General features: G+C 33.2%; 105 protein-coding genes (1 of these 105 running past the window's edge). 49 read left to right on the top strand and 56 right to left on the bottom strand.

Annotated features, from left to right (window positions below):
• Both ABI657_RS02125 and ABI657_RS02120 read left to right on the top strand, forming a co-directional pair.
• A protein-coding gene (locus tag ABI657_RS02125) for a superoxide dismutase family protein (protein WP_348095587.1) crosses the window boundary here: on the top strand, nucleotides 1-49 show its 3' end. It extends 479 nt beyond the left edge of the window; 49 of the gene's 528 nt are visible here — the last part of the coding sequence; the start codon falls outside the window, past its left edge; its stop codon occupies nucleotides 47-49.
• 100 nt (nucleotides 50-149) lie between these two features.
• Nucleotides 150-1,352, top strand: coding sequence for an LETM1-related biofilm-associated protein (locus ABI657_RS02120; RefSeq protein WP_348095586.1), 1,203 nt, complete (start codon nucleotides 150-152; stop codon nucleotides 1,350-1,352).
• A 27-nt stretch (nucleotides 1,353-1,379) separates the two neighbouring features.
• Here ABI657_RS02120 and can read toward each other — a convergent pair whose 3' ends face one another.
• Nucleotides 1,380-2,018, bottom strand: coding sequence for a carbonate dehydratase (can, locus tag ABI657_RS02115; protein WP_348095585.1), 639 nt, complete (start codon nucleotides 2,016-2,018; stop codon nucleotides 1,380-1,382).
• A 121-nt stretch (nucleotides 2,019-2,139) separates the two neighbouring features.
• Nucleotides 2,140-3,789 (bottom strand): SulP family inorganic anion transporter, encoded by a 1,650-nt coding sequence (locus tag ABI657_RS02110; protein WP_348095584.1) that lies wholly within the window; start codon nucleotides 3,787-3,789, stop codon nucleotides 2,140-2,142.
• A 617-nt stretch (nucleotides 3,790-4,406) separates the two neighbouring features.
• Between ABI657_RS02110 and ABI657_RS02105 the strand changes: the two genes are divergently transcribed.
• Nucleotides 4,407-5,348, top strand: coding sequence for a LysR substrate-binding domain-containing protein (locus ABI657_RS02105; RefSeq protein WP_348095583.1), 942 nt, complete (start codon nucleotides 4,407-4,409; stop codon nucleotides 5,346-5,348).
• 88 nt (nucleotides 5,349-5,436) lie between these two features.
• On the opposite strand, the gene ABI657_RS02100 is transcribed toward ABI657_RS02105, so the two are convergent.
• From ABI657_RS02100 to ABI657_RS02055, 10 genes are all read right to left on the bottom strand, one after another.
• On the bottom strand, nucleotides 5,437-6,180 hold the full coding sequence (locus ABI657_RS02100; RefSeq protein WP_348095582.1) for a rhamnogalacturonan acetylesterase: 744 nt from the start codon (nucleotides 6,178-6,180) through the stop codon (nucleotides 5,437-5,439).
• Between the two features lie 283 nt (nucleotides 6,181-6,463).
• Nucleotides 6,464-7,561 (bottom strand): pectate lyase, encoded by a 1,098-nt coding sequence (gene pelA / locus ABI657_RS02095; RefSeq protein WP_348095581.1) that lies wholly within the window; start codon nucleotides 7,559-7,561, stop codon nucleotides 6,464-6,466.
• Between the two features lie 56 nt (nucleotides 7,562-7,617).
• Nucleotides 7,618-9,246 (bottom strand): glycoside hydrolase 43 family protein, encoded by a 1,629-nt coding sequence (locus ABI657_RS02090; RefSeq protein ID WP_348095580.1) that lies wholly within the window; start codon nucleotides 9,244-9,246, stop codon nucleotides 7,618-7,620.
• A gap of 13 nt (nucleotides 9,247-9,259) precedes the next feature.
• Nucleotides 9,260-10,492 carry a glycoside hydrolase family 88 protein gene (locus tag ABI657_RS02085; RefSeq protein ID WP_348095579.1) on the bottom strand — a complete coding sequence of 411 codons (1,233 nt, stop codon included), beginning with the start codon at nucleotides 10,490-10,492 and terminating at the stop codon, nucleotides 9,260-9,262.
• Nucleotides 10,493-10,521: 29 nt separating this feature from the next.
• The gene (locus ABI657_RS02080; RefSeq protein WP_348095578.1) at nucleotides 10,522-11,736 is read right to left on the bottom strand and encodes a glycoside hydrolase family 88 protein; all 1,215 of its coding nucleotides are present in this window, start codon (nucleotides 11,734-11,736) and stop codon (nucleotides 10,522-10,524) included.
• 3 nt (nucleotides 11,737-11,739) lie between these two features.
• Nucleotides 11,740-12,705, bottom strand: coding sequence for a DUF4861 family protein (locus ABI657_RS02075; protein ID WP_348095577.1), 966 nt, complete (start codon nucleotides 12,703-12,705; stop codon nucleotides 11,740-11,742).
• Between the two features lie 6 nt (nucleotides 12,706-12,711).
• Nucleotides 12,712-13,650 carry an alpha/beta hydrolase gene (locus ABI657_RS02070; RefSeq protein WP_348095576.1) on the bottom strand — a complete coding sequence of 313 codons (939 nt, stop codon included), beginning with the start codon at nucleotides 13,648-13,650 and terminating at the stop codon, nucleotides 12,712-12,714.
• Between the two features lie 105 nt (nucleotides 13,651-13,755).
• Nucleotides 13,756-15,429 (bottom strand): RagB/SusD family nutrient uptake outer membrane protein, encoded by a 1,674-nt coding sequence (locus ABI657_RS02065; RefSeq protein ID WP_348095575.1) that lies wholly within the window; start codon nucleotides 15,427-15,429, stop codon nucleotides 13,756-13,758.
• Nucleotides 15,430-15,456: 27 nt separating this feature from the next.
• Nucleotides 15,457-18,630: a SusC/RagA family TonB-linked outer membrane protein gene (locus tag ABI657_RS02060; protein ID WP_348095574.1), complete on the bottom strand. Its 3,174-nt coding sequence runs from the start codon at nucleotides 18,628-18,630 to the stop codon at nucleotides 15,457-15,459.
• 30 nt (nucleotides 18,631-18,660) lie between these two features.
• Nucleotides 18,661-20,100, bottom strand: a complete 1,440-nt coding sequence (locus ABI657_RS02055) for a glycoside hydrolase family 28 protein (RefSeq protein ID WP_348095573.1) — start codon at nucleotides 20,098-20,100, stop codon at nucleotides 18,661-18,663.
• Nucleotides 20,101-20,384: 284 nt separating this feature from the next.
• Here ABI657_RS02055 and ABI657_RS02050 point away from each other — a divergent pair, with 284 nt between their 5' ends.
• Nucleotides 20,385-21,413: a LacI family DNA-binding transcriptional regulator gene (locus tag ABI657_RS02050; RefSeq protein ID WP_348095572.1), complete on the top strand. Its 1,029-nt coding sequence runs from the start codon at nucleotides 20,385-20,387 to the stop codon at nucleotides 21,411-21,413.
• Between the two features lie 19 nt (nucleotides 21,414-21,432).
• Here the strand turns inward: ABI657_RS02050 and ABI657_RS02045 are convergent, their stop codons facing one another.
• The 8 genes from ABI657_RS02045 to ABI657_RS02010 form a co-directional block, all read right to left on the bottom strand.
• Nucleotides 21,433-23,049, bottom strand: coding sequence for an altronate dehydratase family protein (locus ABI657_RS02045; protein WP_348095571.1), 1,617 nt, complete (start codon nucleotides 23,047-23,049; stop codon nucleotides 21,433-21,435).
• 30 nt (nucleotides 23,050-23,079) lie between these two features.
• Nucleotides 23,080-24,522 carry a tagaturonate reductase gene (locus ABI657_RS02040; protein ID WP_348095570.1) on the bottom strand — a complete coding sequence of 481 codons (1,443 nt, stop codon included), beginning with the start codon at nucleotides 24,520-24,522 and terminating at the stop codon, nucleotides 23,080-23,082.
• Between the two features lie 195 nt (nucleotides 24,523-24,717).
• Nucleotides 24,718-25,389: a bifunctional 4-hydroxy-2-oxoglutarate aldolase/2-dehydro-3-deoxy-phosphogluconate aldolase gene (locus ABI657_RS02035; protein WP_348095569.1), complete on the bottom strand. Its 672-nt coding sequence runs from the start codon at nucleotides 25,387-25,389 to the stop codon at nucleotides 24,718-24,720.
• Nucleotides 25,390-25,397: 8 nt separating this feature from the next.
• The gene (locus ABI657_RS02030) at nucleotides 25,398-26,417 is read right to left on the bottom strand and encodes a sugar kinase (RefSeq protein ID WP_348095568.1); all 1,020 of its coding nucleotides are present in this window, start codon (nucleotides 26,415-26,417) and stop codon (nucleotides 25,398-25,400) included.
• A 10-nt stretch (nucleotides 26,418-26,427) separates the two neighbouring features.
• A complete protein-coding gene (gene uxaC, locus ABI657_RS02025; protein ID WP_348095567.1) occupies nucleotides 26,428-27,834 on the bottom strand; it encodes a glucuronate isomerase in 1,407 nt (468 codons plus the stop codon).
• Nucleotides 27,835-27,854: 20 nt separating this feature from the next.
• Complete coding sequence (locus ABI657_RS02020; protein WP_348095566.1) at nucleotides 27,855-28,643, bottom strand: gluconate 5-dehydrogenase; 789 nt, start codon at nucleotides 28,641-28,643, stop codon at nucleotides 27,855-27,857.
• Nucleotides 28,644-28,648: 5 nt separating this feature from the next.
• Nucleotides 28,649-29,488, bottom strand: coding sequence for a 5-dehydro-4-deoxy-D-glucuronate isomerase (kduI, locus tag ABI657_RS02015; protein ID WP_348095565.1), 840 nt, complete (start codon nucleotides 29,486-29,488; stop codon nucleotides 28,649-28,651).
• 171 nt (nucleotides 29,489-29,659) lie between these two features.
• Nucleotides 29,660-31,105 (bottom strand): MFS transporter, encoded by a 1,446-nt coding sequence (locus tag ABI657_RS02010; RefSeq protein WP_348095564.1) that lies wholly within the window; start codon nucleotides 31,103-31,105, stop codon nucleotides 29,660-29,662.
• Between the two features lie 498 nt (nucleotides 31,106-31,603).
• Here ABI657_RS02010 and ABI657_RS02005 point away from each other — a divergent pair, with 498 nt between their 5' ends.
• Entirely contained in the window at nucleotides 31,604-31,906 is a 303-nt protein-coding gene (locus ABI657_RS02005) for a metalloregulator ArsR/SmtB family transcription factor (RefSeq protein ID WP_348095563.1), read from the top strand.
• Between the two features lie 5 nt (nucleotides 31,907-31,911).
• On the top strand, nucleotides 31,912-33,018 hold the full coding sequence (locus ABI657_RS02000; protein ID WP_348095562.1) for an NADH:flavin oxidoreductase: 1,107 nt from the start codon (nucleotides 31,912-31,914) through the stop codon (nucleotides 33,016-33,018).
• Between the two features lie 102 nt (nucleotides 33,019-33,120).
• Here the strand turns inward: ABI657_RS02000 and ABI657_RS01995 are convergent, their stop codons facing one another.
• The 10 genes from ABI657_RS01995 to ABI657_RS01950 form a co-directional block, all read right to left on the bottom strand.
• A complete protein-coding gene (locus tag ABI657_RS01995) occupies nucleotides 33,121-34,266 on the bottom strand; it encodes an acyltransferase (RefSeq protein WP_348095561.1) in 1,146 nt (381 codons plus the stop codon).
• A gap of 179 nt (nucleotides 34,267-34,445) precedes the next feature.
• Complete coding sequence (locus ABI657_RS01990) at nucleotides 34,446-35,096, bottom strand: DUF1349 domain-containing protein (RefSeq protein ID WP_348095560.1); 651 nt, start codon at nucleotides 35,094-35,096, stop codon at nucleotides 34,446-34,448.
• Between the two features lie 72 nt (nucleotides 35,097-35,168).
• On the bottom strand, nucleotides 35,169-37,385 hold the full coding sequence (locus ABI657_RS01985; protein WP_348095559.1) for a glycoside hydrolase family 3 C-terminal domain-containing protein: 2,217 nt from the start codon (nucleotides 37,383-37,385) through the stop codon (nucleotides 35,169-35,171).
• Nucleotides 37,386-37,588: 203 nt separating this feature from the next.
• On the bottom strand, nucleotides 37,589-39,217 hold the full coding sequence (locus tag ABI657_RS01980; protein WP_348095558.1) for a DUF6377 domain-containing protein: 1,629 nt from the start codon (nucleotides 39,215-39,217) through the stop codon (nucleotides 37,589-37,591).
• Between the two features lie 71 nt (nucleotides 39,218-39,288).
• Nucleotides 39,289-41,550, bottom strand: a complete 2,262-nt coding sequence (locus tag ABI657_RS01975) for an acyl-CoA dehydrogenase (RefSeq protein ID WP_348095557.1) — start codon at nucleotides 41,548-41,550, stop codon at nucleotides 39,289-39,291.
• 174 nt (nucleotides 41,551-41,724) lie between these two features.
• On the bottom strand, nucleotides 41,725-41,925 hold the full coding sequence (locus tag ABI657_RS01970; RefSeq protein WP_348095593.1) for a GNAT family N-acetyltransferase: 201 nt from the start codon (nucleotides 41,923-41,925) through the stop codon (nucleotides 41,725-41,727).
• Between the two features lie 209 nt (nucleotides 41,926-42,134).
• A complete protein-coding gene (locus ABI657_RS01965; protein ID WP_348095556.1) occupies nucleotides 42,135-44,006 on the bottom strand; it encodes a M1 family metallopeptidase in 1,872 nt (623 codons plus the stop codon).
• A gap of 238 nt (nucleotides 44,007-44,244) precedes the next feature.
• A complete protein-coding gene (locus ABI657_RS01960) occupies nucleotides 44,245-45,759 on the bottom strand; it encodes a glycosyltransferase family 2 protein (protein WP_348095555.1) in 1,515 nt (504 codons plus the stop codon).
• 309 nt (nucleotides 45,760-46,068) lie between these two features.
• Entirely contained in the window at nucleotides 46,069-47,649 is a 1,581-nt protein-coding gene (locus ABI657_RS01955; protein WP_348095554.1) for an NADP-dependent glyceraldehyde-3-phosphate dehydrogenase, read from the bottom strand.
• 74 nt (nucleotides 47,650-47,723) lie between these two features.
• Nucleotides 47,724-48,035 (bottom strand): rhodanese-like domain-containing protein, encoded by a 312-nt coding sequence (locus ABI657_RS01950; RefSeq protein WP_348095553.1) that lies wholly within the window; start codon nucleotides 48,033-48,035, stop codon nucleotides 47,724-47,726.
• A gap of 303 nt (nucleotides 48,036-48,338) precedes the next feature.
• On the opposite strand from ABI657_RS01950, the gene ABI657_RS01945 reads away from it, so the two are divergent.
• Nucleotides 48,339-48,971 (top strand): Crp/Fnr family transcriptional regulator, encoded by a 633-nt coding sequence (locus tag ABI657_RS01945; RefSeq protein WP_348095552.1) that lies wholly within the window; start codon nucleotides 48,339-48,341, stop codon nucleotides 48,969-48,971.
• Nucleotides 48,972-49,142: 171 nt separating this feature from the next.
• A complete protein-coding gene (locus tag ABI657_RS01940) occupies nucleotides 49,143-49,928 on the top strand; it encodes a sulfite exporter TauE/SafE family protein (RefSeq protein WP_348095551.1) in 786 nt (261 codons plus the stop codon).
• A 684-nt stretch (nucleotides 49,929-50,612) separates the two neighbouring features.
• Here the strand turns inward: ABI657_RS01940 and ABI657_RS01935 are convergent.
• The 4 genes from ABI657_RS01935 to ABI657_RS01920 form a co-directional block, all read right to left on the bottom strand.
• Nucleotides 50,613-51,782 (bottom strand): nucleotidyltransferase, encoded by a 1,170-nt coding sequence (locus tag ABI657_RS01935; RefSeq protein WP_348095550.1) that lies wholly within the window; start codon nucleotides 51,780-51,782, stop codon nucleotides 50,613-50,615.
• Nucleotide 51,783: 1 nt separating this feature from the next.
• The gene (locus tag ABI657_RS01930; protein ID WP_348095549.1) at nucleotides 51,784-52,551 is read right to left on the bottom strand and encodes a hypothetical protein; all 768 of its coding nucleotides are present in this window, start codon (nucleotides 52,549-52,551) and stop codon (nucleotides 51,784-51,786) included.
• A 63-nt stretch (nucleotides 52,552-52,614) separates the two neighbouring features.
• Nucleotides 52,615-52,788: a hypothetical protein gene (locus tag ABI657_RS01925; protein WP_348095548.1), complete on the bottom strand. Its 174-nt coding sequence runs from the start codon at nucleotides 52,786-52,788 to the stop codon at nucleotides 52,615-52,617.
• A 62-nt stretch (nucleotides 52,789-52,850) separates the two neighbouring features.
• Nucleotides 52,851-53,120 (bottom strand): hypothetical protein, encoded by a 270-nt coding sequence (locus ABI657_RS01920; protein ID WP_348095547.1) that lies wholly within the window; start codon nucleotides 53,118-53,120, stop codon nucleotides 52,851-52,853.
• Between the two features lie 209 nt (nucleotides 53,121-53,329).
• Between ABI657_RS01920 and ABI657_RS01915 the strand changes: the two genes are divergently transcribed.
• Nucleotides 53,330-54,613 (top strand): ATP-binding protein, encoded by a 1,284-nt coding sequence (locus tag ABI657_RS01915; protein WP_348095546.1) that lies wholly within the window; start codon nucleotides 53,330-53,332, stop codon nucleotides 54,611-54,613.
• Between the two features lie 12 nt (nucleotides 54,614-54,625).
• Here ABI657_RS01915 and ABI657_RS01910 read toward each other — a convergent pair whose 3' ends face one another.
• From ABI657_RS01910 to ABI657_RS01895, 4 genes are all read right to left on the bottom strand, one after another.
• A complete protein-coding gene (locus ABI657_RS01910; protein WP_348095545.1) occupies nucleotides 54,626-54,964 on the bottom strand; it encodes a hypothetical protein in 339 nt (112 codons plus the stop codon).
• Complete coding sequence (locus ABI657_RS01905; RefSeq protein ID WP_348095544.1) at nucleotides 54,965-55,084, bottom strand: recombinase family protein; 120 nt, start codon at nucleotides 55,082-55,084, stop codon at nucleotides 54,965-54,967.
• A gap of 273 nt (nucleotides 55,085-55,357) precedes the next feature.
• The gene (gene cydB, locus ABI657_RS01900) at nucleotides 55,358-56,434 is read right to left on the bottom strand and encodes a cytochrome d ubiquinol oxidase subunit II (protein WP_348095543.1); all 1,077 of its coding nucleotides are present in this window, start codon (nucleotides 56,432-56,434) and stop codon (nucleotides 55,358-55,360) included.
• Between the two features lie 2 nt (nucleotides 56,435-56,436).
• Nucleotides 56,437-57,783: a cytochrome ubiquinol oxidase subunit I gene (locus tag ABI657_RS01895; RefSeq protein ID WP_348095542.1), complete on the bottom strand. Its 1,347-nt coding sequence runs from the start codon at nucleotides 57,781-57,783 to the stop codon at nucleotides 56,437-56,439.
• A gap of 309 nt (nucleotides 57,784-58,092) precedes the next feature.
• Here ABI657_RS01895 and ABI657_RS01890 point away from each other — a divergent pair, with 309 nt between their 5' ends.
• The 25 genes from ABI657_RS01890 (at nucleotide 58,093) to ABI657_RS01770 (ending at nucleotide 81,127) form a co-directional block, all read left to right on the top strand.
• Nucleotides 58,093-59,508 (top strand): MBL fold metallo-hydrolase, encoded by a 1,416-nt coding sequence (locus tag ABI657_RS01890; protein WP_348095541.1) that lies wholly within the window; start codon nucleotides 58,093-58,095, stop codon nucleotides 59,506-59,508.
• A gap of 53 nt (nucleotides 59,509-59,561) precedes the next feature.
• The gene (locus ABI657_RS01885) at nucleotides 59,562-60,131 is read left to right on the top strand and encodes a YeeE/YedE thiosulfate transporter family protein (protein ID WP_348095540.1); all 570 of its coding nucleotides are present in this window, start codon (nucleotides 59,562-59,564) and stop codon (nucleotides 60,129-60,131) included.
• 10 nt (nucleotides 60,132-60,141) lie between these two features.
• Nucleotides 60,142-60,621: a DUF6691 family protein gene (locus ABI657_RS01880; RefSeq protein ID WP_348095539.1), complete on the top strand. Its 480-nt coding sequence runs from the start codon at nucleotides 60,142-60,144 to the stop codon at nucleotides 60,619-60,621.
• A 364-nt stretch (nucleotides 60,622-60,985) separates the two neighbouring features.
• On the top strand, nucleotides 60,986-61,453 hold the full coding sequence (locus tag ABI657_RS01875) for a MarR family transcriptional regulator (protein WP_348095538.1): 468 nt from the start codon (nucleotides 60,986-60,988) through the stop codon (nucleotides 61,451-61,453).
• Complete coding sequence (locus tag ABI657_RS01870) at nucleotides 61,450-62,082, top strand: NAD(P)H-dependent oxidoreductase (RefSeq protein ID WP_348095537.1); 633 nt, start codon at nucleotides 61,450-61,452, stop codon at nucleotides 62,080-62,082. The genes ABI657_RS01875 and ABI657_RS01870 overlap by 4 nt, the downstream gene beginning before the upstream one ends.
• Nucleotides 62,083-62,115: 33 nt before the next feature.
• Nucleotides 62,116-62,685, top strand: a complete 570-nt coding sequence (locus ABI657_RS01865) for a YceI family protein (protein WP_348095536.1) — start codon at nucleotides 62,116-62,118, stop codon at nucleotides 62,683-62,685.
• Nucleotides 62,686-62,883: 198 nt separating this feature from the next.
• Entirely contained in the window at nucleotides 62,884-64,164 is a 1,281-nt protein-coding gene (locus ABI657_RS01860) for a hypothetical protein (RefSeq protein ID WP_348095535.1), read from the top strand.
• Nucleotides 64,165-64,462: 298 nt separating this feature from the next.
• Nucleotides 64,463-65,863, top strand: a complete 1,401-nt coding sequence (locus ABI657_RS01855) for an anthranilate synthase component I family protein (RefSeq protein WP_348095534.1) — start codon at nucleotides 64,463-64,465, stop codon at nucleotides 65,861-65,863.
• A gap of 3 nt (nucleotides 65,864-65,866) precedes the next feature.
• Complete coding sequence (locus ABI657_RS01850; RefSeq protein WP_348095533.1) at nucleotides 65,867-66,256, top strand: tautomerase family protein; 390 nt, start codon at nucleotides 65,867-65,869, stop codon at nucleotides 66,254-66,256.
• A 94-nt stretch (nucleotides 66,257-66,350) separates the two neighbouring features.
• Nucleotides 66,351-66,917 (top strand): aminodeoxychorismate/anthranilate synthase component II, encoded by a 567-nt coding sequence (locus ABI657_RS01845; RefSeq protein WP_348095532.1) that lies wholly within the window; start codon nucleotides 66,351-66,353, stop codon nucleotides 66,915-66,917.
• A gap of 150 nt (nucleotides 66,918-67,067) precedes the next feature.
• A complete protein-coding gene (trpD, locus tag ABI657_RS01840) occupies nucleotides 67,068-68,063 on the top strand; it encodes an anthranilate phosphoribosyltransferase (protein WP_348095531.1) in 996 nt (331 codons plus the stop codon).
• Between the two features lie 38 nt (nucleotides 68,064-68,101).
• Entirely contained in the window at nucleotides 68,102-69,337 is a 1,236-nt protein-coding gene (locus ABI657_RS01835) for a sodium:proton antiporter (protein ID WP_348095530.1), read from the top strand.
• 79 nt (nucleotides 69,338-69,416) lie between these two features.
• Nucleotides 69,417-70,196: an indole-3-glycerol phosphate synthase TrpC gene (gene trpC, locus ABI657_RS01830; protein ID WP_348095529.1), complete on the top strand. Its 780-nt coding sequence runs from the start codon at nucleotides 69,417-69,419 to the stop codon at nucleotides 70,194-70,196.
• 31 nt (nucleotides 70,197-70,227) lie between these two features.
• Complete coding sequence (locus tag ABI657_RS01825) at nucleotides 70,228-70,839, top strand: phosphoribosylanthranilate isomerase (protein WP_348095528.1); 612 nt, start codon at nucleotides 70,228-70,230, stop codon at nucleotides 70,837-70,839.
• 11 nt (nucleotides 70,840-70,850) lie between these two features.
• Nucleotides 70,851-72,035 (top strand): tryptophan synthase subunit beta, encoded by a 1,185-nt coding sequence (trpB, locus tag ABI657_RS01820; RefSeq protein ID WP_348095527.1) that lies wholly within the window; start codon nucleotides 70,851-70,853, stop codon nucleotides 72,033-72,035.
• 124 nt (nucleotides 72,036-72,159) lie between these two features.
• Entirely contained in the window at nucleotides 72,160-72,477 is a 318-nt protein-coding gene (locus tag ABI657_RS01815) for a gamma-glutamylcyclotransferase family protein (protein WP_348095526.1), read from the top strand.
• A 68-nt stretch (nucleotides 72,478-72,545) separates the two neighbouring features.
• The gene (trpA, locus tag ABI657_RS01810; protein WP_348095525.1) at nucleotides 72,546-73,307 is read left to right on the top strand and encodes a tryptophan synthase subunit alpha; all 762 of its coding nucleotides are present in this window, start codon (nucleotides 72,546-72,548) and stop codon (nucleotides 73,305-73,307) included.
• Between the two features lie 540 nt (nucleotides 73,308-73,847).
• Nucleotides 73,848-74,417: a Crp/Fnr family transcriptional regulator gene (locus ABI657_RS01805; protein ID WP_348095524.1), complete on the top strand. Its 570-nt coding sequence runs from the start codon at nucleotides 73,848-73,850 to the stop codon at nucleotides 74,415-74,417.
• A gap of 63 nt (nucleotides 74,418-74,480) precedes the next feature.
• On the top strand, nucleotides 74,481-75,005 hold the full coding sequence (locus ABI657_RS01800; RefSeq protein WP_348095523.1) for a heme-binding protein: 525 nt from the start codon (nucleotides 74,481-74,483) through the stop codon (nucleotides 75,003-75,005).
• A gap of 22 nt (nucleotides 75,006-75,027) precedes the next feature.
• On the top strand, nucleotides 75,028-75,435 hold the full coding sequence (uraH, locus tag ABI657_RS01795) for a hydroxyisourate hydrolase (protein WP_348095522.1): 408 nt from the start codon (nucleotides 75,028-75,030) through the stop codon (nucleotides 75,433-75,435).
• Between the two features lie 163 nt (nucleotides 75,436-75,598).
• Nucleotides 75,599-76,207 carry an HPP family protein gene (locus ABI657_RS01790; RefSeq protein WP_348095521.1) on the top strand — a complete coding sequence of 203 codons (609 nt, stop codon included), beginning with the start codon at nucleotides 75,599-75,601 and terminating at the stop codon, nucleotides 76,205-76,207.
• Between the two features lie 292 nt (nucleotides 76,208-76,499).
• Nucleotides 76,500-77,129, top strand: a complete 630-nt coding sequence (locus ABI657_RS01785; RefSeq protein ID WP_348095520.1) for a TetR/AcrR family transcriptional regulator — start codon at nucleotides 76,500-76,502, stop codon at nucleotides 77,127-77,129.
• Entirely contained in the window at nucleotides 77,119-78,447 is a 1,329-nt protein-coding gene (locus ABI657_RS01780; protein WP_348095519.1) for a TolC family protein, read from the top strand. The genes ABI657_RS01785 and ABI657_RS01780 overlap by 11 nt, the downstream gene beginning before the upstream one ends.
• A gap of 12 nt (nucleotides 78,448-78,459) precedes the next feature.
• A complete protein-coding gene (locus ABI657_RS01775; RefSeq protein ID WP_348095518.1) occupies nucleotides 78,460-79,539 on the top strand; it encodes an HlyD family secretion protein in 1,080 nt (359 codons plus the stop codon).
• Between the two features lies 1 nt (nucleotide 79,540).
• Nucleotides 79,541-81,127, top strand: coding sequence for an MDR family MFS transporter (locus ABI657_RS01770; RefSeq protein ID WP_348095517.1), 1,587 nt, complete (start codon nucleotides 79,541-79,543; stop codon nucleotides 81,125-81,127).
• A gap of 71 nt (nucleotides 81,128-81,198) precedes the next feature.
• Here the strand turns inward: ABI657_RS01770 and ABI657_RS01765 are convergent, their stop codons facing one another.
• Nucleotides 81,199-81,576 (bottom strand): hypothetical protein, encoded by a 378-nt coding sequence (locus tag ABI657_RS01765; RefSeq protein ID WP_348095516.1) that lies wholly within the window; start codon nucleotides 81,574-81,576, stop codon nucleotides 81,199-81,201.
• Between the two features lie 77 nt (nucleotides 81,577-81,653).
• Nucleotides 81,654-82,412 (bottom strand): peroxide stress protein YaaA, encoded by a 759-nt coding sequence (gene yaaA / locus ABI657_RS01760; protein ID WP_348095515.1) that lies wholly within the window; start codon nucleotides 82,410-82,412, stop codon nucleotides 81,654-81,656.
• A gap of 330 nt (nucleotides 82,413-82,742) precedes the next feature.
• Between yaaA and ABI657_RS01755 the strand changes: the two genes are divergently transcribed.
• Together ABI657_RS01755 and ABI657_RS01750 are read left to right on the top strand one after the other, a co-directional pair.
• Entirely contained in the window at nucleotides 82,743-84,173 is a 1,431-nt protein-coding gene (locus ABI657_RS01755) for an HD domain-containing protein (protein ID WP_348095514.1), read from the top strand.
• 358 nt (nucleotides 84,174-84,531) lie between these two features.
• Entirely contained in the window at nucleotides 84,532-85,557 is a 1,026-nt protein-coding gene (locus ABI657_RS01750) for a COX15/CtaA family protein (RefSeq protein WP_348095513.1), read from the top strand.
• Here ABI657_RS01750 and ABI657_RS01745 read toward each other — a convergent pair.
• From ABI657_RS01745 to ABI657_RS01705, 9 genes are all read right to left on the bottom strand, one after another.
• The gene (locus tag ABI657_RS01745) at nucleotides 85,538-86,305 is read right to left on the bottom strand and encodes a LytTR family DNA-binding domain-containing protein (RefSeq protein ID WP_348095512.1); all 768 of its coding nucleotides are present in this window, start codon (nucleotides 86,303-86,305) and stop codon (nucleotides 85,538-85,540) included. The two genes, ABI657_RS01750 and ABI657_RS01745, sit on opposite strands and share 20 nt — an antisense overlap.
• 37 nt (nucleotides 86,306-86,342) lie before the next feature.
• Nucleotides 86,343-86,708: a 2TM domain-containing protein gene (locus tag ABI657_RS01740; RefSeq protein ID WP_348095511.1), complete on the bottom strand. Its 366-nt coding sequence runs from the start codon at nucleotides 86,706-86,708 to the stop codon at nucleotides 86,343-86,345.
• 16 nt (nucleotides 86,709-86,724) lie between these two features.
• The gene (locus tag ABI657_RS01735) at nucleotides 86,725-87,030 is read right to left on the bottom strand and encodes a 2TM domain-containing protein (protein WP_348095510.1); all 306 of its coding nucleotides are present in this window, start codon (nucleotides 87,028-87,030) and stop codon (nucleotides 86,725-86,727) included.
• Nucleotides 87,031-87,032: 2 nt separating this feature from the next.
• Nucleotides 87,033-87,365: a 2TM domain-containing protein gene (locus ABI657_RS01730; RefSeq protein WP_348095509.1), complete on the bottom strand. Its 333-nt coding sequence runs from the start codon at nucleotides 87,363-87,365 to the stop codon at nucleotides 87,033-87,035.
• Nucleotides 87,349-87,669: a 2TM domain-containing protein gene (locus ABI657_RS01725; RefSeq protein WP_348095508.1), complete on the bottom strand. Its 321-nt coding sequence runs from the start codon at nucleotides 87,667-87,669 to the stop codon at nucleotides 87,349-87,351. Before ABI657_RS01725 ends, ABI657_RS01730 begins: the two co-directional genes overlap by 17 nt.
• Nucleotides 87,669-87,971, bottom strand: coding sequence for a 2TM domain-containing protein (locus ABI657_RS01720; RefSeq protein ID WP_348095507.1), 303 nt, complete (start codon nucleotides 87,969-87,971; stop codon nucleotides 87,669-87,671). Before ABI657_RS01720 ends, ABI657_RS01725 begins: the two co-directional genes overlap by 1 nt.
• Before the next feature lies 1 nt (nucleotide 87,972).
• On the bottom strand, nucleotides 87,973-89,331 hold the full coding sequence (locus tag ABI657_RS01715; protein WP_348095506.1) for a 2TM domain-containing protein: 1,359 nt from the start codon (nucleotides 89,329-89,331) through the stop codon (nucleotides 87,973-87,975).
• A gap of 21 nt (nucleotides 89,332-89,352) precedes the next feature.
• Nucleotides 89,353-89,976 carry a hypothetical protein gene (locus ABI657_RS01710; protein ID WP_348095505.1) on the bottom strand — a complete coding sequence of 208 codons (624 nt, stop codon included), beginning with the start codon at nucleotides 89,974-89,976 and terminating at the stop codon, nucleotides 89,353-89,355.
• Between the two features lie 206 nt (nucleotides 89,977-90,182).
• A complete protein-coding gene (locus ABI657_RS01705; RefSeq protein WP_348095504.1) occupies nucleotides 90,183-92,342 on the bottom strand; it encodes a TonB-dependent receptor in 2,160 nt (719 codons plus the stop codon).
• A gap of 140 nt (nucleotides 92,343-92,482) precedes the next feature.
• Between ABI657_RS01705 and ABI657_RS01700 the strand changes: the two genes are divergently transcribed.
• The 8 genes from ABI657_RS01700 to ABI657_RS01665 all read left to right on the top strand — a co-directional run bounded on the left by ABI657_RS01700 (nucleotide 92,483) and on the right by ABI657_RS01665 (nucleotide 98,346).
• Entirely contained in the window at nucleotides 92,483-92,866 is a 384-nt protein-coding gene (locus ABI657_RS01700) for a DinB family protein (RefSeq protein ID WP_348095503.1), read from the top strand.
• Between the two features lie 86 nt (nucleotides 92,867-92,952).
• Nucleotides 92,953-93,570, top strand: coding sequence for a hypothetical protein (locus tag ABI657_RS01695; RefSeq protein ID WP_348095502.1), 618 nt, complete (start codon nucleotides 92,953-92,955; stop codon nucleotides 93,568-93,570).
• Nucleotides 93,571-93,590: 20 nt separating this feature from the next.
• Nucleotides 93,591-94,181 (top strand): sugar O-acetyltransferase, encoded by a 591-nt coding sequence (locus ABI657_RS01690; RefSeq protein WP_348095501.1) that lies wholly within the window; start codon nucleotides 93,591-93,593, stop codon nucleotides 94,179-94,181.
• The gene (locus ABI657_RS01685) at nucleotides 94,165-94,554 is read left to right on the top strand and encodes a VOC family protein (protein ID WP_348095500.1); all 390 of its coding nucleotides are present in this window, start codon (nucleotides 94,165-94,167) and stop codon (nucleotides 94,552-94,554) included. The genes ABI657_RS01690 and ABI657_RS01685 overlap by 17 nt, the downstream gene beginning before the upstream one ends.
• 108 nt (nucleotides 94,555-94,662) lie before the next feature.
• Nucleotides 94,663-95,943 carry a chloride channel protein gene (locus ABI657_RS01680; RefSeq protein ID WP_348095499.1) on the top strand — a complete coding sequence of 427 codons (1,281 nt, stop codon included), beginning with the start codon at nucleotides 94,663-94,665 and terminating at the stop codon, nucleotides 95,941-95,943.
• A gap of 6 nt (nucleotides 95,944-95,949) precedes the next feature.
• A complete protein-coding gene (locus ABI657_RS01675) occupies nucleotides 95,950-96,546 on the top strand; it encodes an HPP family protein (RefSeq protein ID WP_348095498.1) in 597 nt (198 codons plus the stop codon).
• Between the two features lie 112 nt (nucleotides 96,547-96,658).
• A complete protein-coding gene (locus ABI657_RS01670; RefSeq protein ID WP_348095497.1) occupies nucleotides 96,659-97,198 on the top strand; it encodes a hypothetical protein in 540 nt (179 codons plus the stop codon).
• 89 nt (nucleotides 97,199-97,287) lie between these two features.
• Nucleotides 97,288-98,346, top strand: coding sequence for a nucleoid-associated protein (locus ABI657_RS01665; RefSeq protein WP_348095496.1), 1,059 nt, complete (start codon nucleotides 97,288-97,290; stop codon nucleotides 98,344-98,346).
• Between the two features lie 67 nt (nucleotides 98,347-98,413).
• Here the strand turns inward: ABI657_RS01665 and ABI657_RS01660 are convergent, their stop codons facing one another.
• Both ABI657_RS01660 and ABI657_RS01655 read right to left on the bottom strand, forming a co-directional pair.
• The gene (locus ABI657_RS01660) at nucleotides 98,414-98,818 is read right to left on the bottom strand and encodes a response regulator (RefSeq protein WP_348095495.1); all 405 of its coding nucleotides are present in this window, start codon (nucleotides 98,816-98,818) and stop codon (nucleotides 98,414-98,416) included.
• Between the two features lie 4 nt (nucleotides 98,819-98,822).
• The gene (locus tag ABI657_RS01655; RefSeq protein ID WP_348095494.1) at nucleotides 98,823-100,316 is read right to left on the bottom strand and encodes a PAS domain S-box protein; all 1,494 of its coding nucleotides are present in this window, start codon (nucleotides 100,314-100,316) and stop codon (nucleotides 98,823-98,825) included.
• Nucleotides 100,317-100,698: 382 nt separating this feature from the next.
• Between ABI657_RS01655 and typA the strand changes: the two genes are divergently transcribed.
• Complete coding sequence (typA, locus tag ABI657_RS01650; RefSeq protein ID WP_348095493.1) at nucleotides 100,699-102,495, top strand: translational GTPase TypA; 1,797 nt, start codon at nucleotides 100,699-100,701, stop codon at nucleotides 102,493-102,495.
• A gap of 89 nt (nucleotides 102,496-102,584) precedes the next feature.
• Here typA and ABI657_RS01645 read toward each other — a convergent pair whose 3' ends face one another.
• Both ABI657_RS01645 and ABI657_RS01640 read right to left on the bottom strand, forming a co-directional pair.
• Complete coding sequence (locus ABI657_RS01645; protein ID WP_348095492.1) at nucleotides 102,585-103,421, bottom strand: ABC transporter permease; 837 nt, start codon at nucleotides 103,419-103,421, stop codon at nucleotides 102,585-102,587.
• Between the two features lie 2 nt (nucleotides 103,422-103,423).
• The gene (locus ABI657_RS01640; RefSeq protein WP_348095491.1) at nucleotides 103,424-104,335 is read right to left on the bottom strand and encodes an ATP-binding cassette domain-containing protein; all 912 of its coding nucleotides are present in this window, start codon (nucleotides 104,333-104,335) and stop codon (nucleotides 103,424-103,426) included.
• A 94-nt stretch (nucleotides 104,336-104,429) separates the two neighbouring features.
• On the opposite strand from ABI657_RS01640, the gene ABI657_RS01635 reads away from it, so the two are divergent.
• The 3 genes from ABI657_RS01635 to ABI657_RS01625 are packed head-to-tail and all read left to right on the top strand — an operon-like array spanning nucleotide 104,430 to nucleotide 107,475.
• On the top strand, nucleotides 104,430-105,482 hold the full coding sequence (locus ABI657_RS01635) for a hypothetical protein (RefSeq protein ID WP_348095490.1): 1,053 nt from the start codon (nucleotides 104,430-104,432) through the stop codon (nucleotides 105,480-105,482).
• A 5-nt stretch (nucleotides 105,483-105,487) separates the two neighbouring features.
• On the top strand, nucleotides 105,488-106,348 hold the full coding sequence (locus ABI657_RS01630) for a hypothetical protein (protein ID WP_348095489.1): 861 nt from the start codon (nucleotides 105,488-105,490) through the stop codon (nucleotides 106,346-106,348).
• A 17-nt stretch (nucleotides 106,349-106,365) separates the two neighbouring features.
• Nucleotides 106,366-107,475, top strand: coding sequence for a hypothetical protein (locus ABI657_RS01625; protein ID WP_348095488.1), 1,110 nt, complete (start codon nucleotides 106,366-106,368; stop codon nucleotides 107,473-107,475).
• Here the strand turns inward: ABI657_RS01625 and ABI657_RS01620 are convergent.
• The gene (locus tag ABI657_RS01620) at nucleotides 107,425-111,156 is read right to left on the bottom strand and encodes a metallophosphoesterase (protein WP_348095487.1); all 3,732 of its coding nucleotides are present in this window, start codon (nucleotides 111,154-111,156) and stop codon (nucleotides 107,425-107,427) included. The two genes, ABI657_RS01625 and ABI657_RS01620, sit on opposite strands and share 51 nt — an antisense overlap.
• 28 nt (nucleotides 111,157-111,184) lie before the next feature.
• Between ABI657_RS01620 and ABI657_RS01615 the strand changes: the two genes are divergently transcribed.
• Complete coding sequence (locus tag ABI657_RS01615) at nucleotides 111,185-112,351, top strand: Pycsar system effector family protein (protein ID WP_348095486.1); 1,167 nt, start codon at nucleotides 111,185-111,187, stop codon at nucleotides 112,349-112,351.
• A 2-nt stretch (nucleotides 112,352-112,353) separates the two neighbouring features.
• Here ABI657_RS01615 and ABI657_RS01610 read toward each other — a convergent pair whose 3' ends face one another.
• Together ABI657_RS01610 and rpsT are read right to left on the bottom strand one after the other, a co-directional pair.
• Nucleotides 112,354-114,720, bottom strand: coding sequence for a GAF domain-containing protein (locus ABI657_RS01610; RefSeq protein ID WP_348095485.1), 2,367 nt, complete (start codon nucleotides 114,718-114,720; stop codon nucleotides 112,354-112,356).
• 163 nt (nucleotides 114,721-114,883) lie between these two features.
• On the bottom strand, nucleotides 114,884-115,135 hold the full coding sequence (gene rpsT, locus ABI657_RS01605) for a 30S ribosomal protein S20 (RefSeq protein WP_007803459.1): 252 nt from the start codon (nucleotides 115,133-115,135) through the stop codon (nucleotides 114,884-114,886).
• Nucleotides 115,136-115,343: the final 208 nt, after the last annotated feature.

Here is a 115,343-nt window from a genome sequence, read left to right as displayed (position 1 = left end):
ATCAGGAGATGCTGGTGGCAGGGTTGCTTGTGCAGGAATAATCAAATAAAAATCTGATAACCACTTTTTTTACAAAATTAGTGGTTATTTTTTTAAATTAGATTTTAAGATGAGAAAAAGATATAGCTTTGCATTCTCAAACTATAGTAATGATTAACCCGTCTGCATCAGGTTGGATAGATAAATTTTTTAGTGAACAAAGGTTTTCAGAAGCAATTTCTTTTGAGAATCCGGAGTCTTTTTACAATAAAGTGAGGGAAACCGGATTTATTTATGGTCACATTATTTCTATAAATTCACAAATTCCGATTCCTATAAAAGGCTGGTTTAAAACAGAAATTTCTAAGGTTGCTTTATTGAATACTTTGTACGGTGTTTATTGTTTAGAGAAAAGAAGTTCAGAAACTAATAATTTTATCCCAGACGTTTTAAAATTTTACAAACAAATGAATCCGGAAGGGTTTAATTTATTCAAAATTTTACTTCCTAAAGATACTCCATCAATAGCATTAGAAAGTATTATTGATGAAAGGGTACAAACCAATGATAGTATAATAAGTAAAAACTTTTCGCATTTAGTAACAAATGCTTTATTATTCATTGATGTTTTAGCATTCAGACAATATCTTGTCCATGGGGCAATCCCTGAAAAATATTTGAAGAAAATTGAAGATACTGTTCTTGGTATAGTAGGTTTGGCTTTAAAAACTAAAACTATCAAATCACAGCATGATGATTTATTAATTAAACTTTTTGAAGCTTCTATTCGATATACAAAGTTTTCAAAAGTGACTCTTAATACATTAGAAACTTTACAATTAGATTACTTTAATAACAAACTGGAACAATATTATTTGATTGATATGGCCGGAATGGCTTTGTGGAGTGATGGCGTAGTTGAAAATGAAGAAGCTTATTTTTTATATTCCTTAGCTTCAATGATGAGCGTAACTGATGATTTTGTAACCAGAAGTATTGCTACAACTAATAATTTTATTTCAAATCATAAAAAGAAAATCCCCTATTTTAATTATTCAAATCCTGTGAAGCATTTTTATGATCAAATGACTCACAGTGTAATTAAATTGATTGTAAGAAACAAAAACAGGCTAATAAGAGAAATAATTCAAAGTAAAGAATTAATGATTCTATTGGCTCACTCTACACGCAGGGATTTGGATGCAAAAGAAAAAAAGAAAGTAAAAAAGCAGCTTTTGGATATTTGTAAAACGATACCATCGCTGACAATATTTTTACTTCCGGGGGGAAGCTTATTATTACCTATTTTAATAAAATTCATACCCACATTGCTGCCCTCTGCTTTTAATGAAAACCTGGACGAAAACGAATAAAAAATCGCCCTTAAAAGGGCGATTTTTTTATAGATTACTTAACTGGTAAACATCATCTAATTCATCATTCGAAGCGATATTGACATTTAAATCGGTTACAAAACCAGAATTTAAACCATAAACCCATCCGTGAAGCATCAATTCCTGTCCATTTTTCCAGGCACCTTGTACAATTGAAGTTTTTGCTAAGTTATAAACCTGTTCCTTAGCATTGATTTCAACAAACGCATTGAAACGTTGTGTTTCATCTTCAATTGAATTTAAATATTTATCATGTAAACGGTATTCATCCTTAATATGACGAATCCAGTTATCAATAATTCCCACAGACATATTTCCCATTGCAGCTTTTACACCACCACAGCCATAATGCCCGCAAACAATAACATGTTTTACTTTTAGAACATTTACTGCATAATCTAATACACTTAGCATATTCATATCTGAGTGTACAACCATATTGGCAATATTACGGTGAACAAAAACCTCACCTGGTTTAGCACCAATGATTTCATTGGCAGGGACACGGCTGTCTGAGCATCCTATCCATAATAATGGAGGTGTTTGGCCTTTTGCTAAATCTGCAAAATAATTTGGATCTAATGCTAATGATTTTTCAACCCATTCTTTATTATTGTCTAATAATTTTTGATAAAATTCTCTCATTACTTATTTAGTTTTTGAAATAGTATTTTTATATTTTAAAATATCAATGAAACTTTTGTAAAGTTATTTAAATTTTGACACTTTCTTTAGCTATAGAAATACCATAATTTATTTAAATTGTTTAAAATTTTTCTTTGGATGTTTCTTTTTTAATCAATGCTCTCTTAGCAACATCATAATAATGTTCTATCGAAACATGATTGTCTTTATCAGGAGTATTTTCTAAATCGTATGCCTTTTTAAAGCCTTTTAATTTTACTTTGATATTTTCGTCTACTGCACGTGTTTCTTTAAACTCCCGTATTAAATCAAGTACATCATGCGCGATATACTCTGTGTCATGAGCATTGATAATAACTTTAGAGTTTTCAGGAATTTCACTCAATGTCTGCTTTATAGCAGCTTTGTTTAAAAACGAAACTTCTTGTGCCAGATCGATGTGAATGATATCTCCATCTTCGTATTCTTCTTTTTTAAAGATATAAGCTCTTTTTAAGTTCCCTCTCAATACAAAAATAACACTGATGATAATTCCTAATGCTACGCCTTTAAGTAAGTCTGTAGCAACTACAAATACTAAAGTTGCAATAAACGGTACAAACTGATACTTTCCTTTTTCCCAGAAATGCTTAAAGGTTGCAGGTTTTGCCAATTTGTATCCAACCAGAATTAATACGGTTGCTAATGTGGCCAATGGAATTTTATTTAGTATGGCAGGTATGGCCAATACACTAATTAATAAAAGCACACCATGAATAATGGTTGACATTTTAGATTTTGCTCCGGCGTTATTATTAGCAGATGAACGTACTACGACAGAAGTCATTGGTAAACCTCCTAAAAGTGAACTCATAATATTACCGATTCCCTGTGCTTTTAACTCGACATTAGTATTGGTGTAACGCTTTTGAACATCCATCCTGTCAGCAGCCTCAATACACAATAAAGTTTCGATAGAAGCAACAATAGCAATTGTAATACCTACAATCCAAACCTGCGGATTTGTTATCGCACCAAAATTTGGTGTAATAATAATTGATTTAAACTCATCAAATGATTTTGGAACAGGCAAGGAAACTAAATGTTCTTTTGCAATTGCTAATGAACTTCCTGATGAAACAAAGATTTCATTTAATACTACTCCGGCAATAACAGCAATAAGAGCACCTGGAACCAGTTTCAATTTTTTCAGAAAAGAAACTTTCTCCCATGAAATCAATATTACCAGTGAAACTAATGAAATCACTATTGCACCCAGCTGAATATGATTAAAAACATCAAACAATGCTGTAAATGAATTATGCCCATCGTTTTGAACGAAAGCCTGATCTCCTTCAAAATCAGTATCATATCCAAAAGCATGAGGTAATTGTTTCAGAATAATAATAATTCCAATACCAGCCAGCATTCCTTCAATAACATTAGTTGGGAAATAATTTGAAATACTTCCCGCTTTTAGAAAGCCCAAAGCCAGTTGAATTAATCCTGCAATAAATACAGACATTAAAAAAACATCAAATGCACCAAAATCTGTAATTGCAGTTAAAATAATAGCTGTTAATCCAGCTGCGGGTCCTGAAACACTAATATGTGACTGACTAAGATATCCAACCACGATACCTCCAATAACACCAGCAATAATACCCGAAAACAAAGGAGCCCCTGAGGCCATTGCAATACCTAAACACAAAGGAAGAGCCACTAAAAAAACCACTAATCCTGACGCAAAATCAGATTTAAGGTTGGCAAAAAGATTTATTTTTTTTGTCATAATATAATACTAAAAATTATTCATTAGATACGGCTACATTATTAAAAATATAGACTCGTTAAGATAATCGGGAAGTATTATACGTGATTTGGGGGTGGAGCAAATATACTTGGGGAAATATTATCAAGCTTGACTATATTTCCAGATAGAATCAATTTTGATCCTATGTAAGCCGGAAAAGCAAATTCGTGTTCAAAAATTGTCGGATATACAGCTGCCTTAAGCTCCTTGTGAACATGTTCTTCTTCAGAACAGCTAAAAAACATAGAGGTATCGCTGCTTTTCTTTATCGCCGTGACAATAGCCGGGGTAGATAAGAAGGCAAAAAATATGAATAATAATATGCGAGCGATTAATTTCATTGCGGCAAAAATAGAATTAAACGAACAAAATCAAAGCAACATAACCAAAAAATTTAAAAAAATTTAACATAAATTAAAAACACCCTCTAATTTATTATATCATTGTTTTTTAGAATTTTGATACATAGTCTTTTACAATTTCTCTTTGCTATCGCATTTTAACTTCTATCATTCAATAAATTTAAAATAACTTGCTTAAATAATTATAAAAAAAAATTATATTTACTTATTTTTGCATCACAAAATACTATCAAAATGACTATAACACAACTAAAATATGTTTTGGCTGTCGCAGAACACAAAAATTTTACTCTTGCTGCAGAAAAGTGCTTTGTTACACAGCCAACCTTAAGCATGCAAATACAAAAAATTGAGGAAGAGCTCAGTATACTAATTTTTGACAGAAGCAAGAAGCCCATTCAGCTTACTGATGTAGGTCAAAAAATAGTAAGTCAGGCAAAAAATATTGTAAACGAAGCCAACCGCATCCAGGATATTGTAGAACAGCAAAAAGGATTTATTGGGGGTGAATTCAGATTGGGAATTATTCCAACTATCATGCCGACCCTTTTACCTATGTTTTTAAATAATTTTATCAAAAAATATCCAAAAGTTAAGCTTTTAATAGAAGAACTTAATACAGATGAGATCATAACAAAATTAAAGAATGGTCATTTAGACGCAGCAATTGCTGCAACTCCATTAGAAGATGAAAAAATAAAGGAAATTGTATTGTACTTTGAACCTTTTGTCGCTTACATCCCAGAACATCATTCTAACTTTTCGAAAGAAGAAATTGAAGTTTCTGATCTGAATATAAATGAAATCCTGCTTTTACAGGATGGGCACTGCTTTAGGGATGGAATATTAAATTTATGCAAACACGGTTCTGATGTTGAGCAGAATAATTTTCAAATACAAAGTGGAAGTTTTGAAACCCTCATAAAATTAGCCGATGAAGGTTTGGGCACAACGCTTCTTCCGTACCTGCACACTTTAGATCTGAAAGAATCAGACAAATTGAAATTACGCAATTTTAAAGAACCAAAACCTGCTCGTGAAGTAAGTTTAATTTATCCTAAAAGCGAACTTAAAATGCAAATTATTGATGCTTTAAGAAGCACTATTGCCGGAGTTGTAAAAGGCGCAATTGTATTTCAGAATGTTCAGATTATCAGTCCGCTGCAAAAGAAATAACAGCAAACTATAAAATGGCGATGTATCTCAATTAGATCTATCGCCATTTTAATTTTTTTAAATTGTTGCAGAGTTTAAAACAATTATTTTATTTAATGCTTTTCTTAAGTTTTTCAACAGATGGATCTTCTAAAAGTTTGATTTGTCTCACAACAATTTGTGCAATTTCAGTTGCTCCCTTTTTAGATAAATGTGTATCATCTGCTTTATCTTCAGAATAATAAGGGTGCTCTCCTTTTTTAAAATGCAAATGCAATTGCATAGATTTTTCAGGGCCATAAGATTGTTCCAGCATCTCTGTATAGTATTCCAAATCAATAAAAGGAACTTTATACTCCTGAGCAACTAGCCTGGTTTCTAATGGATATTCTCCATGTGTGCCAATCAAAACGCCTTTATCATTAAAATTACGCCTTGCGATTGAAGTTAATAATATAGGGACTGCTCCTTTTTGCCGGCTTTCTTTTACAAACTTAATCAGATTATAACGGTAGCTTGTATGCGGATTGGTATATCTTGTTGAATCGGCTGTTTTTTCATCATTATGTCCAAACTCTATAAAAACGTAATCTCCTTTTTGAAGTTTTTTATAAATGGAATCCCAACGTTTTTCATTGATAAAACTTTTTGTACTGCGTCCATTCACTGCTTTATTTTCGATAACAACATTATCTTTAAAAAAGGGCTGAAGTACTTGTGCCCATCCATGTTCAGGGTTTTTGTCCGAATCTTTTTTATTCGCCATTGTCGAGTCACCAATAGTATAAATTATCGTTTTTTGAGCAGTGAGGCTTATTGAAATTAAGGAAAAAATTAAAAAATAATATTTCATTCAGATCTTAAATTTATTGATTATTGAACTTCTTAAACTTATTTTGCTGCTGAAGGAACAGTCGCTTTTTCACCAATAAAGACTTCATTCATAATGACATTTTCAGCATTTTCACTTGATATAGCATTTTTTGCCCATTTAATTTCAATATTGTTCAAAGAGGTTTTTTTAATTTTCTTATCCTGAAATTGAAAAAAAATAAAAATAAAAAAGCTTTAAGTTTCATTTTTTTTAGCTTTTGAAAAGTCAAATCTTCTATGTTAAAATTTATTGATCTTAAAGATTATTCCTCAGAAATTCTTTCTCCATATTTCTTAGACCATTTTTTATATTTTTTCAAAACTTCTTTAGGCTCATTAGAATACCATGAATAACCATTTCTTCTCTCTTCACCAATGTCAGTTATATATTTCTTTTTAATTCCGTCACGGTCACAGAAAAACGCCTCATTGGTATCAAGCTCAGCAAATCTTGGCCAAATAGGAGCAACATCATCCATAGGATACATTTTTTTACCAATAATTTTGCCTTCATCATTATAGATACGCTCCTCTTTAAGGTTTGTGATTTTTGTTTTTTCAAACCAGTCATAAGCACTTTTTACTGCAGTTTTAATTTCGGGTGAAGGATTATCAACAGACATTAATAATAAAGCTACTTTGGCAGATTCTTTTCCGCTCAACGAAGCAAGCTCATAAGCTCTCGCATCAGCTGGTGCAAAAGTAACTTCATCATGTTGCGCGCACCAAACCGTTAAAACACCATTTTGTTTGTATTGCGTTTTTAAGATGCAGTCAATTCCTTTTTCAAAAGCAATTTTAGCTTTATCTACAGTTTCCTGTGGAGGTTTTATACTGTAATATTCTGTTTGGTTTGCTACTTCTCTCAATACATTCAAAACATCAACCATTGAATTATCATTATAAGTGATGTGTGTGTAATATCCTTTTTTTAATGGAAAATATTGAGGCCATCCACCATTAGCATATTGTGCAGAAAGTAAATAATTGACAGCTCTTAAAAATGAATCCTTGTATTTTTCTTCTTTTGTCTGCGCATACATTTTCGAAACAAAAAGTATTTCCTGAGTGGTAGCCCTATTATCTATAGTGCAATCTTTTGCAATGGGTTTCAGGGCTGTCAGTTTTGCTTTTTCTTCTTCTGTCAGTTCATTAAGCATCGGAATGTTTTTAGGCCATCCGCCTATATCCCTTTGGTAAAGCAAAACATTCTCTGCAATTTTTTTGCCCTCTTCAGAACCAAACCAGGCAGAATAACTTTTTAAGATTAAATCTGGCCACTTTTTAGCTTTTTCCTGTGCGTTAAGATAACAGCAACTACTTAATAAAAGTAATAATACCGTTTTTTTAAGTTGATTCATTTTAAATTCGTTTGTTTAGTTATTGTTTTTAGTTAATTATTTTAATAGGTGTAATTTTATTTTGTTACTCTAAACCAATCAATTGCAACGCTCCCGGCATCATTAATACTGCCATCCCGTAATGCCAGAAAACCCATTTTAGCACCAATCCATTTACCTTCTTTTGCAGTAAAACTTTCACCAATTGAATTGAATTTTAGACCATCTTCACTGTAGAAAAAATTACAAATTCCACCCGCCTTTATTCTTACCTGCAAATAAATGGTTTTATCCTTGATTAAAATTCTTTTACTCTCAGATTCTTCACTTTTCTTATCTATTTTTAATGCTGTTTTTTGCGAAATAAACAATTTGCCGCTTTCTTGTTGCAAACATAAAAAACTATAATCTAATCCCATAATAACCAAGCCTGTATATTCACCATCAAATCTTGAATTAAAAGTCATTTTTGCGGTAGCAGTAAACTCGTTTGCCGGAAGTTTTTGCAAGAGCAAGTTTGGAACATCGAATAAACTGACATAATCTTTTGGAGCCGGAATACAATTCAGATTATAATATCCCAGTGTAGTAGGAAATCCCCAGGTAATTTGAGGATTAGCATGCCACTGCCATTGTAGTCCTAATTTACCAACATTAAATTCATCGCTTTCAGGCGGTGTTTTAACAGGAAAGGTTTTTTTGCCAACATTTGGTTTTTTATACAATATAACAGGTTCTCCTGTACCGTTTTTATCATCGTCATTTCCAATTACAGGCCAGTCATTTTCCCATTTCATTGGCTGCAGGTGAACCACTCTTCCGTAGGCAAACTGATCCTGAAAATGAATAAACCAATCTTCTCCTGTTTGAGTTTGAACCCACGCTCCCTGATGTGGACCATTTATAGTCGATTTTCCCTGATCCATCACTTTCCTTTTCTCATAAGGACCCAATACATTCTTAGATCTCATGACAGTCTGCCATCCCGTTGCTACTCCGCCTGCAGGGGCAAATATGTAATAATAACTGTTTCGTTTGTAAAACTTAGGTCCTTCAATAGTGGCTTCATCTGCATGACCATCAATGATCATAACATCATCATTATTTGAAGATGTGCCTTCAGGATTCATTGTACATACTGCCAGAACACTTTTTATTCCTGCACGGCTTCCTGCAAAAGCATAACCCAGATATGCTTTTCCGTCATCATCCCACAAAGGTGCTGGATCAATTAATCCTTTTCCTTCTTTTACCATAACAGGTTCAGACCATGGGCCTTGAGCTTTTTTAGCTCTTACAACATATATTCCGAAATCAGGATCGGGATAATAAATATAAAATTCATTCTTATGATATCTAATACAAGGAGCCCAGACACCGTTTCCGTGTTGGGCTCTATTGTATACATCTAAAGGTTTTTGTTTTGAAAGTGCATGCCCTATGAGGCTCCAGTTTACTAAATCTTTTGAATGAAGTACAGGCAGACCCGGAATACAATTGAATGATGATGCTGTCATATAATAATCATCTCCAACACGAATAGCATCAGGATCTGAATAATCGGCATATAAAATGGGATTTTTATAGGTTCCGTCTCCATTATCAGATATCCAAACCTGCGAATTGCTTTCATTTTTTTCTTGTGATAGTACTGTTTGAGAGACAATACAGCATAAAACAAAAAATATTATTTTTATAAATTTCATTAGCAGGAATATATTATCTGTTTAATTCTAATGCCGCCAAAATAAATGGACCTGTTGCTTTAGGATCATTGTCTTTTTTTCTTTCGTTGACATAATATTCATATGAACCATCACGATAAGGATCACCGCCTAAACCTGCAACTTGGCAAGCCTGTGTTAATATAATTGTACCATCAGCATCAACTTTTATTAATTTTTGAGTTAAGCCGTCAAATGATTTATTAGCTAATTTTTTATATTTTGAAGGTAAATATCCTTTATTTGCTCCTTTTGCAAAAGCATAAGCAAACATCGAAGATCCTGAAGCTTCCAGATAATTATCTTTTCCTCCTGCTCTGTCAGTTACCTGATACCATAAACCTGATTTATCCTGATATTGTGCTAAACTGGCAGAAACACTATTTAGGTAACCTACTAATTCTTTTTGTTTTGGATGGTCTTTTGGAAAGTAATCCAATGCATCAACAAGGGCCATTACATACCATCCTAAAGCTCTTGACCAATAATTTGGAGAATTTCCGGTTTCCTTGTTAGCCCAGGGCATTTGTTTACTTTCATCCCACCCATGATATAACAGGCCTGTTTTTGGATCTGTAGCATGCATTTGAATTTGTTCAAATTGTTTCGCTACATCATCTAAACTCTTTCCGCCTTCAAAAGTAGCTGTATATTGGGCATAAAATGGTTCTCCCATATATAATCCATCCAGCCACATCTGATTGGGATAGATCTTTTTATGCCAGAATCCACCGCTCTTAGTTCTTGGCTGTTCTGCTATCTGCCTGCGCAATAATTGCATTGCTTTTAAATACTTTTCTTCTTTTGTTTTATTGTAGGCATTAAAAAGCAAACGTCCGGCTACAATCATGTCTATATTGTATTTTTCAAAATCATACGTTTTGATTGTTCCGTCATTTTCAATCAGCGCATCTAAATAACCCTGCACGTAAGCTGTATATCTTGGATCTGGATTTTTCTTATTCAACTGTTCAAATGAATATAAGACAAGCCCATGAACATAATCCCATTTTGGAGCTTTGGAATCATCAATCTGCCAGGATTCCGGATGACGTTTCATTAAGGTCAAAGCCATTCTGTCTGACCATTTTAAGTCTTTTGAAATGGTAGTCAGGTTTTGTGAATCAGTATTTTTTATCTGCTGTTGCGCCACGCTGCCACAGCCAAAAAATGCAAATGAAATAAAAAGTGTTACTGCCTTAAATGGAATCGATTTTTTGTTTAACATAATAACTTATTTTTGACTTTATTGAAATTTTATTTATTTAATTCTATTGCACTTAGAATAAATGCCGCCAATGCAGGTGAACCATTATCTTTTGTTTTTCCGGTAATATAATATTCATTTGTGCCATCACGAAAAGGTTTACCGCCTAAACCAACACTTGGTGAAACATTTAAAATATTTACTTCTCCCTTTTCATTTAATCGTACAAATTGTTTTGTAAAACTAATAAAGGATTTTTGCGCTGATTTTTTATATTTTGAAGACAGATATCCTTTACTGGCACCTTTTGCAAAAGCATAAATAATCATCGCAGAAGCCGAAGGTTCCAGATAATTACCTTTTAGAGCGGGTTTATCCGCAACCTGATACCACAATCCGGATACATCAGCATGTCTTATTATATTTTTAGATATTTCATTCAAATATTTCACCAGAACTTTATACTTTGGATGACTTTTGGGAAAATAATCAAGAACTTCAATCAGGGCCATCATATACCATCCATTTCCTCTTCCCCAAATTGTTGGCGATGTTCCTGTTTCTTTGTTTGACCAGCCAATTTCTTTGCTTTCATCCCAGCACTGATAAATCAAACCTGTTGTTTTATCTATCATGTTATCGTGAGCCAATTCAAATTGTCTGGCGATGTCATTTAAACTTTTTCCATTTTCATAAGTAACTGTATATTGTGTATAAAATGGTTCAGCCATATATAACCCATCAATCCACATTTGATTGGGATAAATTTGCTTGTGCCAAAATCCGCCACTTGCTGTTCTTGGCTGATTTTCTAATTGATTTCTTAACTGAAGAAGGGCTTTTCTGTATTTCTCTTCTTTGGTTATTTCATATAAATTAAAAAGAACTTTTCCCGGATTAATGTAATCTATATTATATTCCTTAACCTCATACTTTGCAATATTTCCCGAATCATCAATAAATTCGTCGGCATATTGTTTTATATAATTCAGATATTTTGCATCATTGGTTTTTTGATATAATTTCTCAAAAGAAAACAACAAAAATCCCATTTTATAATCCCATTTTGGTTTCTCGTTACTATCAATCTGCCAGGCTTTGGGATAATTATTTAAAATTGTAAGTGCCGTTCTTTCTGACCATTTTGAATCGTTTGGAATGACATATTTATTCTGATTATCCTGAGCAATTGTCTTACCTGAAAAAAGCAGTAAAATGATTACCAATTTAATACAATCTCTTTTTATAAAAACAGTTCTAAACATACATTACAATTTACCTTTTTTGTTGAGTAACTCTAATTTTTCATTTAAATATTTTACAAATTCATCTTGTGATTTAATTCCATCAGGTTGTTGTTCCCAGGCGCCTAAAAAATAAAATGAAATTGCTTTTGTTGCAGGTTTAAAAACTAATAGATAATCTAATTCAGCATCCACAGCATTTTCGATTGTACTGGTTTCATAAAAAATAGCCATGCCTAATTTATCTGGCACTAATGATTGTATACCATAAGTTGCCAAATAGGCCCATTTTTTATTTTTGCTTTCTTTTTTAAGTAATTCAGTATTCTTTTGTTTAACGATTCCTGTGCAAATACCCTTAATTTCTTTTGACGCCTTAATTTTATGCTCCGTATATAACTGATCCGGTTTAATTATCAATTCTGAAGTAAAATCAATTTTATCCGAAGCCGTTTTCCAGCCATAATAACGGATTTTTACAGAAGATTGTTTTACCTTATTTTCAACATTGGCAATAGTTGAATCTACTTCATAAAAGTGTAATTTTTTATTATCAAGATAACGGTCTATTGATCCAATTCCGATTCCTTTTCCGGCCTTCAAAATATCAGATCCCCAGTCACTCATTTCATGATAGGAATCAAAATTATCCTGACCTACCTCAGGTAAAATAATAGCTTCGGTTTTTTTACCAAAGATATCAATCGCATTTCTCCAGTCAAGATACAAACGATACCCTACCTTATTGCTTTCCCATCCCGGGCCTTCATAACGAATATCAAAAGAGTGGTCAGTGTGTTCCGGAGACAGTTTTAACTGATTAACATTTTTAAAAACAGTACCTCCAATATATTTACGATTTTCCCATTTTCCATCAGTTTTGGCCGATATTTCAGCATAGGTTTTAGCCGTTTTAATATCGTATTTTTGAGCATTGACTGTTGAAAAAACCAATAGGAATAAGGTTGCGATTGTGATTTTTGTTTTCATTTTTAATTATTTAAAAATTTTATCAAGGAATAATGTGGTATAATTTACGGTCTCATCAAACCAGGGCTGAAAAAACCAAAAGGAATGAGGCGAATTTTCTATTGTATGGAACTCATTGTAAATTTTATACTGATTTAATATCTTGATCATATCATCTCTTCCGGCATGAAACCTTGGAATACTGCTGTTAATAAATAATATTGGAACTGTATTTTTATTGGTATGACTTAAAGCAGAAGCGTTTTTCCAGTTTTCAGGATTTTCTTCATAAGAACCTCCTAACCAAAATGATGCCACTTCCCCCTCTGAAGATTCCGGATGCCTAAAAGCTAAAATACCGTCAATATTGATAATTGCATTTACTTTTGATGAACATTTACTATTATTAGTTGGATCGTCAAAAGCTGAATCTTCATTTGTTGTACCAATCAATGCTGCCATCTGGCCTCCCGAGGAGCATCCCAAAATAGCAATTTTGTCTGGATCTACATTGAATTTTCGAGCATTATCTTTTATGAATTTAATAGCGTTTTTTACATCATAAATCCCCTCGGGGTATTTTGCTTCTAATGATAACCTGTATTCAATTGCAAAACAGGAATAGCCTTTAGAAGCTATTATTTTTGCCAAAGCCTCCATCTGATTTTTATTTCCAGATTTCCAGCCTCCACCATGTATCATGATTACGGCAGGATTTCTTTTTTTTATTTTATAAATGAAAGCATCAAAATGCAATGCTCTTTTTTTACCTTCATTATAAACTACATCACTAATTTGGGTAACATTTGTATTTTTTTGACTTTCTGCAATTGTTATAAAAGGATAATCCTTTATTAATTTAGTGTAAGTCTTTTTTATTGTGTATGAAGTATCAATACTATAATTGCTTTGTGCAAAAATAACATTGGATAAAAAAAATGATATTAAACTAAATATATACTTCATAATCAAAACTTAAATTTAGTTAATAAAGGAGTTCTGCAAATTGCAAAACTCCTTTTTAACTAATTCAAAAAACAATATTTTTATTAATTCGGCACCAACCTATTTTTACAGATAAGCTGGATTTTGAGGGAAATCTTTATTTTTATTTAAATCGATAGTTTCCTGAGGTATTGGTCTCAGAATTTTTTTCTCTCCATTAGCACCATCAAAATTTACCGATTGTACTTTTGGATTATAAAGAGACGTTCTTTCTATTAGCTTATTTGTTCTTTTTAAATCGAACCACCTGTTATATTCGCCAATCATTTCTCTTGCTCTTTCATCAAGAATATAATCAATATTTAATTGTGCCGCTGTTGCATTTGGAACACCTGCTCTTGCTCTTACGGCATTTAGCCTGGTTAATGCCAATGGATTACCCGCTTTAAAATAGGCTTCAGCAGCTATTAGGTAAGTATCTGATAGTCTTGATATAATAAAATCACGTGTAGATACTCTGCTTGATCCCGTTGTAGCATAAGGAGCAGTTGGATCATCAAACTTACGAACACAAATCATGTTAAAATCTGATGTTTCAGTATTTTGAGATGAATAAGTTCCATAACGTCTGTATGTACTTAATACACTTTTTGGATCTGCAGCATTAATCTTAAGTTGTGGATGAGAATTCAAATAAGCAGCCTCATCATTAGGAGTAAACCATTTTGGTGCATAGAAACGTTTTACTTTAGACGGGCTTTTATCAGCAGTTGTACTGTAAAGATCATAATAATTGGTAAAAATTTCGGTCATAAAAGTAGCTTCCCATCTTTTATCCCCTTGCTCAAACAGGCTAATTGCATGATCAGTAAGGCATAATGAATAAATTCTTTGAGGAGATTTTCCACTAACTTCAGGACCACCTAAATAAGACCCAAAATAACTACCTTGAGAATTTCCTAATGTTTGAGGATTAGTACTTACACTGGCAGCACTAAATTTGGCAGAAAAAATAACTTCGCTATTTGTATCTCCTTTTACAGTAGTTGCAAAACCAGGAGCCCATAAATCTGCATAAGGAATAGTAAGTGCCTGCCCATTTATTGCCGCATCAGCATAGGATGCTGCTTTAGTAAAATCGCTTGCTTCTCCAAAAGCTTCATATCCTCTTGTTAAGTACACTTTAGCTAACAAATCCTGAGCTGCTCTTTTATTAACACGTCCGCTATATGCTACTGTACCTAAATCCGGAGTTATCTCTTCCAGTTCTTTTACAATAAAACTATATATTTCTTGCGCAGTATTTCTTGTAAATGAGGTTTTAGGTGTTGGATTATAATCTAATTCCAAAGGAACCCCACCATAAGTTTGCACTAATACAAAATAAGCATTAGCACGCAAATAACGAACTTCTAAAATTCTTGATGGAAGTGTAGTTGTCTTTTCTGTCAAATTAGCAAAATATAGAGCTGTATTCGCTTTTACTATTGCCTTATAACACTCTCTGTATAAAAAATCAATATTTGTTGAAGAAGGTGTTAATATCGCATATTGACTTACTCCAGGTGGCTCTAATCCTCTTCCTTCGGAATATAAATCAGTACCTGCAACAAAAAGCCAAGGTTCATTTCCATATATTTCCCGTAATTGAGAATAATTAACATTTACTAAGCCTTCAAAACCAGAAGCCTTTAAATATTCATCAGTAGTAGCACTAGACCTGTTATCTTCTTCTATGTAATCGCTGCAAGAACTAAGTGCAATAATCACAAAAGAAAGAATTAAAATTATTTTTTTCATCTTAAACATTTTTTTAGTTATATTTTATTAGAATTTAAAGCTGAAACCTAATTGATAGCTTATAGAAGCAACACGTGATACATTCAACGAAGCAGCGGCCCATTCAGGGTCATATCCATCATATTTAGTAAATACAAACGGATTTGATACATTGGCATAAATTCTCAAATATTTCATTTTAAACTTTTGAACAACATCGCTTTTAAAAGTATACCCCAATGCAATATTTTGAATTTTCACATAAGAGATATCTTTATAATAGGCTATTCCACCATCGTTGGCCCAAAAAGCACCTCCATTTAAAATTTGAGGATATGCATTAGTATAATTTGGTGTTAAGCCTGCCCCATTTTCTGGTACATAATAATCTAAACCTGCCATTCTTTGATTTCCTCTATTGGTAATATCTGCGAAGTATTTGTGAAATTGGCTTTGCACCATTCCTCCTTGACTTATTACTGCATTAGCAGATAAATCAAAATTCCCAACAGTAAGTTTAGTACTTACTCCTCCAGTCCAATCTGGATTTACATTCCCTAAAATTTGTCTGTCATTAGAATCAAATTTGCCATCATTATTAGTGTCTACTACTTTTGCCTGTCCTTCCAAATCTTTTACTGCCTGAATTTGAGCAGCAGTTGCAGTTGCAGGTAAAGCAGCTAACAAAGCCTGTACTTCACTCGCCTGACGAACGCCATCATACTTGTAATTATAAATAACCTCGGTAGCTTCACCTATGAATAATTTATTACCTACATCATTTGTCACTTTATCAGTTATGGATATAATTTTATTTACATTTTTAGTAAAATTAAATGAGGTTTCCCATGTAACGAAATCGGTTTGGATATTTTTAGTAGTTAATGATACCTCAACCCCTTTATTACTTACTGATCCCAAATTAGTCAGGTAGTTAGAAAATCCTGTTTCGTTTGGTATTTTAACAGAATACAATAAATCATCTGATAATCTGTCATAAACATCTACACTACCGGTTATTCTGTTTTCTAAGAACCCGAAATCTGCACCAATATTTAATTCTCTGGTTTTTTCCCATTTTAAATTTTGATTACCCGGAATATTCGGATAATATCCATTTCCTAAGTTATAATAACTTTGGGAGTCAACTTTATTAATTGTACTGTAAGGATCTATTTTATTATTTCCTGTAAAACCATAACTTACTCTTAATTTAAAGTCAGAAACTACATTTTGTTTCTTCATAAAATCTTCTTCACTCAATCTCCATGCAAATGCCCCAGAAGGGAACGACCCCCATTTATTTCCGTCTGCAAAACGGCTAGAACCATCCCATCTTTGAGAAAGTGTTAATAAATATTTACTTTTAAATCCATAATTAAAACGTACAGCATATGAGCTTAAAGAACTAGACGCATAATTAGGCAATTTACTCGTGTTTAAAGGATCAACATAAGTGTATGTTGCTGGTAAACCTGATGGAAAATCATTAGAACCTAAATCAAAAGGAGCCTGTCCGGATGCTGCAAAAAATCTTTCATCCTTTTCATAAGCATTGGTTATAAGTCCAAGCAAATTAAAATTATGAACATCATTTATTTTATAATCTATGTTAAATTGATTATCCCAAGTTGAATTAAAACTTTCTAAAGTCCTTTTATGAGCCATGCCCAAATTCTTATTTTGCACTCCAACTGTTGTTTGAGCCCCCCAAACAGTAGCTTGTTTATAATCTTCGTATCCTGCAGAATAGGCAGATTTAAATGTAAGCCATGAAAGTGGTTTGTATTCTACATAAAAATTTCCAATAATATTTAATTTACTTACCTTATTATTTGTATTCGCTATCTCTAATAATGGATTATAAGCACTGGTTTTATCAAATATATTTAAAGTTGGATTTAATGGATCCGGAACTTTAGAAGGAGCTACCAGTAAATTACCATTTTGATCATATGGTGTAGCAAACGGGTTTTGTGCAAAAGCCAAACTCATTGCGGTATCACTACCTAATTGTTGATTGGTTCTTGCTAAAGTTATATTTGTTCCTAAAGAAAACTTATCATTTATTTTGTGATCAAGACCTAATTTATAAGTATATCTGGTTAAATCTTCATTAATTACATTACCTGATTCACTTTGAACACCTAAACCAAAATTATAAGCTAGTCCTTCTTTCGATTTTCCTGAAACAGACAGATAATTATTTTGCTGAATACCTGTCTTTAACAATGCTTTTTGCCAATCAAAAGTTTCATTATTTGCAACTCTGGATCTGTATAACATTTGAGTACGTGTTGCCGGATCACCAAGTGACAAATTTCTAACAATACTTAAATTCGTCGCAGTATCAGGCGTATTAGCAGATAATCTGCTTGAAAAAATAAAAGCATCTACGTTAAATTTAGCAAACTCCGCACCACTCATTAATTTAGGAAGCCTCGCAACTTCTTTAGAACCAACATAAGAATCAAATGATACTGTTAGCCCTGACTTAGCAGTACTACCGCTTTTAGTTGTTACTATCACAACCCCATTTGAACCTCTGGATCCGTAAATAGCAGTTGAAGAAGCATCTTTTAATATATCCATTCGAGAAATATCCTGCGGGTTTAAAAAGTCCATATTATCAGAAAAAACTCCATCAATAACAAATAAAGGATTTGAGCCTCCTGAGGTTAGGGAATTGTTTCCCCTAATTACTATTTTAACGGGATCCCCTACGCGACCACTTGTGTTTTGAATTTGCACTCCAGGAACAGCACCCTGTAAAGCTTGTAATGCATTCGTAGTATTTCTTTCCGTAATTGCCTCTGCCTGTATGGTAGAAACAGTTCCGGTTAAATCTTTTTTCTTAACTTTTCCATAACCAACAACAACAACCTCACTTAGTGAATTTGATTGTTCTGAAAGACTTACATTCACTTTAGACTTTCCAGCCACACTCACTTCCTGTGTTTGAAATCCCAAATAACTAATCACTAAAATAGCTTTGTTATTAGAAACATTTATTTTAAAACTTCCTTCAAAATCTGTAGAAGTACCGGTTTTCGTTCCCTTTTCCTGAATGTTTACTCCCGGAAGAGAGAGACCGGCAGCATCAGTAATCTTTCCCTCAACAACACTCGTCTGAGCGCTCATGCTATTGATCAGTAAGAAATTCATAAAAAATAAAAATACAAAACTGTATTTTATCCTTTTCTTTAATAATTTGATTTTCATAGTTTGGTTTTAATAGTTAATTGATAGTTTTTAATTTTTAATTGCTTCTACTTTTTTCTCATTGATATAGGTATTTATAAAATTTAAATTTTTAACATTTTTAAGCAGATAAACAGAGTCTGCTTTTTCAATAACAACATCCTTTAGTGTTATGTTTTCAACTGGTGATTCTTTGTATCCTTCAGCCCAAATACCGTATTTACCTCCATTTTTTACCCTCACATTTTCCAGGCTTATATTTCTTATGGTCGGAATAAAATTTCCTGTCTGTGATCCATATACATTATAGAACATATTCAATTTCAGCACACATTCTTTAACCGTTCCCACTTCCAGATTTCTCACATAAACATGCTCAATAACGCCACCTCGTTTTGAATTTGTTTTAATACGGATAGCCCTGTCAAGATTTGGACTATCCATTACACAGTTTTCCACATACACGTTATTTACCCCTGCGGATATCTCACTTCCAATTACAACTCCTCCATGCCCGTCAATCATCTTGCAATTCTGCACAATTATATTTTTACTCGGAATGGCTACTCTTCTTCCATCAGCGTCTCTTCCGGCTTTTATCGCAATGCAATCATCTCCTGTATTAAAAATGCAGTTTCTTATTATTACATTTTGAGAGTATTCCGGATCACAGCCGTCATTATTAGGACCATGACTGTCAACAGTAACTCCGTCAATAATTATATTATTAGATTTAATAGGATGCAAAATCCAAAAAGGGGCATTTATTATTTTAACACCTTCTATCAAAACAGTATTACATTCAAAAAATTCAATAAAATTTGGACGTAAATAACGCCCTTCACCAAAAATCCTTTCTGTTACAGGAATATCTTTTTCAGCCATATCAACTAAAACTGCCCGGTTCAGAGGATCGTTTTGACACGGCATTCCATTTTTCCAACCGTAGCTTTTACCTCCTGACCAAGACCACCAATAATCATTATTTGCCTGACCATTAAGTATTCCTTTACCAGTTATAGCCACATTAGTTTTATTTTTCGCATAAATCAGTGGTGAATAATTCATTAATTCTGTTCCTTCAAATGAAGTATGAACCAAAGGATATTCTTTAGGATTTGTACTAAAAAGAATTTCAGCACCTTCTTCCAAATGAAGATTTACATTACTTTCCAAATGTATAGGTCCGGTTAAATATTTTCCTTTTGTAACAATTACTTTTCCGCCACCATTCGCAGAACAGGTTTTTATTGCCTTATCAAAAGCTGCTGTATTTAATGTCGTACTATCAGCTACAGCGCCAAAATCATTTACATTATAAACTTTATCTAAAAAATGAGTTGAAAGAACTTTTTTCTCAATTAATTCTTTTGTATTCCAAGGATTAATTAATGAAGCCACAGCCATCTGAGGTTTACATGACCAAAATAAAAATATACTAATCACAGTATTAATGAAAAAATTATAGCTTACTACCTTATTTACAACCATTTATATTTAGCTTAAATTTCTTTTTAAAATGTATATATTTATGTAATCGATTACACGAAAATAGAAAAATTGTTCCAATACACCAAAATTATTTTTGCTTTTTTTATAGAATTTATTTTAATCCTAAATATAATTTACACTTTATGCAAAAAATAACATAAATTATTATCATTGCCTAATTTTAAATAGCAATAAAAATAAATATGGTAATCGATAACAATTTATATTGTCATATATAAAAAAAATGTATTTTTGTGTTAAATTAATCAAAATAAAATTTTTGAATGAGCGAAAAAATAACCATTTATGATATTGCCAAAAAGCTAAATATAACGGCTGCAACTGTTTCCAGGGCTTTAAATAACAACCCTAAAATAAAAGAAAGTACAAGGGAACTGGTTATCGAAACTGCAGCTTTGATGAATTACAAACAAAATAAGCTTGCTTTAGCATTAAAAAGTGGTCGTAGTAATAATATAGGTGTTATTGTCCCACGAATAGACAGTAATTTTTTCGCTTCTGTTATCCGGGGAATTGAAGAAGAGCTTTATCCTCATGGTTATCAGGTAATTATTTGCCAAACTCATGAGAATCCAAAAAGAGAAAGTGAAAACCTTTATACTTTAATTGATGCTCAGGTAGATGGGATACTTATGTCGGTTACAGATGTAACTAGCGAAAATGATAGTGCGTTTCATAATGTATTAGAAAAAAATGTTCCCTTAATATTCTTTGACAGAAGCAAGCATATAGAAGGTGTAAGTTCTGTTACAATTAATGATTTCAAAGGAGGATATATTGCAACAAAACAATTAATCGATCAGGGATGTAAACAGATTGCACATTTTTCCGGTGATCTGTCACTTGAAATTTTTAAAAATAGGTTTTTAGGATACAAACAGGCATTATTGGATAATGGAATTATATTTGATGAAAAATATGTTATTCGGTCTAAGAGTAGTGTCGAAGCAGGGAAAAATGCAATTAATATTTTACTGGAACTTGAAACCCCTCCAGATGCTATATTTTCTTCAAGTGATTTTGCTGCTTTAGGCGCGATAGAGGAATTAAGAGATCGAAATATCAATATACCACAGGATTTCTGTGTAGCAGGATTTAGTAATGAACCTTTCACAAAATTCATGGAATTATCTATCACTTCAGTTGATCAGTCCCCTCTTGAAATGGGGAAAATGGCTGCACGCGTTTTTCTGGAACAGGTTGGTAAAACTGATACTATCAAAATCGAAAAAAAGGTAGTACTTGCCCCAGAATTACACATTCGTAAATCTTCGACAAGAACTACCTTTTAATAGGTTTATTTATTTTATATTAAAGCGAAACCCCTCTTTTCCAAGGAATAAAATCGTTTTGATTTAGAATAGCAGCTTTGGTTTTAATAGTACCACTTGCGACATCAATAATAAATTCAAGCATTTCATCTGCCATTTCATTAATTGATTTTTCACCTGTGATAATTCCACCAGTGTCAATATCAATAATATCAGACATTTTTGTAGCCAATTGAGTGTTAGAAGATATTTTTACAACTGGGGCAATTGGGTTTCCTGTTGGAGTTCCTAAACCTGTTGTGAACAATACCATATTGGCTCCGGATCCTACCATTGCAGTCGTACATTCAACATCATTTCCAGGAGTACATAACAAGGTAAACCCTGGTTCGTTAATATATTCTCCATAATCGTAAACACCTACAATTGGCGAAGTCCCTCCTTTTTTGGCAGCACCTGCCGATTTCATGGCATCCGTAATCAAACCGTCTTTGATGTTACCCGGAGATGGATTCATATCAAATCCTGAGCCTGCATCTACAACGGTTTTTTCATACCATTGCATCAGTTCCAGAAAACGTTTTCCATCTTTATCATCTACACAACGGTTTACCAATTCCTGTTCTACTCCACATAATTCAGGGAACTCAGAAAGAATTGTAGTTCCTCCTAAAGCAACTAAATTATCCGATAAAACTCCTAATGTCGGGTTTGCTGAAATACCAGAAAACCCATCAGAACCACCACATTCCAAACCTATTTTTAGTTTTGATAATGGAGTTGGAGTTCTTTTAATTTTATTGGCTTCCTTAATGGCTACAAAGGAGTCTTTTACTACTGTACTCAACATAGCCTCGATAGTTCCAATCTGCTGTTGATCGTAAATCAAAACAGGTTTATCGCTGGTTGGATTAATCGCCTTCATAGCATCCTGAAAAATTGATATTTGAAGGTTCTGACAACCTAAACTCAATACAGTAGCTCCTGCAACGTTTGGATTGTTTACATATCCCGCTAAAAGTTTAGCCAGACTGTGTGAATCCTGACGGATTCCGCCACAACCACCTTGGTGCGTAATGAATTTCACTTCAATATTTTCGAATAAATCAACTTCATTCGATTTTGCTACAACTTCGTCAGCACCTTTTTCTGTATTTACTAAGGAACGTAACAGTAGTTGATAATCGTTTTCTTTAGGTTTTGATAATTCTTTTTCAAAAATACCTTTCAGTATTTCAATGTTTCTGTTTTCACAGAATACCAATGGAAAGAACAACCATATATTTTCAGTACCAACTTGTCCGTCTGTTCTTTGGTATCCATCAAAAGTTCTGTCTTTCCATTTATCTACATCAGGAACTGTCCAGCCGATAGATTCTGTTTTAGCAGTTACCTTTGCACTTTGGTGTTTTACATTTTCAGTAGAAAGTAGTCCTCCTTTTGCAATGGGTGCACTTGCTTTACCTACCAAAACTCCATACATAATAATACGCTCTCCTGTTTCAAAAGGATACATCGCGATTTTATGCTTCATTTTCACATCAGATTCGATAGTGATTTCCTCTCCTTCAAAGTTAATAACTTCGCCTGCAACCAGATTAACTAATGCTACAGCTACATTATCCGAAGGATTTACTTTTATTAATTTTTTTTGCATGATAGTAATTTTAGAAAGTACGTATTCTAATTAATATTGTTTGCTGAAATTAGTATATCCTTTTTCAACACCATTCTCTTCGATTTCATTTAAAGCAAATACTAAAGCTTCAGATAAACCTTCAATTTTCGTTAAATCTTCACCCCAGAATTCGTTGTTTGATAAAATTGAACTTACAACTGAATCTAAAGTTCCTAATTGCCATGCATTTTTAAATGCTTCTACTATCTCTGGAGAATCTTTTACAGGTAATGCTTCGTTATTCCAGGTTCCTTTATAAAATCGGATTAAAGAAGCTAATGAAAAAGTCAAATTAACCGGCAGTTTTTTATTCGAATTATAATATCCTAATAAACTAGGCAAAACTCTTACTTTGAATTTTGAGATAGAATTTAAAGCAATATCTGCCAATGCATGTTTGATAAATGGATTCTTAAATCGATCCATTACTTCTTCAGAATAAGCAATGATTTCATTTTTGTCCATATCAAGGGTTTCACTAATTTCTCCGATAACATTGTTTACGAATTTTCCAGTAAAATCCCCGTTAACAGTTTCCATTACTAATTTGTTACCGTACAAAAGTGAAAAAGGAACCATTGCAGTATGTGCGCCGTTTAGAATACGGACTTTTATCATTTTGAAAGGACGGATATCATCAACGATTTTCACATTCAGATCCGTTTTATGGAAAGGTAATTTTTGTTTTAAATCTTCACCACCTTCTATAGCCCAAAGGAAGAATGGTTCAGCAGCAACAATTAAATTATCCTGATAGTCTAATTTGTTGTTGTATTCTTCAATTTCAGCTCTTGGATATCCGGGAACAATTCTGTCAACTAAAGTACTGTGGTAAGAACAAGCATCTGAAACCCAAGTTTTAAATGCATCTTCTAATTTCCATAAATCAACATATTGCAAAATTATTTTTTTCAGAGTCTCTGAGTTATAATCAATCAATTCGCAAGGAATGATAGTAAGTCCTTTAGAAGTATCTCCATTAAAATGTTTGAATCTTTCGTATAATAAAACAGTTAGCTTTGCAGGAAATGAAGCTGGTGGCTGCATATCCGGAGTATCACTTTCAACAAATTCAATTCCGGCTTCTGTGGTATTTGAAACAATAAATTGAAGTTCATCTTCTTTGGCTAAAGCAAGATAATCCGCAAATTCAGTATATGGATTTATACCTTTTACAATATTACTAATTAGCTCAATATCTTGTATTTTCTCCCCTTTTTTAATACCGTTCATAAACAACGTGTAAAGACCCTCCTGATCATTAATCAGGTGCACCATACCATCTTTTAGTGGCTGAACAATTGCAATACCGGCATTAAAACCAACTTCATTGTTTAATTTTTGAAAAGCGTAATCAACGAAAGCTCTTAAAAAATTACCTTCTCCAAACTGAACTACTTTAATTGGATTTAATTTTTCTAATCCTGTATTTACTCTATTTAATTTTTTCATTTTAAATCTTCTCTAAAAGTGTTATAACAACCTCATTTTTTTTTCTTATTATTGTAAAAGAAACATTACACTTGTACATGACAAAATAAAGCTTGCTGTGAGGAGTGACAAACTTTATTTCTCAAGCGTAATGCTCAATTACAACCTTTAAAACTCTAAAAAAACTGCCTTTCAATAAGGAATCAAACTGATTCTTTATTTATTTCTAATATCTTTTATGATGTTTAAAACATCACTTATTTTATTTTTTAAACCTTCGAAATCCTGTTTATCCAACAAGTCTTTCGAAATTAATTGTGAACCAAGACCCACACATGTAGCACCTGCATTCAACCATGAAGACAAACTTTCAACTGTTGGATAAACACCTCCTGTTGGCATAATTGTAGTCCATGGACAAGGTCCTTTTATTGCTTTAATAAATTCTGGACCGTAAAGATCTGCAGGAAATAATTTTACAATTTCACATCCTAATTCTTCTGCTCTTGCAATTTCTGTAAGCGACGAGCAACCTGGTGACCATAATACTTTACGACGATTACAGGCAATTGCAATATCTTCCCTAAAAACTGGTGTTACAATAAAATTAGCACCAAGCTGCATGTACAATGAAGCGGCAGCAGCATCAGTTATTGAACCAACTCCTAAAATCATCCCAGGCAATTCTGCCAATGCATATTTATTTAATGCTCCAAAAACTTCAAAAGCAAAATCCCCTCTACTGGTAAATTCCATTAATCTGGAACCTCCGTCGTAACAAGCTTTTAATACTTTTTTACTGATTTCGATATCAGAGTGAAAAAACAACGGAACCATTCCATTATCTTTCATCGTCTGAGCTACTTCAATTCTTGAATACTTTGCCATACTTCTATTTATCTTGATACTAATCCGGCAGAGTTTCCTCCGGCCATGTTTTCAACTTCTTTTAATGTAACTAAATTATAATCTCCGGCAATAGTATGTTTTAAACAACAGGCTGCTACTGCAAAATCTAGTGCTTTTTGTTTGTCTTCATATTCAACTAATCCATAAATCAACCCTCCCATAAAAGCATCTCCGCTTCCTACTCTGTCAATTACAGGAGTTACTTCTTGTACAGCTGCATTAAAAATAGTTTTTCCGTCAAACAAAATACCACCAATTCTCTGATGCGAAGCACTAACTGAATAACGCAATGTTGTTGCTACTGTTTTTAAGTTTGGACAAAGTTCATACATCTTCGAATATAAAACAGGTAATGACTTTTCATCCTGGTAATCAGGATTCACTTTAGGAATTCCCAACATAAAATACGCTGTATCAATATCTCCTAAAACAACATGACTATACTTTAACAGTTCCGGCATAACCTCACTAGGAGTTTTACCATATTGCCATAATTTTGATCTGTAATTCAAGTCACATGAAATAGTCAGTCCTAATTCGTGTGCCACCTGAACTGCTTCCAGACAAGCTTCTGCTGCACTTTGGGAAATTGCTGCTGTAATTCCACTAAAGTGAAACCAAGCAGCTCCTTCAAGTACTTTCTTCCAGTCAATAGTACCTTTCTGAATCGTTGCCATTGAGCTGTGAGCGCGATCATAAACCACATTGCTTCCTCTGGTTCCCGCTCCAGTTTCTAAATAATAAGTCCCTAAACGTTCTCCGCCGTAAACAATATTTTTAGATTCAACATTCATTTTACGCATTTCCTGTACTGCGCAGGCACCGATTTCATTCTCAGGTAATCTGGTTACAAATTCTGCATCAATACCATAATTAGCCAAAGAAGCACAAACATTGAATTCACCTCCGCCGTAAGACGCTGTAAATCCTTTAGCCTGAGAAAAACGCAAATGCCTTTCTGTTGAAAAACGCAACATTATTTCGCCGAATGCAACTACTTTACTCATTATAAATTAATTAGAATTTGAAATATTCTTTTGCATTATTATAACTGATATCAGATACCATTTTACCAATCCATTCCATGTCAGCAGGAAGTTCTCCTCTTTGAATTTCATCTCCTAAAAGATTACAAAGAATCCTACGGAAATATTCGTGTCTTGGAAACGAAAGGAAGCTTCTTGAATCTGTCAACATTCCGATAAAACAACTGATTAATCCCATGTTTGAAAGAGCATTTAGTTGTTTTGTCATTCCGTCTTTCTGGTCTAAAAACCACCATCCTGAACCAAATTGTACTTTTCCTTTAACGCTTCCGTCATTGAAGTTCCCAATCATGGTTGCCATTACTTCATTATCGGCAGGGTTCAGATTATAAATAATAGTTTTAGTCAATTTATCTTTACTGTCCAATGCATTCAAAAATGAAGACAGTTTCTGAGCCTGTGGATAATCTCCAATAGAATCCCAACCTGTATCAGGCCCTAAAATTCTATGCATACGGGCATTGTTATTACGTAAAGCACCTAAGTGAAATTGCTGTACCCAGCCTAATTCATGATAAGATTCACATAAAAACAATAAAACGGCACTTTGAAATTTCAATGCTTCTTCCGGAGTTATTGTTTGGTTTTCTCTTTTCTTTTTGAAAATTGCACTTACCTCTGATTCTGTAAAGTTTTCAAAATAAATCTGATCCAATCCGTGATCACTTAATTTACATCCGTTTTCATTAAAAAACTGAATTCTCTTTTTTAATGCATCACATAAATCAGCATATGTATTGATTGCTATACCGGCTACATTTCCTAATGTATTTATATAATCGTTATATCCGTCATTTGAAATCAGGATAGCTTTGTCCGGTCTGAAAGCCGTGCTCATTTTAGTTTCAAAAGGATTTTTGTTCAGTTTTTGGTGAAACTCTAAAGTGTCAATTGGATCTTCAGTAGTACAAACCGATTCAGCATTTACTTTTTTAAGCAGGCTGCGTGTACTATATTCTGCTGAATTTATTTTTGCAGAAGCTTGTTCGTAAATTCTTTCAGCAGATTTTTCGTTTAATAATTCTGTAATATCAAAATAACGGGCTAACTCTAAGTGTGTCCAATGATACAATGGATTACGCATCGTATATGGAACCGTTTTTGCCCAGTTTAAAAATTTATCTTTATCAGAACCATTACCGGTGACAAACTGCTCATTAATACCCAATGTTCGCATTGCACGCCATTTGTAATGATCTCCATTTATCCAAACCTGAGTGATGTTATCAAAAATTTTATCTTCTGTAATAAACTGAGGATTCAAGTGATTATGATAATCAATAATTGGTTGATTTTTTGAATAATTATGATATAATTCTTCAGCAAATTTATTTTCAAGTAAAAAATTATCGTTTATGAATGTTTTATTAGAGCTCATGATTTAAATATAAATAGATATTATTCGTTTGATGGTTTACCAATTGTTGCAAGGATTCCTCCGTCAACATATAAAATATGACCGTTGACAAAATCACTTGCTTTTGATGATAAAAATATTGCTGCCCCCGCTAAATCACTCGGATCTCCCCATTTTGCAGCAGGAGTTCTACTGATGATAAAATCGTTGAATGGATGTCCGTCAACCCTGATTGGTTTTGTTTGTTCAGTAGCAAAATAACCAGGGCCAATTCCGTTGATCTGAACATTGTGTTTTGCCCATTCAGTAGCCATATTTTTAGTCAGCATTTTCAAACCTCCTTTTGCAGCAGCATAAGCTCCTACAGTATTACGGCCTAATTCGCTCATCATGGAACAAATATTAATTATTTTTCCTTGTTGTCTTTCAATCATTGCTTTAGCTACATGTTTGGAAACAATAAAAGGACTTACCAAATCAATATCAATAACTTCTTTGAAATCTGAAACTTCCATTTCTATTAATGGAATTCTTTTGATGATTCCCGCATTATTAATCAGGATATCAATTGGTCCAACTTCAGTTTCAATTTTCTGAACTGCAGTTTTAACTTCCTGCTCATCTGTTACATTAAATTTATAACCAACAGCATTGATTCCTTCACTTTGAAGTTCTTTTACAGCATCGTCAATTTTTTGCTGAGAGGAGTTTCCGTTTACAACAATTGTAGCTCCAGCCTGTCCCAAACCTTTTGCCATTGCCATTCCCAGTCCGTGTGTACTTCCTGTGATTAGGGCAACTTTTCCTTTTATATCAAATAAATCTATCATTCTATTTATCTTAAATCTGTAATTTTACAAACGTCCATATCTCCGTAATCTAAATTCTCACCAGCCATTCCCCAAATAAAGGTATAATTGCTGGTTCCTGAACCAGAGTGAATAGACCATGGCGGTGAAATAACAGCCTGATGATTATTCATCCAGATGTGTCGCGTTTCCTGAGGTTCCCCCATAAAATGACAAACTGCCTGATTTTCCGGAATATCCAAATAGAAATAAACTTCCATACGACGATCATGAACATGTGCTGGCATCGTATTCCAAACGCTTCCAGGTCGTAGTTCCGTCATTCCCATTTGTAATTGACAAGTAGTTACTATACCACCAATAATCATTTGGTTTACTGTACGGTGATTAGCCGTTTCCATTGTTCCCAGTTCTAATTTCTTAGCTTCCGCCAAACTCACTTTTACTGTTGGATAATTTTTGTGAGCTGGTGCGGCATTAATATAAAACTTAGCCGGATTATTCTTGTCATCACTTTTAAAAACAACTTCTTTATTACCACTTCCAACATACAAAGCGTCCTTAAATCCTAGTTCATAAGAAGTTCCTTCGACTAACACTGAACCATTTCCTCCTACATTAATAATTCCGATTTCTCTTCGCTCTAAAAAATAAGGTGCTTTTAACGGATCAATGGTTTCCAGCTTTAAATCAGTATTCACTGGCACTGCAGAACCTGCAATATATCTGTCGTAATGCGAATAAACCAATACAATCTCATCTTTTTGCATTAAATCATCAATTAAGAATTCTTTTCTTAATTGGCTGGTATCATATTTCTTTACAGCTTCCGGGTTTGATGCGTATCTTGAACTATATTTTGTCATAACTTTATTTTAAATGTAATCGATTGCACAAAATTAGATTTTTATATTTAAAAATCATAATACAAACAATAATTTATCTGTGTAGTATATACACTTGCAATTTTAGCACTCCAATATATTAATGAATAATTCAACATTAATACATTAAAACAAATTTACCATTAGATTTTATTAAAGATCAGTAATAGGGCTGTATTTAGGAACTAATGTTTTCATTACTGCCCAGCCTATTAAATAACAAACAGAACAGATAGAAAAAATAATGAAGTATCCGGCTTCAATTCCTTTGAATCCCATAAAAACCATATTAGTTTCTTTAGTATAATCAAATAAAACTCCAGATCCTTTGTTGATTACTGTAGATCCTAAACCTCCTGCTAAACCTCCAATACCTACAATAGTAGCAATTGCTTTTTTAGGAAACATATCTCCAACAGTTGTGAAAATATTTGCTGACCAGGATTGATGAGCTGCTAATGCAATACCAATTATAATTATTGGCAACCAATAAGAATAGTGTCCTAAAGGCTGTGCAAGCAATGCTAATAATGGAAAAAATGCAAAAATCAGCATAGCTCTCATTCTTCCTTCATAAGGATTCATTCCTTTTTTGTCTACAAAATAAGTTGGCAACCAACCTCCAATAATTGAAAGTAAAGTAATTGCATATAAAACAAATAATGGAATTTCAGCTTGTAAAGCTGTCATTTTATAAACAGATTTTAAATAAGCTGGCGTCCAGAATAAGAAAAACCACCAAACCCCATCGGTCATAAATTTACCAAAGATAAAAGCCCAGGTTTGTTTGTACTTCAAACAATCAGCAAAAGTTACTTTTGTAGATGTTTCTGGCACATAACCTTCTAATTTACTATCGGCTACATCATCTTGTTGGATGTATTCTAATTCACTAGTATTTACTTTTGGATGTTTCTCTGGTTTATCATACATAAAAACCCAAAATCCCATCCAAACAAAGCCTAAAGCTCCAATGAGGATAAACGCCATTTCCCAACCGAAATATTCGGCAATTCTAGGAATAGTTATTGGCGCAGCTAAAGCGCCAACGGTTGCTCCTGCATTAAAAATACTGGTAGCGAAAGCCCTGTCTTTTTTAGGAAAATATTCCGCAGTAGTTTTAATCGCTGCAGGAAAATTTCCTGCCTCTCCAACTGCCAAAACAAAACGAGCAAAAACAAACAAAGTAACACTTACACTAGCCACCATACCGGTGTCGTTAACCAGTTTTAGCGCTTCTTTTGATCCTCCAAAACCTACGAACCAATCGCCAGTAATCCATCCAGCTGTGGCAATCCCTGCGAAAGCATGTAAACAAGCTCCGACAGACCAAATTCCGATTGCCCAAAGGAATCCTTTTTTGGTATCCATAAAGTCTACGAATTTTCCAGCAAATAATAAGGACACTGCATAAAATATAGAAAACAATGCAGTAATATTTCCATAATCATTGTTGTTCCAGTGGAATTCTGGTGCAATAAAATCGGTCCAGGTTAAAGAAAGTACTTGTCTGTCTAAATAATTAATTGTTGTTGCAAAAAAAAGCAGCGCACATATACTCCAACGATACTTTCCGGTAGATTTTTTGGTTTGATTCATAGTAAAGTTTATTTGGTTCTAAAAACCATTGTTAATTTTGAAACGAAGATAGTTATTAAAGATTTTATATCTATGACTTACTTAAATTTACAAAGTAAAAAACAAAAACTATCTAACAAAATAAAAAATGTAATCGATTGCACAAATATACTTTTAAATCTTAATATTCCAAATAAATTATTTATAAAAATATTTTTATCTGTTAAATTAACATATTTAATAAAAATATTTAATCTAAATTAAAGATTCAACAAGATATCTGCTAAACAGCAAATAAAACAAACTTAATATAAATAACTGATTGACAAGTTATAATTCATTGTTTATAATTTCTAAATATTGAAATTATAACATTTTTACATGAAAAAATTACATTTATAAATGTGCTATATATTTACAGCTAATTGGTTACTAACACAATATAGCAATTCACCATAGATTTTTCTAAAGTTATTCTATATTAATTGTTATATCGGGAAATCTCGATATATTTGCATCATGGAACATATAGAAATATTTAAGGCACTCTCCAACAAGTCCAGATTACAAATGCTGGAATGGCTAAAAGAACCCGAACTCAACTTTCCGGATCAACTCCAGCATTCAGGATTTGAACATGGCGTTTGTGTAGGGCAAATACAAGCTAAAGCAGGCCTTACGCAATCTACAGTTTCTGAATACTTGTCTATTTTACAACGTGCAGGATTTATAGAATCTAAACGCGTTGGACAATGGACCTACTACAAACGCAACGAAGGTGCCTTTGAAGCACTCAGTAAATTAATTCAAAATAATTTGTAATTACTATGAGTACAAACAACCTGTTTTCACCATTTAACCTGAAAACGTTAAATCTTAAAAACCGAATCGTAATGGCGCCAATGACGCGCTCCTTTTCTCCAAACGGAATTCCAACTGACACAGTAGCTTCTTACTATAAAAAAAGAGCTGAAGGTAAAGTGGGATTACTATTATCCGAGGGAACTGTAATCGACAGACCTTCATCGTCAAACGACCCAAATGTCCCTCATTTTTATGGAGATGAGGCATTAAAAGGATGGGAAAAAGTGATTGAAGAAGTTCATACTGCCGGAGGTTCAATGGGACCACAAATCTGGCATATGGGAATAATGGACAACCATCATTCTGGCTGGGTTCCTCCAGTTGCTTTTGAAGGTCCATCGGGTTTAAACAGACCGGGTTTCAGCAACGGAAATACTATGACTGAAAATGACATTGAAAACACTATTATCGCTTTCGGAAAAGCTGCTGCTGATGCTAAAAGACTAGGTTTTGATACTCTTGAAATTCACGGCGCACATGGGTATTTGATTGACCAGTTTTTTAGAGCTGAAACCAATTTACGCACTGACATTTATGGCGGAAAAACATTATCGGAACGTAACCGTTTTGCTATTGAAGTTGTAAAAGAAATTAGGAAACAAGTAGGAAATGATTTCGCTGTTATTATGCGATTCTCTCAATTTAAACCTTCAGATTACAACTATAAACTGGCTAAAAATCCTAAGGAATTAGAAGCCTGGCTTGCACCTCTTGTTGATGCCGGAGTAGATATTCTACACTGTTCTCAAAGAAGATTCTGGGAACCTGAATTTGAAGAGTCTGATCTGAATTTTGCAGGCTGGGCTAAAAAAGTAACGGGAGCTCCAACAATTACAGTAGGTTCCGTTGGACTTTCAGGTGATTTCTTTGGCGCTTTTGCAGGAGAAAGTTCTCAGCCAACTTCTCTTGAAGAATTAAACAGACGTTTCGACAGAGGTGATTTTGATTTAGTTGCCGTTGGAAGACCTCTTTTATCTGATCCGAATTGGGTTGCAAAAATCAAGGCAGGTAAGACTGAACAATTAAAAGGTTTCAGCAAAGAAGCATTGACAGAATTAGTTTTAGAATAATAATCTTAACTGATTTAAATTAATATAGAAAGGGATGAAAACATAAGTTTTCATCCCTTTTGAATATCTGCAAACTAAAAACAATTAAAATTTAAAAATTGTTTACTCTGTAACAACAACTTTGCGTTTCTGAAACTTATTCTGAAGCCAATTCCTAACAGGCTCATCGTATAATTTCAAACATAAATAAGCGATTACGATACTGCCAATCAAAACTCCTATCCCTAATAAATATCCATCTGCCAAAGAAACCTTATTATCTACAACCCAGACGGTGTACCAATAAATCAACGGATAATGAGTAATATAAACTGGATAGGAAATATCACCCAAAGCTTTGCATATTTTAAGCGAAAACGGGTTTTTTATTTCTCCTCCTGCTCCTATTGATACAATAATTGGAAAAATCAGAATTATACAGAAGGATTCATATAAACCGTTCATCCACAAACTATTTTCATCTCCCAATCTCGGCATCATCAATACAATTGTAATTAAAATACTGCAAATCCAAAAGGCAGCTTTTATATAAATTAATTTTCCTAAGCGGGATAATAAAACACCAGCAAAAAACGGATATAACAAACGGGTGAAACCAACATTCATTTGCTCCAAATTTAGTGACCAACCCCCAATAACATCGCCTTTCGGTCCAAAAACGGTATAATTGATTAACATTCCTGCGAAAATCAAAACAAAAACTCCAAGAACTTTATTAGAGAATTTTCTAAACAATAACGCGTAAAGAATGTTAGCGATATATTCGAAGAAAAGTGACCACGCTGGTCCGTTAAGCGGATGCATTTCACCCCAACCCCTAATTTCCATCGAAGGCGGAATAGGTAGCAGAGTAAAACCGATAATCATAGTCAAAATCACTTTCCAAACTTCCATTCCGGCAATCATCGGAAACAAAATATCAGAAGCCTGAAAGTAATAGAATATAGCACCAATAACCATTCCCATAATAACCATGGGCTGCAGGCGAATCAACCGCCGTTTATAAAATTCCAATTGTGTCATTTTAACCCAGCGGTCATCATAGGCATAAGCCACAACAAATCCAGATAAAAGAAAAAAGAAATCCACTGCTAAATAACCGTGATTGATAATCTGCACAAAACGGTTTCCTCCTGCAAAAGCTTCAAAAATATGAAAAGCAACAACTATAATGGCTGCGACTCCTCGTAGTCCGTCTAAAATTTCATAATGTTTTTTAGGCTTAATTTCTGTAGAAATGGAACTCATAAAATGATTAATTATTAGTGGTTGATGCTTAGTGTTTTTGATGATTATTAATTTTAAAATTGCAAAGTTTTACGCAAAGATCGAATGTAAATTTTCAAAACTCTTGAAAAGCTTGGAAAGCTTTGCGCAAAACTAATCAATTATCTAATTTTCAAATTATCTCAATTCTCTAATTCATTTTATTCCTGATGATTCTTAAGCCATTCCAATCTGCGTTGATCTGGCAAATGCGTTACTTTAAAATTTTCAAACTTGGCTTCAAAACCTTTTCCGTCAGGAGAGGCCGCCATTAAACCAACCATAACCGGCACATTATCCTGCAATGGTGCATTGCGGGTCAGAATGTAATTTTTATCGTCAAAAGAATAGAATACCTCAACAGCATCTAATCTTCTTACCGCTTTTATCCAGACAAATGGCGGTGCTTTTTCAAGAGTTGTTACACTCCAATCACTTTTATCGTGGGTTACGACGGTACTGATATTGAACTTCCCATCAACAAATTCAACTCCGGTTTTGATGTAGTTTTTTTCATCAACCCGAATCATGAGACCCATTTGATCAAAACGGGCGATATAATTACCTGTCAATTTTACTTTGGCCTCAAATTCCCCACCGTAAGTTGTGTAATAAAACGGAGCATCATCAACTGTAAATCCGTAATGTGAAATACGCCAGTAATCACTACCCGCAGTAACGTTCATAATCAATGCATTATTTTTGATTTCCCATTTTTCAGGTTCATTAAACCATTGCATTTTATTCAGGCTTTGCGCCGAAATGTTTTTTGCTAAAAATAAAACGATAATACTTAATACAATTTTTTTCATATTTTAATTTTTTAAAAAGCTGTAACTTTTTATCATTACAGCTTAACTAACAACCAACTTAAATTAACGAAATTATTGAAGTGAGAAACTCACTTTAGATTTTATATCTGTAGAAGATGCTCCAACGATAGCTTCAAAAGCTCCTGGCTCAGCAACCCAGTCGTGCTTTTTATCATCAAAAAAGCTTAGTGCCGTTTTATCAACCGTGAATGTTACGGTTTTTTCTTCTCCCGCTTTAAGCGAAATTTTTTCAAATCCTTTTAATTCTTTTATCGGTCGGGGCAATGAAGATTTTAAATCACTAATATAAAGCTGCACTACTTCAGAACCTTCTCTGCTTCCTGTATTTTTTACTTTTACAGAAAATGTAATCTGGTCTGCAGCAGTTATTTGTTTTTTGTCTGCAGTCACTTTTCCATATTCAAAAGTGGTGTAACTTAATCCGTGACCAAAAGAGAATAATGGTTTTGCTTTTTGTTTGTCTGCCCAGCGGTATCCAACAAAAATGCTTTCATTATATTTTACTTCATCACCGCCTGGAAATTCTCCTAAAGCATGTGCTCCGTTATCCGATAATTTAACTGGAAAAGTAAAGGGTAATTTTCCTGAAGGATTCACTTCACCAAGTAAAACAGCAGCCAGAGCATTTCCAGCTTCAGTACCTAAAAACCATCCCTGAACAATTCCGGGAACTTCATTTACCCATGGCATCGCCACAGCGTTTCCTGAAATATTTACAAAAACTATATTTTTATTTACCTTAACCAATTCAGAAATTAATTTATCCTGATGGTATGGAAGTCCTAATTCTAAACGATCGTTTCCTTCAGCATCCTGATGACCGCTTTTGTTCAACCCTCCAAAAAACAATACTATATCTGCATCTTTTGCTATTTTTAAAGCTTCTGTTGTTAATTCATCTGGAGAACGTTTGTCTTCAAGACTCATTTTTCCAACTATTCCCTCAGAATTACTTGTTGGGTCTCCAACGTAACCACGAGCATATACAACTTCGGCTTTATTACCATTTTTTTTCTTTAATCCATCAAGTGGTAAAACTTCATATTTCGCTTTAAGCGAAGAACTTCCTCCACCTATAGTCATCATCTTGATTGCGTTTTCTCCAATAACTGCAATTTTCTTTGTTTTATTCAAGTCAATCGGAAGAATATTGTTTTTATTTTGAAGCAATACAATTCCTTCTTGAGCAATTTTTAAACCAGCATCAGCATGTTCTTGAGTTCCAAATGAACCGAAAGGTCTGTTCTTATTCATAGTAGTCAAAAAAGACAAACGTAAAATACGACGAACTTTTTCATCTAATTCTTTAGTTCCTATTTCTCCTTTTTCAATCATCGTTGAATAGGGTTTTGCTAAATAATAATTGTCGTATGCATTACTGGTTCCCCATGAAAGTCCGTTTGTCCAGGAACCAAATTCCATATCCAATCCATTATGAATGGCTTGTTTTGTATCGTTAACTCCTCCCCAATCTGAGATTACCACTCCTTTGAATCCCCATTCTCCACGAAGAATATCATTCAATAAAAACTCATTGTGACAACACTGTTGCCCTTTGTATTTGTTATAAGAACCCATTATTGCCCATGCGTCCCCTTCCTGAACTGCCGCTTTAAAGGCTGGTAAATAAATCTCGTATAAAGCTCTATCATCAACAATTACGTTTACCGAATTACGATTCGTTTCCTGATTGTTTAGCGCAAAATGTTTGACACAAGCAGCAACTCCATTAGACTGAACTCCTTTAATATAAGGAACAACAATTTTTGAAGTTAAGAAAGGATCTTCCCCCATATATTCGAAGTTACGACCGTTTAATGGTGATCTGTAAATATTTACTCCGGGTCCTAATAACACATTTTTGTTGCGATAACGTGCTTCTTCTCCGATTGATTTTCCGTACAATGCTGCTAAATCTTTATTCCAGGTAGCAGAAAGTGCCGTAAGAGCAGGAAATGCAATACAGGAATCATTAGTCCAATTAGCCTGATCCCACTCGTCCCATTTCACTTCGGTACGAATTCCGTGAGGTCCATCAGTCATCCAGTTTTCAGGAATTCCTAAACGAGGAACACCAGGAGAACTGAATTTTGACTGCGCATGAATTATGGCAATTTTTTCCTCGGTTGTCATTTTCGAAATTGCATCTTCTACGCGCTCACTAATTGGTTTTTTATCATCCAGATAAACGGAAACTTTACTTTGTGCAATAATTCCAAATGAATTTAGTAATAGCAGCACAACTACTATCTTAACGTTTTTAAACATAATTATGTATTTATTAATCATTACCCTATTCTCAAAATCTGTTCAATCAGATATCTTCGAATAATAGGTAAAGCTATAACGTTATCGTATTCGTGGAAATGAGGAATATAAAAAAGTAGTAAATAAAAAATACAAAACATTAAAAATCAATATATTATATAAATTTTCACCTTGAAAAAAGTAGTAGTTTTAAAAAGATAACATTATGATTTTAGGGAAATTAAACCAATTTTCATAACCATCTCTTCGAAATCACTTCGGGAAACTATTGCCTTATTCCTGGCTCTGGTGCGGTAGTTATAAATTGTACTTAGTGAGTAGCGAAGGAAAGCAGCGATTTTTACACTATCTGTAATTCCAAGTCGGATTAAGGCAAAAATACGGAGTTCTGTATTCAGTAATTCCCCTTGTTTCAATACAATTTGCTCTTCAGTTATAAGAAGTAAATTAAAGTCCTTTACGAAACTGGGATATATGTTTAAAAAAATAATATCAAAATTTTTGTATAACTCTTCAAGTTCGTTATCAACCAAAGTAGTTGATTTCAATATTCGATAAATTTCATCAAATTGTTTTGCTGTCGCTTTTTTATTTAATATGACCCGGTAGTTTTCCAGCTTGTTGATGTATGCCGAACAAAGATTGAAGAAATGTGCAATGTATTCTTCCTTGATATGATTGGATTCCCATAATTGGGCATTTCTTTCCTGAAGCTGATTATTGGCTTCTGTTATGCCTTTGTTTAATTCGGCTAATTTTTGACTGGTTTCATATAATTCTCCCCGGATTCTGGAGACTTTTTTCATTTGCTTGTAAACGTAAATTACTGCTACAATCAAAAAAACGGAAAGCAGGCTAATGCATAACAGATACAACTTGAGTTCTGATTTTCTTTGGGCTTCACGCTCTAAATAAGCCGTATTAATAATGGAATATACCTGAGACATCAGCAGCGTACGAAATTGAACATTACAATACAACGCATCTTCAATTGCTGATTGCGTGAGTTTATACGCCATATCCACATCCCCTAACTCGTAAAAAACCAATGCAAGTTCTTGCTGAGAAGCATTGTCTTTTATAGCTTGCTTAATATCTGAAATAGCAGAAAGGGCATAATATTTTTCGACAGAATCTACTTCATGTGATTTCATTGCAATATACCCTAAAAGGTAGGTAATCATAGCATATTGCGGATTATCGTCTTTACTCTCTTTCAATAAGGTCAATAATTCTTTTTCAGCAATATCAAATTGACTCTGATAAATACTTTTTTGAATTTTATTGATTTTATAATCTAAGGAATTCGGATTTAAAACACCCAATAAAGAATCACGATACTTTGCTATTTGCTTTATAAAATCCTTGCTGTTACTATTCGCATTATAATGCTCGTAAAATTCACGATAGGTAATATAATAATTAGGCAGTAATGATTTATGAAGCTCGTTTCTTCTGATATTTTTAAGAATGGCTTCAGATTCACGATACTTTCCTGATGAAGAATAAAGATTGGCCAATTGCAGTTGTGCCAAATCCATCCAATCTTTTTTATGAAGTCCTTCCGCAATTTTAATGTTTTTCTTTACATACAAAATAGCAGAATCAGAATGGAATTTCTGGTATTCTTTGTACAAAGCCAAATTATAATTATACTCCTGTTCTTGTGAAAGATCAGCCGATTTTATCTTTTTGAAATTTAAAATCCGATCTTCTTTTAACCTGACATAATGCTGTTTATTTTTAATGGCATCATTTAGTCTAGCCAGAATAGTATCAGTAGCATTCGATGAATAAACAGGAAAGCGAACCAAAAGAATTAAAAAAAGCAAAAAATAATTTTTCAAGTTGATGGAAGATAAATGAGATTCGCAAATATAATAAAGTGACCTTATAAAATTAATTATTCAACAGCAATTGGTGCCGCAAGACAACTTTCCGGAATATCGAATGAATTGACCAGTGCAACAGCATCCGGTCTAATATCCCAACAAAGCTGGTTGACCATTTTACGAATTGCCTTCGTTTTTACAGCTTCCATATAACCATCTTCCAAATACCAGGCTTTGTTTTTTTCAATCTGTGAAACTGCGTATAACTGATATAATTTTTCTAATATTTCTTTAGTTTTTTCATCTTCCACTTTAATAATTGCTATTTGAAATTGCTCAAGCACGAGTCGTTCCAGATAAGCCTCAGCCACTTCAATCATTTGGTGCTGCACTACATTAAAAGCATCATAAGCCTCTAAGCCGCTATCCACTAATTTTTTAATACGATTGGCTGCTGAAGCTAAAATTGTTTTTTCCCTATGTTGAAAAGCTTGTAAATGAAACTGGCTGTCTGATAAATGTTCTTCATCCGTTCTTCTGGTGGCAATTGGGTTTTTCTCTGCGAAAGCCGTTTTTGCATTTTCAAATACATAATTTATGATCCCAAAAGAACCCATTTCCCCAAATGACTTTCTGAATTCAGACAAACGGTTTTTTGCGACCAATTGCATTAAAACGGTATTATCACCTTCAAAAGTGGTGTAAATTTCAGTATCATTTTTTAAGGCGTCAATTCTGTTTTCAGACAGATACCCTTTTCCGCCAATGGCTTCACGGCATTCCTGCAAAATATCCCTTGTGCTCCAGGTTGAATACGATTTCATTCCGGCTGCCAAGGCTTCAATTTCCTGCATTTCTGTTTCGGTTCTATTCAGAAAACGATTAGTCAGATACTGCAGCCCAAAATGTACTGCGTAGGTTTTTGCCAGATGAGGAAGCAGTCGGCGCTGGTGCATACGGTAATTCAAAATCGGCACTTCAGAACCACCTTCAGGCCCAAACTGTCTTCTCTGATCACTATATCTAATAGCAATCGTAAGTCCGGATTTTGCCGCTGCCAAAGCGGAACGGGGGATTCCGATTCTGCCTCCGACCAAAGTACCCAACATCGTAAAGAAACGTCTGTTATCACTTGGAATCGGGCTTTCAAATTGTCCCTTATCATTCACAGAAGCAAATCTGTCGAGCATATTTTCTTTCGGAATTACGACATTATCAAAACTAATTGTTCCGTTATCTACTCCATTCAGTCCCATTTTATGACCGCAATCCCCAATTGTGACTCCGTTAAGTGTATTTCCGTTTGTATCCCGTAACGGAACAATAAAGGCATTAACACCATAATCATGACCATCGATAATCAGCTTAGCAAAAACAGTTGCCATTTGTCCGTGAACAGCTGCATTTCCTATATATTCTTTTTGTGCCTTTTCGTGAGGGGTATGAATGATAAAAGTTTGATCATTATGATTGTAGGTTGCGGTTGTTTCTAAACCTTTTACGTTGGAACCGTGATGTGTTTCGGTCATGGCAAAACAACCCGGAATTTTTAATGATCCTATGTCTTTCAGGTATTTTGCATAGTGTTTTTCGGTTCCTAATGACTGAACGCTCATTCCCCAAAGTCCAAATTGCACACCAAATTTTATTACCAGACTCAAATCATGATAACTCAGCGTTTCCATAATGGCAAAATAATCGGCTATGTTTTCGCCCCCACCATATTGCTTTGGATAGGCCATATTTCCGAGATTTTCTTCTGCCAGAATTTTGCACCAGTCATATACTTTTTGGCGATAAATATTAATATCCGTTGAAGTTTCATAGGCAAATTCTGGTCTTGAAATAACCTCTTTTACTTTTTTGATAATGCTGGCTTGTTCTCCGTCCAGAATTTCGGTTAACTTTTGAATGTCAAAATTATCGGTAGTTTTCGTAGTCGCTGTGAGTGAATCTCCTTTGGTTTTGAAGTTCTGAATTAATTCTTCGCCCAAAACTCCCAAATCATTTTCAAGCTTTGTAAAATCGGCTTCTAATGCTGATATATCCAGATTTTTATCCGAAAGTGCTGTTGCTATATCAAAAATGGATTTTACAGAGGATTTATCTTTAATGCTTTTCTCTATATCCGATTTCCATTGTGCAAGTTCATTTCGCGAAGGCGGATTTGAAATATCAACTTTAGAAAGAAGATATTGCTGTTCTTCCAATGAAATTAAAGTTAAGGAATTGATGAATCCTTGTACTGTGACAAACTCATTTTCAGTTAACAGATCGTCAGACCAAACAAGATATAAAAGTGGTATAAAAGCATTGATTTTTGAATTCTCCATAGTAAACTAAATTATCAATTTATCTGTGGTTAAATTACTATAATTTATTGAGCTGTTCTATAAATTATATTCAATTAGGATTTTTTTCACATTTGAATAACATCAAAAATTAAAAGAAAATTTCCATTACGGTAAACTGCTGATCTAACGCATTGAATGTTTGAAAAGTATCTTTCATTCCGAATTTTTCATAAAAATTTTTTTATTGCTACTCGCATTGAACCAAACTCTCTTTAAATTCTTGTGTCTGGCAAAATCAAAAATATAATTCAAAACTTCTGAAGCTATTCCACGACCTTGATATTCGTGCAAAGTAGCGAGTTTCCTAAACTGCATTTCATCATCCGAAATAAAACAGGAAACTATTGAAACCAAAATCCCTTCGATAAAAACACCAAAATGCAATCCTAAATTATCTTCAGTTCACTGAAAAAATTCAAAAGGCTGATCGGGCCACATTACTTCATGGCGGATTTTCCAGGTATCAGCAGGTTTGATTGATTGTATTATCATTTTAACAGCTATAAAAAAACCGTCTTACTCCAACGGAAAAAGACGGTTCTAAAGTAATCTGTTTTTTTATTTTATTTAGCCAGCCAGGTATTATTTGCTGGTGTTGCATCCATAAAGATTCCTCCATCAAGAGTAATTTGTCTAATTGGTTTCTTCCCTTTTAAAACAATTAAAGCTGCCTTTTCATTTTTCTCCCAAATATCAGGATTTTGGTGCAAGGTTTCTTTTGAGTCATCTGTATAAACAATATTGACATCAAACGGAATGGCGAAACCACCCGGATTTTCAACAGTGATGTTTTTGCCTGAAACATTTTTTACACAAATATCTATATAGTGATTCGTAAAAAACCAATTATTGAAAAACCAATTTAAGTTTTTTCCTGAACCGGCATTTATCGAATTAAAGAAATCCCAGGGAATTGGATGCTTTCCATTCCAATTTTCCATATACGTATGCAATGCTTTTTTAAATAAATCGTCTCCCAGCATATCTTTTAGAGCCAAATAAGAAAGAGACGCTTTTCCATAGGAATTATTTCCATAACCGGAATCAGATAATTGAGTCGACATGGTAATGATAGGCTGATCTTCTTCGGTAGAAATATCATTTATGTATTGATTGACCCTGAACTCCTTATAAAATTTGTCAGTAGCTTCTTTACCGTGTTCTGCAATTCCAATTAAATATTCAAAGGTAGTTGCCCAGCCTTCATCCATAAAAGCGTAACGGGTTTCATTGATTCCCATGTAAAAAGGAAAATAAGTATGTGCTACTTCATGATCCTGAACCAATTGTGCAAAAACAGGATCTCCCATTTGTGAATCGTTGCACATCATAGGATATTCCATATCCGCAAACCCCTGAAAAGCAGTCATTTTAGAATATGGATACGGAATTCCAGGCCAATTATTCGAAAACCAGTCTAACGCATATTGATTGTATTTAATGGAGTTTACAAAATCAGTTCCTTTGATGTCATAAGCGGCCTGAACACTTGCGCGGCGATTTGTTTTTTTATCTACCACTACACTGCTGGCATCCCATAAATAATGGTCGCTTAAACCGAAACAGATATCTGGAATGTTTTTGGCTTCAAATTTCCAAACATTCCAATCGTTTTGTTTCGTAACCATTTTATTTTTTATTTCCTGCTCATTGGCAATATGCAAAATTTCACCTGTTACATATGATTTCTTTAAACGGGCTGCAAATTCAGGCTGCAAAACCTCATCAGGATTGAGTAAATCTCCTGTGCCGTAAACAACATAGTTTTTTGGTGCTTTTACAGAATAACTGTAGTCATTAAAATCGTTATAAAACTCCTGACCGGAAGTATGGGGTAGCTGATCCCATCTGTTATAATCATCAAAAACAGAAACACGAGGATAACTATACGCTGCAAAAAATGTGCTTTTATCAATTTGTCCTTCTCTTCCACTAACTTCTGATAATGGATAATTCCAACCGATATCAATTGTAATTTTAGTATGTGGAGGAACAGTTTTTTTCATCTTAACAATTCCTACAGTTCCCCAATCTTTAGCATCTTCTTTATAAATTTCGCCTTCTATTTTTAAAGCAGTAATTGTTAAACCGTCAGTAAAAAAGCCTTCACTATTTTCTCCTGCTCTTGGGGAGGTTTTTTTATGAATATTATTCACAAATCTAATTCGCAGATTTTTTAATGTATCATTACTATTGTTCTCATACAATATAGTTTCAGTACCGCTAATTATTTTGGTATCGGCATTTACAGTTAATATCATCGTGTATTTTCCATGATTTTGCCAGTAATTTTTACCTGGCTTTCCGTCTGTAGAACGGGTACCATTTGCATATGCCTGTTTGATATTCCTTGGCATATAAAGCTCCTGTGAAAAGCTGTATTGTGCTAACAACAGAAAAGCTGTAAGCAATAATTGTAATGTTATTTTTTTCATGATTGTTTGATTGATGATTATAACTCTATAAGTAAGAATTTCTCTTAGATTGTTACATTTATTTCTAAAAAATCATTTTATTAGTACTCTTAATTAAAAACCGCATACTAAACGTTTCTATTTTTTAGATAAAACAAAAAAGCCAGCCTGTTCGATTATTGAACAGGCTGACTTTTTTTAATTGTATTTATTTTATTTATTTTTTGAATGAAAACTTCATTCACAATTGCTTTGTCATTTATGCACTATATTCATCTGATGGAATATAACGTTCCAACGTAACATATTCCTCTAATTTTTTCTCAGAAAGACCTCTTGTCAGCCAGCCTTTTTTATGAGCTGTAACAATTGCGTATGGAGTAATCCAAAATAAGCTAAAAGTATAAAAAACGCTATAAGAATAAGCCCATAAAGCTTCAGAAGCACTATACTTTCTGGCATAAAAGAAAGCTGAAAAACTGGAAATAACTAATATGCTTAGTAGTGTTGAACTCACAAACAATATTGGATGTGTGGCTATAAAAAAGAACATAAACAGTAAAAACGGAAAAGACATAATAATTTTTGCAGTCTGATCTAAATATAAAAGCCTTGCTCCTAATTTTGATCCGTTTCTAAAATTTTTGAAAACATATTTAGCCATCATCAGGTTTTCACGTACATTACTTCTTCCCCATCTGATAAACATTTTATACAATCCAACATATTCTTCAGGAACGTTAGTCAGTACAACTGCATTTCTTTGAAACAATACATTGTATCCCTGTTTCAAAATCATATTGGTCATCGCGCGATCTTCTCCAATGTCGGAAGGTTCTCCCATAAAGGTCTGGTTGATCCATTCTTCCAAACAGGCAAAAACTGACGTATTACGATAAGCCGCCAAAGCTCCCGGAGTACAAAGTACAGAACCTAACATACTTTCTGCAGAACGAACAAACTCAAAACTCATTACAAAACTTACGTTCAGCATTTTAGGAAGCATTGCACTTTTATTGTTCAATACCTGAACATTTCCGGCAACAGCTCCACACTTTTCATTGTTAACAAATGGACTTACCAAATTTCTTAAAGTATCCCTCTTAACAATTGAATCACTGTCAACGGTTACAAAAATTTCTCCGGTCCCTAATTTAAATCCGCGGTAAAGTGCGTGACGTTTCCCTTTATTTTGTGGCTGCTGATAAATCGCCAAGCGATCTCCCAATTTTATTTTAGCCTTTTGTATCCAATACCATGTATCATCTTTACTTCCATCATCAATAGCCAGTATCTGCATTTTTTCTTCCGGATAATCACTGTCTGCCAGACTCATTAAAGTTTCCCAAACCAATTTCCCTTCATTGTAGGCCGGAACAATTACCGTACAGGTTGGCAATAATTCATCTGTAACAGATTCTATTGGTTTGTATTTAAAATACAAAAACGATTTGTATAAAAAGATACCTGCTTTAAAAAGGAATAGCGCAGTAGCCAGAATAAGAAAAGGCAGACCAATTACAGAGTTAATCCTTTCGAGTTGGAACTGATCGAAGTCTGATTGAAATGTATACACTAAAAAAGCACCTGCAAATAGTAAAATAAAAGTCCCAATAAGTACAAAAAGCCTTAATGAATTTGAACTTTTATCGATAACCATATCTAAAGGTTTTCCATTAATGTCGAAAATAGAATTATCTGCAGATAGTTTTTTATTACCTGTGCTCTCTTTTGAAGAATAAAATTGTTGTGAAGTGATTGTGTCAATTTCCATATACGTGTTATTGATTTCTTGAATGGCTTATTTCATTATCTAGATCCATATTTATTACTAAAGAAATAAATTACGAGCTTTAGATATTATGCATTTTGCAAGGCTTATGCCATTGTTGATTACAACACGTTTTGAGGCTTTTAGCACAAAACCGGAATAAATACAGTGTATAAACTTTACACACTCACTGTAATTTTACACACATTTAGTGTGTATACGCTAAGGAAAAACCTGAATTTACTACAAAGAAAAAACCGTCTGATTCAGAAGAAAAAGACGGTTTTGGAAATTAATATATAACCTTAAAAATTATAAAATGTAATCAGTATTGATGAAATTGGATTCCTTGCTGTTCAACAATTCCTGCAAAATTTCATTATTGTAAGCAATATCTTTTGAAGCTACAAACGTTCGGATAGAGAACGAACGCAATGCATCCGGGATACTCAGGGTTCCTACAGCAGAATCCTTACGACCTGTAAACGGGAACGCATCCGGACCTCTCTGGCAGGAACTGTTCAGGTTCACTCTGCACACTAAATTCACTAAAGCATCAATTAGCGGTGCCAGTGTTTTTATATCTTTTCCAAACAAACTTACCTGCTGACCGTAATTAGACTCTGCCATATCTTCAAGAGGCTCACTGATATCCTTGAAGGAAATAATTGGCACTACAGGTCCAAATTGCTCTTCATGGTACACTCTCATTTCTTTATTTACAGGATATAAAACTGCCGGAAAAATATAATTCTCTGTATGCTTTCCTCCTTTTTCATTAAGAATTTTAGCTCCTTTGCTTTTAGCATCGTCAATTAATCCCTGAATATATTCTGGTTTCTCTGTTTCAGGAAGCGGAGTCAGGGAAGCTCCTTTTTCCCATGGATTTCCAAACACCAAACCATCTACTTTTTCAGAAAAACGCCTGTTGAATTCAGCAGCAATAGATTCATGAACGTACAATACTTTTAGGGCTGTACAACGCTGACCGTTAAATGATAATGACCCGGTAATACATTCCTGAATCGCCAAATCCAAATCGGCATCTGCTAAAATAATTGCCGGATTTTTAGCTTCCAGACCTAAAATCAAACGCAGTCTGTTTTTGTTTGGATGCTGGTCCTGCAAAGCTATAGCAGATTTACTGTTTCCAATCAAGGCGAGAACATCGATTTTTCCTGACTTCATGATTGGCGAAGCTACTTCACGACCTCTTCCATAAACAATATTGATCACTCCTTTTGGAAAACTGCTTCTAAACGCTTCCAATAATGGCGAAATACATAAAACACCATACTTAGCCGGTTTAAAAATTACGGCATTACCCATAATTAAAGCTGGAATCAGTAATGAGAAAGTTTCATTCAAAGGATAATTGTAAGGTCCAAGACAAAGAACTACACCAAGAGGACCACGGCGGATCATTGCGTTTACTCCCTGTACTTTTGAGAATTTAGAACTGCGTCCATTCAATTCTTTATAACTATCAATGGTATCGTAAATATATTCAACCGTTCTGTCAAATTCTTTTTCAGAATCGCCAAGGTTTTTTCCAATTTCCCACATCAAAAGTTTCACTACTTCCTCACGGGTTTCCTTCATCTGTCTTACGAAATTTTCCATGCATTTGATACGGTCAATCACTTTCATCGTTGGCCATAAACCCTGCCCTTTATCATATGCAGCAGTGGCAGCCTGAACAACTTCATCAGCTTCTTTTTCAGCCATGAACGGAATAGATCCTAATAAGGTGGGTGCATATTTATCAGTAGAAGATATTGTCGAAAATACCGGAGTCGTCTGGCCTGTCCATTGTTTTAATTCTCCGTTTACAAGATAAGTATCTTGATTTATAATGGTTTTAATTTGATATTCTTCGGGTATAAAACTCATAATCTGGTTCTTTACAATTTGGTTATTTAATAATTTTAAAACAAAAAAGAGGCTTCCCGCCTCTCTTCTTATCTTTATGGATTTACGGTTTCGCCTTCCCAATCAAGGATTCCGCCCAATAAATTATAAGCGTTTTCAATCCCTAATTCATTCATGATCTGGCACGCTTTTGCACTTCTCGCACCAGAACGGCAATACACATAATAGTTTTTATTTTTATCCAGTTCTTCTATTTCATAAATAAAAGCCTGTCCTTTATTGATATCAATATTTACAGCATTCTCAATATAACCGTCGTTAAATTCGTCTTCAGTCCTTACATCAAGTATAACTGCTTTTTCATCAGACTCTAACTGAGCAACCCAATCTTCTTGTGATAAATTCATAATATTGTTTTTTGTAAAATTAAAGTTTTTCACTTAATAAAATTATGCATTGCATACGATTTCGATTATTATTCTCAGAAAACGTTTTAGCGAGCGTAAAATTGTCAGTGTTTTACAAATTTACTCACTATTTTTAAAAAATCAATCTATAAAACCAACAGAAAATAGGATTTTTTCATTTCAACAATCCATATCTTAAAAATAGTTTTCTAACAATCGATACCATTTCAATCTGCTATCTTTGTCCTGTAGCTACTTTTATAATCTTTTTATAAGCATTTTATTTAATTTTATTATTCATCCATGCAAAACTCATTAAAAAATATTTTTCCTAATTTCTCAGATGAGCTTATTACTACTATCGAAGTAAACGGCAACGTACAGGATTTTGAAGCCGGTACAATTTTAATGAGAACAGGGCAATACATCAAAAATACTGTTTTAATTACCAAAGGAAAAATCAAGATTTATCGGGAAGGCGAAGACGGAGGAGAGTTTTTAATGTATTATTTGCTTCCCGGACAAGCCTGCGCCATTTCCATGATTTGCACGGCAAAAAACGAAAAAAGCCAGATTATGGCCAAAGTGGTCGAAGATGTTTCAGTAATGATGATTCCGCTGCAAATGATGGACAAATGGATGATGGAGCACAGATCCTGGTACGAATTTGTTATCGAAACTTACCGAAGCCGTTTTGAGGAAATCCTTGAAGTAGTCGACAGTATAGCTTTCCGTTCCATGGATGAACGTCTGGAATTTTACCTTAAAAGACATTCAGATGCCTGTGGATGCACAGAAGTTAAACTATCCCATCAGGAAATTGCAACCGAATTAAATACTTCGAGAGAAGTTGTTTCCCGATTACTGAAAAAAATGAAACAGCGCGGCATGGTCAAATTAAACCGAAACCAGATCGAGCTTTTGAAAAAGATTTAAAAACACGAATTTCACGAATTAACAGGAACAATTTGTTTTGTCAGTTCAAGCGAAGTTAAGAACATCATCTCGATTCGCTTTATGTGACAATAAATGAGAATATCTTTCTTCTGTGATAAATGTTACTGTAGCTTTCTATTCAACATAGCACCTTTGCATAAAAAACTGACAATGGAATATCTTGGTTATTTTGCATCCATCATCATCGGAATCTCGCTTGGCCTAATTGGCAGCGGAGGTTCGATATTAACAATTCCTATTCTGGTATATCTTTTTAAGGTAAACCCGGAACAGGCAACCTCCTATTCGTTATTCATAGTTGGATTAACCGCTATGTCCGGAAGCTACAATCATTACAAAATGGGCAACCTGAAACTAAAATCGGCCTTATATTTTGCGGTTCCCTCTGTAATTTCTATCCTGATTATCCGCGAAGTAATCTTTCCCGAAATTGCAACGACCCTCTTCTCAATTGCTTCTTATAAAGTATCAAAAGACTTCCTGATAATGATTGTCTTTTCAGTATTAATGATTGCTGCGGCGTTTTCCATGATCCGAAAAACAAATACTGAAACCAAAACAACCGAAACTAATTATTTACAATTAAGCATAATCGGTTTTGCAGTCGGAATTGTAACCGGATTTCTTGGTGCCGGAGGAGGATTTTTAATTATTCCTGCACTATTATTTTTCGCGAATTTACCCATGAAACAAGCGGTGGGAACTTCATTACTCATTATAGCCATTAATTCTACAATAGGTTTTGCAGGCGATTTATACATTGGCACACCCATAAATTATCCGTTTTTACTAGGTATTTCTGCAATGGCACTTTTAGGAATGCTCATTGGGAGCCACTTTTCCAAAAAAATTGACGGTGCCAGACTAAAACCAATTTTTGGCTGGTTTGTTTTGCTCATGGGATTTTATATTATTACGAAAGAAGTTTTGTTTTAATCTACACCTTTATTTGGGCGTTCCCTACGGTCGGGCTCATCCGCTTTATCTTTTGCTTTTTAAAGAAAAAAGCAAAAGGATACCGCTTCTATCCCTAACGCAAATTTAGGAAGTTTTTGAGTTTAATATTTAACTTCTCAATACAAATACTACTGTTTAATATTAAATATTCTATATTAGCAATAGCAAAAAAAGTATTAATGGCACTTTATAAATCTACTAATGGGCATGACCAATTAAGAACTTTAGTATAAACTGAATATACGCTAAAAAGTATGTTTGATTTCTTTTCCGAGCCAAATACCATACACTTTCCATAGATTGTAAAAAACAATCCATTCTGTGATCCATGGAATTATTTCATATAGTGGTATCATACGGAATTTCGGTTTATCAAGCACTGGATGATATAAGCATAGAGACATGTCGCTATATAAATGAATTTTATCGTCATATATTATCGATTCGTCCTTAATATATATTCGTTCAAACCTATTTGTATTAAATGGAGAATAATATAACTCAATGCTGTACTTTTTACCATTAATCTCTAATGAGCCAAATCCATAAAGAGATTTATCTTTATGCAGAATTTTTAACTTCATCCAATTAAAATTATTCTCAACTTGATATTTGTTAATGTTTAGAAAAATGAACCAATTTTTTTTATTTTCGAATGTATTTTTAGCTTCCAAAGTTGTGATGAGATCCATTTTTGATTCCTGTATTTGAATTGATTTCTCCTTTCGTATTTGTGTAAGCATTTCCGCCAACGATTAAAGTACTAGATTTGATTAAAGAATTATCGGTTATTTTTGAAAAAGTTAAAAATTGTTCATTTAATGATTTTTTGTATATACCTTCTCCAAATAAATTAATGTAGTCATCTTTACTTGTTTCAAATGAATTGTTAAGATTTTGCCATTTAATGTAAAAATCTGAGATAAATGAGTGAAAATTATGATAATCCTCAATTGTCCAAGAATCAGTAAAATCTTCGTCAGGATTTACAGGATTTAATACTTTAAATTTATGATGAGAAGCTACTGCATCAAGATAACTAGATTTTATTTTTTGTATAACATTATCAACTGTTTCGAAAATTGAATTTTCACCATTATAGAACCTGGCAACAAGTGTTGTTATAACAATACTTGAGACACGGCTTTTTTTATTTTGAAAATAAATATCTCGATATCTTTTGATTAGTTGAACAGCTCTTTGTAATGGTGTTTTTTCATATAATTCTTTAGGTAACGGTTCGGACTCAATTTTCGCTTCTAATAAAACTTGCGAATAGTTTCTAAGCATTGAGCTTTGCGCAGAATTAGCTATTTCGAGAAACCAATTGGAAAAACCTTTTGGATTTCCTGAAGACCAATCTTTTTTTTCTTTTTCTGGAATAGCAATTTTTTGCCTTTCATTGTATGTAGGCATACATGCAGGCAAAATATCGATATGAAAATCACTTTTATAATTAAGACGAACACATCTTGTTTTCTTTTCACAAATCGTTTTGTAAAAACCATCATTTTCAATTACTCGTACAAGTTCATCATAAACTTGTTGAGGGGTATGATTAGTAAAAAGATCATAAATATGCAGGACAGTGTCAAGATCAAAATCATCATCGTTAATTGGTTTAACTGTAGTGCCAATTCTTTTTGAACCTTGAGGGTAGATTTCTATTTCAAGGTTATTAAAAAAAGTAATATCTTTTTTTAATAAATCAAAAACAGCATTGTAAGCAGATTCCATTCTTTCAATTCGAGTATTATCTAATTGTAATTCTTGTGCAATGCGAGCAAGCAGTTCTTCTCTTTGTAGTATGTAATTTTTAAAAATATCTATCATTTTAGAAAATTTTATTAATGAGTAATTTAGTGTGTTGACCTATCCTTGAAATTTGATGCCCATTTTGCAGTAACCTTGATTGCTCAATATCGTCACAAGTGACTATTGCATAACCTTTTGATAAATCATTTTTTTGTAGCGATAATTCTGTCAATGCCTTTTTTTGATCCTCATTTGGTATAAACTCAAAAATGTCATAAATTAAAATTTCATGACAATTAAAAAATTCACTCCATGATAAATTTTTGGAAAATCGACGAATGTGTTTATGATGTATGTTTCCAAATATTTTAGAATCCAATATATTTGTATCTATCAACTCTTCAATAAATTCTCTTTTTGGATCCGTCTCTCTTTCTTTTCCGGATTCATACCAATTTATTACGTCCATAACATTTTTACCATTTACAATAAAACGTAGATCAAAATTGCTTTTTTCATCAACATCTAATCCGTTTTTTAAATTATCAGGCTTATATAACCATTTATTAAATAAACTGTCATCTCCGTAACGTTTATAGACTCCTCCAACTGGTTGTAACTGGCCTTGAATTCTTCTATTTAAAACTAGCAAGTAATTGTTCGTGTTTGGTATTTGAATTTTATATAAACCACTTATAGAAAATCTAATTTCTTTATTTCGATAGCTTCCATATTTTGTAATAAAGAAAAGTTTTAGATACTTTCTATTCTCCCACACTACAGATGCTCCTTTTGTAAATAATGGTTTTATAAAACCCAATATTGTTACTAACATTTTATTTCTCATTTTTAAATTATTAAATATTAAAAAAGGTTTCCCTTTCCGCATAAATTTTTTACGGCAAAAAAATTATTTTTCTTTTGTAACGCCTTTAAAAGGATCTTGACTCGACGTTTTGACATTCATAAATTGCCCATTCTCAGAATTTCTTTTTGTCCATAATCCAGTTTTTGGATTTTGAACTTGAGTTCTATCCTTAACAGCTCCTTTTCTTGAATTGTCTTTTGGAGGATTTGTTGCCATATTCTTTAATATTTAATGTTATATAAATTCCTTTAACTTCGCGACATAAAGGATTTGACGACTTATTTAAATTTTTCTCCGCATATAGCGGCCCAACTTTGCCAAATAGTTGAAATGCATCTTTCTAGTGAAATTCCTAATCTATAACATATAGCTTTAGCATCATCTCTTGCTTTTTGTGCAGAATTGGTTGGATGGTAAAGTGAAGTGTTTGGTAGATAAATAATTCCGCAAGTGTTATCCGGAATTTTGTCAAGATAACCTAAGGTAAACATTTCATTTTTGAATTCTCGATGTTTGTTTGGGATGTCATAAGTAATAATAGTAGCCATGATGTGTATTTTATCGGTTAATTATACGATTTTATCGATTATATTAGTCTTTAATATTGTTATAATCTATTATTTTTAGACGTATTTGAGAAAATGTCGTACAAATGTACAAATAATATTTAAACTATTAAAATATTTTTTGGTATTTATTACGTATATCTCTCATGTTTTTGTATTTTTGTATTTAAAACAATCATTTATATAGTATAATGCTCGTAAAATTCTCTGTGTGTAATTTTCTATCGTTTAAAGAAAACACATCAATAAATTTATCTGCAACCTCTCTTACAGAGTACAGAACTGATAATATTTTTCAATCTCCAATTAATGACTTAAGTCTTTTAAAAAGCTTAGTTGTGTATGGGGCAAATTCTAGCGGTAAGAGCAATTTATTTAGAGCAATTTCATTTATGAAATGGCTAATTTTAACTTCATCTAAGGAATCAACATCAGGAGATGAGATTATGGTAGAAAGGTTCAAATTATCTACCGAAACAATCGATAAACCCAGTTTTTTTGAAATCGAATTTATAGTTGATCAAAAAAAATATAGATATGGATTTGAAGTTGATAGAGAAAAAGTTCATAAGGAATATCTATATTACCAGAGTAAAACAAAAGAATATGTTTTGTTTAATAGGATATTACAAGAAATTGAACTTGGGAAGAAATTTGATATCGAAACTCAAAAATTAGTTACAATTACTCGGGAAAATGCTCTTTTCCTATCTGTGTGTGCACAATTTAATGATACATTATCGACTTTGTTAACTAAAGAAATTAGAGAGATTACTTTCATTTCTGGCGTTAATGATCTTAGCTCTAGTGAATATACTATTAAGATGCTTAATGATGGTAAGTTTAATTTTATGGTAAATAATCTTTTAAGGAGTGCAAAACTAGGATTTAATGAAGTAAAAATTGAAAAAGTCTCAACTCAAGATATATTAGGAAAGTCAGATATTCCCAAAGATTTGCTTAAGATGATATTAAAGAAAAATCCGGAAAATAATATTGTAAGCACAAAACATGATGTATACAATGAAAATAATGAAATTGAAAGTGAAGAGTTTTTTGATTTGAATTCAGAAGAATCTTTAGGAACAAGGAAATTTTTCGCTCTATCTGGGCCAATAATAGAGGCTTTAACTAAAGGCGCAGTATTAATAATTGATGAATTTGATTCAAGATTGCATCCAGAATTATGTAAAGCTATAATTAAGCTTTTTAATTCTTCTCAAAATAACCCTTATAATGCTCAGTTAATTATTGCATCACATAATTCAACTTTTATTAACTCAAATAATAAATTATTTAGAAGAGATCAGGTTATCATTGCTGGAAAAGACAAATATGGAATGACTAGATTAGAAAGCTTATTTGAGAAAAAAATTAGAAAAGATGCTTCATTTGAAAAAGATTATTTATCGGGCAAATATGATGGTATTTCAATTGAATTAGATATAAGTAATCAATTGAATTTAGATTTATAACATAAAAAAAGTCTAATCTTTATTTAGTGCTTTTTTTACTTTTTGTACAGTATTTTTTGAGCAATCTGTAAGTTTTTCGATTTCTACTAGGGTAGGAGGATTTTTTTTATTTAGGTAATTTACAACAGAAGTATACTTAAGAAGAAATTTTTTAGGAGATTCTGAAGTATTTATTGACCGACCTTTATAAATACCCTTTGCCTTTGCTATTTTTATCCCTTCCTGTTGTCTTTCTAATATGGAAGTTCTTTCCATTTCACCAATATTAGCAAGTACACTTATTATCAATTTAAATGTTGGGTTTTCTTTACTATTCGTTAAACTCTCCAGTCCTAAATTATCAACTTTCAATCAGATGCTTTGTAAATGCAATTCTTCAATGGTTTGAAGTACATCTAATGTATTACGTCCTAATCTGTCAATACTGGATATGCTGATGTAATTAATTTTCTTTTCAATAATATCATTCATCAATGAAAGCTTGTGGTCTTTTTGAAAATGGAGTCGAGCCGCTTACTTTATCAAGTAAATTTCTTCATCTGGAAATTGCCTTGCAACCTGCCTTTCTATTTTTTGATTCAGTGTTCATACTCTAATATATCGTGCTTTCATTTTTACATTAATTAAATATCAAATTTAGGGTAGGTATACTTGATGTAATTCTGTAACATAAAAGTACAAAATTTAGATCAACTTTATACTATAGGTTTTAAATAATAATTTACTAAAAGTTATTCATCAATCCTAATGCTCCCCATACCCAACCTCATCCATCTTCCCGCTAAAAACGCGATACTGAATAATAAAATAAACAATCACTAAAAACAATGCCACAAAAAACCAGCTCATTCCGGCAGATAATCCGTATTCGCCGGCAGCAGTATTGTAAATCGTCAATGACGGATTTACTTTGTTGGTGGATGGCAGGACATTCGGAAAAATAGAAACTGCTGTTGAAGCAAATCCGCCCACTAAAAATAAAGTGGAAAATATAAAAGCCTGCCCGTCTCTTTTGAACGAACGCACTTTGAACAAACCTAAAATGCCAACAAAAGTCATTACAGGAAAAAACCAAAGAATCGGATTTTCGACAAAATTATGAAACGGTTTAGGCTCGATAAAATGCCAGATCTGCAAGGAGATGACAACCAAAATCAACAAAACAATATTGAGTTTGAAAACTACATTTTTAAGCTTTGGGTTTAATGACGAATTAGTTTTATAGATAATCCAGTTGGCACCGTGAATCGTTAAGGCGACAACACTCACAATTCCGAGAAACAGCGTAAACCAATCGATAATTCCCAGTTCATTCGCCTGCGGACTAAAAGTTGGATTCCATAAAGGCAAAAAGAAATAATGTGCTTCCTGAGTTGAAACGCCGTTGGTTACCATTCCGAGATTGACCCCGCGAACAATATTTCCCAACGCAATCCCGAAGAACAATGCCAAAAGCAAACTCGCGATACCGAAAGCCTTATCCCAAATCGCTTCCCACATGGGATGATGCACCTGCCCACGCATCTCTAATCCGATGGCACGGAAAATCAAAAGCCATAAAATCATAATCAACGGCAGATAAAATCCGCTGAAAGATGAGGCGTACAAGGTTGGAAAAGCAAAAAACAAAACGCCTCCTGCAGCAATAATCCAGACTTCATTGGCATCCCAAAACGGACCAATGGAACTGGTAATGGCTTTTTTATCTTTTTCTGTTTTCGCTAAAAACAAATGAATAATCCCTGCCCCAAAATCATAACCGTCCAAAACAATATAAACGGCCAGTATTCCCATTAAAATGATGTACCAAAAAAATTCCATAGCTATATTTTTTCTGTTGAAAGTTCTACATTATGCGGTCCTTTATTAATGATTTTTCCAATCAGCAATAAAAACAGCATTCCCAGTAAAAGGTATAATCCGATAAAACCCAGTAAAGTAAACAACGTATTTCCGGAAGAAACCGTTGGCGAAGCACCGGATGCGGTTCTCATTAAATTATAAACCAACCACGGCTGTCTTCCTAATTCGGCCGTGTACCAGCCTGCCGTGTTGGCGATATACGGAAACGGCATCATAAACAGCAGCGACCATAAAATCCATTTGGTTTCGTATAATTTTTTCCTGAAAAGCTGAAAAACGGCAAAAACCATCAAACCGATAAACACTGTTCCAAGACCTGCCATAATATGATAAGAATAATACAATCCTGAAATATTGGTGGGATGCAGATCTTCTTCAAACTGATCGAGACCTTTAATTTCCTGATTCCAATTTCCATAAGTCAGGAAACTCAGGATATTGGGAACGGCGATTTTATTATCCAGTTTTTTGTCTTTTACATCCGGCTGACCAATCAAAACGATTTCGGAACCTCTTTTTTCGGTATGAAAAATCCCTTCCATGGCTGCAAAAGTCACAGGCTGGTATTTTACTACGTTTTTCGCCAGCAAATCTCCCGTTGGAACTGCTACAACAATACTTGAAATCAATCCGAAGATCACTCCGGTTTTCAAAAACAATCTCCCAAAAGAAACATTCTTCTGACTCAGGATGTAAAAAGCACCAATTCCGGCTACCACAAACGAAGTGGTTACCAAAGATGCTGCCTGATTGTGCAGGTACGAAGGCCATAACCATGGATTTAGAAACAAAGCCTTAAAGTTTGTCAATACAAATTTTCCATTCTCCAGAATTTCATAACCAACGGGATTCTGCATCCAGGAGTGTGTTGCTATAATTAAGTAACCGCTGGCCCAGGAACCAATCATAATTAATAATCCGGTTACAAAATGCCACTTATGCCCTATTATTTTTTCGCCAAATAAAAATATTCCCAAAAAGGACGATTCCAAAAAGAAGGAAAACATGCCTTCCATGGCTAAGGTCTGACCGATGATACCGCCGGTTAACTCAGAGAATTTTGCCCAATTGGTTCCAAATTGAAATTCCATCGGAATTCCGGTCACCACCCCCATGGCAAAATTCAGGGCAAAGATTTTCATCCAGAAATGTGTCGCGTGATTGTATTGTTGGTTTTGGGTTTTTAAATATTTCCATTTGAAATAAACAATGATCAGCGAAAGACCCATTGTAAGCTGCGGAAAAAGATAGTGAAAGGTAATGGTGAAGGCAAATTGCATTCGGTCGTAAAAAAGCATTTCTTCCATAGAGCGGTATTTGTTTTATGAAGTCCCACAAATTTAACCATTAAACCCGAATTGCCATCCTGTAAAAAAAGTTTATCACCCAATATTTGTTAAACTTTTAGTTGTTTTAAAACATGGGATATTTTCACGTTATTATCCCTGTAAGTTCCTTTTAATTTTCCGTAAATTAGAGACCCTTAAATTTACTTATTCCTTATTTGGTGAAATATTCAACATTATCTTATTCAAAAATAAATTTCTGTAACATTAGTCACTTACTTTCCCAAAAAACAGGTTTATCTTTGTACAACATCATTTAGATTACCTATCATGAAAATTGAACAAATTTACACCGGATGTTTAGCGCAGGGTGCTTATTATATTACTTCGAACGGAGAAGCTGCCATTATTGACCCGCTTAGGGAAATTCAGCCTTACTTAGATCGTTTGGATCGTGATCAGGTAAAGCTGAAATATATTTTCGAAACGCATTTTCATGCAGATTTTGTTTCCGGTCACCTTGATTTGAGCAAAGAAACAAAGGCTCCTATTGTTTACGGTCCAAATGCTGCTCCTGAATTTGATTGCATAATTGCCAAAGACGGACAGGAATTTAAACTTGGAAACATAACTATAAAAGCATTACACACGCCGGGTCACACCATGGAAAGCACCACCTATTTATTGATTGACGCAAACGGAAAAGATCATGCCATTTTTTCAGGAGACACTTTATTTATTGGTGATGTTGGCCGGCCGGATTTAGCTCAGAAAGCTGCCGGAATGACACAGGATGAATTAGCCGGGATTTTATTTCATTCGTTACGGGATAAAATCATGACTTTGGCTGATGATGTCATCGTTTATCCTGCCCATGGAGCGGGAAGTGCCTGTGGGAAAAACATGAGCAAGGAAACGATTTCGACTATTGGCAATCAAAAAGTAACCAATTATGCTTTGCGGGCGAACATGACTGAAGCAGAATTTATTGCCGAAGTGACTGAAGGATTATTGCCTCCTCCAGCCTATTTTAGTATGAATGTAGCTATGAATAAAAAAGGCTATAAAAGCTTCGAATCGGTTTTGAATAGAGGAATGAAAGCTATTAAAGCCGAAGATTTTGAGGCTGTAGCCGAAGAAACAAATGCCCTGATTCTGGATACAAGAAACAGCGGTGATTTTAGTAAAGGCTTTATTCCGCAGTCCATAAATATAGGGATTAATGGTGATTTTGCTCCCTGGGTCGGAACTTTGATTGCCAATGTAAAACAGCCTATTATACTGGTTACCGAACGTGGTTTGGAAGAAGAAACTGTAACACGTTTGAGCCGTGTGGGATTTGATTCCATTATTGGACATTTGGAAGGCGGTTTTGAAGCCTGGGAAAAATCGGGTTTTGAAGTGGATACCGTAGATCGGATTTCGGCAGAACAATTTGCCGATACATTTAATATCAAAAAAGATAAAGTAATTGACGTTCGTAAAGAAACTGAATATGAAGCAGAACATATTGAAGATGCCTACAGTAGACCTTTAGCTTATATTAATGACTGGGTAAAAGATATTAATCCGAAAGAGCATTTTTACCTGCATTGTGCAGGAGGATATCGAAGTATGATTGCGGCTTCTATTTTGCAGGCACGCGGTTTCAGAAATTTTACTGAAATTGACGGCGGTTTTGGATCAATTGCGAAAACCAATATTCCAAAATCAGATTTTGTTTGCCAGAGTAAGGTTTTGAAATAGTTTTATACATTTAAATGATTCACACAGATTATTAATATTTTTAAACACAGAACATGAGTTTAGTAGAAATTATAAAAGAACCATGGCCTTGGTACGTTGCAGGTCCGTTAATTGGATTGACTGTTCCTGTATTATTAATTATCGGAAACAAATCTTTTGGGATTAGTTCTTCATTGCGACACATTTGTGCGGCTTGTATCCCGGCAAATATTTCCTTCTTTAAATATGACTGGAAAAAAGAAAGCTGGAATTTATTTTTCGTTTTCGGAATTTTCCTTGGCGGAATGATCGCGGCGCATTTTTTAACCAATCCAAATCCGGTTGAAATTACACGGCAACTTTCTGATCAATTGGCTTCTTATGGAATCACAGATCATTCCGGATTGTTACCGAAAGAATTATTTTCCTGGGAAAGCTTATGGACACTACGCGGATTTATCATGATTGTTGTGGGCGGATTTTTAGTTGGTTTCGGAACGCGTTACGCCGGCGGTTGCACAAGCGGTCACGCGATTATGGGAATCTCGAATTTGCAGTGGCCTTCCTTGGTAGCGACAATCTGTTTTATGATTGGCGGTTTTATTATGGCAAATTTGATTCTGCCGTATATTCTTTCACTTTAAAATTTCAAAAATGAACAATTTAGAAAATAAAAATACGGACACAGAAGGAAGCAACGGAAGTCAATTGAAAGATTCTGTGTTTTCAAATCTTAAATATCTTTTAGTTGGAATTTTTTTTGGAATCGTATTCGTAAAAGCAGAAATCATCAGCTGGTTTCGTATTCAGGAAATGTTTCAATTGCAGTCTTTCTTTATGTATGGTGTAATTGGAAGTGCAGTTGTTGTTGGAATTATTTCTGTTCAACTCATTAAAAAATTCAACATTAAAACTATTCAGAGCGAAAAAATTGAAATTCAGGCTAAAACTTTTAGTAAAGGTCAAATTTACGGCGGATTATTATTTGGTTTTGGATGGGCAATTACCGGAGCTTGTCCCGGACCTTTATTTGCTCAAATTGGCACAGGAGTTACTGTAATTGTAGTGACATTAATAAGTGCTATTATGGGAACCTGGGTGTATGGCCTGATTAAAAACAAATTACCCCATTAATATTATACCGCTACCTGGCCTCGATGTGTGAGGGATAGAAAGCCAACTACCGAAGTAGTGCGTATAGCCCGACAGCATTTAAGAAAAAGCCTAATGAGTACAAAGTATATCAGGCTTTTTTTTAAATGCTGGCACACCCAAATGAAAGCATTATCAATCAATCAGATTTGAAAGGTGAAGTAAATAACATTAAGGATGATTAAAATATTTTCAATCAAAAAATTGTTTATTTTTATGCTAATTATATAGAATATATATAGTTAATAATTTTGTTTAAATTAATTAACAAAAAATTAACAATACATTTGTATATACAAATATTAAAAGTTTTACATTTGTATATACAAATTATACACTTACGACTATGACAATTGAAGAGGTTATAAAAAGTACAGTTAAGATGGATAATGCGAAAAAAGTTATTCTGAATATCATGTACACGCAAAACGTGATTCAGGATCATTTCAATGAATTGATAAAACCATATGATTTATCCGGAGAACAATATAATGTTCTTCGCATACTGAGAGGACAAAAAGGAAATCCTGCAAATATGTTTGCCATTCAGGAAAGAATGCTGGCTAAGACAAGTAATACAACACGATTAGTTGATAAACTATTATTAAAAGATTATGTTACCCGAAACGTCTGCCCTGATAACAGGAGAAAAATTGAAGTTTTGATTACACAAAAAGGATTAGATGTTTTAAAGGAATTAGATCCTAAAGTAAACGAACACGAGCGTTTATTTGCTGCAAATATTAGCCCTGAAGAATTAGGATTATTAAATGAGTTATTAGAAAAATACAGAACACAAAAAAATAAGTTATGAATACATTCCTCGAAAATCAAAATTGGAGATATGCAACAAAACAATTTGATGCTACCAAAAAAATAGCAGTATCAGATTTAGAAAAGCTAAAAGAAGCTGTTAGATTAAGTGCCTCATCATATGGTTTACAGCCTTATAAAGTTATCATTGTTGAAAGTGCTGAATTAAAAGAAAAATTACGACCTGCTGCCTATAATCAGTCACAAATTACTGATGCTTCGTATCTTTTTATTTTTGCCAATGATATTGATCTTGGAGCACACTCTGTAGACAATTACATCAATAACATTAGCGAAACAAGAGGTGTTCCCACCGACGCATTAGCGGGATTCAGCGATATGATGAAAGGTACAATTTCCGGATTGCCAGTGGATGCAAAAAATATATGGACAGCAAAACAAACTTATTTAGCTTTAGGAAACTTACTAAATGCAGCGGCTGAATTGAAAATTGATGCCACACCAATGGAAGGTTTTAATGCAGCTGCTTTTAACGAAATCCTGGGTCTTGATAAATTAGGCTTAAATGCCTGTGTCATTGCACCCATTGGTTACAGAGATGATCAGGACACTTCCCAACATTTCAAAAAAGTCAGAAAATCAAAAGAAGAATTATTTATTACACTATAATTATTAATCAAAATCAATTTTAAAAATTTAAACATGAAAAATTTAAAAACAATTGCAATAGCATTATTCGTAGCGGTAGCTTCAGTTTCAGTAAACGCACAAACTAAAACAATCGATGTAAAGGGAAGTTCTATCAAATGGGTAGGTAAAAAAGTAACCGGAGAACACTCAGGAACGGTAGATTTTAAAGACGGAGCGGTGATTTTCAAAGGAAAAAAATTAGCGGGTGGTAGTTTTACTGTTGACATGACTTCATTAACTTCAACTGATTTAACCGGAGAATACCAGGGAAAACTGAATGGTCACCTAAAAGCTGACGATTTCTTTGGAACTGACAAATATCCAACTGCCAAATTAGTTTTCAAAAAAATTGGTACTACGAAAACGGCTAATGTTTATGCTGTAACAGCAGATTTAACTATTAAAGGAATTACTAAACCGGTAACTTTTGATCTTACTGTAGGTAAAAACAACGCTACAACTGCTTTTAAAGTAGACAGAACTAAATATGATATCAAATACAACTCTGGTAACTTCTTCGAAAACTTAGGAGACAAAACGATCAATGATGATTTCGAATTAACTGTTTCTGTAAAATTCTAATATTTAAGCTTACTAATTTAAATATTATAAACCCCAATAGTGAAAACTGTTGGGGTTTATTGCTTTTATTTCCTTTCAAAAACATAACGTTCTTAATACTACAGTAACGCTTTCATAATATCATTCCGGAGTTTGATTAACATTCGGCTTCTAATTTTGAACCTATAAAATCAAAAGCCTAGAATTAAAATCATAGTTATGAAAATAAAAATTAGTATTGCAATTATTATTCTCTTCAGCAATTTTTTTGTGCATGCGCAACAACAGCCAAAAGGAATTACAGGAACCTCAAACTGGATGAACAACTGGACAAATTTTAAGCCTGTAGCAGCCGAATATAATGAAGCTACTAATATTATTGCCGGAACAATTGATAAAGACACAAAGTTAACTAAACGCAATACCTATCAATTAGTTGGAATTGTTTATGTAACCAACAATGCAACGCTTACAATTGAGCCTGGAACAGTAATCAGAGGTGATGACAAAACCTGCGGAACATTAGTAATTACAAATGGTTCTAAAATTATGGCAGAAGGTTTAGAAACTGATCCAATAATCTTTACTTCTAATAAGGAAAATACAGAAAGAAAGCCAGGAGACTGGGGCGGAATTATTATTTTGGGAAAAGCACCAATTAATAAGTTAGGCGGTATCGCTACCCTGCCTTTTACTTTAGAACCAATGCTGAATCATTACGGAGGCCAGGATGCAGAAGATAATTCGGGTATTTTGAAATATGTAAGAATCGAATATTCCGGAAGAAAATTAAGTACCTTGAAAGAATTAAACGGCCTTTCACTAGCAGCAGTTGGAAGAAAAACAGTTTTGAGCCACATTCAGATTAGTTATTCCAACGATGATTCTTTTGAGTGCTATGGCGGAGATCTAAATATGAATAACTTAATTTCATATCGCACTACAGACGATGATTTTGATTTTACACAGGGAGCGCAAATCAATATCAGCAACAGTATCGCCATTCGTCATCCTTTTTCATCAGATGTTTCAGGATCAAGATGTTTTGAGGTTGATTCATACGATAAAATTGAAAATACGGATATGAGCAAGAAAATGACTAAAATAATTGCTGATAACATTACTTTGGTAAACCTGGAAGAAAACAATCAGGGATTAGTTCGTGAATCTGCACATATAAGGGAAAATACTTTTTTTAATTTAACTAATAGTGTCGTTTCTGGTTTTACTCCTTTCATACTTTTAGAAGGAAATATTGGAAACGGCGAAGTCAATTTATCTAAAATTTCATTAAAAAATATAATGATAAACAATTGTAATGGCGGAATTACAAGCGAAGCTTCAAGCAATGATAGTACAATTACAAATTGGTACAGCAAACCTGAATTTGGAGTAGAATTTACAAAAATAAAGAACAGCGAATTGTTTGTAAGTCCCAATATAAAAGGAAATCCAGACTTTAGGATGAAACTGAACAATACAATTGCAATAGGAAATTAAATAATTCAAAATACCAGCTAATTTTAAATTTTTAACAAATTTATACTTTTAGAAAAGTTTTTTTTGAACTTTTATGTAACATAATTCAAATTACATTTATATATTTGTCAAATCAAAATAAGTTATGAAAACAACAATGAACAATACTTGGTGGTGGAAGAATTTACGTCAGACGTCGTGAACAAAGCTTCCTATGGTATTGTAAAACTATAAATATAAAAGGCTTGTCATCACGACAGGCCTTTTTTTTTGGTCATAATTGAATCAACAGAAATATTAAAATTAAAAACGAAATACTTTGAAACCTTTTATACTCAACACACACTACAAACAAATCCTGGCAGATACCATCACGCCGGTAAGTATTTATTTTAAAATCAGGGATAAATTCCCAAATAGTTTATTGCTTGAAAGCAGTGATTATCATGGAAATGACAACAGCTTCTCCTACATCTGCTGCAATCCGATTGCTACGATTAAAATTGAAAACGAAATCGTATCCAAAACTTTCCCTGACGGAACAACAGAACAAATTTCAATTAATGCCTCAACCAATATTCCGGAAGTAATTCAGGGATTTTCAGGTCAGTTCAAATCGGAGAAAAACGATTTTAAATTCATTAATAATGGTTTGTTCGGATACATTTCGTACGATGCTGTTCGCTATTTTGAGAAAGTTGACATCGCCAAAAAAGATACGGCGACTTTAATTCCGGATGTATTTTATGCGGTGTATCAAAACATTATTGCTATCAATCATTTTAAAAACGAAGCGTATATTTTTTGTCATAGTGTTGATGGAAGAAACAACATTTCGGAAATCGAACAATTATTGCAATCCAGAAATATAGCGTCATACAAATTCACTAAAGAAGGGGAAGGTTTCTCTAATTTAACTGATGAAGAATTTAAACATAATGTGGCTTTAGCCAAAAAACACTGTTTCCGCGGAGATGTGTTTCAATTGGTTTTATCCCGTCGCTTCACGCAAGGTTTTAAAGGTGACGAATTTAATGTTTACAGGGCATTGAGAAGCATTAATCCATCACCGTATTTGTTCTTTTTTGATTATGGTGATTTCAAAATATTCGGTTCTTCGCCTGAAGCGCAAATTATTGTAAAAGACAGAAAAGCAGAGATTCACCCAATTGCCGGAACTTTCAAGAGAACCGGAAATGACGAACGTGATGCGGTTTTAGCCAAACAGCTTTCGGAAGATAAGAAAGAAAACAGTGAGCATGTAATGCTGGTCGATTTGGCCAGAAACGATTTAAGCAGAAATGGTCATAATGTGAATGTAGAAAGATACAGGGAAGTTCAGTTTTTCTCTCACGTGATTCACCTGGTTTCAAAAGTTACGGGACATTTACACGAGAAAGCAACAACCATGCAGGTCGTTGCGGACACCTTTCCTGCCGGAACTTTAAGCGGCGCTCCAAAACACAGAGCGATGCAATTGATTGAAGATTATGAAAAAACCAATCGTAATTTTTATGGCGGCGCCATTGGTTTCATGGATTTTGAAGGTAATTTTAATCACGCCATTATGATTCGGACTTTCCTGAGCAAAAACCATCAATTGCATTATCAGGCGGGAGCGGGAATTGTAGCAAGCTCTGATGAAGAAAGCGAGATGCAGGAAGTTTACAATAAATTAAGAGCATTAAACACAGCTTTGGAAATGGCTGAAAAGATCTAAAAAATGGGAAAAATTAAAATATTTGGTATCAAGGAAGAACTTTATCCGATAAGGGAAAAATTATCTGAAATTTTGAGCGAATGTATGTTTGAAGCTTTTCAATTTCCAAAAGAAAAAAAAGCACATCATTTTATTTATATTGACGAAGACAGTTTTTTTTATTTTGAAGGAAGAACAAAAAAGCATACCATAATAGAAATTAGCTATTTTGAAGGAAGAAGCATCGAATCGAAAAAGAAATTATATCAATTGATTTTTGAAAAATTTGAAACACTATTAGATATTACAACAATGGATGTTGAAATTACATTATTCGAAACTCCAATGCATAATTGGGGAATCCGTGGAAAAAGTGCCGATGAGCTTGTTCTAAATTACAAAATCAACGTATAAATACCAATAAACAATTAAAATCAAAAGAACGAAAATTTATCAAAAGGAGAACTTTTCAATCTTTAAATCATTTAATTTTTTAATATTTAAAAAAATGAAAAAAATATTAGTTATAGACAATTACGATAGTTTTACTTATAATTTAGTACACTATCTGGAAGATTTAAACTGCGAAGTAACCGTATACAGAAACGATGAATTTGATATTGACGAAATCGCTTCTTTCGATAAAATATTGCTTTCGCCGGGACCTGGAATTCCTGATGAAGCAGGTTTATTAAAAGACGTAATTCGTAAATATGCTCCAACAAAAAGTATTTTAGGCGTTTGTTTAGGACAACAGGCTATTGGAGAAGTTTTTGGAGGAACACTTTCCAACCTTGATAAAGTATATCACGGCGTAGCAACTCATGTAAAAAAAGCGGTTACTGACGAATCTTTATTTGAAGGCCTTGAAGATGAATTTGAAGTTGGACGCTACCATTCATGGGTGGTTGATGCTGATTTACCGGATGTTTTAGAAGCAACATCATTTGAAGAACACGGTCAGGTAATGTCGTTACGTCATAGAACTTATGATGTACGGGGGGTACAATTTCACCCGGAAAGTGTATTAACACCAAACGGGAAAAGAATTTTAGAGAACTGGATTAAAGACTAGAAATTAGTCAAAGTTTTAAAGTCGAAAGTTATAAAGTTAAATGCCTTATAGAAACTTAGTATTTTAAAACAAAAGCAGTAAACGATTCTAAAAATAAACAGTAAAAGTCAAAGACTTTAAGACCTTTGACTTTCGACTTTAAGACTTATTATGAAAAACATATTAAATAAATTAATCAATCATGAAGTACTTTCCAAACAGGAAGCAAAAGAGGTATTGATTAATATTTCAGGCGGAAATTATAACCCTAGTCAGATTTCAGCTTTCCTGACCGTATTTATGATGCGCAGTATTACAATTGAGGAGCTTTCAGGATTTCGTGACGCTTTATTGGAATTGTGTATTCGTGTTGATTTATCCGCTTACAATACTATCGATTTATGCGGAACCGGCGGTGATGGAAAAGATACTTTCAATATTTCGACCTTGGCTTCATTTGTGGCGGCCGGAGCCGGAATAAAAGTAGCCAAACATGGAAATTACGGCGTTTCCTCGATTTCCGGGTCAAGCAACGTCATGGAGAAAATGGGTATTAAATTCAGTAACGACCCATCATTTTTAGAAAAATGTATTGATCAGGCCGGAATTTGTGTTTTACACGCACCCCTATTTCACCCGGCAATGAAAAACGTTGGTCCAATCCGTAAAGAACTTGCAGTAAAAACGTTCTTTAATATGTTGGGACCAATGGTAAATCCATCATTTCCACAAAACCAATTAGTAGGTGTTTTCAACTTAGAACTGGCCAGAATATATGCTTATTTATACCAAAGCACCAATGTGAATTTTACGATCTTACATTCGCTGGATGGTTATGACGAAATCTCTTTAACAGGCCCAACCAAAACGATTTCAAATCATATGGAAGGTACGTTAAAGCCGGAAGATTTTGGTGTTCGCCTTTTATCGCAAAGCGAAATTGAAGGTGGAAAAACCATTGAAGAATCAGCAGCAATTTTCACCAATATCATTTCAGGAAAAGGTACAGAAGCTCAAAATAATGTGGTTCTCGCCAACGCTGGGATGGCAATTGCAACGGTTACAAAATGTTCACCGCTGGAAGGATTTGAATTGGCAAAAGAAAGTCTTTTCTCCGGAAGAGGTATAGTAGCTTTGAATAAATTGCAGGAATTCAGTAAAGAATAGGTTTATAGTAATAATAAAATTCAATTAACACATTTACAATGGAATTATTCCCGCTCATATCATTACTTATCGTGTTGTCTGCAAGTTTTGCTTATATCAACTTCAGGTATTTAAAACTACCAAACGCTATAGGTTTAATGTTAGTTTCGTTACTTTTTTCCTTAGGTATTATTGGAGCTAATTTTATATTTCCCTCTTTAAAAGAAAATGTAACACTTTTATTAAGCGGCATCAATTTTAGCGAATTACTCCTGGAAGTAATGTTGAGTTTTATGCTTTTTGCAGGAGCTATACATATTAAGTTCAAAGATTTAAAAGCTGAGAAATTAAGTATCCTGCTTTTTTCAACGATAAGCGTTGTTATCAGCACTTTTATGGTTGGCTATATCTGTTATTGGATGTTAACCCTTTTTAATCTCGAGGTAAGTCTTGTACAGTGTCTGCTCTTTGGGGCTCTAATTTCACCTACCGATCCAATAGCGGTATTGAGCATTCTAAAAACCGCAGGAGTCAGTAAATCACTCGAAACTAAAATAGCAGGTGAATCACTTTTTAATGATGGTGTAGCTGTGGTAGTTTTTATCACAATTTTACAAATAGCAAAACCCAATGCAGATGTTTCCTTCGTTAGTATATTAACCGTATTTGGTCAGGAAGCTATTGGCGGAATCATTTTGGGAGCTATTGTGGGATGGTTAGGTTACAAATTTATTGCAAGTATAAATAACTATAATGTAGAGGTTTTAATAACCTTAGCCATTGTTATGGGTGGTTATTCACTAGCTCATTATACACACGTTTCGGGACCTTTAGCTATGGTTATTGCAGGATTGATTACAGGCAATCAAGCAAAAACTTTAGGAATGTCAGACATCACTACTGAATACGTAGATAAGTTTTGGGAACTCGCAGATGAAATATTCAACGCTCTGTTATTTGTTTTGATTGGTTTGGAATTACTGGTGATCAATACCGACAGAAAAATTGTGTTTATCGGAACAATATTAATTTTTATCATTTTGGCAGCGCGTTACATTTCAGTTTTTATACCCTCTTATTTTATACGAAAAAAAGAAGAGCTGAACCAAAAAACAATATTGATTTTGACATGGGGAGGTTTAAGAGGTGGTATTTCTATTGCTTTGGCTTTATCAATTCCCACTGAATTAGGAAAAGATATTTGGGTTACTATTACATATGTTATCGTTTGCTTTTCAATATTAGTGCAAGGTATGACGATTGGTAAATTTGTAACTTCGCTTAAGAAAAGATAGTTTAAAATTTTAAGGCTGTTAAATTGCTACATAAATAATTCTTAGCATCCTTAAACAAAGAAAATTTCAAATAAAAATAATGAATATACTAGATAAAATAATAGTTGACAAACAACGAGAAGTCATTCTCAAAAAATCAATCATTCCGGTTTTGCAATTGGAAAGTTCTGTTTTTTTTGGAAGAGAAACCATATCATTAAGTCAGAAACTAAAAACAAGTTCAAGCGGAATTATAGCAGAACATAAACGTCGTTCTCCTTCCAAATCAGTAATTAATCATAATTTTACAGTTGAAGAAGTCGTTAAAGGATATGAAGATGCAGGAGCTTGCGGAATCTCGGTTTTAACTGATGGAAAGTATTTTGGAGGTTCTCTCGACGATTTACTTTTGGCAAGAGCGAGCGTGAATATTCCGCTTTTGCGAAAAGAATTTATTGTTGATGAATATCAGATTTTAGAAGCAAAAGCTTATGGAGCTGATTTGATTTTATTAATCGCTGCGGTATTAACACGTGAAGAAATCAAATCATTATCTGAATTTGCTAAGAAATTAGGTTTAGAAGTTTTATTGGAAGTTCACAATCTCGAAGAATTACAAAAATCGATTATGCCGAGTTTAGACATGATTGGAGTGAATAACAGAAACCTAAAAACTTTTGAAGTAAGTCTTGATTTCAGTAAACAACTGGCGTCTCAAATCCCGGATGAGTTTGTAAAAGTTTCTGAAAGCGGAATCTCATCAATCGAAGCCATTTCAGAACTGAGGCCTTACGGTTACAACGGATTTTTAATTGGAGAAAACTTCATGAAAACGGATAATGCAGGAAAGGCTGCAACAGAATTTATTAAATCGCTTTAAGCTAACAGAAATGAAACTCAAAATCTGCGGAATGAAACATCCAGATAACATTCTCGAAATAGGTGCGCTCCTACCCGATTATATGGGATTTATTTTCTGGGAAAAGTCCGCTCGATATTTTAAAGGTCAGATTCCTGAACTGATAAAAACGATTAAAAAAACAGGCGTTTTTGTAAACGAATCGGTTGAAAATATTATTTCAAAAATCAATAACCACGATTTACAAGCAGTTCAGCTGCACGGAAAAGAATCGGTTGATTTTTGTCAGGATTTGAAAAGTAAAATTGATACTAAAATCGAAATCATTAAAGTATTTTCGGCTGATGAAAATTTTGATTTTGAAAGTATAAAACCTTTTGAAAGTGTGTGCGATTATTTTCTGTTTGATACCAAAGGAAAATTACCGGGCGGTAACGGAACCACTTTTGACTGGACTATATTGAAAAAATACAATTCTGATAAGCCTTTCTTTTTAAGTGGAGGTATCGGAATAACTGAATTAAAAGCCATCGAGGAAATTTCAAAAAGTAACTTACCCATTTACGGTGTAGATGTAAATAGTAAATTTGAAATCAAACCTGGGCTAAAAAATAAAAATCTATTTAGCAATTTCAAGCGTAAATTTGAAATTGTAAACATCTAAAATTTAAAAAAATGAATTTTAACGTAGACGAAAAAGGATATTACGGAGAATTTGGAGGAGCTTATATTCCCGAAATGTTATATCCAAATGTAGAAGAATTACGCCAGAATTATTTACAAATAACGGCTGAACCTGATTTCAAGGCAGAGTTCGACCAGTTGCTAAAAGATTACGTTGGCCGTCCCAGTCCGCTTTATTTTGCGAAACGTTTATCTGAAAAATACAATACAAAAGTTTATCTAAAAAGAGAAGACTTAAACCATACAGGAGCCCATAAAGTCAACAATACAATTGGTCAGATATTAGTGGCAAGACGTTTGGGCAAAAAGCGGATTATTGCCGAGACCGGTGCCGGTCAGCATGGTGTGGCAACAGCTACTGTTTGCGCTTTAATGGGAATGGAATGTATCGTATACATGGGCGAAATCGACATTGCCCGTCAGGCTCCAAACGTAGCCCGTATGAAAATGTTAGGTGCTGAAGTTCGCCCTGCGCTTTCAGGTTCCAGAACTTTAAAAGACGCTACAAACGAAGCCATCCGCGACTGGATAAACAATCCGGTTGACACCCATTACATCATCGGTTCTGCCATTGGACCACATCCTTATCCAGATATGGTGACGCGTTTTCAAAGTGTGATTTCTGAAGAAATCAAATGGCAGTTAAAAGAAAAAGAAGGACGTGAAAATCCTGATTATGTTGTTGCTTGTATTGGTGGCGGGAGCAACGCTGCCGGGACGTACTATCACTTTTTACATGAACCTGAAGTTGGTATTATTGCCGTAGAAGCGGCCGGAAAAGGTGTTGACAGCGGTTTTAGTGCAGCCACCAGCAAATTAGGAAAAGTAGGCGTTATTCACGGCTGCAAAACGCTGTTAATGCAAACTTTGGACGGACAAATTACAGAACCGTACTCTATTTCTGCAGGTTTAGATTATCCTGGCGTTGGTCCAATGCATGCGCATTTGGCTCAAACCGGTCGTGGAGAATTCTTCTCGGTTACAGATGACGATGCGATGAATGCCGGTTTACAGCTTACAAAATTAGAAGGAATTATTCCGGCGATCGAAAGCGCGCATGCTTTTGCGGTTTTAGATCAGAAGAAATTCAAACCTACAGATGTTGTCGTAATCAGTCTATCAGGACGCGGTGATAAGGATTTAGACAATTATATTAAACATTTTAAGATAATTTAAGAAGAACAATTTGGGCGTTTCCCACGGGTCGGGCTATCCGCTAAATCTTTTCCTTTTTAAAGAAAAAAGCAAAAGGATACCGCTCCCATCCCTAACGCAAAGAAATAACGAGAAAAATAGTAGTATGGAACAGATATTCTCTTACGGAACATTACGATCTAAAGAAATTCAGATGCAGGTTTTTAATAAAATATTAACCGGGACACCAGATCAGCTTACGGGCTATAAAATAAAAGATCTGCAAATTGAAGAAGAATTTGGAATGGAAGATTATTTTGTGGCAACACCAAGCGAAAATTCTTTGGATGCAATTGACGGTATTGTTTACAGTATTACAAGTGCAGATTTAGCCAAAGCAGATTTATTCGAATCGAATGCCTATAAAAGATCTCAGGTTACACTGAAATCCGGAATTACGGCATGGATTTATCTTGAAAGTTAAATCGAAAAAGACATTTAAAATTAAAAACCTGTTGAGCTTTAAATCCTACAGGAATAAAAAACATTGCAATGAACAGAATAACTCAAAAATTACAAGAAGATAAAAAGATCCTTTCGATTTATTTTTCGGCGGGATATCCCAACTTAAATGATACCGTGCAGATCATTCAGGATTTAGAAAAAAATGGTGTTGACTTAATCGAAATAGGTTTGCCTTTCAGTGATCCTTTGGCAGACGGACCAACGATTCAGGCGAGTTCAACTCAGGCGCTGCATAACGGAATGACTTCTGAAATTCTTTTTAACCAACTGGGTAAAATCCGCGAAAGCGTAACAATTCCGTTGATTATCATGGGCTATTTCAATCCGATGCTGCAGTACGGAATTGAAGCGTTTTGCAAAAAATGTTCAGAAATAGGTATTGACGGTTTGATTATTCCGGATCTTCCTGTTGATGTTTACGCCGACCAATACAAAGCTATTTTTGAAAAATACGGACTAATTAATGTATTTTTAATTACACCACAAACTTCAGACGAGCGCATTCGTTTTATCGACAGCGTTTCAAACGGATTTATTTATATGGTAAGTTCTGCAAGCGTTACGGGTTCTCAATCCGGTTTTGGAAATGTTCAGGAAGATTATTTCGAAAGAATATCCAACATGAACCTGAAAAGCCCACAAATCATCGGTTTTGGAATTTCAAACAAGGAAACTTTTAATCAGGCAACAAAATTTGCAAAAGGTGCTATTATTGGAAGTGCTTTTATTAAACATTTAACCGAAAGCGGTTCCGGGAAAATTTCGGAATTTGTTGGGGGTATTCGATAATTAATAACATAAAACCTTGGTGTATTATTTAAAGTAAAACACGTCTATTCATTGAGCAAAATTATGAAATCAGCTATTTGAACTTAACAAACAACCAATCCTTAAATATAGTTAAAATTATTTTAAAGTATTAGAGATTATAGATCATTGATTTGTAAGTCAATATTGAAATTAGGAATTGGGAGAAGAAGTAAGATGGCTGATTTTAATTTATTGCATTATACGGTCAATTACAATCAGAAATAATTATGCTGTCTCTTTGAAGAATTTAAATTAAAAGTTTCAGTAAAAATAACAGTATTAACGTTGGTAGCGTATATCAATAATTTTTTTTGACAGGGAAACAACATCAATAATCAAATAATTTAATTACATATAAAAGTTTCATAATAACTCTATTATTGAAAACTCTAAATCTCAAAAAAAAATAAAAAATCTACCCCAACTCATGCTATCTTTTTGATTGGACATAATATTATATATTAAATCATTAACTTTGTCTCCAATATTCTTTTTCTCTTTCAAAATAGTGTAAACCTCATGTATTCTACTCTTGAAAAATTCATAAAAAGTAAAACGGATATAGATGACCAATCACTTCATAAAATTTATTTGTGCTTTAGTTTAGTGCAAACAAAGCGAAAACAAATCCTGGTAAACTATGACCAGATATGCCATCATTATTATTTTATAAACAAAGGTTGTGTTCGTTTGTATACTACATCTAAAGATGGGCTTGAAAGTTCGAGATATTTTGCTTTTAAGGGCAATTTTGTTACTGCTTTACCAAGTTTTATTGACCAAAAACCAGCAGAAGAGTATTTGCAAACGATAGAAAAATCTGAATTACTTTGTATTTCAAGAATCGATTTTTATAAATTAGTCAATGAAATACCTCAATTTGCAAAATTATATACTGAAATTTTAGAGCTTGGGTTTATAGTAGCTCAAAAAAGAATTTATGGTTTTCAAGGTTTTGATGCTTTAGATAAAGTTAAATGGGTTATCAAATATCAACCACAATTATTGTTACGCATATCCAATAAAATGATGGCTTCTTATTTAGGAATTTCCCCTTCTACCCTAAGTAGAATAAAATCGAAATTGTAAAAACGTTGACATAGAGCAACATTTTACAATTTTACAGCAATTAACTTTGCAGAAAAAAATTGTATGAGAATTATATTTTTATTTCTGTTAATTGCCAATGTTAGTATCGGCCAAGATACTTTAGAGACAAGAAAATCTGAATTGTCAATTAATAATTATGTTAAATCTGTTTCTAATTTAACCCTGGATGCAGCATTTGATATAAATAAACGTGTTACCAAAACAGCCGCTTTACTAGACAAAAAAGTTTCTATAGCAATATTGGATGCTTTAGGAACAATTATTTTAATTACCCGTGCAGATGGTGTTGGTCCACACAATACTGAAGCTGCCAGAAGAAAGGCCTACACTGCGCTATCTACAAAAACAGCAACACTTACATTATTAAGGAATGCAGAAAAAAATCCTGACACAAAAAATTTAAATACACTGCCAGAATTGTTACTCTTAAGCGGTGGGATACCAATTTGGTATAATGGTAATATAATCGGAAGCATTGGGGTTGCTGGTGGCAGTAGTCCCGAAAACGATGATTCGATAGCTAAATCAGCTGCAATTACAGAATTAGGAATCACGATAACAAAATAATTTTAACTTTAAAAATAAAAACATGAAAAAATTAATCATCACATCTTTCCTGGCAGTATTCTCAACAGTAATTTTTGCTCAAAAAAATAACTTTCAACTTTCAAGTCACATCTTAGATATCTCTAAAGGAACACCAGTAAGCGGAGTTACAATTCAATTAGAGCAGTACAATGAACAAACAAAAAAATGGTCTCTCATTGACGAAAAACAAACAGATGTAAACGGAAGAATAACAGATTTTTTAAACTCCCAAAAATCTAATTTAGGGATTTATAAACTGACTTACTTTACAGCCGATTATTTTAAAAAGAGTGGAATCGACAGTTTCTACCCCTTTATAGAAGTTGTATTTCAGATTAAAGATCAAAATCACTATCATGTTCCCATAACACTTTCTGCTTATGGATATTCGACTTATAGAGGAAATTAATTTAGAGTAAAATAAATATCTCAAAATAATAGCTTTTTAATATTTTAATAAGCTGAGAATAATATCATAAAACTCCTTTGTTTAATAATTGAATTAAACACATACTTTTTATAGTTTTTAATAAGTGATATTATATCTTTTGCTATTATGTAAAATTAAAATTATGTTGAATCCTAAAATTAAGAGAGGCTATCGCAAAACCCGATACATTATCTATAAAGAGACCTTAATTGATTATAAAGAACAGTTTTGGTCTTTTCTAGGTTCTTTTATTGGAATTGGACTGATTTCTTATTCGCAAAGCAAACATTTTTTGCCGCGAGATATTGTTTATCTTATTGGTTCATTTGGTGCTTCAAGTGTATTAGTTTATGGCATAATAGAAAGTCCGTTCTCGCAGCCTCGTAATCTTATAGGTGGTCATTTAGTATCTGCTTTTGTAGGTGTAACAGTAAATATTCTATTTCCTCATACCTTATACTTAGCTGCCCCATTAGCGGTTTCTTTATCAATAGTATGTATGCAAATAACTAAAACCCTACATCCCCCAGGAGGTGCAACGGCCTTAATCGCTATAACTAGCTCAAAAAAAATTACTGATTTAGGTTATTGGTATTTACTATATCCAGTTTTAACTGGGGTATTAATATTGTTTTTTACTGCACTACTATTTAATAACATGACTTCAAGTAGAAGTTATCCTTTATATGATTCTTATTATAATAAATACTTGAAAATCTTAAAACAATTAATAAAGTGTAATAAATTTTAAAAAACAACATTCTTTTTTTGTTATTAATCCTTTTAATATATCTAAAGTATAAATTGTCATTTTGATGAAAAAGGTACAATATAGAAAAAAGTTAACTTTTGTTATAGATCTACTTCTTAAGATTTCTCATTCGCTGGAATGAAAAGATTGTTAAAAAGCTGAAATATAATTTCAGCTTTTTTATGCTTAAAAATAACTATAAGGTTTTCTGTTAATATTATGTTAAACAAAAATTAAACAACTGTTTAATTTAAACACTTGTTTAATTTTGTATCCGATTAGAAACACTATCATGTCAAACATTGAATTAAACGACAAAAAGATTCAGATTCTTGAAGTAGCTGAAAGGCTTTTTTCTGAAAAAGGATTTGAAGGAACGTCAATACGGGATATCTCAAAACATGCAAAAATTAATATTGCCATGGTTTCGTATTATTTTGGTTCAAAAGAAAAACTTCTTGAAGCTTTGATTCTTTACAAAACTTCGGATTTAAAATTACAACTCGAAAATTTATTGCAGGAAAGTTTGAATCCATTGGATAAAGTCAATAAATTAATCGAAATATACATTAACAGAATCAATTGTAATAAAGGAATTTTCAGGATTTTACATTTTGAATTTACTTCCAAAAAAAAGGAACAAACCCTTAAAGCTTTTACTGAGCTAAAAAAAGGAAATCTAAAATCGCTTGAAAGTATTATTCAGGAAGGTCAGTCAAAAGGTGTTTTCAGAAAAGATGTTATTATCCCACTCATAACACCGACAATATTAGGAACCTTTTTTCATTTTCATATGAACAAAACTTTCTTTCAGGATCTTTTGCATTTAAATACTGAAGTATTATATAACGATTACATTACTACCAGTCTTACAAAGCACATTCAACAAACTATAAAAGCGCTACTTGTTTATGAAAATTAATCCATTATTGCTCTTTGGTATCTTCTTCATCGGAATATCATCAGTAGAAGCACAAGAAAAAATAAGTTTAACTTTAGACGAAGCCGTTAAAATGGCCTGGGAAAAAAGCAACGAAGTTTCGCTTGCCAATACTAAAGTGAATACGAAAAAATATGAATTACAGGAGGTTAAAAATAACCAATATCCGGATTTAAAAATTTCAGGACAATATCAAAGACTGACAAGAGCATCCATTGACATGCACAATAATAATGATCAGGCAAGTGCAGAACCAATGGCATCTCCGGATCGTGCGATGATTGGAATGGCCAATCTTAGCTTACCACTATTTGCAGGATTTAAAATCCAAAACAGCATCAAGGCTTCTGATAATTTATATGAAGCTGAAAGTGCTTATGCCGCCAAAACAAAAGAAGATATTGCGCTACGCGTAATTACCTATTACACAGCTTTATACAAAGCACAAAAAACATTAGAACTCCTAAATGAAAATCAAAAGCAGGCCAGGCAGCGTGTTACTGATTTTACAGAATTAGAGACAAACGGCATTATCCCAAGAAATGATTTGTTGAAATCGCAGTTACTGGTTTCTAAAACGCAATTATCTATTGATGAAGCTAATAACAACATCAACAACATTAATTTTTACCTGACTACTTTATTAAAATTAGATCCCAGTGTAAAACTTCAGGTTAATGAAGCTGATTTCTTTAACTTGAAAACAAGCAATGTCCCAACTTCAGATGTATCGGCATTAGAGAATAGAAAAGATTTGGAAGCTATTCGCTTTCAGCAAAAGGCGAGTGAAGCTAATATAAAAATAGCAAAATCTGGTTACTATCCTACTCTTGCACTATTGGGCGGTTACACCGCATTAGATTTAAAAGATTTTATTACCGTAAAATATGCCATGAATTTTGGAGTTGGTTTATCATATGATATATCAGCCTTTTACAAAAACGGCGCACATGTAAAACAAGCTGAAAGCAGGGCTTTAGAAGCAACAAACACAGAAGCAATTATGACAGACCGCATCAAAATTGAAGTCCAAAAATCTATTGAAGATTATGATCTGGCTATCAATCAAAGTGTGGTTTACGATGAAGCACTTCAGCAGGCAAATGAAAACTACAGATTAGTAAAGGACAAATTTGATAATGGTTTATCAGACACGAACGATTTGGTTGAAGCTGATGTTGAAAATCTTAGTGCCAAAATCAATACCGCTGTTTCAAAAGCAAATATTATTCAAAAATATTACGAACTACTTTCAGTATCAGGACAATTATCACAATCATTCAATCTTTCTAAAATATAATCGATAGCTCTCATGGAAAAGAAAAAGACAAATAAAAAATTCATCATCATATTAACTGTTTTGATTTTAGTGGGCGGAACTTACGGAATATCAAAATACATGCATTCCTTATCTCACGAAGAAACGGATGATGCCCAAATCGAGAAAAAAATGAATCCTATTATTCCGAGAGTATCCGGATATATTAGTAAAGTATATGTAAAAGATAATGATTTTGTGAAAAAGGGAGATACTTTGTTCACGATTGACAAAAGAGATTATCAGTTAAAAATTGATGAGGCAAACGCTACTTTATTAGGTTCTGAAGGGCAGTACGAAGCTGCTAAAGCTGATATAGGAAGTGCATATGCAAGTGTTTCTGTTTCTGACGCTAATATGAGATCTGCAAGCGGATCTATCGAAAGTGCAAAAATCAGATTAAGACAATTGACAAACGATTACAACCGTTACAGCAATTTGTACAAAACACATACCATTACAAAACAACAATTTGAGCAGGCTCAAACTGCGAAAGACGAAGCTGAAAACCAAGTACGTGTTCTAGAGCAGCAACAAAGAGCAAGTTCTTACCAAAAATCGGTAATTCAATCTAAATCCAAAGCTTCTGACAAACAGACTGAAGTTGCAGCTGCTAACATCAAAAGAGCCAAAACAATGCTGGATGTAGCGAAACTAAATCTTACCTATACTGTCGTAACCGCTGCAATTGACGGTCAGGTTTCTAAAGTGGATATTCAGCCTGGACAATTGGTACAGCCGGGACAGTCTTTGTTTTATATCATCAATAATACTGAAGCCTGGGTTGTGGCTAACTTTAAGGAAACACAATTAAATAAAATGGTCGTGGGTCAGAAAGTGAGTTTAAAAGTAGATGCTTATCCAAACTATGAGTTTAAAGGGACCTTAACTTCATTCTCTCCTGCTACTGGATCTCGTTTTTCATTATTACCTCCTGACAATGCCACAGGTAATTTTGTAAAAACTATTCAAAGATTGCCGGTAAAAATTAGCCTGGATGACTCAAACGATCCTAAAAAAGTAGCCTTATTGCGTCCGGGAATGAATGTTGATGTAGATGTACATTTAAAATAAGATGACAGCAGTACAAGGAGAAGACGATTTAGTAGAATACGGTTACAGACGTGTCATTATCACGATTACAGCAGTACTTTGTGCTTTGCTGGAAATTGTAGATACTACAATTGTAAACGTAGCACTAACGCATATGCGAGGAAGCCTTGGGGCTACCCTGACAGATGTGGCGTGGGTTATTACAGCATATGCCATTGCAAATGTTATTGTAATTCCGATGACCAGCTGGCTTTCCCAGCAATTTGGACGACGTAATTATTTTGTGGCTTCCATAATTATTTTTACCGTATGTTCTTTTTTATGCGGTAACGCCACTAATATTTGGGAACTGGTAGCTTTCAGGTTTGTGCAGGGTATGGGCGGAGGTGCGCTTCTGGTTACAGCCCAAACAATTATTACTGAGAGTTATCCGGTTGCAAAACGTGGAATGGCACAGGCAATTTATGGAATGGGTGTAATTGTAGGACCAACTTTAGGACCACCATTGGGAGGATATTTGGTAGATACTTACTCTTGGCCGTACATCTTTTACATTAATATTCCACTAGGAATTATTGCCACTATTTTAGCAATAAGTTTTGTGAGAAGCCCTAAATATGGAGAAAAATTAAAAGCCAATCAGGTTGACTGGTGGGGAATTTTTTTACTAACCTCGTTTATCGGATCGTTACAATTTGTGTTAGAACACGGACAACAGGATGACTGGTTTAACGATTCGCTAATTGTGCTCTTAAGTGTTATCTCAGTTCTTGGTTTGGTATTATTTATTTGGAGAGAACTTACCTATAAGCACCCAATTGTAAATTTAAGTGTTCTAAAAGATGGAAATCTTAGGATAGGAACGATCATGTGTTTTATTCTTGGTTTTGGTTTATATGGTTCCACACTAATTATTCCGATTTATACGCAGTCAATTTTAGGCTGGACCGCTATGGATGCCGGATTATTATTAATTCCAGGTTCTATTACAACCGCTTTTATGATGCCTATTGTAGGGAATATGATTCAGAAAGGAGTACCCCAAGCTTATATGGTGGGAGTTGGATTTTTAGTATTCTTCTTCTTTACTTTTATGATGCAGACACGTATGACGGCTGATACTGGTGTAGAACATATGTTTTGGCCTTTGATTTTAAGAGGAGTTGGTTTAGGTTTGCTTTTCGTGCCTATCACAACACTTTCTCTTTCAACTTTAAAAGGGAAACATATTGGAGAAGGAGCCGCTTTTACAGGAATGATGAGACAACTGGGAGGATCTTTTGGTATTGCCATTATCACGACTTTTATAACGCGTTTCAGTCAGGAACACCGCGTAAACTTATTGACGAATTTAGACCCTGCCAAATACGAAGTCCAGCAGCGCCTTTTAGGAATGCAGAAAGCTTTTATGTCAAAAGGATATAGTGCTGAAGTTGCCCTTAAAAAAGCCTATCAGGCTATCGATTATGCAGTTTTAAAACAGAGTACTGTATTGTCCTATGTAGACATTTTTATGTATTTGGGAATTATGTTCTTATGCTGTATTCCAATTATCTTTTTTATCAAAAGAGGTAAAAACAAGATTAATCCTGCCGATGCAATGCATTAATAATAATTTATTTATAATACGAAAGCCGAGTCAATTTCCTGTGACTCGGCTTTTTATTTTCAACTTTTAAATCACTTTTTTTCTTCAATGATTTTATATCTTTTATCCTCTATAAACATTTCTTTAGGTTTCATTCCGTCTGGGAAATCAAAGATTACAGTACGAGTAATTTCTCTTTGAGGTTTAATTTTAGTATTGCTGTTTACAAAATATCCTTGAAAACCATAAAATCTGTACAAACTGTCTTGTCCTGTCGAAATATAAACATCATCAAAGTTGAATAAGCAGTTTTTTGTTCCTTCATTCTTCATACTAATTTTAAGTTTTACAAACTTCATTCCTTCAATTGCTGCAATCGGAGTTAAACCATAAGGCCCGTTTGGGGTTCCTGGAATCATATAATCTTCATAAACTTTATTGTCAAACCATCCACATTGTTTTCCTGACAATAAGAAAACGAAAAGTAAAAGAATAGTAAAAAAATGATTTCATTAAAGATATTTATTGAAGTTAATTAGAAGAAAATCTATCTCGTAAAAACCAAATGATTTCCTTTTGAAAGATTGGCATCAAACTGATATCCGTCGTAATTGAAACCTTTCAAATCATCAATAGTTTCAGCATTCGTATCAATGATATAACGTACCATCATGCCCCTCGCCTTTTTTGCAAAGAAACTGATCATTTTTAATTTTCCATCTTTATAATCTTTAAAGTCCGGAGTAATTACAGGAACTTTTAAAGCTTTTACATCAACCGCAGAAAAATATTCATTGCTCGCTAAGTTCACGAACAACTCCCCTTTTTTCAATTCTTTGTTTAGAGCTTTAGTCACTGTGGGTTTCCAAAATTCATGCAAATTCTTATATTCTCCAACTGGCAATTTCGTTCCCATTTCCAAGCGGTAGGCCTGCATTAAATCCAACGGTTTCAAAATCCCGTAAAGACCGGATAAAATTCGGAGTTTATCTTGCAAAGCTTTTACTTTTTCAACTGGAATTGTATAAGCATCCAAACCCGTATAAACATCCCCATCAAAAGTATAAACCGCCGGACGTGCATTTTTTGTAGTAAAAGGTGTTTTCCATTTTTGATTGCGTTCCCAGTTTAAATCAGATAATTTCTCAGAAATCGACATTAGTTCTGATAATTCAGAAGGCTTTTTAGGTTTTAAAACTTTATGAACCTGACGCGCTTCTTTTATAAATGAAGGTTGAGTATATTGATCAGTAGGTAATTCTTTTTCGAAATTCAGTGACTTTGCAGGAGATATAACAATTTTCATTTGTATGTTTTTGTATGACTCAAAAATACAAATTGAAATTTTAAAAAACAGCTATGCGAATTGATTTATTCGAGAGTCTTATAATTAGTTTTTTTTACCACAAATTACACAAATTTTCGCAAATTTCTATTTTTAAACTTTAACATAATTTGTGAAAATTTGTGCAATTTGTGGTTCTCCTTTTCTATTTAAAAAAATTCAATACTTAATATTTTGGATTTCTTTAAAAAAGTGAGCTATAGATTATAAAAGGCATTTTCTATGTTGTAAATTTGCACATGTTTCAATCTCTTCGAAAAGTGAAACATTTATTAAAAAATTACTGAATTCGTGGCTATACATACAAACTATAAAACAGCTTTACAACATAAAATCTTCGGAATAATTTCGCAGGCATCTCAGGAACTCAACGTTGAAAGTTACGTTATTGGAGGTTTTGTTCGTGATTTGCTTTTAAATCGTGGTACTAAAAAAGACATTGATGTTGTGGCTGTTGGAAGCGGAATCGAATTGGCTTTAAAAGTTTCGCAGCTTCTTCCTAAAAACCCGAAAGTACAGGTTTTTAAAACCTACGGAACTGCAATGTTACGTTTCGAAGATACTGATATTGAATTTGTTGGAGCCCGAAAAGAATCCTATAATTTTGAAAGCCGAAATCCTCTTGTAGAAAACGGAACTTTGGAAGATGACCAAAATCGTCGGGATTTTACCATTAATGCTTTAGCTTTATCGTTAAACGAAAAGACATTCGGAAATCTTTCTGATCCTTTTAACGGATTAGCAGATCTTGAAAACAAAATCATCAAAACACCTTTGGATCCGAGTATCACTTATTCTGACGATCCTTTGCGAATGCTTCGTGCAATACGTTTTGCGAATCAATTGGGTTTTGAAATCGAAAAAAACTCTCTTGATGCTATAACAAAAAATGCTGAAAGAATTAAAATTATTTCAGGAGAACGAATTGTTGATGAACTGAACAAAATTCTTTCAACAGACAAGCCTTCTGTTGGATTTTTACTTTTATACCAAACAGGGCTTTTAGATATTATTTTACCTGAATTAACCGCTTTGAATCAGGTAGAAGAAATTGAAGGTCATACACATAAAAACAATTTTTATCACACGCTGGAAGTTGTGGATAATATTTGCCCTAATACAGATGATGTCTGGTTACGCTGGTCGGCTTTATTGCATGATATTGGAAAAGCGCCAACCAAACGTTTTAATAAAAAACAAGGCTGGACTTTTCACGGACACGAATTCTTAGGCGGAAAAATGGCTAAAAAGATATTCGAACGTTTGCACATGCCATTGAATCACAAAATGAAATTTGTGCAAAAAATGGTCATTATGAGTTCACGTCCCATTGTATTGGCGCAGGATATTGTGACTGACAGCGCTGTACGACGTTTGGTTTTTGATGCTGGCGAGGATGTAGAAAATTTAATGACTTTATGCGAAGCGGATATTACAACCAAGAATCCATCGAAGTTTAAAAAATACCATAAAAATTTTGAAATCGTCCGTCAGAAAATTGTTGAAGTGGAGGAACGCGATCATGTTCGGAAATTTCAACCGCCAATTTCAGGCGAGGAAATTATGGAAATGTTCGATTTGAAACCTTCCCGTGAAATTGGCGTTTTAAAAGAAGCTGTAAAAGAAGCTATTTTAGAAGGTGATATTCCTAATGAATATCAGGCGGCTTATGATTTTATAATAAAACGAGCAGAAAAACTAAACTTAATACCAAAAAAATAATGGATGTTTTGGGTGCAGTTTTTCTTTTTTTACTTTTAACGATAATTATATATCCTAACTATCGCTTTTTAAAAAAAGTAACATCTATTAAAAATAAGCGAGCTAAATATAGATTAATTTATTTTTTGATGAGTGTTATTTTACCATGCATAATAATTTTCTTACTAGCAGCGTTTACAACGAGCCCATTTATAATTAATCAATTAGGTGTAAATATTGATAATAACACATATACTTCCAGGATTATTTTTGGCTCCATAATATTTCCTCTCAGTATTTTAATAAATCTATTTTTCCTGAAATTCTATTTAAGAAGAATTTCTAAAATAAAAAACGAAATCGAATTAATCGGAACAGAATGAAAAAACATTTTCCTACAATCGCAAAAACAGCATTAGTTTTAGTTTATTTAGTAATTGTTGCAGGAGCTTTGGTTCGTATGACAGGTTCCGGTATGGGCTGTCCGGACTGGCCGAAATGTTTTGGATATTACATTCCGCCAACTGAATTGAAAGAACTGACCTGGGAACCCAATCGTATTTTTGAAAAAGGACAGGTAATTATAAAAGATGAAACCTTGTTGGTAGCCAAAGACAATTTCACTACTCAGGCTGGTTTTGATGGTTCACATTGGGAAAAATATACTAAACACGATTATGCTATTTTTAATCCGCTGCATACCTGGATTGAATATATCAACAGATTGTTTGGAGCTTTAGCCGGATTGGCCTGTTTTATCATGGCGATTGTCTCTTTTAAATTTTGGAAAGAAAATAAAAAAATAACATTGCTTTCGTGGCTAGTGGTTTTTTTAATGGGTTTTCAGGGATGGTTGGGAGCAAAAGTGGTTTACTCGGTATTAAATCCGATAAAGATAACGGTTCACATGATTATGGCTTTGGTAATTGTTGCCGTAATTTTATATATTATTCAATTAGCAAAACCAAAATTAGCTGCTGTAAAACACAATACAAATTTCAAAAACATTCTCTTATTGTCCCTTTTACTGACTTTAATTCAGATTGCAATTGGAACCCAAGTACGCCAATTTGTAGATGAACAGGTGAAAAATGGTTTAATCGAAAGTATTCTTTGGCTTCAGGATCCTTCCATCACATTTTACATTCACCGGTCCTTCTCTATTTTGGTTCTATTTGTAAATCTTTATCTTTATGTTAGAAATACTAAATTAGCGTTAGGTTTCTCGAAACAAAAATGGGTTCTTTTGTTAATTGGAATTGAAATTCTAACCGGAATAGCTATGGCATATTTTGATTTTCCTTTTGGAAGTCAGGCGATACATTTGGTATTGGCCTCTGTCCTATTTGGAATTCAGTTTTACATGATTTTGGAGGCTAAAAAACCTATCCCAGCCAGCCTTTAAAATCCTGTACTTTCTCGCGGCTTACGATAACCTCATCTTCTTTGTAAGTAGGCAAAATTACTTTTAAGCGGGAATTAGTATACACCTGAATTTCTTTAATTGCCTGAAGCGGCACAATAAATTTTCTGCTTACGCGGAAGAAGTCTTTCATGTCTAATTCCTGTTCCAGAATTTCCAAAGTCGAATCAATTAAATAATTTCGATTATCAAAAGTATGAATGTACGTTCCTTTGTTTTCACTGAAAAAGCATTCGATTTCATCTGAAGTAATAACTTTTAAATGCTGACCAATTTTGACCGTAAAGCGCTTTTTGTAGTTTTTCTCAAAAGGATTTGACAGCATTTTTCTTATCTGTTCAAAATCAAGCTGAAGATTTTGATTCTCAAATGGTGTTTTAGGCAATCTTGCTTTAAATTTAGTAACCGCTACTTCCAGATCATCTTCATCAATAGGTTTTAAAAGATAATCAATACTATTCAGTTTAAAAGCTTTTAAGGCGTATTCATCATATGCGGTAGTAAAAATAATAGCACTTTTAATATCTGTTTTTTCAAAGATTTCAAATGACAAACCATCGGACAGCTGAATATCTAAAAATATCAAATCCGGATGTTCGTTATTTTGAAACCAATGAATGGACTCCTCTACAGAGTGTAACATGGTTTCTACGACAATTTCCAGTTTCTCCAGTTTTCGCTGTAATAATCTTGCTGCCGGTTTTTCGTCTTCTATAATTAATGTGGTCATGTATTAAAATGCAAAATTTAAAAAAATTAATGTAAAATTACTGCCATTTATTTTGATTATCGCTTTTATCCATATATTCCTGAATCTTTTTTTCTTCCCAGTCATGACCAAAGAATATGTCTCTTCCAAAAACAGATAATCCGTGTGCCAGTAAACCGATTCCCCAAAAAATAGCAGTAGAATAGATATGCCACTCTGATAATCCATTTTCATTGAATGAACTTCCAAAAAAGTCCCTATTGAGGTTTGAAATAATGATCAGCACATTGATTATAAGATATATTCTAAGATGTGAATAAAATCCTTTGATTCTTTTTACTTTTTTGTATGCTATGTTGTAGTGGTCATCCGTGCTAAACTTATGTGCATGTTCCTCGTACATTCGTTTTCTAAATTGTCCCATTTTATTATAATTAAAATTATTGCCATTTGTTTTTATTCTCTTTTTCCTTGTCCATCATTTCCTGGATTTTTCTTTCCTCCCAGCCTTTACCTAAAACCGGAAATATATTAAAAACTTTCATACCATGAAATACTACTCCTATTCCCCACCACATTAAGGGCCAATAAAACCATAAATGGTTGGGTGATGTGTACAAATTGATAAAAATTAAAACAATATTTACTACAATAAAAGCAGTTAAATTTCCGTAAAATCCTTTTAATTCCTCAACTTTCTTTTTGGCCAGATAATATTTATCTTCTTCGTTATAATTTATTTCCATGATTACTCCCATTTTTGTTTTTCTGTTTTTTTCTCTAATATGCTTTTTACTTTTCGTTCCTCCCATTCATCTCCAAAAATCTTATGGGTAGCGAATACGTCTATGGCCGAAATTAAGAATACTGTTGTCCAGATACCCATTACAAATCCGTTAATATACTGTATTGGGAAAAAATTAAAAGGAGCTCCAAAATATTCTTTCAATATGTAGACTATAACACCAATGATATACATAAAAGCATGTGAATAAAAAGCCTTTAGTTTTACAACTTTTTTACTGGCTATTTTATACAGTTCATCTTCCTGCAGCAGGTCATTATTAAAGTTTGGCTTCATTATTTCGAATGTTTTTATTATTGTTTTTTTCTAAAATCTCCAATATCTTCCGTTCCTCCCAATCCGCATTAAAAACTGGTGAAATTCCGAAAGCTTGCAATCCATGTATAATTACTCCTGTTACACCGCCCAGCCAGCACCAAATAAACCATAAACATTCTGGTGAAGTCATAAAATTTACAACAATCAGAATTATACTTACCAGGATAAAAACAGTTAAATGTTCGTAAAACATTCTCATTTCTTTTACCTTTTTTCGGGCCTGATGATAACGTTTTGCTTCAAAAAAATCTGACTCCATCATTATTTCAAGATTTGTTTATTGTTTTCTTTTTCCAGAATCTCTCTTATTTTTCGTTCTTCCCAATCCTTATTAAAAACTGGTGAAATCCTAAAAACTTTCAGTCCGTGCATCACAACTCCAAATCCCCAGCCTAATACACACCAAATAAACCATAAATATCCAGGCGAAGTCATAACATTGACAACAATGACTATTGGGTTACAAAGCAGATAGACGGTCAAATGTTCATAAAACTCCCTAATTTCTTTCACTCTCTTTTGTGCCTGATAGTAACGTTCCGCTTCAGTATAACTTGGTTCCATATTATTTCCAGGTTTGTTTATTGTTTTCTTTTTCCAGAATCTCTCTTATTTTTCGTTCTTCCCAATTTGAGCTGTAACCGAAAACCTTAAAAGCATGCATTACAACTCCAAATCCCCATCCAAAAACAGAGAACCAGAACCAATGGAAACCTGGCGAGACCCATAAGTTTATAAAAACCAGAAACGGAATCACACAACAGTATGAAATCAGGTTACCGTAAAAGCCCTTCAATTCTTCTACTCTTTTTTTAGCCCTGAAATAGGCTTTGTTTTCGTCACTATAATCTGCATTTGTTTCCATAACTGTTATTTGTTTGGTTAAAATCGGAATCTTAACTGTGAAATTTTTTTCGTTTTGTTCAATCACCACTTTTCTGTTAGTGATGATTCCGTAACGATTTACTATATTCTGAAGTCCCACTCCCTGCCTGTCCTGTAAAACTTCTTTCTTCTGAAAATCATTCTGAATCGCTAAATAATCGCCGTCAATAAAAATTCGGATATGCAAAGGCTTCTGTTCACTTACAATATTGTGTTTGACTGTGTTTTCAAGTAAAAGCTGTAAAGAGAGCGGAACGACCTTTGCATCCGGATTGATGTTTTCTTTTGGCAATTCGTAAAACAAACTGTTCTCAAAACGCATTTTCAGCAGATTCATATAGGTTTTTGCAAATGATAGTTCATCTTCTACAGAAACCAGTTCTTTGTCTTTTTGTTCTAAAACGTAACGATAAATTTTAGACAAGGAAGTGGTAAAACGCTGTGCATTATCCGGGTTTTCCTCAATCAGAGAACTTAATACATTCAAACTGTTGAAAAGGAAGTGCGGATCGATTTGATTTTTTAAGCTTTCGAATTTAGCATTTGCCGTTCCTGCAATAATCTTTTGTTGTGTAACTTCAAATTTTGATGCCTGTTTCCATTTCACCATGAAGCTTCTGGCCTGCATAAAAGTGGAAACTCCCAATGATAAAATGATATAAAACAGATGTACCCAAACCATTCTTTCGCTGAAAAAATTTTCTAAAGGCAGATTTTGCACAACTACAAAAACAATAAAATTAACACCTAAAACTGCAGGAACAGTATATAAAATTGTGACCAGAATTCCAAAATAAACCCTTAAATTAGTTTGTTCCAGCCAGTCCCATTTTTTATCCAAAAAGACATTGATAAAACCATTTCCAAAACCAAGTCCGAAAGAATAAAGGCAGCTTAACAAAAATGTCAGTAAAACATTCCTAACATTTAAATCGGCACCCAGGAAAGCTGAAAATATTATCGTAAAGATTAAAGAAATCTTGAAACAGACTATTGTTCCACTTTTTAAATCAGAAAATGTATTTCTATAATCTTTCATTATAATCAGCTTAGATTCGTTTTATTTTTTGCAGTTTTTTTGTGCTTCCAACGCCCTTTCTAATCCCCATTTTGGAGAAAAAGAAGTTTCCGGTTTAAAAGTAGCAAAAAGTTCGATAGCTTTATCAACCTCAACACAAAGCGGTTTGGTATCAACACCTGTCCATTTTGCCCCTCCTAACTGATAATCAGCTTCTCCAAAAACGGCTCTCGGATTATTAGGATCTATTGCTTTTGCTTTAGCGTAAGACTCCATTACCTTAGCCGAATATGTCATTCCGTTGGTCATCGGATCAGCAACTACCCAGCCTGTGTAAATTAAGGCCTGTAATACATGTAACTCTGCATTATTTTGATCTTTGATCATTTCAACATCTAAAGCATCCTGTGCTTTTGTCAATAACAATTCGATTTTGGTTTTGTCTTTTTCAGTGAAAGCTGATGTCGTATTGATCAAGGCTACATAATAATTTGGCAGATAACTTGTTTTGTCTGCTGCTGCAATTCTTTCGAACATTGCCGAAGCTTCAGCCGTTTTTCCATCTTTCCAAAGGCCCATGGCTTTTCCCATTCCTTGCTCAAATTGTGTCTGTGCAGCTACTAAACTGCAAATAAATAAAGTGATTGCTGTAATAATTTTGGTCATGATTTCTTGTTTTTAATTATTATTTTTTGATGATTGAAACTCAATTAATTTATACTTCAAAAGTATGTTGGTTTTAGCTGTTTTAAAATTAAATAATACTCAGTTGTCGAATTTGATGACTGAATTGTTTTTTTAGGTTGTGAGATTCTGATTTCATAAGGTGCTAAGTTTTTTCTTAGTAGCTTAGAATCTTAGGAACTCAGAAACTATAAATTTTTCAACTGATTTTCATTTTTGTTTTTACTGATCGTCCAAAAGAAACCTACGAAGAAAAATCTGTCCGCAGTTGGTAAAACGGCTTGTCGTTGGTAAACTCCGTTCCCATCAGGTGTTCTGGCATAATCATATCCAAAAACATTCTGGCTTCCTAATATATTTGAAACAGAGAAATAAAGGATTTTTTGAGTCGTCAATAAATAGGCCCAGTTAAAACTCAGGCTATTGTATGATTTTGTCTTACCGTTCATAAATTGTGTCTGGTTTGGATCATTGTATGGACGTCCTGAACTATAGCTGTTTGTAAAACCTATCTGCGATTTCCAGTCGGTGATGAAATATTTGGTTACAATAGATAAACTATGATTAGCAATAAAATTAGGTGTCGCCATTGTTGGAAAGTTCTTGTATTGACGTTCTGAATCGATGAAAGAATAGGATATCCAATATTCAAGATTTTTGTACAAATTACTGTCTCTCCAAAACAAGTCCAATCCTTTTGCATAACCCGATCCATTGTTATTGAAAACCGAATTATACTGAATATCCTGTGTATCGTATTGCACCAGATTGCGATACTCTTTATAATAGGCTTCGGCCCTGAAGGTTTGTCCCGGTTTAGTAAATTGATAGTTTAAAATATAATGGCTTGCTTTTTCACTTTCAAATTGATGGAATTTTGAATATTTGATGTAATCCACCATAGGCGTCTGAGTAAAATCTCCATAAGCAAAAGAAAACTGACTGCTTTTAGAAATTTTGTAAGCTATAGAAGCCCTTGGAGCAATATTGGTTTCGTCTAATAAACTGTTATTCGAAAATCGTAAACCTACTTTTGCAGCCAGATTTTTCGAAAACAAAATATCGCCTTCCGCATAAAAAGCCCCAATATTGGAATCATAACCGGTTGCAGATTGAACCGAAACATTGTCATTGAAATTTTCATTGAATTTGGTAATAAAATAGTCGGCACCAAAAGATAGTTTGAAATAATCAGAGACATTTTTTCTCAATTTCAATTTTAACTGGGCGGCATTTTCATCATTATCAATATCACTTACGTTAAATTTGATTTTATTTTTGCTGTAGCCATAACTCATTCCAGATGTCAATTGCCAGCCTGTTCCAAAAGTTCCTTTGTAAGACGCATTCAGATAAAAATTATTATTGTTCAAATCGGTTCTGATTTTATCTTCGAAGTTGATATTTTTTTGATTCAGATCAAACTTTGAAGCATCAAAAGCAGCATATAATTTAAAAATTCCATTAGTAAAATGATAACGATAAACTGTTTCTCCGGATAAAGACTGGTACGGCTTATTCCAATCTACATTTTGTGGAATCACAGCCTGATAAGGTGCTAAATTGATGTAAGCTGTGTTGATACTGAATGAACTTTTTTTCCATTTCTGCGTATTTCCTACTCCTAAACCAACAGTCATTAAAGAGATATCTGTTTTGTTCATATCTGGTTCGTCCTGTGTATTCAGCAATAAAACACTTGATAATGCTTCACCATATTCAGCTGAATATCCCCCTGTTGAAAAAGCAATTCCACTGAACAAAAAAGGAGAAAAACGGCCTCTTGTTGGTAAATTATTTGTTGTCGCTCCGTATGGCTGAGCTACCCGAATACCGTCAACAAAAGTCTGGGTTTCGCTGGCTTCTCCCCCCCGAACAAACAAACGCCCGTCTTCACCAACAGTTTGTGTTCCTGGTAAAGTCTGTAAAGCGGCAATGATATTTCCGGCAGAACCGGCAGTAGTTACTATATCTAATGGTTTTAAAACTGAAACTCTTGCTTTATCTCCGGATTCCAATGTTCCGGCAGTAATCACTACAGCGTCAAGTGCATTTACATTTTCTCTTAGTTTTACTATCTGGTCTTTAAAATTGGCAACATCAATTCCTTTTTTAAATGTTTCATAAAGTAAAAAACTCACAACAATAAACTGATTTCCTGTGGAAGTTGTTTCAAACGAAAATTCTCCTGTATCTGAACTTGTTGCTCCATCATAAGTTCCGTCAATATAAATATTAGCGCCAGGAACAGGTTTTCCTTTTTGATCGACCACTTTACCTGAAATTGTACTTTGGGCGAAAGTTACAACTGTGAGTAATAATAAAAATAATGTAAAATTGGTTTTCATAACATTTGGTTTTGATGTAGCAAATGTATTTTAATCATTCTTGTTAAAAAATATATAATAACCCAATTGTAGAATTTTGGGGATGAGTTGTAAAATACTTATTTGTATCTTAGCTTTTGTGATTTTTAAAACTCTTTATTATGTCAGAAAGTAACAGAATTTCAAATTTATACCAATCCATTTATAATGGAAATCCCTGGTTGGAGGTTACCTTAGAAGATACTTTAAAAAATGTAACTGCACAACAGGCATACAATAAAATAAACCCAAATCTAAATACGATTTGGGAGATTGTCAATCATCTTATTCAATGGAGGAGAAATATTTTAAAACGGGTTCAGGGAGAAATAATCATAACTCCTGATCATAATTATTTTGTACCTGTATTAGATCCGTCTGAAGCCGCCTGGGAACAATCACTCCAAAGTTTATCAAAATCACAAGAATCCTGGAATACATTTTTTGAGGATTTTGATGATGCAGATTTCGAAAAGATATACGCCAATAATAATCACACCTTATGAACACATTCACGGTATTATTCAGCATGATGTGTATCATTTAGGACAAATTGTTATTTTAAAAAAGTTACTTTAAAATAAAGAAGATAATGAGAAACATTGAAAAATTACAGACATTACTTCCTTTAGGTTATCTTTTTCTTGTGATTTTAGGGATAATCAAGGAAAGTGTATACTATTATCAATTAGGTATAAACATTATTCCATATTCATCAATCATGGATATTTTAATTAGTCCGATAGCGACAATAACTTCGCATCCTATATTTATGATTGCTATCATTTTAATATTCATAGTTCATTATCAATTACCTAAACTCTTGTTAAAATACGACCATAAGAAATGGGTTCAGAAAGCTTTTGAATTAAAAAAAACAAGTATTGAAGCAAAGTCCTTACTACCGGAAGATGAAATAAAAAATGAATACGTCATCATTTCAATAAGAACTCTGTGTTCGATTTTAATATCTCTTTTTCTTGGATTTGGACTTGGCGGAGGTTATTTTCTTTCTGAAAAAATAGAAAAAAAAGAATTAAAGTATGACTATAAACTCAATTACAGTACTGGAGAATCTGAAGATGTTTTTATAATAAATTCAAATAGTGTATACTATTTTTATCTCGCAAAAGGCAATAAAGCTATAAAAATAGCGCCTGTTAACTCAATTAAAAATATTGAATTAATAAAAAACAGAATGCTTAAATAAAAAATATACAAGATTTCTATATGAAAACAGAAAAAGAAAAAATGATTTCCGGAGAATATTATATAGCTATGGATTCGGTTTTAGTAAAGGAGCGCCGAAAAGCCAAAAACTTATTACACCGATTAAATGTAACCGAATATCGGCTGACCAAAAAAGCCCAGGAAATTTTAAGAGAATTACTCCCCAATACTGGCAAAAGTTTTTATATAGAACCTCCATTTCATTGCGATTATGGGTATAACATTACTTGCGGTGATAACGTTTATTTTAATGTTAATTGTGTTGTATTGGATTGTGCGCCGGTAACTATAGGCTCAAATGTGTTTTTTGCTCCAAACGTTCAAATTTATACAGCAACCCATCCGCTTGACGCCGTATTGCGTAAATCATTAGAAAATGCATTACCAATTTATATTGGAGATGATTGCTGGATTGGCGGAAATTCTGTGATTTGTCCTGGTGTAACTATTGGAAACGGCTGTGTAATTGGTGCCGGATCTGTGGTAACAAAAGACATTCCCGACAATTCATTGGCCGTAGGAAACCCTGCAAAAGTAATTCGTAAATTAAATCAGGAACCTGAATCAAAATATAATGCTTACCATAAATAAAGTTCATCACATTGCGATTTTATGTTCTGATTATCAAAAATCCAAAAGTTTTTACACCGAGGTTTTAGGACTGACTATTATTAGGGAAATTTACCGTGAAAAGCGCCAGTCGTATAAACTGGACTTATCCTTGAATGGAAATTATATTGTTGAATTATTTTCGTTTCCAAATCCACCGAAACGACCTTCGGGACCAGAAGCCGTTGGGTTGCGTCATTTGGCTTTTGAGGTCACTGATTTAGATGAAACCATTGCATTTTTAAATACAAAACACATCAAATCAGAACCTATTCGAACTGATGAAATTACAGAAACACGCCTCAAATTTATTGCTGATCCTGATGAATTGCCTATTGAGTTTTATGAGCGTTAATTTTAAATTTAACATTTTATAAAGAGCAAAATCTATTATAAAATGAATATGATTGCCTAATTTTGTGAAATCGCAAATAAAATCCTGCGATATGTAAATTCAACTCTGATGAATAAAACGACCCAAATCAAGAAAAATCATCAACTTATTGTTTTCCAAAAATTAGTCATTGTTTCTATTTTAATTGGGTTTCTATCTGCTTTTTTAGGAATTTCACTTAAAAAAATTACCGAATATTACGAAGAAATTTTCTTTTATGAAGTAACGGCAAATCCACTTTATTATATCTTATTTCCTGTTTTCGGATTATCTGTTATTTATTTCCTGAGACAATATCTTTTCAGAAAAAAAGAAAACAAAGGTATCAAGGAAGTGTTTGAAAGTACACAATCAAAATCAAAAAACCTGCCTTCCTATAAAATTCCATCCCACTTTATAAATGGATTATTAACTGTTATTTTCGGTGGATCAACCGGAATCGAAGTTTCTACCGTAGTTGCAACAGCTACAATAGGTTCTGTTGCCCAACAAAAACAAAACGTTTTTCGTCAATATAAAACCGAATTAATCTGTGCTGGAGTTGCAGCTGGTGTTACTGCTTTATTCAGCAGCCCAATAGCCGGAATTTTATTTGCTGTCGAAGTTATTTCACGAAAGGTAACACGTGCATTTATCATATCCAATGTAATCGCAGTTTCAATAGCTTTTGGTTTACTTTCTATTTTAAAAGAAGCACCCTTATTTACCGTTTCTATCACGACATGGCATTTAAAAGCAATTCCTTATTTTATCCTTTTGGGAATTTTGTCCGGAATGAATTCTGTTTACTTAACACGTTGCGTATTATTTTTTAAATCCCAGTTTGGAAAAATCGAAACTCATTACTACAAAATCCTGTTAGGATCTGTTGTTTTGAGTAGTTCTCTATTTATTTTTCCGCAATTATACGGAGAAGGATATCATGCCATAAAAGTAATTTTTTTAAATCCATCAGAAATTCCATTGACGATAACGTTAGCTTTTACTTTTATTGGGATTTTAATTTTAAAACCAATCGTAACTTCTATAACACTTGCTTCCGGAGGTGATGGAGGTGTTTTTGCACCGAGTCTTTTTATTGGGGCGTTTTTAGGGTTATTGCTTGCTTCTATTTTAAATACATTTTTTTATGCAAATGTAATTCCGGTTAACTTTATGATTATTGGTATGGCGGCAGTTTTAAGTGCGAGTATCCATGCGCCGTTCACAGCTATCTTTTTAGTTTGTGGATTAACAAATGATTACACTCTATTTCTTCCAATTATGGTCGTTTGCCTAATCTCAAAATATACTGCAAAAATGATTTATCCCTTTACAGTTTACACATATTCTCCAAGTTTATTAAAATAGGAAGCCATGCCCGTTCAAAAAATAAAAAGAGGATACCGAAAAACACGCTACATCCTTTACAAGGAAACTTTAATAGATTATAAAGAACAATTTTGGTCTTTTCTGGGATCTTTTGTGGGAATTGGAATTCTGGCATACATTCAGTCCATACATTTTTCAGGAAACGATGCCGTTTATTTAATCGGATCGTTTGGAGCTTCAAGCGTTTTGGTTTATGGAATTATTCAAAGTCCATTTTCCCAACCCCGAAATTTGGTTGGTGGTCATATTATTTCTGCTTTTATTGGCGTTACTGTCCATAAAATAGCTCCGGATATTATCTGGATTGCAGCTCCTCTGGCTGTTTCACTTGCGATAATTTTGATGCAGATTACTAAAACGCTACATCCTCCTGGTGGTGCAACTGCCCTTATTGCTGTAATTGGTTCAGATAAAATTAAAGATCTTGGGTATATGTATGTACTCTCTCCTGTATTAATTGGAGTTTTTATTTTATTTCTGACTGCCTTAATTTTTAACAATATGACTTCAAGCCGAAGTTATCCAAGCCACAGCACCTACAAACATTATCAAAAAATCAGAAAAAGACTGACTCGTAAATAACTGAGAATTTTTAAGTCTGATTTTCTTTAAAATCTTTTCAACAAATCGTAATTACCAATTCATAAATCATAATTTATATTTTACCTTTGACTTTTCAATAAATACAAAGAATATGGTTTATAAATTTAGAGTTATTCTGGACGCCGAAGAAGACATATTTAGAGACATTGCAATTCTTGAAGACGATACTCTTGAGGATTTACATAATGCCATTTTTAACGCTTTTGGTTTTGACGGAATGGAAGTTGCCTCGTTTTATACCTGCGATGAAACATGGAATCAGGAAGATGAAATTCCGCTTTTTGATACAGGAGATGTTCCTGGTGAACAAAAGACCATGAGCGATTATCAATTATCTGATATTTTAGATCAACAAAATACCAAGATTATCTACGTGTATGATTTTATTAATATGTGGACTTTTCTGGTTGAATTGGCCGCTATTGAAGATCAGATTGCCGGAGCGCCTTATCCTGAAACTTTATTTTCACACGGAGAAATGCCCGATGATTCAGGCGAAAAAAGTTTTGAAGCCGATATGCATGATGATATCTATGGAGAATTTGAAGATGATCTTGACGAAGAAGACCTGGATATGTTCGAAGGTGATGACACCTTTGAAGATTTTGGGTTTGAGGAGAATTGGAATTAAACAATAACAAATTAAGAATCAAGAGCCAAGAGTAAAGACTTTAATGCTGTCTTTCTTCTTGGCTCTTTCATCTGGAAATATTAAAAAACATGATAAACCTTTTCAACACCCACATCGAGACGCTTGCAATCCATCGCGTAGGAAATAAAAGCAGAAATGAGGCTATTTTTTTATCGGAACAGCCTTTTAATTTAAATGACGAAATCGTGCCTTTAATAAAAGAGTACTTTTTTAAACCATTTAGAGAGAAAGAAGAAAACTATTATCAGTTTGCACACGAAGTCGATTTGGATTATAACGACATGTTTAAATATGCCACGGAAATTTTTAACAATCCGAGTAAACTGCAAGAGGTTTCTAAAAATATCACTACCCATTTATTCGAACAGTCAAACCATCCACACATTAAAAATGGAGAAGTTTATGTCACCTATTTGACGAATTTGAGTATTGACAATAATGTCGTTGATGCTATTGGGGTTTTTAAAAGTGAATTACAATCTGATTTTTTACAGTTTGAAGAAAAAGACAGCAATCTTGAAATGATTTTACAACAAGGAATCAACCTGAGCAAACTAGATAAAGGCTGTCTGATTTTTAATTATAAAAAAGAAGAGGGATATAAAATTTTAACTGTAGACAGCAACCGTTACGATGCCCGTTACTGGTTAGAACATTTTTTATCTGTTGATGCTTTTGAAGATGAAAATTTCATCACTAAAAAATACTTAAAATTCTGCCAAAACTTCGCAAAAGATGTTGTTTTGCCAGCAGAAGATAAAAAGGAAGAGGTAATGTTTATGAATCGGTCTGTGAACTATTTCGCAAAAAATGATCAGTTTGAAGAAACGAATTTTTTAAATGAAGTATTGGACAATCCTGATTTGATTCCCGAATTTAAAAACTATAAGGTTGACAAAGGAGAAAAATACAGTATTGAAGATATTACTTCATTTCCAATTGCCAATGCAGCAGTTTCTGACGCAAGAAAATCAATTAAGAACGTTATAAATTTAGATACTCATATTCAGATCAAGATGGATTTCATTAATCCTGAAAGTGCTGAAAAATATGTAGAAAAAGGATGGGACGAAGAGAAACAAATGTATTACTACTTAGTCTACTTTAATAAGGAAGAAAAAAGTTAATAATTGTTAAAATATTATTTTTAACATAAAATCGAACCTTAATTACACACATAATTAAGGTTTTATTTTATAAGTCCATCTTGTTTTTTAAATATTCCAACATTGATTTTGATATAGGTTTTGAAAGAAAATCAATAACAGCTGGATATTTTTTCGCTTTTGCCTGATCTTCCGGATTAATTGTAGATGATAATACTATTATTCCTATAGAATTAAATTCTTCATAATCAGAAGAGGTAAAATTATCCAGAAACTCCCAGCCTCCCATAATAGGCATATTTAAATCAAGAAAAATAAGTTGTGGCTTTTTGAAACTATTTTTATTATTTTTCAATTCATTAAAAAAGTTCAAAGCCTCCTCTCCATTCTGGACCGTAATTATTTCTGCCGAAAATGAAGCTTTTTCAATAACTTTTTTACACAACATCAATGTGATTGGATCATCATCGACACATAAAATCTGTTCAAGCATGTTATTAATTTTTAAACGTTAAGGTAAATAGTGTTCCTTTATTCACTTCACTTTCAACACTAATTTTCCCTCCCATTGATTCAACTTGTGACTTCACCAAATACAGACCAAGTCCTTTACTATCGGGATAATTATGAAATCTTTGATATAGTCCAAACACCTTCTCCTTATTTCTTTCTAAATCAATTCCGATTCCGTTATCTTTAAATGTTAAGTGTATATTTTCATCAATTTGTTCAGCCGTAACTGTTATTTCCAATTTCCTGTTTTCTGATTTGTATTTAATGGAATTGGTCATTAAGTTCAACAATATGCTTTCAATATAAGCTTTATTCGTATTCAACAAAGGTACTTTATCTAATTTTAGGTTTATTATGGGTTTATGCATTTCTATCTGAAAAGATAACTGGCTGAATACATTTTCAAAAACTTCATCAAGAGACACTTTCTCTTTTTGCATCGAATGATTATCTTTAATGATGATCACTTTTACCAAGTCATTAATTGTTTCATTTAGCAGATGAGTCGACTTATGAAAACCATTCAGTATTTCTTCCAGTTCAGTATCCTCTATAAATATATCTTCTATTAAATTCAACAAACCAATTAAATTAGATAATGGGGCTCTTAGATTATGTGATGTAATATATGAAAATTGTTTTAAATCATTATTATTTTGTGTTAATTCCCGTATTAAATGTTCTTTTTCAGTTTCGAGTTTCTTTTCTTCACTAATATCTCTTTGTATAGAAATCCAATGAGAAATATCACCTTCAGGATTAAAAATTGGTATCATGGATAAACGAACCCAATATTCTTTTTTTAATTTACTGTAATTTATTGTTTCAATTAAGCACTCTTCGCCATTTTTAATTGCATTTAAAAGTTTTTTTAACTCTGCAATATTAGATTTAGGCCCTTTAAAGATTTTTGGTGATTTTCCTAAAACTTCCTCAGATGTATAGCCTGACATTTTTGAAAAAGCAGGATTTACATAAACAATTTTTGGAATTCTGCTATGTGCAGAATTAGCTTCTGTAATTACAATAGAATCTTTTGATTGAGTAATTACGGTTTCCAAAAGCTTAAGTCTCTGTTCTTCCTCCTTTTGTTTGGTAATATCCTGTATAGCCCCAATCATCCTGATTCCTTTACCATTTTCATCTTTTAAAAGAAATCCTCTGTCTAATACATATTTATAAGTACCATCTGAACACCTGAAACGGTACTGATCCTGCCAATTTTGAGTTTTTCGTTCAATAAAAGAATACAATCTGACAGACATTTTTATAGAATCTTCGGGATGTATTTTATCAAACCACCAACTTGATGTCAAACCTACATCATCATATTTGTAGCCAAAAACAGTTTCAATACCCTTGTTCCATATCATATAATCTTCCTGAATCTTCCAATCCCATATAGTATCACTTGTGGCTTTCGCAACTATATCATACTTTTCGTTAGATTCCTTAATCTCTTCGTTAGCAGATTCCATTTTTTTCAAAATAGATTTGTTCCTGCTTTCATTTTTATTGAGTACGAAATTAAAAAGTAACCCCGTTAAAAGAATAAATATGATATCTTTTACAAAAGCGCAATAATAATATCCCATTTTCAAATTACAGCTAATAAAGAATTTATGACACAAAATGGCCACAAATAAAGAAATGATAATGTAAATTAGTGTGATTTGTTTTGGTTTACTTTTCATTACTCAAATATAAGTATTTTAAGCAAATTTCAATAAAATCATACATTTTTAAAAACTAATTTATAATCTTTTTTTTTAAACTAATTGGTTGGCACTACGTAAACTATCTTTAAAACGTTTTTTATATCAAAATAAAGTGTACCTTTGCACCCATTAAAAATAACAGATGGAATCTATTAGAAACATTGCAATTATTGCCCACGTCGATCACGGTAAAACCACTTTGGTTGATAAAATTATGTATCACTGTCAATTATTTCGTGACAACGAAAATACAGGTGATTTAATTCTTGATAATAACGATTTAGAGCGCGAGAGAGGTATTACTATTACTTCGAAAAACGTTTCTGTTCAATATAAAGGAACAAAAATCAATATTATAGACACTCCAGGCCACGCCGATTTTGGAGGTGAAGTAGAACGTGTATTGAACATGGCCGATGGTGTATGTTTGCTAGTGGATGCTTTTGAGGGTCCAATGCCACAAACTCGTTTCGTATTACAAAAAGCGATTGACTTAGGTCTGAAACCTTGTGTTGTTATCAATAAAGTTGATAAAGAAAACTGTACTCCTGAAGAAGTTCACGAAAAAGTTTTTGACTTGATGTTTGAATTAGGTGCTGAAGAATGGCAGTTGGATTTTCCAACAGTTTATGGTTCTGCTAAAAATAACTGGATGTCTGATCATTGGGAAAACGTAACTGATAATGTTGAAGCATTATTGGATATGGTTGTTGAAAATGTACCTGCTCCTAAAGTTTCTGAAGGAACTCCACAAATGTTGATTACTTCATTAGATTTTTCTGCATTTACCGGGCGTATTGCTATTGGTCGTTTAGAAAGAGGAGTTTTGAATGAAGGCATGCCAATCTCATTAGTAAAAAGAGATGGTACTATAACTAAATCACGTATCAAAGAACTTCATACTTTTGAAGGACTTGGACGTAAAAAAGTTCAACAAGTAATTGCCGGAGATATTTGCGCTATCATTGGAGTTGAAGGTTTTGAAATTGGAGATACTATCGCTGATTTTGAAAATCCAGAAGCTTTAAAAACTATTGATATTGACGAGCCTACTATGAGTATGTTGTTTACAATTAATGACTCTCCTTTCTTTGGTAAAGAGGGTAAATTTGTAACTTCTCGTCATATTAGAGACCGTTTGACAAAAGAATTAGAGAAAAACTTAGCAATGAAATTGGGTGAAACTGATTCTGCTGATAAGTTTATGGTTTTTGGTCGTGGTGTACTTCACTTATCTGTTCTTATTGAAACAATGAGAAGAGAAGGGTATGAATTGCAAATTGGTCAGCCACAAGTTATCATCAAAGAAATTGATGGTAAAAAATGTGAGCCAATTGAGGAATTAACAATCGATTTACCGGAAAGTCTTTCAGGTAGAGCTGTAGAGTTTGTTACCATGCGTAAAGGTGAAATGCTGAGTATGGAAACTAAAGGTGACCGTATGATTGTAAAATTTAATATTCCATCACGTGGAATTATTGGATTGCGAAATCAATTGCTTACTGCTACTGCTGGCGAAGCTATCATGGCACACCGTTTTATAGGATATGAGCCTTACAAAGGAGAAATTGCCGGACGTAACAAAGGTTCATTGATTTCTATGGAAAAAGGAAAAGCTATTCCTTATTCTATCGATAAATTGCAGGATCGCGGTAAGTTTTTTGTTGAACCAAATGCCGAAATTTACGAAGGTCAGGTAATTGGAGAAAACTCTCGTGGTGATGATATGTGTGTAAACGTAACAAAAGAGAAAAAACAATCTAACGTTCGTTCTTCCGGAAATGATGAAAAAGCGAGAATTATTCCTCCAATTATTTTCTCATTAGAAGAAGCTTTAGAATACATTCAAAAAGATGAATATGTAGAGGTTACTCCAAAATCTATTCGTTTAAGAAAAATCTATTTGACAGAAACTGATAGAAAAAGATTCAAATTCTAATTCTATTCTGAGTATACTAAAAAAAGCCATTCAAATTGAATGGCTTTTTTTGTACTTAGTTTTGACAAATTAGTATAATTTTTACTGCATTACAAATCTCTTTTTTTCAATAACTTATACGAGAAGTAAATGAATAAAAATGTCCATATTAAAACAATCAAAACAGAAAGAGAATGTACTCCATAATCTTTAGTTCCTTCAACACCCATTTGATTTCCAATTGTTTTTATTACTGATAATCTCGTAAAAGGCTCAATAAGTAAGTTTGATATTGCTTCTAAAGGAAGGAATTGACTGAAATATAAATCATTATTACTATTAGGAAAAACCATAAAAGCCAAAAAACCTTTTATTAACTGTTCAATAAAAAACCAAACCAACATAAAACCTAAAGCAAAAGCAGATCGCTTTACCAAGATTCCGGTAAATAAACAAAATGAGAAGAAGCCTAAAAGGTTCACAAAAAAGGCTATTAAATATTTTAAATCACTAAAAACAATATCAAATTGTGTATAAGATGAAAAAGATAATCCTAAAATTATAGTCATTACAAAAACAAAAATAGTCGAAAATAATGCTAAAATTACTACTGTTAAAAATTTGGATAAAATAAACTCTTTTTTAGTTAAACCATCAATCAAATTTTGTTTTAAAGTACCGTAAGTATATTCATTTGCCATCATTGAAACAATCACAATTGCTAAAAAAAGTTTAAACCATACAGCAATGTAGCTATTGAAGTGCCATATATATGGAAAGTTGAAAATTCCCATTTCTGCTAAATGAAATTTGAAAATTCCTAAATCAAATTTTATTGAAGCAATCAAAGCAATGAATGAAAGCAGAATAAAATAAGTAAGTGTCAATACTTTACTGGCTTTGTTTTTCCAGATTTTTTGTAATTCTATAGAGATAAGTCTGTTCATGGTTAGTTGTTTTTTGGAGTTGCACTTTTGGTTAATTCTAAAAACTGTGCTTCAAGGCTATTTTTGCGTTTTACTAAATGGCATAATGCAATATTTTTAGAAAATAAAAATAAATTCAGATCTGAAGCCGATAAGTCAGATTTCAAATAAACCAAAACTTTACCGTCTTCTTCAGTAATTCTATCAATAGCAGTATGTTCAAGTAACGCAGTTCTTAAAGCGGTATTATCGTTTGCCTGAAGTTCAAAAAATCCCTCATTAGCTGACATCCCATCAACAGAACCAGAATAAAGGATTTCTCCTTTTCGTAAAACAATTACATGCGAGCATACTTTTTCGACCTCATCCAATAAATGCGAGGCAAGCAAGATAGTAGTTCCCTCAGAAGCAATTTTCCTGATGATATCCCTAATTTGGTGAATCCCCTGTGGATCTAAACCATTCGTAGGCTCATCTAAAATTAAAATTTCGGGGTCATTTAAAAGTGCGGATGCAATTGCCAGACGTTGTTTCATTCCTAACGAAAAAGTACTGAATTTACTATCTTTCCTTTCGGTCAGACCAACTAAATCAAGCTTTTCATTTATTTTAGAATAATTGATGCTTTTTATTTTACAAACCAGTTTTAGGTTTTCTTCGGCTGTCATGTAAGGATAGAAATTGGGTCTTTCAATAATAGCACCCACTCTTTTTAAAGCTTCATGTGTTTGCATTGTTCCACCAAACCAGCTGTAATTTCCGGATGTTTTGTTCACAACATTCAGCACAATTCCCAAAGTGGTTGATTTTCCGCTTCCGTTAGGACCCAGAATTCCGTAAACGCGCCCTTTTTGTATTTCAAAAGATACATTTTTTAAGGCCTGAATCCGCCCGTATCTTTTATAAAGATTTTCAATAGTAAGTATAGTTTCCAAATTATTTCGGTTTTAGTTTTTAGTAAGACGTTTCAACTTGATTTTTGTTACTGTTACATTTTAAATAATGTAAATTTGCATAAAGATATTCAAAATGACAGAACCTTTAATGGTATTAAAGAAACCTTCTTACCCTTTAACACAATCTCTTTTAAATTATTTAGAACGATACGAACGAATTTCGAAAGTATCTGTGTTCTATGATGATTTGTTGCGCTTTTCAGGTTCTGTAAATGTGTATGACAAAAATGACACTGATACCTTATGGATTAGGGTTTATTATAATGAATTTGAAAGAAATGAAATTGATCTAAACCTTAAGAAAATATATTCTCTTTTACATTCTGATGGAAATAGCGAAATCATCCAGTTTCTTAACATCGACGCGATTGATTATTGCACCTTTGGAAATTCAAAACCATTCCGGATAAAGGTCAGGAACATTCTTAATGACAATTATGTTCATTTCTATATTAAAAAAGCAGATGCCTCCAGAATTTATGGTCTTGAACTTGAAGATATCCTTTCGCCTGACAAAATCAATTTCCTGGTTTATAACGATACTTTAATAGAGGAACATATCATCGGAATTCCCGGAGATGTTTTTATGGACACTTTACTCGAAACGTGCACAGAAACCGAAAAATCGCAAATAGCCAAAGAATTTGTCAAGTTTAACGAACGATGCATGATTCGGCTTTTAGGTGACATGCGCGCTTATAATTATGTAATTGTCCCTATTCATGATTTCGATCAGGTTGTCTATAAAATTCGTCCTATAGATTTTGACCAGCAATGTTACGAAGGCAACTTTAAAGTATATCGCCCACAGTTTTTCAAGGAAAATTATCCTATGATAAAATTGATTAAGGAAAAACTGGAAGAGCGTTCCATCATACAATACAAAGATGAAGAGCGCGCCATTTTAGCTAAGCGAATTCACTCTGCTGAGAACAGAATTAAAAAGTTACTGAACATAATGTGTCATGACACCATTTCAACAGACCAACATCTAAATCAGCTAAAAATGGAATTGTATCGTTACACGAACGACATGAAATTTAAAAATGCAAAATCAATGGGACACATTATGTTTGCCGCCTTTGAATTTATAATCCGTAATTTTAAAAACACTAATTTAATTTAGCCAATATGAAAAAGCAACTTTTATTAGCCGTTTCAATCATACTGTTAGCTTGCCAGCAACAATCAAATGATGATTTAAAAACAATATATTCACTTCCTAAAAAATTAAAGGAGGTTTCCGGAATTATCTATTTCCCTGAATCTGATTTGTTATATACTTTAGAAGACAGTGGAAATGCCAATAAAATTTATGCATTGAATGCTGAAGGCAAAATAGAAAAAACCATTACCATCACAAACGCAGAAAATATTGATTGGGAAGACATCACAAAAGACAAAAAAGATAATTTATATATTGGGGATTTTGGCAACAATGACAATATACGCCAGGATTTGTGTATTTACAAAGTCAATAAAAAAGAATTAGATAAAGATAATGCCCTAGCCGAATATAAGGTTTCATTCTCCTATCCGGAGCAAAATGAATTCCCTCCAAAGAAAAAAGAAATGTTCTACGATGTGGAAGGTTTTTTTGAATATCAAAATTACTTTTACCTTTTTACCAAAAACCGAAGCAAAGGTTTTGACGGAACGGCATTTATCTACAAAATACCGAATGCTGCTGGAACTCAAATAGCAACCAAAATAGGGGAGTTCAAAACTTGTGACAATTACAATCACTGCGTTTTAACCAGTGCTTCAATCAGTCCTGATGGTAAGAAGATAGTGGTTTTAAGTCATGACAAAATTGTTTTATTCGAAAATTTTCAGGGCGATTTATTTCATAAAGGAACTCAAACTGAAATTAGCTTAAATCATTTTTCACAAAAAGAATCTGTTGTTTTCAAAGACAATAATGCCCTGCTTATTGCTGATGAAAAAACAGGAAAATTGGATGGGAATGTTTATGAATTTAAATTAAAGTAATCAGCAATCGGTTATTTATGAAACATAATTTATTTACAATTGCACTTATTTCCTTATTTCAAATATGTTTCGGACAAAAAGGAATAATAATCAATAATCAGGCAACTCATTTAAGTATACAGCAAAAAAATGATAGTATTGACTTTATAGTAATTGATACTATTTTAAATATGAAAAAGCCAATTTTTTTATTCTGTCAGGGATCAATGCCAATGCCCCTTTTTGTAAAACCTGAAAATGAACCTGTGTGGATGATTGGTGGAGGTATTACGAATTTTGATATCATGGAAATAAAACAGAATTATCATATAGTGGTGATTTCAATGCCCAAGACACCTGTAATAGTTGGAGAAAAAAACCTTAATGAGTCTTATTGTTATATTCCAAATTCAGAATATCCTAATGAATTTGACAAACAATATATGCAATCTGATTATCTCGAAAATTATCAGCAACGTGCTAATGCCGTTTTGAAATACCTGCGAAAGCAAAAATGGGTAGATAATTCAACACTCATTGTAGCAGGTCATTCTCAAGGTTCTAAAGTTGCAACAGCAATAACACTTTCTAATAAAAATGTAACTCATTTAGGTTTATTTGGCGCCAATCCATTTGGAAGAATTGATCAGCTGATAAGAAATTACAGAAAAGAAGCTGAAACAAAGAAAATTAGCTGGAAAGAAGCTGATGAAAAAATCAATGATAAATATCAATTGTTCAAAGATGCGTATAATAATGATTCTCTAAAAAAAGATCCTTCATTATTACCTTGGAAATCTTTTTCCAGACCTCAAATAAATGATTGGCTAAAAATTACAATTCCTACTTATTTAGCTTATGCAACAAACGACATAGCTTCAGATTTATGCGATTTGGTTCCGATATTTTATATTCAGAATTCTAAAACCAATTTGGTTTATAAAAGATATTTAAACTTAGAACATAATTTTTTTGAAGTAAACGAAGACGGAACTGCAAATTATGATAAGGAACACTGGCCCGAAGTGATGAGCGAATTCGTAAAATGGACGTTACAAAAAAAAAAACCTGTAACTTTTAGCTGCCATTACTTTCGTCTAAAAACTATAAGCTGCACCTACGAAGACCCTGCCTACTTCATCCGGTGATTTGAAATAAGAAACTCTTGCAGTTATTACATTTATTCCGTTTATCCAGAAACCTCCACCAAAGTCATTGTGCCATTTTTTTGAATCTTCACCATCTAACCAAATTCGGCCATAGTCAAATCCTCCTAAAATTCCATAGGTAAAAGGAACAATAGTTCGGCGTATTTTACCAATAGTATAACGCAAATCGGTACTTTGGGAGTAAGAAGTATTTCCTAAGAAGCGTTCATATCTGTAACCACGTAAATCTTTATCACCGCCTAATGTTACACCCTGATAAAACTCGTAATTATTGTTTAAAATAGCTTTTGTTTTAAAAATAGTAGCAAAAACTAATTTTCCTTTCGAATCAATCTTATGAACAAAACTCAAATTTCCTTCTAATGTTGGGAAGTTTTTCTTGCTGTCATTCAAATTTGTTGTCCAGGTGCCTGCAACTAAAAAGCCCATTCCTAAGGTTGGTTTCGAATTAAAATCGGCATTTTTAAAGCTATATTGCATTCTGGCTCCACCATATTGCTGGTTTTGGAAAACAGTTGGATTTACTGTTCCGGGAGAATTGATAATTCGTCCCTCTGTATTTTCAACTTTCATTTGCTCAAAAATTGTTTGCAAAGTAAATTCAGTACCATAACGCCCAACGTGTCGTATTGCAGGTGCTGCCCTTATTTTCTGGATACGGACACGATTATAATCCATTCCCAGATCCTGGTCATTATTTACCGTTTCATTACCATATCCAAAGTAATTCATGGCAAAGTTTGGTGTTGTATATTTTGCTTCCACATCAATAACCCAATTACCTAACAATCCAGGAAAATGAGAGTTATATTGTAACTCAAAACCTCCGGTTGCAAAGTAATAATAGGCATTTACCACATGTCTTTGCGTATATGGATTTTGTTTGAAATTGTTTACAGTGTAATTAATATTGACACCAATTTTCACACCATCATCAGGATTAAAACCTGCAGTTGGCAAACCTGAAAACACATTGTATTTAGGTTTTTTAAAATTATATAAGTTCACATCATAATCATCCGTAAGATTGGTTTGTGCTTTGTTATCAAGATTATAAGTATTTGTTTTTGACTTAAAGTCATAAATTTTGACTCTCTTTCCGTTCGTAATAGTATACGAATCACTGTTTTGTCCTCCAATTAATCTAATTAGGATTTTTGATTTTTGATTCCCGTTTACTTCATAAACATCTTCGTCATCCAATCCGTAAATCCAAAGATTTTTTGTTGTTTTATCGCTGTAGTTTTTAGTGTAAATCAATTCTTCACCCTCTTTTTTAATTCGGTACACTTTTAATTCGATACTTTTTTTCGCATTATGATTCAGTACAAACTTATCCTTTTTGTCGGTTCCGGCTATCATGACGGTACGTGATAAAACATCAGAATAGGAAGCAGCATATTTCTGAAGCTGTTTTTTTCTATTCTTTAATTTTTGTTTAATATCTTCAATTGTTGCATCCTGAACTTCCTTAGGTAAATTATTAAACACATTGTCTATCTCCTTATCCGAAAGATGTTCCTGAATATATTTAGCCTGAGCAATCCAGTCGTTTTTATCTGAAGTTCTGACAAAAGCCAAATCTAATGGATACGGTTCCCGATTCAGCCATTTTACGTTATCAATTTCTTTTTTGAAACTTCTCATGTGTCTCAACACTGGAATATTCATCAATATTGAAAGTAATTTTCCATCATATTTGGTAAATGCCTGATCACGATCTCGAGGAATTGGCCTATATACAACTTTGCTGTTTTCTTTATATTCTCCCCATCGCCATTGATCATCATGCCTGTCCCAATCACCAATAAGCATATCGAACAAACGCGCTTTCATGTATTCTTTTTCATCCACTATATACTTTTCATCTTTGTGAAGGTTTTTCATCATATCTTCCGTGCTGATTATATCAGTTGGTTTTCCGAAACTTTTAGCATCAAGATGATTATCTGCAGGACGTTCTTCAATCATATATAATGCATCTCCAAAATTTGAATTAAACTCTTTTAATGCATTTTGTTTTGGAATGTAATATAGTAATGGATTAGTATGTGATAATCCTAATTTGTCTGCCATATTACCGACTGCAAACGGTGCGTACGGATGAGATGTTGTGTAAAAATCCAATAGAAAATCTTCGGCATAAGTATCCTGAAAATCTGTTACAACATATTGGTCTTTGAAGGCAACGCTCTGCAAAAACTGCGTGGCACTCTTTTTTAAAGCGCGCATTACATATTCTCTTTTTTGAGAATCAACAACTCTCAATGATATTGACTGATGTCCGCCGCCTTCTCTAACAGGTTTAAGACCTCCCATGAGTGTATCCAAAGTTGCAGTTTTTGCTACAATTGGCATACTATAATATTTTCTGTAATGTTTACCAAAAAGAAATCTGTGAAAGCCACTTTTTTGGGTCATTTCTTTTGAGTAAATAGAACTAGTTACTGTTTCGGGGAATTTATTCGAGGCATTTTTTGCCCAATTGATTTCTTTTGCTTTTATAATTTCGCGTTCAAAAAGTAATTTTTCTTTGCTATTTTCATTTCCGAAAAAATTCACTTTTGCATCCCCGCTTTTAAACAAGGTTAAAGTTGCATAACCATTTCCTCCATACGAAAAATCATTAGGATTTATTGCTCTTGCAGCCTCAGATTTTGAACCTGCTCCACTAATAATCTGATTGATATTCTCATTGTTTATGAACTGCAAATTATGATCATGACCCGAAACAACAATTACATTTTTTTGCCCCTGTAGTAATGCTTTTATCCTTTTTGCATAAATAGTGTATTGTTTATTTTGAATATCCTGCGGGCTTACTCCGGATGTTTTCCGCACTAAATTAATGAATGAGCCAATAACCGGAAGCGGTATTTTTTGTTCAAAAGGGAATAATTGTTTTTCTAATGAAAATTGTCCTCCGTGAGTTCCATTACTCATTAAAGGATGATGAATAGCGACAACAACCGTTTTTTCCTGATTTTTATTTAAGATATTTTCCAGTTCATCAAAAAAATCTTCGCGTGTTTTAATATCACAATTATCATTTATTGTTGGATGTTTGTCCCAATCTTCTAAAAACCATTCACTATCTATGGTTACCAATACTGCTGTACTGTCAATTTTCACATCTTCGATTGCGCAGTTCTTTGAAGGCATGAAAGCCTTTTTATTATTAAGGAATTTGGTAATAAATTCCGATTGATTTTCCAGGCCTTTTATACCACTGTACCAATCGTGATTGCCAGGTATAAAAATTGTTTTGCCCTTAAAACCTTTTGTAAGGAGCAATTGATTGTTAAGTTTTGTTTCTGCCTTTTTTTTTGCATCAGCATTATCAGTCCGAAAACCTTTGGGGTATATGTTATCTCCCAGGAATAAAAGTGTAGCATTCTTTCCTGATTTTTTTAATTTTTTATGAAGCAGATCTAGTGTTTCCTTAGCCTTTTGCTCATCAGAATTTCCGGCGTCTCCCACTAAATAAAAAGTGTGTGCAATTTTTATGGTATCTGTTGCGTTTTCGTTTTCGTTAGCACTTACATTTTTTCCAAATTGGGCATGATGTGTGGCACAGGAATAGATTAAAAACAATACGAATATAGCAGTGCAAAAGGTTTTAATCTTAGCAATAAAATGATTATCCAAAAACAATTTCATAATTTAGTGGTATAAAAATAAATTCTCAATGAACCTAATTGAACAATCCGAAGAATTCGTCAGCAAGTTACTCAAAGATAAACTATCTAATTTATATTCTTACCACAATTTTAATCATACACAAAGTGTGGTTAATGCAACAAAAGAGCTTTGCAATAATGAAAAAGTAAATACTGAGGATAGGGAATTACTTTTAATTGCTGCCTGGTTTCATGACACAGGTTATGTAAAAGGTTTTGAAAACCATGAAAATGAAAGTGTAAAAATTGTCGCAGAATTTTTAAAAGAAAGAAATCAATCAGCAGAATTCATTGATAAAGTCTCCCGATTAATTTCGGCAACCGCCAAAGAATATGTACCACAATCCCATTTTGAAAAAATAATCAAGGATGCTGATTATATTCATATTATCAGTTCTGAATATGTCTCTACATGTGAGTTGTTGCGGATGGAACTAAAAAACACAGGAATTATTAGTTTTTCTAATTTAGAATGGGCAAAAGAAAACTTTGATTTTTTATTAAATAAACATCGTTTCTATACTGATTATGCGCAAAAAAACTGGCAGCCTTTAAAAGAGAAAAACATGGTACGCATTCAGAAAAAAATAAAAAAGCAAAAAACGAAAGAATCGGAATCGGTTGAGAAAACAAAAAAGACAGAAAAAACAGATCGTGGCGTCGATACTTTATTTCGTGTAACTTTAGGAAATCACACACGTTTGAGTGGTATTGCTGACAGTAAAGCGAATATTTTACTGTCTGTAAATGCTATTATTATTTCAATTGCACTTTCATCCATTATTCCAAAATTAGACAGTCCCAAAAATGTACATTTGGTGATTCCAACTTTTATTATGCTTATGTCAAGTGTAATTACTATTATTTTTGCTATTCTTTCCACAAGACCAAAAGTAACTTCAGGTTTTTTTACCCGTGAAGATGTAGAAGCCAAAAAAGTTAACCTGATGTTTTTTGGAAATTTCTACAAAATGCCATTGGAAGAATATGACTGGGCAATGAACGAAATGATGAAAGATCGTGATTACCTGTATTCTACAATGATTAAAGATTTATATTATCTTGGCTTGGTCTTACAACGCAAATACAATTTATTGCGTATTGCTTACAATCTCTTTATGGTCGGAATTATTGTTACAGTCATAGCTTTTGTAATTGGTTTTAAAACAGCCTGACCTTAATTAAGTTCATCCAATAAATCCTGATATGTTATTTTTTCTAGCGCTGGATTTATTGTATTATTAATCACTTTTACACGAATTGCCCTTAATCCTGAAACACCTTGCAGATCTTCAACTTCAAATTGTTCTATTGCTGGTTCCAGTATTTTTTTGTGCTGCAAGTATTTAATATATTTTAAATATTCTGCTTCTTCACTATTTTGAGAATATACAATTGTAATCTTTTCTTTCTCGGTTATACGTTCTTTAGACCCTTTAATATTGGCCTTATCAATTCTTTTTTTTACAACTTCGTAACGTGCATTATAAGTGCCATCAACATCAAAGCGTTTTTCATCCATTCTAAAGCGTATGGATAATGGTGAGCTAAACACCAAAATAAGCGAAGTAACGTCTAATTCATAAGGCAGGGTTTCTTTTAGCTGATGATGCTCGAGCTCCATTTCGCATAAAGTCTGTAACTGCCACAAACGAAGATTATGCAGATACATAATATCAAATGGTTTTGTTGGTGCAATAGAAGCTCCTATGTATAAGTTATGCTCCACACCATCTGTTTTAAAACGCTCGTAATAATGCGGATAAATTTCCTGCGCTTCCAATTGTTTCCTGTCTAAAATTGTTGCCATTTTTTTATTGACAATAGACATGGCATTATCAAATTTTTTCCTATCGTGATAAAACATTCCTGTTTTTTCATCAAGGGTCTCAAAATATAAACGCTCCATTTTTTCATTTTTAGCAGTATCCTTAGTGTTTTTTAAGAGAGGATGAATTTCTTCTTCAATATAACGCTGAATATACTGCTCAGTATCTGCCTTTAATGGAAAATCTAATTCTTGACGCATAGATTCCAATTCAAATTTTCGCTGTTCGAGAAGTATCAAATTTGTGCTTGCGTCCTGATTTTCAAAAATTTGAAGAAGAGCTGTCAATTGATTTTTTAAATCATTTTTTACCGTTTCATTTCGATGCTCAGATGAACCTTTAATATCAATTTGCCCATAGAGCGGAAATACATTCTTAAAGACAATTTCCTTAAAAATATAATCTTTTGAATGATTGATATTCTGAAAATAACTCTGTGATTCCCTTTTAAATTTCCAATAAACACTAGGATGGATTGTAGTATATTCACGTTGAATAATAGCTTCTACCTGATGTTGCATATCTGTATTGTATCGATCAATGGTGTCTGTTAAATAAGGTAAAATCAACTCCAATTTTGTGGCATTTATACTATTTAAGTCTCTTGGATTTTCAGATACTATTTCCAGAACACCTAACAAATGATCGTCTTTTATGATAGGTGCAAATATGCAACTGCCTATATTTTGAGAAAGCAAATGGTGGCCGAGTATTTCATTTTCAGGTTCCTGAGAAAATTTTTCAACATTTGAAATTACAAACGGCTCGTTTTTTTCTAATAAATTTTCAAAAGAGCATCCAAATAATGCATTTTTACAATGTACTTCCTGATCATTAGACAGTAAAAAACTATTCATTTGTGTATCAAATTTAGCTGGCCTGTTGAATTTTTCTTCTTCTGGATTATAAATGATAAAACCAAACCTAAGACCAGGGATTTTGAATAGTGACACAAAGATTGATTCGATAATTTCTGTTGGAGTAACAGTATTTTCTGGTTTTAACAGATTACTTTTTAAATTCGAAATAGCATTTTCAGTAGTAGCATCAAATAAAGAGACAATTCCAAAACCTTTCATTATCCAACTCCCTGCCGGAAATTTTGATTTCCAAAGCTCAATATCTGTATAATTATCAATCAGCAAATCGAAGTCATCCTTATTTAGGTGTATTGAATTTTCAGTTGGAATTATTTCCAGAAAATCTGCATTATACAAAATACGATAATGCCTTACAACTCCTCTTTCATCAGGAATATCATAGAAAAAAGGTTTATTAAAATCAATTTTTTGATTGTAATATGTTGCTAAAATCAAACAGCAATTATTGATATAAAACTGATGGGCATCAAAATCACGAATCTCCATATCAAACTCTGAACCTGCATTGCTCAAAATTTTTCTGAAGCGCTCTGTATAATTAAAAGTTAAGTTCTGAAATGGAATTGTAACTGCTTTTATTTCGTTATTTGTCAAGGCAGTGGGAAATAAATCAGCCAATAGATTTTTTATCAGAGATTCATTTTTCTGAATGAATCCATAATCCTCAATACCGTTTTCAAACTCCGGTAATGAGTGTATTTCTTTCAGTATTGCTTTTGCATAATTAGATCTGTAATCAACATCTGACAAAGCAATTTCTTCAAAAGATTCGATTAGTTTATGAAATGATATTATAGTTCTGAAAGGACTTTCTTTAAACAAATGAGTATTCATCTGAAATGTAGTTTAGATTGCAAAATTAATAATTATGTCAATCTAATAGCCGGTTTAAAGTATTTTTTTCTTCTTTTCAAATTTAAAGAAAGGAATCGGTGTTGTTAAAACAAAAAAAGTCCTCAAAATGAGGACTTTTATGTATTTAGGAAATTGCAATTAATTACAATTTAGCAACATGTTTCGTTAATTTAGACTTCAGGTTAGAAGCTTTATTATCATGAATGATGTTCTTTTTAGCTAATTTATCAATCATAGAAATTACAGTTGATAATTTTGAAGCAGCATCAGATTTTTCAGTAGCTAATCTTAATGCTTTAATAGCATTACGAGTAGTTTTATGTTGGTATCTGTTAAGAACTCTTCTTTTTTCGTTACTTCTGATTCTTTTTAATGCTGACTTATGATTTGCCATTTTTTTTAATTTTAGATGTAATAATTATTATAGATACTAGTTAAAAAAGAAAAACCTCCCACAATTGTAAAACAATCACTTTGGTTTTAACTAATAAAACAAAAACAGAGACACCAATTTTTATTTTATAAAACTTATTCACAACTAATTTTAGTAGCCCGTAGCGGAATCGAACCGCTCTTACATGGATGAAAACCATGCGTCCTAA

The organism is Flavobacterium sp. (genome assembly GCF_039930565.1).
Classification (GTDB): Bacteria; Bacteroidota; Bacteroidia; order Flavobacteriales; family Flavobacteriaceae; genus Flavobacterium.
The sequence above is the reverse complement of the archived record's forward strand: the minus strand, read 5'-3'. Positions and strand labels throughout refer to the sequence as shown.

Coding starts and splice junctions, on each gene's coding strand:
- ABI657_RS02030 (WP_348095568.1), bottom strand. CDS start 26,417: ATGAGTAAAGTAGTTGCATTCGGCGAAATAATGTTGCGTTTTTCAACA.
- ABI657_RS02040 (WP_348095570.1), bottom strand. CDS start 24,522: ATGAAAAAATTAAATAGAGTAAATACAGGATTAGAAAAATTAAATCCA.
- ABI657_RS01655 (WP_348095494.1), bottom strand. CDS start 100,316: ATGGAATCTGCTAACGAAGAGATTAAGGAATCTAACGAAAAGTATGAT.
- ABI657_RS01985 (WP_348095559.1), bottom strand. CDS start 37,385: ATGTTTAAAAACGTTAAGATAGTAGTTGTGCTGCTATTACTAAATTCA.
- ABI657_RS01950 (WP_348095553.1), bottom strand. CDS start 48,035: ATGAATTTATCACAAGAAGATTGGGTTGCTCAGTTAGAGTCTGATGAA.
- ABI657_RS01700 (WP_348095503.1), top strand. CDS start 92,483: ATGTCAGAAAGTAACAGAATTTCAAATTTATACCAATCCATTTATAAT.
- ABI657_RS02105 (WP_348095583.1), top strand. CDS start 4,407: ATGACTATAACACAACTAAAATATGTTTTGGCTGTCGCAGAACACAAA.
- ABI657_RS01745 (WP_348095512.1), bottom strand. CDS start 86,305: ATGACCACATTAATTATAGAAGACGAAAAACCGGCAGCAAGATTATTA.
- ABI657_RS01645 (WP_348095492.1), bottom strand. CDS start 103,421: ATGAACAGACTTATCTCTATAGAATTACAAAAAATCTGGAAAAACAAA.
- ABI657_RS01725 (WP_348095508.1), bottom strand. CDS start 87,669: ATGATGGAGTCAGATTTTTTTGAAGCAAAACGTTATCATCAGGCCCGA.
- ABI657_RS02110 (WP_348095584.1), bottom strand. CDS start 3,789: ATGACAAAAAAAATAAATCTTTTTGCCAACCTTAAATCTGATTTTGCG.
- ABI657_RS01835 (WP_348095530.1), top strand. CDS start 68,102: ATGGAATTATTCCCGCTCATATCATTACTTATCGTGTTGTCTGCAAGT.
- yaaA (WP_348095515.1), bottom strand. CDS start 82,412: ATGAAAATTGTTATATCTCCTGCAAAGTCACTGAATTTCGAAAAAGAA.
- ABI657_RS01730 (WP_348095509.1), bottom strand. CDS start 87,365: ATGAAGCCAAACTTTAATAATGACCTGCTGCAGGAAGATGAACTGTAT.
- ABI657_RS01785 (WP_348095520.1), top strand. CDS start 76,500: ATGTCAAACATTGAATTAAACGACAAAAAGATTCAGATTCTTGAAGTA.
- ABI657_RS02035 (WP_348095569.1), bottom strand. CDS start 25,389: ATGGCAAAGTATTCAAGAATTGAAGTAGCTCAGACGATGAAAGATAAT.
- ABI657_RS01620 (WP_348095487.1), bottom strand. CDS start 111,156: ATGAAATTGTTTTTGGATAATCATTTTATTGCTAAGATTAAAACCTTT.
- ABI657_RS02010 (WP_348095564.1), bottom strand. CDS start 31,105: ATGAATCAAACCAAAAAATCTACCGGAAAGTATCGTTGGAGTATATGT.
- ABI657_RS01875 (WP_348095538.1), top strand. CDS start 60,986: ATGACAATTGAAGAGGTTATAAAAAGTACAGTTAAGATGGATAATGCG.
- ABI657_RS01965 (WP_348095556.1), bottom strand. CDS start 44,006: ATGAAAAAAATAACATTACAATTATTGCTTACAGCTTTTCTGTTGTTA.
- ABI657_RS02060 (WP_348095574.1), bottom strand. CDS start 18,630: ATGAAAATCAAATTATTAAAGAAAAGGATAAAATACAGTTTTGTATTT.
- ABI657_RS01995 (WP_348095561.1), bottom strand. CDS start 34,266: ATGAGTTCCATTTCTACAGAAATTAAGCCTAAAAAACATTATGAAATT.
- ABI657_RS02090 (WP_348095580.1), bottom strand. CDS start 9,246: ATGAAATTTATAAAAATAATATTTTTTGTTTTATGCTGTATTGTCTCT.
- ABI657_RS01750 (WP_348095513.1), top strand. CDS start 84,532: ATGAAAAAACATTTTCCTACAATCGCAAAAACAGCATTAGTTTTAGTT.
- ABI657_RS01670 (WP_348095497.1), top strand. CDS start 96,659: ATGGTTTATAAATTTAGAGTTATTCTGGACGCCGAAGAAGACATATTT.
- ABI657_RS01890 (WP_348095541.1), top strand. CDS start 58,093: ATGAAAATTGAACAAATTTACACCGGATGTTTAGCGCAGGGTGCTTAT.
- ABI657_RS01905 (WP_348095544.1), bottom strand. CDS start 55,084: ATGAATGATATTATTGAAAAGAAAATTAATTACATCAGCATATCCAGT.
- ABI657_RS01940 (WP_348095551.1), top strand. CDS start 49,143: ATGGAATATCTTGGTTATTTTGCATCCATCATCATCGGAATCTCGCTT.
- ABI657_RS01930 (WP_348095549.1), bottom strand. CDS start 52,551: ATGAGAAATAAAATGTTAGTAACAATATTGGGTTTTATAAAACCATTA.
- ABI657_RS01925 (WP_348095548.1), bottom strand. CDS start 52,788: ATGGCAACAAATCCTCCAAAAGACAATTCAAGAAAAGGAGCTGTTAAG.
- ABI657_RS01610 (WP_348095485.1), bottom strand. CDS start 114,720: ATGAATACTCATTTGTTTAAAGAAAGTCCTTTCAGAACTATAATATCA.
- ABI657_RS02080 (WP_348095578.1), bottom strand. CDS start 11,736: ATGTTTAGAACTGTTTTTATAAAAAGAGATTGTATTAAATTGGTAATC.
- ABI657_RS01945 (WP_348095552.1), top strand. CDS start 48,339: ATGCAAAACTCATTAAAAAATATTTTTCCTAATTTCTCAGATGAGCTT.
- ABI657_RS01775 (WP_348095518.1), top strand. CDS start 78,460: ATGGAAAAGAAAAAGACAAATAAAAAATTCATCATCATATTAACTGTT.
- ABI657_RS02120 (WP_348095586.1), top strand. CDS start 150: ATGATTAACCCGTCTGCATCAGGTTGGATAGATAAATTTTTTAGTGAA.
- pelA (WP_348095581.1), bottom strand. CDS start 7,561: ATGAATCAACTTAAAAAAACGGTATTATTACTTTTATTAAGTAGTTGC.
- ABI657_RS01915 (WP_348095546.1), top strand. CDS start 53,330: ATGCTCGTAAAATTCTCTGTGTGTAATTTTCTATCGTTTAAAGAAAAC.
- ABI657_RS02065 (WP_348095575.1), bottom strand. CDS start 15,429: ATGAAAAAAATAATTTTAATTCTTTCTTTTGTGATTATTGCACTTAGT.
- ABI657_RS01955 (WP_348095554.1), bottom strand. CDS start 47,649: ATGAGTTTTATACCCGAAGAATATCAAATTAAAACCATTATAAATCAA.
- ABI657_RS01865 (WP_348095536.1), top strand. CDS start 62,116: ATGAAAAATTTAAAAACAATTGCAATAGCATTATTCGTAGCGGTAGCT.
- trpD (WP_348095531.1), top strand. CDS start 67,068: ATGAAAAACATATTAAATAAATTAATCAATCATGAAGTACTTTCCAAA.
- ABI657_RS01660 (WP_348095495.1), bottom strand. CDS start 98,818: ATGCTTGAACAGATTTTATGTGTCGATGATGATCCAATCACATTGATG.
- ABI657_RS01695 (WP_348095502.1), top strand. CDS start 92,953: ATGAGAAACATTGAAAAATTACAGACATTACTTCCTTTAGGTTATCTT.
- trpC (WP_348095529.1), top strand. CDS start 69,417: ATGAATATACTAGATAAAATAATAGTTGACAAACAACGAGAAGTCATT.
- ABI657_RS02050 (WP_348095572.1), top strand. CDS start 20,385: ATGAGCGAAAAAATAACCATTTATGATATTGCCAAAAAGCTAAATATA.
- ABI657_RS01715 (WP_348095506.1), bottom strand. CDS start 89,331: ATGAAAGATTATAGAAATACATTTTCTGATTTAAAAAGTGGAACAATA.
- ABI657_RS02085 (WP_348095579.1), bottom strand. CDS start 10,492: ATGTTAAACAAAAAATCGATTCCATTTAAGGCAGTAACACTTTTTATT.
- ABI657_RS01870 (WP_348095537.1), top strand. CDS start 61,450: ATGAATACATTCCTCGAAAATCAAAATTGGAGATATGCAACAAAACAA.
- ABI657_RS01615 (WP_348095486.1), top strand. CDS start 111,185: ATGAACCTAATTGAACAATCCGAAGAATTCGTCAGCAAGTTACTCAAA.
- ABI657_RS01880 (WP_348095539.1), top strand. CDS start 60,142: ATGAACAATTTAGAAAATAAAAATACGGACACAGAAGGAAGCAACGGA.
- ABI657_RS01675 (WP_348095498.1), top strand. CDS start 95,950: ATGCCCGTTCAAAAAATAAAAAGAGGATACCGAAAAACACGCTACATC.
- ABI657_RS01790 (WP_348095521.1), top strand. CDS start 75,599: ATGTTGAATCCTAAAATTAAGAGAGGCTATCGCAAAACCCGATACATT.
- ABI657_RS01825 (WP_348095528.1), top strand. CDS start 70,228: ATGAAACATCCAGATAACATTCTCGAAATAGGTGCGCTCCTACCCGAT.
- ABI657_RS01710 (WP_348095505.1), bottom strand. CDS start 89,976: ATGACCAAAATTATTACAGCAATCACTTTATTTATTTGCAGTTTAGTA.
- ABI657_RS01780 (WP_348095519.1), top strand. CDS start 77,119: ATGAAAATTAATCCATTATTGCTCTTTGGTATCTTCTTCATCGGAATA.
- ABI657_RS01635 (WP_348095490.1), top strand. CDS start 104,430: ATGACAGAACCTTTAATGGTATTAAAGAAACCTTCTTACCCTTTAACA.
- trpB (WP_348095527.1), top strand. CDS start 70,851: ATGAATTTTAACGTAGACGAAAAAGGATATTACGGAGAATTTGGAGGA.
- ABI657_RS02005 (WP_348095563.1), top strand. CDS start 31,604: ATGGAACATATAGAAATATTTAAGGCACTCTCCAACAAGTCCAGATTA.
- ABI657_RS01850 (WP_348095533.1), top strand. CDS start 65,867: ATGGGAAAAATTAAAATATTTGGTATCAAGGAAGAACTTTATCCGATA.
- ABI657_RS01685 (WP_348095500.1), top strand. CDS start 94,165: ATGCTTACCATAAATAAAGTTCATCACATTGCGATTTTATGTTCTGAT.
- ABI657_RS01740 (WP_348095511.1), bottom strand. CDS start 86,708: ATGGGACAATTTAGAAAACGAATGTACGAGGAACATGCACATAAGTTT.
- ABI657_RS01960 (WP_348095555.1), bottom strand. CDS start 45,759: ATGGAAATTGACACAATCACTTCACAACAATTTTATTCTTCAAAAGAG.
- ABI657_RS01815 (WP_348095526.1), top strand. CDS start 72,160: ATGGAACAGATATTCTCTTACGGAACATTACGATCTAAAGAAATTCAG.
- ABI657_RS02100 (WP_348095582.1), bottom strand. CDS start 6,180: ATGAAATATTATTTTTTAATTTTTTCCTTAATTTCAATAAGCCTCACT.
- ABI657_RS01705 (WP_348095504.1), bottom strand. CDS start 92,342: ATGAAAACCAATTTTACATTATTTTTATTATTACTCACAGTTGTAACT.
- ABI657_RS01800 (WP_348095523.1), top strand. CDS start 74,481: ATGAGAATTATATTTTTATTTCTGTTAATTGCCAATGTTAGTATCGGC.
- ABI657_RS01990 (WP_348095560.1), bottom strand. CDS start 35,096: ATGAAAAAAATTGTATTAAGTATTATCGTTTTATTTTTAGCAAAAAAC.
- ABI657_RS01735 (WP_348095510.1), bottom strand. CDS start 87,030: ATGGAAATAAATTATAACGAAGAAGATAAATATTATCTGGCCAAAAAG.
- kduI (WP_348095565.1), bottom strand. CDS start 29,488: ATGACAAAATATAGTTCAAGATACGCATCAAACCCGGAAGCTGTAAAG.
- ABI657_RS02045 (WP_348095571.1), bottom strand. CDS start 23,049: ATGCAAAAAAAATTAATAAAAGTAAATCCTTCGGATAATGTAGCTGTA.
- ABI657_RS01805 (WP_348095524.1), top strand. CDS start 73,848: ATGTATTCTACTCTTGAAAAATTCATAAAAAGTAAAACGGATATAGAT.
- trpA (WP_348095525.1), top strand. CDS start 72,546: ATGAACAGAATAACTCAAAAATTACAAGAAGATAAAAAGATCCTTTCG.
- ABI657_RS02020 (WP_348095566.1), bottom strand. CDS start 28,643: ATGATAGATTTATTTGATATAAAAGGAAAAGTTGCCCTAATCACAGGA.
- uraH (WP_348095522.1), top strand. CDS start 75,028: ATGAAAAAATTAATCATCACATCTTTCCTGGCAGTATTCTCAACAGTA.
- ABI657_RS01935 (WP_348095550.1), bottom strand. CDS start 51,782: ATGATAGATATTTTTAAAAATTACATACTACAAAGAGAAGAACTGCTT.
- ABI657_RS01885 (WP_348095540.1), top strand. CDS start 59,562: ATGAGTTTAGTAGAAATTATAAAAGAACCATGGCCTTGGTACGTTGCA.
- ABI657_RS02055 (WP_348095573.1), bottom strand. CDS start 20,100: ATGGTTGTAAATAAGGTAGTAAGCTATAATTTTTTCATTAATACTGTG.
- ABI657_RS01690 (WP_348095501.1), top strand. CDS start 93,591: ATGAAAACAGAAAAAGAAAAAATGATTTCCGGAGAATATTATATAGCT.
- ABI657_RS01975 (WP_348095557.1), bottom strand. CDS start 41,550: ATGGAGAATTCAAAAATCAATGCTTTTATACCACTTTTATATCTTGTT.
- ABI657_RS01720 (WP_348095507.1), bottom strand. CDS start 87,971: ATGGAACCAAGTTATACTGAAGCGGAACGTTACTATCAGGCACAAAAG.
- ABI657_RS01845 (WP_348095532.1), top strand. CDS start 66,351: ATGAAAAAAATATTAGTTATAGACAATTACGATAGTTTTACTTATAAT.
- uxaC (WP_348095567.1), bottom strand. CDS start 27,834: ATGAGCTCTAATAAAACATTCATAAACGATAATTTTTTACTTGAAAAT.
- typA (WP_348095493.1), top strand. CDS start 100,699: ATGGAATCTATTAGAAACATTGCAATTATTGCCCACGTCGATCACGGT.
- ABI657_RS01895 (WP_348095542.1), bottom strand. CDS start 57,783: ATGGAAGAAATGCTTTTTTACGACCGAATGCAATTTGCCTTCACCATT.
- ABI657_RS02075 (WP_348095577.1), bottom strand. CDS start 12,705: ATGAAAACAAAAATCACAATCGCAACCTTATTCCTATTGGTTTTTTCA.
- ABI657_RS01920 (WP_348095547.1), bottom strand. CDS start 53,120: ATGGCTACTATTATTACTTATGACATCCCAAACAAACATCGAGAATTC.
- ABI657_RS01770 (WP_348095517.1), top strand. CDS start 79,541: ATGACAGCAGTACAAGGAGAAGACGATTTAGTAGAATACGGTTACAGA.
- cydB (WP_348095543.1), bottom strand. CDS start 56,434: ATGGAATTTTTTTGGTACATCATTTTAATGGGAATACTGGCCGTTTAT.
- rpsT (WP_007803459.1), bottom strand. CDS start 115,135: ATGGCAAATCATAAGTCAGCATTAAAAAGAATCAGAAGTAACGAAAAA.
- ABI657_RS01630 (WP_348095489.1), top strand. CDS start 105,488: ATGAAAAAGCAACTTTTATTAGCCGTTTCAATCATACTGTTAGCTTGC.
- ABI657_RS02000 (WP_348095562.1), top strand. CDS start 31,912: ATGAGTACAAACAACCTGTTTTCACCATTTAACCTGAAAACGTTAAAT.
- ABI657_RS01625 (WP_348095488.1), top strand. CDS start 106,366: ATGAAACATAATTTATTTACAATTGCACTTATTTCCTTATTTCAAATA.
- ABI657_RS02070 (WP_348095576.1), bottom strand. CDS start 13,650: ATGAAGTATATATTTAGTTTAATATCATTTTTTTTATCCAATGTTATT.
- ABI657_RS01665 (WP_348095496.1), top strand. CDS start 97,288: ATGATAAACCTTTTCAACACCCACATCGAGACGCTTGCAATCCATCGC.
- ABI657_RS01680 (WP_348095499.1), top strand. CDS start 94,663: ATGAATAAAACGACCCAAATCAAGAAAAATCATCAACTTATTGTTTTC.
- ABI657_RS01860 (WP_348095535.1), top strand. CDS start 62,884: ATGAAAATAAAAATTAGTATTGCAATTATTATTCTCTTCAGCAATTTT.
- can (WP_348095585.1), bottom strand. CDS start 2,018: ATGAGAGAATTTTATCAAAAATTATTAGACAATAATAAAGAATGGGTT.